Origin of the sequence: Sneathiella sp., assembly GCF_047631475.1 — a bacterium.
GTDB lineage: Bacteria > Pseudomonadota > Alphaproteobacteria > Sneathiellales > Sneathiellaceae > Sneathiella.
Map to the genome: position 1 here is coordinate 1 of NZ_JBLHZT010000012.1, position 97,294 is coordinate 97,294.

98 protein-coding genes, 2 tRNA genes, 1 pseudogene and 1 riboswitch are annotated in these 97,294 nt (G+C 47.7%); of the genes and pseudogenes, 38 read left to right on the forward strand and 63 right to left on the reverse strand.

Translation table 11 applies throughout. The features are described from left to right. Positions 1 to 30: 30 nt before the first annotated feature. From ACJAYR_RS06840 to ACJAYR_RS06900, 13 genes are all read right to left on the reverse strand, one after another. The gene (locus tag ACJAYR_RS06840; protein ID WP_415235901.1) at positions 31 to 567 is read right to left on the reverse strand and encodes a PadR family transcriptional regulator; all 537 of its coding nucleotides are present in this window, start codon (positions 565 to 567) and stop codon (positions 31 to 33) included. Positions 568 to 912: 345 nt separating this feature from the next. Further along, positions 913 to 1,092: a hypothetical protein gene (locus tag ACJAYR_RS06845; RefSeq protein ID WP_415235902.1), complete on the reverse strand. Its 180-nt coding sequence runs from the start codon at positions 1,090 to 1,092 to the stop codon at positions 913 to 915. Between the two features lie 110 nt (positions 1,093 to 1,202). Then, entirely contained in the window at positions 1,203 to 1,409 is a 207-nt protein-coding gene (locus ACJAYR_RS06850) for a DUF1289 domain-containing protein (protein WP_415235990.1), read from the reverse strand. Further along, the gene (locus ACJAYR_RS06855) at positions 1,409 to 1,843 is read right to left on the reverse strand and encodes an iron-sulfur cluster assembly scaffold protein (protein WP_415235903.1); all 435 of its coding nucleotides are present in this window, start codon (positions 1,841 to 1,843) and stop codon (positions 1,409 to 1,411) included. The genes ACJAYR_RS06850 and ACJAYR_RS06855 overlap by 1 nt, the downstream gene beginning before the upstream one ends. Before the next feature lie 7 nt (positions 1,844 to 1,850). Next, complete coding sequence (locus ACJAYR_RS06860; RefSeq protein WP_415235904.1) at positions 1,851 to 3,482, reverse strand: NTP transferase domain-containing protein; 1,632 nt, start codon at positions 3,480 to 3,482, stop codon at positions 1,851 to 1,853. Continuing rightward, a complete protein-coding gene (locus ACJAYR_RS06865) occupies positions 3,479 to 4,168 on the reverse strand; it encodes an XdhC family protein (RefSeq protein WP_415235905.1) in 690 nt (229 codons plus the stop codon). Before ACJAYR_RS06865 ends, ACJAYR_RS06860 begins: the two co-directional genes overlap by 4 nt. 11 nt (positions 4,169 to 4,179) lie before the next feature. Continuing rightward, entirely contained in the window at positions 4,180 to 4,518 is a 339-nt protein-coding gene (locus ACJAYR_RS06870) for an XdhC family protein (protein WP_415235906.1), read from the reverse strand. Next, on the reverse strand, positions 4,515 to 5,732 hold the full coding sequence (locus ACJAYR_RS06875) for a vWA domain-containing protein (protein WP_415235907.1): 1,218 nt from the start codon (positions 5,730 to 5,732) through the stop codon (positions 4,515 to 4,517). Before ACJAYR_RS06875 ends, ACJAYR_RS06870 begins: the two co-directional genes overlap by 4 nt. A gap of 258 nt (positions 5,733 to 5,990) precedes the next feature. Continuing rightward, on the reverse strand, positions 5,991 to 6,914 hold the full coding sequence (locus tag ACJAYR_RS06880) for an AAA family ATPase (protein WP_415235908.1): 924 nt from the start codon (positions 6,912 to 6,914) through the stop codon (positions 5,991 to 5,993). A gap of 127 nt (positions 6,915 to 7,041) precedes the next feature. Then, on the reverse strand, positions 7,042 to 7,830 hold the full coding sequence (locus ACJAYR_RS06885) for an FAD binding domain-containing protein (protein WP_415235909.1): 789 nt from the start codon (positions 7,828 to 7,830) through the stop codon (positions 7,042 to 7,044). Between the two features lie 15 nt (positions 7,831 to 7,845). Then, complete coding sequence (locus ACJAYR_RS06890) at positions 7,846 to 10,197, reverse strand: xanthine dehydrogenase family protein molybdopterin-binding subunit (protein ID WP_415235910.1); 2,352 nt, start codon at positions 10,195 to 10,197, stop codon at positions 7,846 to 7,848. Positions 10,198 to 10,200: 3 nt separating this feature from the next. After that, the gene (locus tag ACJAYR_RS06895; RefSeq protein ID WP_267177817.1) at positions 10,201 to 10,668 is read right to left on the reverse strand and encodes a (2Fe-2S)-binding protein; all 468 of its coding nucleotides are present in this window, start codon (positions 10,666 to 10,668) and stop codon (positions 10,201 to 10,203) included. A 170-nt stretch (positions 10,669 to 10,838) separates the two neighbouring features. Beyond that, positions 10,839 to 11,495: an SRPBCC family protein gene (locus ACJAYR_RS06900; RefSeq protein WP_415235911.1), complete on the reverse strand. Its 657-nt coding sequence runs from the start codon at positions 11,493 to 11,495 to the stop codon at positions 10,839 to 10,841. 223 nt (positions 11,496 to 11,718) lie between these two features. Here ACJAYR_RS06900 and ACJAYR_RS06905 point away from each other — a divergent pair, with 223 nt between their 5' ends. Beyond that, on the forward strand, positions 11,719 to 12,324 hold the full coding sequence (locus ACJAYR_RS06905; protein ID WP_169545325.1) for a hypothetical protein: 606 nt from the start codon (positions 11,719 to 11,721) through the stop codon (positions 12,322 to 12,324). On the opposite strand, the gene ACJAYR_RS06910 is transcribed toward ACJAYR_RS06905, so the two are convergent. From ACJAYR_RS06910 to ACJAYR_RS06955, 10 genes are read right to left on the reverse strand one after another with little or no spacing between them, the layout of a single operon-like run. Then, positions 12,321 to 13,187, reverse strand: a complete 867-nt coding sequence (locus ACJAYR_RS06910) for a ChaN family lipoprotein (protein ID WP_415235912.1) — start codon at positions 13,185 to 13,187, stop codon at positions 12,321 to 12,323. The genes ACJAYR_RS06905 and ACJAYR_RS06910 overlap by 4 nt on opposite strands. Before the next feature lie 9 nt (positions 13,188 to 13,196). Continuing rightward, on the reverse strand, positions 13,197 to 14,888 hold the full coding sequence (locus ACJAYR_RS06915) for a Na(+)/H(+) antiporter subunit D (protein WP_415235913.1): 1,692 nt from the start codon (positions 14,886 to 14,888) through the stop codon (positions 13,197 to 13,199). Then, positions 14,881 to 15,114, reverse strand: a complete 234-nt coding sequence (locus ACJAYR_RS06920; RefSeq protein WP_415235914.1) for a hypothetical protein — start codon at positions 15,112 to 15,114, stop codon at positions 14,881 to 14,883. The genes ACJAYR_RS06915 and ACJAYR_RS06920 overlap by 8 nt, the downstream gene beginning before the upstream one ends. Positions 15,115 to 15,124: 10 nt before the next feature. Beyond that, positions 15,125 to 16,633 (reverse strand): proton-conducting transporter membrane subunit, encoded by a 1,509-nt coding sequence (locus ACJAYR_RS06925; protein ID WP_415235915.1) that lies wholly within the window; start codon positions 16,631 to 16,633, stop codon positions 15,125 to 15,127. Continuing rightward, entirely contained in the window at positions 16,630 to 18,129 is a 1,500-nt protein-coding gene (locus ACJAYR_RS06930) for a monovalent cation/H+ antiporter subunit D family protein (protein WP_415235916.1), read from the reverse strand. The genes ACJAYR_RS06925 and ACJAYR_RS06930 overlap by 4 nt, the downstream gene beginning before the upstream one ends. Before the next feature lies 1 nt (position 18,130). Then, positions 18,131 to 18,487 (reverse strand): cation:proton antiporter subunit C, encoded by a 357-nt coding sequence (locus ACJAYR_RS06935; RefSeq protein WP_169545330.1) that lies wholly within the window; start codon positions 18,485 to 18,487, stop codon positions 18,131 to 18,133. A gap of 10 nt (positions 18,488 to 18,497) precedes the next feature. Beyond that, the gene (locus ACJAYR_RS06940; RefSeq protein ID WP_415235917.1) at positions 18,498 to 19,586 is read right to left on the reverse strand and encodes a Na(+)/H(+) antiporter subunit B; all 1,089 of its coding nucleotides are present in this window, start codon (positions 19,584 to 19,586) and stop codon (positions 18,498 to 18,500) included. Then, positions 19,583 to 19,924 carry a monovalent cation/H(+) antiporter subunit G gene (mnhG, locus tag ACJAYR_RS06945; protein WP_415235918.1) on the reverse strand — a complete coding sequence of 114 codons (342 nt, stop codon included), beginning with the start codon at positions 19,922 to 19,924 and terminating at the stop codon, positions 19,583 to 19,585. Before mnhG ends, ACJAYR_RS06940 begins: the two co-directional genes overlap by 4 nt. Continuing rightward, positions 19,924 to 20,217, reverse strand: a complete 294-nt coding sequence (locus tag ACJAYR_RS06950) for a monovalent cation/H+ antiporter complex subunit F (protein ID WP_415235919.1) — start codon at positions 20,215 to 20,217, stop codon at positions 19,924 to 19,926. The genes mnhG and ACJAYR_RS06950 overlap by 1 nt, the downstream gene beginning before the upstream one ends. Continuing rightward, positions 20,214 to 20,687 carry a Na+/H+ antiporter subunit E gene (locus ACJAYR_RS06955; protein ID WP_415235920.1) on the reverse strand — a complete coding sequence of 158 codons (474 nt, stop codon included), beginning with the start codon at positions 20,685 to 20,687 and terminating at the stop codon, positions 20,214 to 20,216. The genes ACJAYR_RS06950 and ACJAYR_RS06955 overlap by 4 nt, the downstream gene beginning before the upstream one ends. 430 nt (positions 20,688 to 21,117) lie before the next feature. Between ACJAYR_RS06955 and ACJAYR_RS06960 the strand changes: the two genes are divergently transcribed. Then, positions 21,118 to 21,690, forward strand: coding sequence for a cold-shock protein (locus tag ACJAYR_RS06960; protein ID WP_415235921.1), 573 nt, complete (start codon positions 21,118 to 21,120; stop codon positions 21,688 to 21,690). 111 nt (positions 21,691 to 21,801) lie between these two features. Here ACJAYR_RS06960 and ACJAYR_RS06965 read toward each other — a convergent pair whose 3' ends face one another. The 3 genes from ACJAYR_RS06965 to ACJAYR_RS06975 all read right to left on the reverse strand — a co-directional run bounded on the left by ACJAYR_RS06965 (position 21,802) and on the right by ACJAYR_RS06975 (position 24,363). After that, entirely contained in the window at positions 21,802 to 22,740 is a 939-nt protein-coding gene (locus ACJAYR_RS06965; RefSeq protein ID WP_415235922.1) for an ABC transporter substrate-binding protein, read from the reverse strand. 25 nt (positions 22,741 to 22,765) lie between these two features. Further along, positions 22,766 to 23,533 (reverse strand): ABC transporter permease, encoded by a 768-nt coding sequence (locus ACJAYR_RS06970; RefSeq protein WP_415235923.1) that lies wholly within the window; start codon positions 23,531 to 23,533, stop codon positions 22,766 to 22,768. Beyond that, positions 23,530 to 24,363, reverse strand: a complete 834-nt coding sequence (locus tag ACJAYR_RS06975; RefSeq protein WP_415235924.1) for an ABC transporter ATP-binding protein — start codon at positions 24,361 to 24,363, stop codon at positions 23,530 to 23,532. Before ACJAYR_RS06975 ends, ACJAYR_RS06970 begins: the two co-directional genes overlap by 4 nt. Beyond that, positions 24,354 to 24,456: riboswitch (TPP riboswitch) on the reverse strand. Its footprint overlaps the gene before it by 10 nt. Before the next feature lie 23 nt (positions 24,457 to 24,479). On the opposite strand from ACJAYR_RS06975, the gene ACJAYR_RS06980 reads away from it, so the two are divergent. From ACJAYR_RS06980 to ACJAYR_RS07010, 7 genes are all read left to right on the forward strand, one after another. Next, on the forward strand, positions 24,480 to 24,959 hold the full coding sequence (locus tag ACJAYR_RS06980) for a DUF192 domain-containing protein (RefSeq protein ID WP_415235925.1): 480 nt from the start codon (positions 24,480 to 24,482) through the stop codon (positions 24,957 to 24,959). 12 nt (positions 24,960 to 24,971) lie between these two features. After that, positions 24,972 to 25,421 carry a PaaI family thioesterase gene (locus tag ACJAYR_RS06985; RefSeq protein ID WP_415235926.1) on the forward strand — a complete coding sequence of 150 codons (450 nt, stop codon included), beginning with the start codon at positions 24,972 to 24,974 and terminating at the stop codon, positions 25,419 to 25,421. An 82-nt stretch (positions 25,422 to 25,503) separates the two neighbouring features. Then, positions 25,504 to 25,580: transfer RNA gene (locus ACJAYR_RS06990), tRNA-Pro, on the forward strand. Positions 25,581 to 25,645: 65 nt separating this feature from the next. Further along, the gene (locus ACJAYR_RS06995) at positions 25,646 to 25,981 is read left to right on the forward strand and encodes a hypothetical protein (protein WP_415235927.1); all 336 of its coding nucleotides are present in this window, start codon (positions 25,646 to 25,648) and stop codon (positions 25,979 to 25,981) included. Between the two features lie 145 nt (positions 25,982 to 26,126). Beyond that, positions 26,127 to 26,729, forward strand: coding sequence for a PA14 domain-containing protein (locus ACJAYR_RS07000; RefSeq protein WP_415235928.1), 603 nt, complete (start codon positions 26,127 to 26,129; stop codon positions 26,727 to 26,729). A gap of 12 nt (positions 26,730 to 26,741) precedes the next feature. After that, the gene (locus ACJAYR_RS07005) at positions 26,742 to 27,038 is read left to right on the forward strand and encodes an ETC complex I subunit (RefSeq protein ID WP_415235991.1); all 297 of its coding nucleotides are present in this window, start codon (positions 26,742 to 26,744) and stop codon (positions 27,036 to 27,038) included. Between the two features lie 21 nt (positions 27,039 to 27,059). Next, a tRNA-Arg gene (locus ACJAYR_RS07010) sits at positions 27,060 to 27,136 on the forward strand. An 872-nt stretch (positions 27,137 to 28,008) separates the two neighbouring features. Here ACJAYR_RS07010 and ACJAYR_RS07015 read toward each other — a convergent pair. After that, a complete protein-coding gene (locus ACJAYR_RS07015; RefSeq protein WP_415235929.1) occupies positions 28,009 to 28,761 on the reverse strand; it encodes an FkbM family methyltransferase in 753 nt (250 codons plus the stop codon). 152 nt (positions 28,762 to 28,913) lie between these two features. Here ACJAYR_RS07015 and ACJAYR_RS07020 point away from each other — a divergent pair, with 152 nt between their 5' ends. After that, positions 28,914 to 29,648 (forward strand): hypothetical protein, encoded by a 735-nt coding sequence (locus tag ACJAYR_RS07020; protein ID WP_415235930.1) that lies wholly within the window; start codon positions 28,914 to 28,916, stop codon positions 29,646 to 29,648. A 10-nt stretch (positions 29,649 to 29,658) separates the two neighbouring features. Here the strand turns inward: ACJAYR_RS07020 and ACJAYR_RS07025 are convergent, their stop codons facing one another. The 3 genes from ACJAYR_RS07025 to bfr (ACJAYR_RS07035) all read right to left on the reverse strand — a co-directional run bounded on the left by ACJAYR_RS07025 (position 29,659) and on the right by bfr (ACJAYR_RS07035) (position 31,401). Beyond that, positions 29,659 to 30,183: a hypothetical protein gene (locus tag ACJAYR_RS07025; RefSeq protein ID WP_415235931.1), complete on the reverse strand. Its 525-nt coding sequence runs from the start codon at positions 30,181 to 30,183 to the stop codon at positions 29,659 to 29,661. A 259-nt stretch (positions 30,184 to 30,442) separates the two neighbouring features. After that, positions 30,443 to 30,922 (reverse strand): bacterioferritin, encoded by a 480-nt coding sequence (gene bfr / locus ACJAYR_RS07030; protein ID WP_415235932.1) that lies wholly within the window; start codon positions 30,920 to 30,922, stop codon positions 30,443 to 30,445. A gap of 11 nt (positions 30,923 to 30,933) precedes the next feature. Next, positions 30,934 to 31,401: a bacterioferritin gene (bfr, locus tag ACJAYR_RS07035; RefSeq protein WP_415235933.1), complete on the reverse strand. Its 468-nt coding sequence runs from the start codon at positions 31,399 to 31,401 to the stop codon at positions 30,934 to 30,936. 813 nt (positions 31,402 to 32,214) lie between these two features. Here bfr (ACJAYR_RS07035) and ACJAYR_RS07040 point away from each other — a divergent pair. Then, complete coding sequence (locus ACJAYR_RS07040) at positions 32,215 to 32,892, forward strand: response regulator transcription factor (protein ID WP_415235934.1); 678 nt, start codon at positions 32,215 to 32,217, stop codon at positions 32,890 to 32,892. Positions 32,893 to 32,901: 9 nt separating this feature from the next. Here the strand turns inward: ACJAYR_RS07040 and ACJAYR_RS07045 are convergent, their stop codons facing one another. After that, positions 32,902 to 33,345 carry a hypothetical protein gene (locus ACJAYR_RS07045; RefSeq protein WP_415235935.1) on the reverse strand — a complete coding sequence of 148 codons (444 nt, stop codon included), beginning with the start codon at positions 33,343 to 33,345 and terminating at the stop codon, positions 32,902 to 32,904. Between the two features lie 186 nt (positions 33,346 to 33,531). Here ACJAYR_RS07045 and ACJAYR_RS07050 point away from each other — a divergent pair, with 186 nt between their 5' ends. The 16 genes from ACJAYR_RS07050 to ACJAYR_RS07125 all read left to right on the forward strand — a co-directional run bounded on the left by ACJAYR_RS07050 (position 33,532) and on the right by ACJAYR_RS07125 (position 51,139). Then, positions 33,532 to 35,505 (forward strand): BTAD domain-containing putative transcriptional regulator, encoded by a 1,974-nt coding sequence (locus ACJAYR_RS07050; RefSeq protein ID WP_415235936.1) that lies wholly within the window; start codon positions 33,532 to 33,534, stop codon positions 35,503 to 35,505. Between the two features lie 83 nt (positions 35,506 to 35,588). Beyond that, positions 35,589 to 36,374, forward strand: coding sequence for a helix-turn-helix transcriptional regulator (locus ACJAYR_RS07055; protein ID WP_415235937.1), 786 nt, complete (start codon positions 35,589 to 35,591; stop codon positions 36,372 to 36,374). A gap of 141 nt (positions 36,375 to 36,515) precedes the next feature. After that, on the forward strand, positions 36,516 to 38,135 hold the full coding sequence (locus ACJAYR_RS07060) for a GMC family oxidoreductase (RefSeq protein ID WP_415235938.1): 1,620 nt from the start codon (positions 36,516 to 36,518) through the stop codon (positions 38,133 to 38,135). 93 nt (positions 38,136 to 38,228) lie between these two features. Then, on the forward strand, positions 38,229 to 38,402 hold the full coding sequence (hemP, locus tag ACJAYR_RS07065; RefSeq protein WP_169545858.1) for a hemin uptake protein HemP: 174 nt from the start codon (positions 38,229 to 38,231) through the stop codon (positions 38,400 to 38,402). An 81-nt stretch (positions 38,403 to 38,483) separates the two neighbouring features. Next, positions 38,484 to 40,496: a TonB-dependent hemoglobin/transferrin/lactoferrin family receptor gene (locus tag ACJAYR_RS07070; RefSeq protein ID WP_415235939.1), complete on the forward strand. Its 2,013-nt coding sequence runs from the start codon at positions 38,484 to 38,486 to the stop codon at positions 40,494 to 40,496. Then, entirely contained in the window at positions 40,490 to 41,452 is a 963-nt protein-coding gene (locus ACJAYR_RS07075) for an energy transducer TonB (RefSeq protein ID WP_415235940.1), read from the forward strand. Before ACJAYR_RS07070 ends, ACJAYR_RS07075 begins: the two co-directional genes overlap by 7 nt. A 33-nt stretch (positions 41,453 to 41,485) precedes the next feature. Then, positions 41,486 to 42,550, forward strand: a complete 1,065-nt coding sequence (locus tag ACJAYR_RS07080) for a hemin-degrading factor (protein WP_415235941.1) — start codon at positions 41,486 to 41,488, stop codon at positions 42,548 to 42,550. Continuing rightward, positions 42,540 to 43,130 carry a MotA/TolQ/ExbB proton channel family protein gene (locus tag ACJAYR_RS07085; protein WP_415235942.1) on the forward strand — a complete coding sequence of 197 codons (591 nt, stop codon included), beginning with the start codon at positions 42,540 to 42,542 and terminating at the stop codon, positions 43,128 to 43,130. Before ACJAYR_RS07080 ends, ACJAYR_RS07085 begins: the two co-directional genes overlap by 11 nt. Next, positions 43,127 to 43,558 carry an ExbD/TolR family protein gene (locus ACJAYR_RS07090; protein ID WP_415235943.1) on the forward strand — a complete coding sequence of 144 codons (432 nt, stop codon included), beginning with the start codon at positions 43,127 to 43,129 and terminating at the stop codon, positions 43,556 to 43,558. The genes ACJAYR_RS07085 and ACJAYR_RS07090 overlap by 4 nt, the downstream gene beginning before the upstream one ends. After that, on the forward strand, positions 43,555 to 44,397 hold the full coding sequence (locus ACJAYR_RS07095; protein ID WP_415235944.1) for a heme/hemin ABC transporter substrate-binding protein: 843 nt from the start codon (positions 43,555 to 43,557) through the stop codon (positions 44,395 to 44,397). Before ACJAYR_RS07090 ends, ACJAYR_RS07095 begins: the two co-directional genes overlap by 4 nt. Positions 44,398 to 44,408: 11 nt before the next feature. Then, the gene (locus ACJAYR_RS07100) at positions 44,409 to 45,446 is read left to right on the forward strand and encodes a FecCD family ABC transporter permease (protein ID WP_415235945.1); all 1,038 of its coding nucleotides are present in this window, start codon (positions 44,409 to 44,411) and stop codon (positions 45,444 to 45,446) included. Beyond that, positions 45,443 to 46,243: a heme ABC transporter ATP-binding protein gene (locus ACJAYR_RS07105; RefSeq protein WP_415235946.1), complete on the forward strand. Its 801-nt coding sequence runs from the start codon at positions 45,443 to 45,445 to the stop codon at positions 46,241 to 46,243. The genes ACJAYR_RS07100 and ACJAYR_RS07105 overlap by 4 nt, the downstream gene beginning before the upstream one ends. 89 nt (positions 46,244 to 46,332) lie before the next feature. Next, positions 46,333 to 46,713, forward strand: coding sequence for an Hpt domain-containing protein (locus ACJAYR_RS07110; RefSeq protein WP_415235947.1), 381 nt, complete (start codon positions 46,333 to 46,335; stop codon positions 46,711 to 46,713). A 92-nt stretch (positions 46,714 to 46,805) separates the two neighbouring features. Beyond that, positions 46,806 to 49,508, forward strand: a complete 2,703-nt coding sequence (locus ACJAYR_RS07115; RefSeq protein ID WP_415235948.1) for a DUF2339 domain-containing protein — start codon at positions 46,806 to 46,808, stop codon at positions 49,506 to 49,508. Positions 49,509 to 49,566: 58 nt separating this feature from the next. After that, the gene (locus ACJAYR_RS07120) at positions 49,567 to 50,124 is read left to right on the forward strand and encodes a VOC family protein (protein WP_415235949.1); all 558 of its coding nucleotides are present in this window, start codon (positions 49,567 to 49,569) and stop codon (positions 50,122 to 50,124) included. 1 nt (position 50,125) lies between these two features. Then, the gene (locus ACJAYR_RS07125; RefSeq protein ID WP_415235950.1) at positions 50,126 to 51,139 is read left to right on the forward strand and encodes a fumarylacetoacetate hydrolase family protein; all 1,014 of its coding nucleotides are present in this window, start codon (positions 50,126 to 50,128) and stop codon (positions 51,137 to 51,139) included. Here the strand turns inward: ACJAYR_RS07125 and nagA are convergent. The 16 genes from nagA to ACJAYR_RS07205 all read right to left on the reverse strand — a co-directional run bounded on the left by nagA (position 51,115) and on the right by ACJAYR_RS07205 (position 70,496). Further along, on the reverse strand, positions 51,115 to 52,296 hold the full coding sequence (gene nagA / locus ACJAYR_RS07130) for an N-acetylglucosamine-6-phosphate deacetylase (RefSeq protein ID WP_415235951.1): 1,182 nt from the start codon (positions 52,294 to 52,296) through the stop codon (positions 51,115 to 51,117). The genes ACJAYR_RS07125 and nagA overlap by 25 nt on opposite strands. Continuing rightward, positions 52,259 to 53,833, reverse strand: coding sequence for an alkaline phosphatase family protein (locus ACJAYR_RS07135; protein ID WP_415235952.1), 1,575 nt, complete (start codon positions 53,831 to 53,833; stop codon positions 52,259 to 52,261). Before ACJAYR_RS07135 ends, nagA begins: the two co-directional genes overlap by 38 nt. Then, on the reverse strand, positions 53,826 to 54,674 hold the full coding sequence (locus ACJAYR_RS07140) for an alpha/beta fold hydrolase (protein ID WP_415235953.1): 849 nt from the start codon (positions 54,672 to 54,674) through the stop codon (positions 53,826 to 53,828). The genes ACJAYR_RS07135 and ACJAYR_RS07140 overlap by 8 nt, the downstream gene beginning before the upstream one ends. 77 nt (positions 54,675 to 54,751) lie before the next feature. Beyond that, on the reverse strand, positions 54,752 to 57,358 hold the full coding sequence (locus ACJAYR_RS07145) for a PAS-domain containing protein (protein ID WP_415235954.1): 2,607 nt from the start codon (positions 57,356 to 57,358) through the stop codon (positions 54,752 to 54,754). Then, positions 57,339 to 58,277, reverse strand: coding sequence for an ATP-binding protein (locus tag ACJAYR_RS07150; protein WP_415235955.1), 939 nt, complete (start codon positions 58,275 to 58,277; stop codon positions 57,339 to 57,341). The genes ACJAYR_RS07145 and ACJAYR_RS07150 overlap by 20 nt, the downstream gene beginning before the upstream one ends. Further along, positions 58,267 to 59,517, reverse strand: a complete 1,251-nt coding sequence (locus ACJAYR_RS07155; RefSeq protein ID WP_415235956.1) for a SpoIIE family protein phosphatase — start codon at positions 59,515 to 59,517, stop codon at positions 58,267 to 58,269. The genes ACJAYR_RS07150 and ACJAYR_RS07155 overlap by 11 nt, the downstream gene beginning before the upstream one ends. 13 nt (positions 59,518 to 59,530) lie before the next feature. After that, complete coding sequence (locus tag ACJAYR_RS07160) at positions 59,531 to 59,839, reverse strand: STAS domain-containing protein (RefSeq protein ID WP_415235957.1); 309 nt, start codon at positions 59,837 to 59,839, stop codon at positions 59,531 to 59,533. Between the two features lie 15 nt (positions 59,840 to 59,854). Further along, positions 59,855 to 61,093, reverse strand: coding sequence for a methyl-accepting chemotaxis protein (locus ACJAYR_RS07165; protein WP_415235958.1), 1,239 nt, complete (start codon positions 61,091 to 61,093; stop codon positions 59,855 to 59,857). A gap of 75 nt (positions 61,094 to 61,168) precedes the next feature. Next, positions 61,169 to 62,233: a protein-glutamate methylesterase/protein-glutamine glutaminase gene (locus ACJAYR_RS07170; protein ID WP_415235959.1), complete on the reverse strand. Its 1,065-nt coding sequence runs from the start codon at positions 62,231 to 62,233 to the stop codon at positions 61,169 to 61,171. 9 nt (positions 62,234 to 62,242) lie between these two features. Then, positions 62,243 to 62,890: a chemoreceptor glutamine deamidase CheD gene (locus ACJAYR_RS07175; protein WP_415235960.1), complete on the reverse strand. Its 648-nt coding sequence runs from the start codon at positions 62,888 to 62,890 to the stop codon at positions 62,243 to 62,245. 4 nt (positions 62,891 to 62,894) lie between these two features. After that, complete coding sequence (locus ACJAYR_RS07180) at positions 62,895 to 63,758, reverse strand: CheR family methyltransferase (RefSeq protein WP_415235961.1); 864 nt, start codon at positions 63,756 to 63,758, stop codon at positions 62,895 to 62,897. 57 nt (positions 63,759 to 63,815) lie between these two features. Then, positions 63,816 to 67,016, reverse strand: a complete 3,201-nt coding sequence (locus ACJAYR_RS07185; protein ID WP_415235962.1) for a methyl-accepting chemotaxis protein — start codon at positions 67,014 to 67,016, stop codon at positions 63,816 to 63,818. Positions 67,017 to 67,041: 25 nt separating this feature from the next. Continuing rightward, positions 67,042 to 67,599 (reverse strand): chemotaxis protein CheW, encoded by a 558-nt coding sequence (locus tag ACJAYR_RS07190; protein ID WP_415235963.1) that lies wholly within the window; start codon positions 67,597 to 67,599, stop codon positions 67,042 to 67,044. 4 nt (positions 67,600 to 67,603) lie between these two features. Further along, positions 67,604 to 69,799 (reverse strand): chemotaxis protein CheA, encoded by a 2,196-nt coding sequence (locus ACJAYR_RS07195; RefSeq protein WP_415235964.1) that lies wholly within the window; start codon positions 69,797 to 69,799, stop codon positions 67,604 to 67,606. A gap of 29 nt (positions 69,800 to 69,828) precedes the next feature. Beyond that, the gene (locus ACJAYR_RS07200) at positions 69,829 to 70,194 is read right to left on the reverse strand and encodes a response regulator (protein WP_169545377.1); all 366 of its coding nucleotides are present in this window, start codon (positions 70,192 to 70,194) and stop codon (positions 69,829 to 69,831) included. After that, positions 70,194 to 70,496 (reverse strand): STAS domain-containing protein, encoded by a 303-nt coding sequence (locus tag ACJAYR_RS07205; protein WP_415235965.1) that lies wholly within the window; start codon positions 70,494 to 70,496, stop codon positions 70,194 to 70,196. The genes ACJAYR_RS07200 and ACJAYR_RS07205 overlap by 1 nt, the downstream gene beginning before the upstream one ends. A 577-nt stretch (positions 70,497 to 71,073) precedes the next feature. Between ACJAYR_RS07205 and ACJAYR_RS07210 the strand changes: the two genes are divergently transcribed. Beyond that, entirely contained in the window at positions 71,074 to 71,901 is an 828-nt protein-coding gene (locus tag ACJAYR_RS07210) for a GGDEF domain-containing protein (RefSeq protein ID WP_415235966.1), read from the forward strand. A 1-nt stretch (position 71,902) separates the two neighbouring features. Here ACJAYR_RS07210 and ACJAYR_RS07215 read toward each other — a convergent pair whose 3' ends face one another. Both ACJAYR_RS07215 and ACJAYR_RS07220 read right to left on the reverse strand, forming a co-directional pair. After that, the gene (locus ACJAYR_RS07215) at positions 71,903 to 72,556 is read right to left on the reverse strand and encodes an RluA family pseudouridine synthase (RefSeq protein WP_415235967.1); all 654 of its coding nucleotides are present in this window, start codon (positions 72,554 to 72,556) and stop codon (positions 71,903 to 71,905) included. A 71-nt stretch (positions 72,557 to 72,627) separates the two neighbouring features. Beyond that, positions 72,628 to 73,776: an acyl-CoA dehydrogenase family protein gene (locus tag ACJAYR_RS07220; protein ID WP_415235968.1), complete on the reverse strand. Its 1,149-nt coding sequence runs from the start codon at positions 73,774 to 73,776 to the stop codon at positions 72,628 to 72,630. A 390-nt stretch (positions 73,777 to 74,166) separates the two neighbouring features. On the opposite strand from ACJAYR_RS07220, the gene ACJAYR_RS07225 reads away from it, so the two are divergent. Together ACJAYR_RS07225 and ACJAYR_RS07230 are read left to right on the forward strand one after the other, a co-directional pair. Continuing rightward, a complete protein-coding gene (locus tag ACJAYR_RS07225; protein ID WP_415235969.1) occupies positions 74,167 to 75,459 on the forward strand; it encodes a diguanylate cyclase in 1,293 nt (430 codons plus the stop codon). A gap of 83 nt (positions 75,460 to 75,542) precedes the next feature. Beyond that, on the forward strand, positions 75,543 to 76,322 hold the full coding sequence (locus ACJAYR_RS07230) for a hypothetical protein (RefSeq protein ID WP_415235970.1): 780 nt from the start codon (positions 75,543 to 75,545) through the stop codon (positions 76,320 to 76,322). A gap of 4 nt (positions 76,323 to 76,326) precedes the next feature. Here the strand turns inward: ACJAYR_RS07230 and ACJAYR_RS07235 are convergent, their stop codons facing one another. The 8 genes and pseudogenes from ACJAYR_RS07235 to ACJAYR_RS07270 form a co-directional block, all read right to left on the reverse strand. Further along, the gene (locus ACJAYR_RS07235; RefSeq protein ID WP_415235971.1) at positions 76,327 to 76,665 is read right to left on the reverse strand and encodes a HesB/IscA family protein; all 339 of its coding nucleotides are present in this window, start codon (positions 76,663 to 76,665) and stop codon (positions 76,327 to 76,329) included. A 15-nt stretch (positions 76,666 to 76,680) separates the two neighbouring features. Beyond that, the gene (locus ACJAYR_RS07240) at positions 76,681 to 77,049 is read right to left on the reverse strand and encodes an SUF system Fe-S cluster assembly protein (RefSeq protein WP_415235972.1); all 369 of its coding nucleotides are present in this window, start codon (positions 77,047 to 77,049) and stop codon (positions 76,681 to 76,683) included. 10 nt (positions 77,050 to 77,059) lie between these two features. Continuing rightward, the gene (gene sufU, locus ACJAYR_RS07245; RefSeq protein WP_415235973.1) at positions 77,060 to 77,515 is read right to left on the reverse strand and encodes a Fe-S cluster assembly sulfur transfer protein SufU; all 456 of its coding nucleotides are present in this window, start codon (positions 77,513 to 77,515) and stop codon (positions 77,060 to 77,062) included. Further along, positions 77,515 to 78,738: a cysteine desulfurase gene (locus tag ACJAYR_RS07250; RefSeq protein ID WP_415235992.1), complete on the reverse strand. Its 1,224-nt coding sequence runs from the start codon at positions 78,736 to 78,738 to the stop codon at positions 77,515 to 77,517. The genes sufU and ACJAYR_RS07250 overlap by 1 nt, the downstream gene beginning before the upstream one ends. 5 nt (positions 78,739 to 78,743) lie before the next feature. Beyond that, a complete protein-coding gene (gene sufD / locus ACJAYR_RS07255; protein ID WP_415235974.1) occupies positions 78,744 to 80,036 on the reverse strand; it encodes a Fe-S cluster assembly protein SufD in 1,293 nt (430 codons plus the stop codon). Positions 80,037 to 80,071: 35 nt separating this feature from the next. Then, positions 80,072 to 80,809 (reverse strand): annotated as a pseudogene (gene sufC, locus ACJAYR_RS07260) (Fe-S cluster assembly ATPase SufC); the annotation flags it as partial. A 66-nt stretch (positions 80,810 to 80,875) separates the two neighbouring features. Next, the gene (gene sufB / locus ACJAYR_RS07265; RefSeq protein WP_415235975.1) at positions 80,876 to 82,345 is read right to left on the reverse strand and encodes a Fe-S cluster assembly protein SufB; all 1,470 of its coding nucleotides are present in this window, start codon (positions 82,343 to 82,345) and stop codon (positions 80,876 to 80,878) included. A gap of 3 nt (positions 82,346 to 82,348) precedes the next feature. Further along, positions 82,349 to 82,822: an SUF system Fe-S cluster assembly regulator gene (locus ACJAYR_RS07270; RefSeq protein ID WP_415235976.1), complete on the reverse strand. Its 474-nt coding sequence runs from the start codon at positions 82,820 to 82,822 to the stop codon at positions 82,349 to 82,351. A 651-nt stretch (positions 82,823 to 83,473) separates the two neighbouring features. Between ACJAYR_RS07270 and ACJAYR_RS07275 the strand changes: the two genes are divergently transcribed. Then, positions 83,474 to 84,253 carry a DUF169 domain-containing protein gene (locus tag ACJAYR_RS07275; protein ID WP_169545390.1) on the forward strand — a complete coding sequence of 260 codons (780 nt, stop codon included), beginning with the start codon at positions 83,474 to 83,476 and terminating at the stop codon, positions 84,251 to 84,253. Here the strand turns inward: ACJAYR_RS07275 and ACJAYR_RS07280 are convergent. Further along, on the reverse strand, positions 84,237 to 84,752 hold the full coding sequence (locus ACJAYR_RS07280; RefSeq protein ID WP_415235977.1) for an HU family DNA-binding protein: 516 nt from the start codon (positions 84,750 to 84,752) through the stop codon (positions 84,237 to 84,239). The genes ACJAYR_RS07275 and ACJAYR_RS07280 overlap by 17 nt on opposite strands. Position 84,753: 1 nt before the next feature. Further along, entirely contained in the window at positions 84,754 to 85,401 is a 648-nt protein-coding gene (locus tag ACJAYR_RS07285) for a hypothetical protein (RefSeq protein WP_415235978.1), read from the reverse strand. A gap of 184 nt (positions 85,402 to 85,585) precedes the next feature. Between ACJAYR_RS07285 and ACJAYR_RS07290 the strand changes: the two genes are divergently transcribed. Both ACJAYR_RS07290 and ACJAYR_RS07295 read left to right on the forward strand, forming a co-directional pair. Next, positions 85,586 to 87,079: a flavin-containing monooxygenase gene (locus ACJAYR_RS07290; RefSeq protein ID WP_415235979.1), complete on the forward strand. Its 1,494-nt coding sequence runs from the start codon at positions 85,586 to 85,588 to the stop codon at positions 87,077 to 87,079. 106 nt (positions 87,080 to 87,185) lie between these two features. Further along, positions 87,186 to 88,073, forward strand: coding sequence for an SDR family oxidoreductase (locus tag ACJAYR_RS07295; RefSeq protein ID WP_415235980.1), 888 nt, complete (start codon positions 87,186 to 87,188; stop codon positions 88,071 to 88,073). Here ACJAYR_RS07295 and ACJAYR_RS07300 read toward each other — a convergent pair. Next, positions 88,070 to 88,636: a hypothetical protein gene (locus tag ACJAYR_RS07300; RefSeq protein WP_415235981.1), complete on the reverse strand. Its 567-nt coding sequence runs from the start codon at positions 88,634 to 88,636 to the stop codon at positions 88,070 to 88,072. The genes ACJAYR_RS07295 and ACJAYR_RS07300 overlap by 4 nt on opposite strands. 132 nt (positions 88,637 to 88,768) lie before the next feature. Here ACJAYR_RS07300 and ACJAYR_RS07305 point away from each other — a divergent pair, with 132 nt between their 5' ends. Next, positions 88,769 to 89,392, forward strand: a complete 624-nt coding sequence (locus tag ACJAYR_RS07305; protein WP_415235982.1) for a LysE family translocator — start codon at positions 88,769 to 88,771, stop codon at positions 89,390 to 89,392. Between the two features lie 5 nt (positions 89,393 to 89,397). Then, positions 89,398 to 89,832 (forward strand): gamma-glutamylcyclotransferase family protein, encoded by a 435-nt coding sequence (locus ACJAYR_RS07310; protein WP_415235983.1) that lies wholly within the window; start codon positions 89,398 to 89,400, stop codon positions 89,830 to 89,832. Positions 89,833 to 89,863: 31 nt separating this feature from the next. Here the strand turns inward: ACJAYR_RS07310 and ACJAYR_RS07315 are convergent, their stop codons facing one another. Next, positions 89,864 to 90,775 (reverse strand): rhodanese-related sulfurtransferase, encoded by a 912-nt coding sequence (locus ACJAYR_RS07315; RefSeq protein ID WP_415235984.1) that lies wholly within the window; start codon positions 90,773 to 90,775, stop codon positions 89,864 to 89,866. A 247-nt stretch (positions 90,776 to 91,022) separates the two neighbouring features. On the opposite strand from ACJAYR_RS07315, the gene ACJAYR_RS07320 reads away from it, so the two are divergent. Continuing rightward, entirely contained in the window at positions 91,023 to 92,849 is a 1,827-nt protein-coding gene (locus ACJAYR_RS07320; protein ID WP_415235985.1) for an ATP-binding cassette domain-containing protein, read from the forward strand. Between the two features lie 15 nt (positions 92,850 to 92,864). Here the strand turns inward: ACJAYR_RS07320 and ACJAYR_RS07325 are convergent, their stop codons facing one another. Continuing rightward, on the reverse strand, positions 92,865 to 94,775 hold the full coding sequence (locus ACJAYR_RS07325) for a PAS domain-containing protein (RefSeq protein WP_415235986.1): 1,911 nt from the start codon (positions 94,773 to 94,775) through the stop codon (positions 92,865 to 92,867). 84 nt (positions 94,776 to 94,859) lie between these two features. Further along, positions 94,860 to 95,537: a TetR/AcrR family transcriptional regulator gene (locus tag ACJAYR_RS07330; RefSeq protein WP_415235987.1), complete on the reverse strand. Its 678-nt coding sequence runs from the start codon at positions 95,535 to 95,537 to the stop codon at positions 94,860 to 94,862. A 282-nt stretch (positions 95,538 to 95,819) separates the two neighbouring features. On the opposite strand from ACJAYR_RS07330, the gene ACJAYR_RS07335 reads away from it, so the two are divergent. Both ACJAYR_RS07335 and ACJAYR_RS07340 read left to right on the forward strand, forming a co-directional pair. Next, positions 95,820 to 96,695, forward strand: a complete 876-nt coding sequence (locus tag ACJAYR_RS07335; RefSeq protein WP_415235988.1) for an isocitrate lyase/PEP mutase family protein — start codon at positions 95,820 to 95,822, stop codon at positions 96,693 to 96,695. Positions 96,696 to 96,821: 126 nt separating this feature from the next. Next, on the forward strand, positions 96,822 to 97,294 hold a 473-nt coding region (locus ACJAYR_RS07340), incomplete at its 3' end, for an aminotransferase class I/II-fold pyridoxal phosphate-dependent enzyme (protein WP_415235989.1).

The following is a 97,294-nucleotide window of genomic DNA, read 5'->3' on the forward strand; positions in this document are numbered from 1 at the left end:
CCCTTTACCTGTGTTGAACGGCACATCTTTTTACTCTGCAGCCTTTTGTTGTCTAACTGCGTCATCTTCCAAAAGATGCCTGTTGTCGTGTAAATACTGAATAGCGGCTTTTCGGATCGTTAATCCAAAACCGCATAAGAATTGTTCTGAATGCGGGCGTGTCTTATCACACCCTGCGGATATGTCTTCTATATACTTCTCATATGACAGCAAAATTGTATCGATAAGAGTAGAAACGCAGCTTGTCGGCAACAAATCAGCGAACATTAACTTTGTAAGCGCTTCTGACCTGAATTTATCGGGTGCCGGGTCGGTCTTTAGCTCGTCAAGAAAGGCTTTTCGTCCTTCGGGTGTGATGGAATAGACCTTTTTATTGGGCCGTTTGTCTTGTGTCTCTTCCCGGCAGGAGACAAGACCGTCTTTCGTCAGTTGCTGTAATGCCGGATAGATTGAACTAAAACCAGCATCAAATACTTGACTGAAACGACTCTCAAAAGATTTTTTGATTTCGTAGCCTGACGCATCCTCAAGTGTAAGAATGCCCAAGCACAGGGTTTTTACATTCATCGAATATCACTACACACAATAAATTTTCGACATGAAATTGGGCCTTGATCCATAAATGCGCCTAACGGATCCATATGTCGGACTGATATAATGGTCGCAGCATTACGATCTGATTAAAATCTGTCTGTGACACGCATCACGAAGCGGTGGTTGTTGTTGTTTTTTATATGTGAATATTTGCTTTTTTAGTGTTTGGCAGCAGATGGATGATAAAACTTGCCAGAAAAAAGCAATGAAGATCGGTATATTGACGCTGCTTGTTAATCACGGGGACACGTTGCGGCACACACGAATCATCCCCAACTATCCTAATTGGAGAGGCGCGCGGTTCTGTTATTCAGACCGTCAAATATGTTTTAGGGGTGACGCGAGCGGGCGTTCATTCTGTGTGCAAATAACCTTAATAAGAGAAGGCTCGTGATTTGCTACCTGAAAACTTGTCGCATTCGGTACTGTTTGCACCATGACAACGAACAGGACAGCAAGAAAACATAAAGTCAGGGTCGTCAATGTTTTCAGATACATGATCTTGTCCTCGTTGAACAATTGATCCGGTCATCGGATTGTTAAACGATAGGGACAAAACATGCCCAAAATGTGGCGAAATCGGGAAATTTATTGGAACAAAACAATTTTTAGTCTTGATGGGCTTTCCGCCGGGCGCGCAAGGTTTTTATAATGGCGAGTTTTTCTTCATTGGACAGATGGATCCAGCCCCCAATTTCCAACCGTGTTCGAAAGCAGCCAACACAATACTCGTTGGACATATCCATTGAACAGACACCCGTGCAGGGGGATGGGATGTCAGGCAGATTGCCGCGTTTTATGACTGTTCTATGCATCACGTACCTTTCTTTTCTGTGTCAGATAGGATTTTTTCCAACGCATTCAACGGTAACATGACACATATGTGGCGGCTTTTATGATCTTTGACCGGTTCAAAATACGCAAGTTTTTCCCACGTCAGATCATTTTCCGTTGTCTCACCTGACAACAATGCCGTGACTTCGGCCCGAATTTTTTGGACATCTGAAAGGCTTAAGCCAATAGCATTTTCCGAGAGTAACGATGCAGATGCCTGACACAGCATACAGGCCCGGTTTTCATGGGCAAGCTCGGTAATACGGCCATCTTCAAGCTTGACCTGAATGGTTATTCGGTCGCCACATGTTGGGTTGTCCACGGTACTTTCAGCGTCCGGATGCTCAAGCGTGCCGGCACCATGGGCATTCGCAGCCAGTCGCATCAGGTTTTTTTGGTAGAGTTCTTCAATCACAATTTACTCACTTCTTCAGGGCCGCAAGGTTTAGTAGAATTTCCGGTGTATCGATATCAGCGAAAATACTAGGACTATCAATTTCCACCGTATGGACCTGACTTTCATTGTCATTAATCAAGGCTTTAGCGCCCATATCCCCGGAAATTAAAGAAATTTCATCTGCATATTGGCTTGAAATCAGGACTGGGTTCCCCCGTTTTCCTGAAACTGTTGGAATAACGATGGCGCGTCCTTCTTCAGGATCAAACTGATCGATCAGCTGGTTCAGAATTTCAAACGAAACAAAGGGCATATCCCCAAGACAAACAAGAACACCGTCGTAGTTTTCGGATAAAATTTGAAAACCCAGTTTGAGGGATGTGGACAATCCGTCTGCAAAATCTGGATTATGAACGCTTGGGATATTAATATCCCAGACACTTTTCAGAACGCTATCCGCTTCATGGCCAGTGACCATCAGGACGTGGTCTGCCTTGCTGGCCAATGCCTGCTCTGCCACATGTCGGATCATGGGCTTACCGTCTATCAAGGCCAGCAATTTGTTGTTTTTCCCCATGCGTCTGGATTGTCCGGCCGCGAGAAGAAGGACTGCAATTTTCGTTTTTTTCATTTGAGTACTCGATCGCTTTCCCGCACGAGGTTGCGGGCGGCTGGCAATTTCTTTTAATAATCCGCCTTCACCCATTCCCATAATATCGTCGGCTGTAACAGAAAGGCCGGCAAGAAGGCGTTCCATAACCCAGTCGAACCCATTTAGCTTGGGCGATCGACTGCATCCGGGCAGTCCTATAATCTGGCAGCCCTCTGACTGTCCCAGCAGCAAAAGGTTTCCCGGGTCGACAGGCATACCGAAATGGTCAATCTGTCCGTTGGTTTTTGTAATGGCCGTAGGAATGATATCCCGGGTATCAGTGATCGCGGAGGCCCCGAAAATCATGATCAGATCACATCCTTTGTCTTTCAGGCTGACGATGGCTTCAGCAAGGACATCTTCATGATGGTCACATTCCAGACGTTCCGAAATTCGATTGTTACAGGCTAACAGACGGGCCTCTAAAACCTTTTCAGACTTTGCGATCAGTTTGTCGGTTGTCCCTTTCAAGCGGGTCGAGATAACCCCGATTTTCCGGGTTAGGAACGGGTGGACCGTAAGCAGGCGCGCGTCCTCCAGTTCGGCAAACTCGGTTGCCTGATTGATGGCTTCTGTCCGTGCCGAAAAGGGTATTATTTTTATGGTCGCCAGCATTTGGCCCGCATCCACTTTGTCATAATCCTTGACGGTGGCAACGGTGATGGAAGGATCAATCCGGTTGACCTTGTTTAGCAGGGTTCGATTGATGCGAACAATACCGGCTGTTTGTGCATACAGATTGCTTCTGCCAGTAAAAGGCGGTTTGGCACGCACATTTTGGCCTGTGAAATGACCGGCCAGAATTTCCGCGGCCTCGTCTTCAATAATGTCACCAGGTTCAAGCTTCGCTGCAAGCACCGTTTCATGGCCGGCTGATGCGATTTGTTTAAGCGTTTTCTGGTCTAGAAAGTGACCTTTTTTGAGCATGCCTTCTGGTCCCAAATCAACGGCATGGGCAAGGATCGCCCCATCGGCGCTTGAAAGGGGTAAGCGTGCAAAGATCATTTGGTTGGTTTTCCGCGAAGACAGGCTGTCATTTCAGCCATGATAGAAATCGCAATTTCAGCGGGAGACTGGGCCCCGATATCCAACCCAACGGGACCATGAATGCGTGCTAAATGATCGTCAGTAAATCCTTTTTTGGTCAATCTTTCCTGGCGTTTGGCATTTGTTCGAGTGCTACCTAAAGCGCCGATGTAAAAGACATCAGACGATAACGCGCTTTCCAAAGCCGGGTCATCAAGTTTTGCATCATGGGTGAGGGTTACGATGGCAGAGCGGCGGTCTGGACGTAGCTCAGCTAACGCTTCATCAGGCCAGCGGTCGTCCAGTTTTATCTCGGGAAATCGAAAATCAGATCCAAAACTGCGGCGCGGGTCAATGACGGTGACATCATATGCCGCGGCGGCGGCCATTGGGGCTAGTTTTTGAGCAATATGAACGGCACCAACAATGAAGAGCCTAAGCGGAGGATTAAAAATATTTAGGAAGACAGGGCCGTCCTCGGTCTCGACTTCCCGTGGTTTATCATTTCGGAGGGCCGTGCGGGCCTCGGTCAGTAAAACACTGTTTTCCGCCGTATCAAACGGATGCAGAAGCTGGCTTTTCCCCGTGGATAATGTGGTTGCCAGAACAACCTGCTGTTTTTTCTGTCTGGCTTGCTGAAGATCCTGAAGTAATGTGATGTCCATGTGTCTTGCTCTTAATTTAGGGTCTCAACAAAGATCCGGATTTTCCCGCCGCAGGCAAGTCCGACTTCCCAGGCTTCATCATTGGAAACACCAAATTCAAGCGTCTTTGATCCCCCGGATTCCATAAGAGCGAGGGCTTCCTGTATCACGGCCCCTTCAACACACCCACCGCTGACGGATCCAACCATATTACCAACCTGGTCGATTGCCAATTGACTGCCCATTGGGCGCGGTGCGGATCCCCAAGTTTGAATGACGGTCGCAAGGGCAACATTTTTCCCTTCTGTTTTCCAGTTTAACGCCGCTTGAATAACATCGTCTTTGTCGGCCAAGTCCAGTTGTGTGTTCATGTTCCATACCTTTCATTGGCGGATTGAGGGCTTTCAGGGGCGGATAATATCTCCGCAAGGTCTGCTAAACTTTGCAGATTATGAACCGTTCTGAAGATATCCACGTGGGGCAGGATCATTTTAATCCCTTTTGCTTTTGGTTCAAACCCGTCATATCGCAGCAAAGGGTTTAGCCAGATCAATTGCCGACAGGATTTATGAAGACGCTCCATTTGTATCCCCAAATCATCGCCGGTATCCCGGTCCAGTCCGTCAGAAATGAACAGGACTACTGCTCCCTGACCTAAGACGCGGCGGGACCAGAATTTGTTAAATTCGGCAATTGTCGCCCCAATCCGGGTTCCTCCGGACCAGTCTTCGACCCGTTCGCTGACGGCGTCCAAGGCTTCATCCACGTCCCGGTAGCGCATGTATCGAGTAATATTGGTAAGACGGGTCCCAAATACAAAGGTATGAACGCGATCGCGATCGTTGGTCAGCGCATGCATAAAATGCAGAAGCATCCGGCTATACTGGGTCATCGAGCCCGAAATATCGCAAAGAATAATAAGCGGAGGATGACGCCGGGCAGGCGATTTGAACCGCAAAGGAATAATGTCACCGCCAGAACGCTGAGACGCCCGGAGGGTCCGCCGCATATCGACCTTGCCATTTCTCTGGTTTGGTTTGAGCCGCCTTGTTTTTACTTCCCGAATAGGCAGTCGGAGTTTCTGAAGAGCCCTTTTTGCCTGCTCCAGTTCTTCCACGCTCATGCTTTCGAAGTCTTTTTCCTGCAACAGTTCATTATCTGAGGTGGTAAGTTCGGCATTGATCTCGATTTCCTCGCCCTGATCCTCTGTTGCGCTATCAGGGGCTTCTGATGGGGCAAGGGCCTGTGACAGGCGTTTGGAAATTTCGTCTTCATCGCCTTTCACTTTGTCCAGATAGGTGGTTGGCAGCATCATATCCATCATCTTTTTCAGGATGTCCGGATTGCGCCAAAAGATATGAAAAGCCTGATCAAATAGGGGCCACTGATCATGACGGTTTACGAATACGGAATGCAGCGTCCAGTAAAAATCATCGCGTCGTTCAAGTCCGGCGCATTCCACCGCTTTAATGGCTTCAATCACACGGCCGGGTCCAACAGGAATACCCGCTCGCCGCAAAGTACGGGCGAAATGTAGGATATTCTCGGCAAAGGTACCGTGTTCTGCGAAGCTGTTCTCTGTCATATGGTATTTATTCTGGCGGTTAATGAAGCATTCTGGAAATGACCGCAATCACTATGTGTTGTGTTTGGCTGATGAATGTCCGTACTGTTGCGCAAGAACTGAGCGCGTATTCTTTTGTTATTGTTTCTCCAAAACCCCGGCATTTTTGAGCCCAAAGAGGCTGGATCAACCGATTTCAAAAATTCATCGCGGACAGCGTAAAATGATGCGCATTGCTGCCGTTTTTTCGGCATGCCGGGGATCGTTAGAACGATCTGGTCAGGCACCTTTCTGTTCCATCTCGCTATTGATCTGATCGATGATGCTGGCCGCTTCACTGCCTTGCACACGGGCGATATCATCCTGGTATTTCAAGAGAACGCCCAGCGTGTCATTAATGACATCGGGATCCAGAGACATAACGTTCAGTTCGGTCAGGGCATTTGTCCAATCAAGACTTTCTGCAATTCCGGGAAGTTTAAATAAGCCCGGATCCTGGCGAAGTTTCTGGACAAAGGCGACAATCTGTTCTGAAAGCCGGGCATCGGCCCCCGGAAGTTTGCGAGCCAGAATTTCTTTTTCGCGTTCAGCATCAGGATAATCTACCCAGTGATACAAACAGCGGCGTTTTAAGGCATCATGAATTTCCCGGGTTCTATTCGACGTTACGATAACGATGGGGGCCTCATCGGCCTTGATGGTGCCCATTTCCGGGATTGTTACCTGAAAATCAGACAATACCTCCAAAAGATATGCTTCAAATGGTTCGTCAGTGCGGTCCAGTTCATCAATTAATAAAACTGGCGCACCGGACCCAGTATTTTCTAAAGCATTTAACAGCGGGCGTTTGATCAGAAATTTTTCTGAGAACAGATCATTGGCCAGCTTGTCTTTTTCTGCTGTATCTGTTGCTTCGGCCAGTCGAATTTCAATCATCTGGCGCGCGTAATTCCATTCATAAACAGCAGAGGAGACATCCAGTCCTTCATAACATTGCAGCCGGATTAGCGGTCTGTTCAGCTGTTCAGCCAGAACCTTGGCGATTTCTGTTTTGCCAACACCGGCTTCCCCTTCCAAGAAAAGGGGACGCCCCATTTTCAAAGACAGGAACAGAACCGTAGCAAGGCTGCGATCAGCAACATAATTCGCATTTTTAAGCAAATCGTGGACGGCATCGATAGAGTTTGGAAGCGGCGTGGGCATAATTCTTTACGGTATCCTTTGACTGAAAATTTCAGGATCGTCTTGTCGGCCGGTGGTGTCACCCCGTCAACACCAGGCACAGGAAAAGGGGAAGCGAACTTCCCCTTTCAAATTGAGATCCCGTGTCTTAGGACGCAGCGTCTACTGCGCGCGCTGCCATGACGGATATCAGGTTTGACCGATACTCCGCTGAGGCATGGATGTCAGAGTTCAAACCAGATGGGTCTGTTTTAATGCCAGACACGGCACTGCCACTGAAATTCCCATCAAGCGCGGCTTCCATATCACTTTGGCGGAAGACAGATGGGCCTGCACCAGTGACAGCAACACGGCTACCGGACGCTGTCTTGGCGACAAAAACACCAACAAGCGCAAACCGTGACGCCGGGTTTGGAAATTTGGCGTAGGCCGCTTTTTCCGGAGTTGGGAAAGTTACTTTGGTCACGATCTCGTTTTCTTCCAACGCGGTTTCAAACAGATCGACAAAGAAGGCCTCGGCATCAATGGACCGCTTGTTGGTATGAACCGTTGCGCCTAATGCGACCAACGCTGATGGATAATCAGCAGCTGGATCATTATTTGCAATGGATCCACCAATTGTACCGCGGTTGCGAACCTGCGCGTCGCCAATTCTGGACGCCAGATCAGCAAGGGCTGGAATTGCATTTTTAACATCGGCAGAGGTTGCAACTTCGGCATGGGTTACCATGGCACCAATTGATACTTCGCCGCCATTTGCTGAAATCCCTTTCAGCTCAGAAATTCCGCCAAGATCGACAAGTTTGTCTACCTGTGCCAGGCGTAGTTTAAGAGTGGGCAGCAAAGATTGCCCGCCTGCGAGGAATTTATCATCCTCACCTGTCATCCCAGCGGCATCGTTAATCCCCGAAGGGCGTTCATAATCGAATGAATACATAATCTATCTCCCTTCTCAGGCGTTTTGTGCGGCGCGCCAGACTTTTTCTGGTGTCGCCGGCATGTCTATTTCTTTACCAAGGGCGTTGGTAATCGCGTTCATCAAGGCTGCTGGCGCTGCAATAGCACCGGCTTCGCCGCACCCTTTAACGCCTAGTGGATTACTAGGGCAGGGGGTGTTGGTGGCTTCAACCTTGAAATTAGGCAAGTCGTCGGCCCGTGGCATGCAATAATCCATGTAGGATCCGGTCAACAGCTGACCGTTGTCCTCGTCATAAACAACGCCTTCCAGCAATGCCTGACCAATACCCTGAGCAACACCACCATGAACCTGACCTTCAACGATCATCGGGTTGATGATGTTTCCGAAGTCATCCGCAGCGGCCCAGTCGACGACGTCAACGACCCCTGTATTTGGATCAATTTCAACTTCGGCGATATGAGTGCCTGCGGGGAAAGTGAAGTTCAACGGATCGTAAAATGCATTTTCCGCCAAACCGGGCTCAAGATCTTCAGGATAGTTATGCGGAACGTAGGCTGCGAATGCAATTTCACCAATTGTCAATTGCTTGTCCGTTCCTGCGATTGAAAAGACACCATGCTCATGTTCGATGTCATCCGCAGACGCTTCCATCAGATGCGCTGCAATTTTCTTCGCTTTGTCGACAATCTTATCAGCCGCTTTCACAATCGCAGAACCGCCAACGGCGAGTGAGCGGGATCCATAGGTTCCCATACCAAACGGTACTTTTGTTGTGTCACCGTGAACAACTTCAACACTTTCAAAAGGCACACCAAGTTTTTCGGCGATCAGCTGTGCAAAGGTCGTTTCATGACCTTGCCCGTGGCTATGACTTCCTGTGAAGACTGTAACAGAACCTGTTGGGTTAAAACGGACTTCCGCGCTTTCCCAAAGGCCAACGCCTGCACCCAGTGAACCAACCGCAGCAGACGGTGCAATACCACATGCTTCGATATAAGCCGCTGAACCGATGCCCCGAAGCTTGCCGTTTGCCGCAGACTTCGCTTTACGGGCTTCAAAGCCAGAATAGTCAATCATGTCTTTGGCGGTGTTCATTGTCAGCGGATAATCACCTGAGTCATAGGTCATGATGACAGGCGTTTCATACGGATAGGCATCCGGCTGAATGAAGTTTTTCATCCGCAGTTCCGTCGGATCCATATTCAGATCACGGGCAGCGCGTTCCATCATCCGTTCAACCACATATGTGGCTTCAGGACGGCCCGCCCCACGGTAGGCATCAACAGGGGTGGTATTTGTAAAACCAGCCTGAACCTCTGCATAGATGCAAGGCATCTTATACTGACCGTTCAGCAGGGTGGCATACAGGTAGGTTGGAACCGCAGAGGCAAATGTGGATAGATAAGCGCCCATATTGGCTTTCGTTGCGACCCGGAACCCTAAAATATGGCCATCATTGTCAAACGCCATTTCAGCGTGTGTCGCATGATCACGGCCATGGGCGTCGGTCAAAAAGGCTTCTGAGCGATCAGAGGTCCATTTGATCGGGCGCCCTACTTTCTTTGAGGCCCAGATGGTTGTTGTTTCTTCCGCATAAACAAAAATCTTGCTGCCGAAACCGCCACCAACATCCGGGGCAATTACCCGAAGTTTATTTTCAGGCGCAATCGCGACAAATGCCGACAGGATCAGGCGGGCGACATGTGGATTTTGACTGGTGGTGTATAGGGTATATTCGCCCGTTCCCCTGTCAAATTCGCCAAGTGCGGCTCTGGGTTCCATTGGGTTGGGGGCCAATCGGTTATTGATCAGGTCCATTTTCGTGATGTGAGCGGCGTTGGCAAATGCGGCCTCTACAGCATCTTTATCTCCAATTTCCCAGTCATAACACTGATTGTTGGGTGCTTCTTCATGAATTTGCGGCGCACCCGCGGCGAGTGCTTTTTGAATGTCTGTAACAGGTTGCAATTCTTCGTAATCAACATCAATCAGTTCAGCAGCGTTCTTTGCCTGCTCAACTGTCTCTGCAACAACAAAGGCCACCTGATCGCCAACATGTTTAACTGTATCAACTGCCAGACATGGGTGAGGAGGGGCAGCATGCGGGCTGCCGTCTTTGTTATTGATGCCCCAGCCACAAATCAGGCCACCAACACCGTCGGCTGCCATATCGGCACCAACAAATATATCAACAACGCCCGGCGCAGATTTCGCTTCGGACAGATCGATATTTTTAATTCTTGCAAATGCATGGGGTGAGCGCAGGAAATATCCGTAGGCTTGCCCAGCTTTGTTAATATCGTCAAGGTAGTTGCCGTTACCGGTGATAAACCGTTGGTCTTCTTTTCTTTTAACGGATACGCCTATTCCATTTTCGACTGACATTGATCACCCTCCCATATTCTCCGAAGCTGCTTTTACAGATTTGACAATGTTGTGGTAACCGGTACAGCGACAAATGTTGCCTTCCAGTTCCTCACGGATTGTCTCTTCGCTTGGGTTCGGGTTCCGATTGACCAGGTCAACGGCGCTCATAATCATTCCCGGTGTGCAAAAACCACATTGCAATCCATGGTTTTCCTTAAAGGCTTCTTGCATAGGGTGAAGATTATCGCCATTGGCAAGCCCTTCGATTGTTGTGACGTCTGCGCCTTCGGCTTGTACGGCCAGCATGGTGCAGGACTTTACGCTGCTACCATCAACATGGACTGTACAGGCACCACATTGGCTGGTATCACACCCAACATGGGTTCCTGTCAGTCTTAGATTTTCCCGGATGAATTGTACAAGAAGTGTGTTCGGATCGACGTCCGCTGTTACATTCTTGCCGTTCACCGTCATTGTAACGGTTGTCATTTGAATCTCCTCCCTAGCTCAAATTTTCGGCCCAATTTTTTGGGTCATTTCCTGTCGTAGACCGATTTTTTATCCGGTGACCACGATCGATTTTTTAAGTTTCATATTCTTTGTCTGTTTGGTCAAGAAAAGAAGCATGAATAATCTGTGATTGTGAGCGCGCCCTGACGTTATGCTTTCGTCAAAAAGTAGATAACGGCAACGATAGCGATTGCCGCCGGGATCAGAAAAGATGGCTTCATCCATCCCGGTTTGTCAGATGTATCGGACGCTGACATCGGGGCGGATTGATCCTGAGATATCGCGCCATCAGATTGCGGAACAGAGGTCTGAGCAGCGGTGTCCGGCTCCTGTACCGGGGCATCTTCAAGCAGTGGGGCTTCCGCTTCGGCAGGCTGGCTCACCAATTCATTGAATTTTGCAAAAAACTCGCCAGCCAGTTTCTTTGCCGTGCTGTCAATAAGTCGTGATCCGATTTGCGCCATTTTACCGCCAACAGATGCACGAACGTCATAGGAAAGTAAGGTTCCGCCATCGGTTTCCGTCAATTTGATATCAGCACCGCCTTTGCCAAAGCCCGCAGCGCCCCCTTTTCCTTCGCCTGTAATGGTGTACCCATTGGGGGCATCCATGTTGCTGAGTGTGACCTGTCCTTTAAAGGTTGCCTTTACCGGTCCGACCTTCACTTTTACTTTCGCGGCGAAAGATGTATCGCCATCTTTTACAACTTCTTCACAGCCAGGAATGGCTTGACGCAAGATTTCCGGATCATTCAAAGCGTCCCATACAACTGTTCTGGGGGCGTTGATCAGTTCTTCGCCGCTCATTTCCATGCGGATACCTCAATTTTGATAATCTGGATTAATGACTGGATTTCGATTTCTTTAACCTTAACCATGACTGGCATACTCTGCAAGAGGTACAACTAACTGATCGTTCAAAAATGTTATTTTTATCATCCGGCATCGAACGGGCGGCTTATCCTGTTAAGGGGCAATTAACCATTAGAAACTATGGTAAGGTCGGGTTTTTTCTAAAAAGGAAACAGTGATGCGTCCAGCGATCCGATCAACATTTGATATTGTTGCCTGGCTTGGTGAAAGAGGAGGGCAGTCCGGTACTGCACTCAAGCCTCCCTTTTTGATGCAAATTCTTTATCTTTCTCAGGCGCTATATGCCAGTGAGCATAATCAGGCAAAATTGATGCCGGCGACCTTTCTTGCGACGGATGCAGGCCCCATCGAACCAGATCTTTTTCTCGCTCTGGAACAGGGAATTTCTGTTGATGCGGCCGTCGCACCAGCGGATCATGTGGAAGAGGTCCTTATTGCCGTTTGGGATGCCTATGGTCAAAGCGATCAGGAAGAGTTACGCACAGCACTTGCATCGGATAGCGCAATCAAACTTGCCACCAAACGCGGACGGAATTCCGAAATTCTGATCGACGAAATGGCAGCGGCGTATCCGGGTGGCCTTTCCAACTTTAAAGGTCAAAGCCGTGTCAGTCAGTTCCCAGATGGTTCACCCTATAGCGTAAAACATTCCAATCTGGATGCTGTTCCTTCTGATAAACAGGAAGTTCGCTTTACTGCCGATGGAAGGTCTGTCACCCGTTGGGTTCCGAAAAAACGGATTAAATCGTCAGATCTTTCCTAGCTTTTACCAAATCGCTTTTTCAGTGCAGCGCAATGATCCTTATAAGGCGTAGCATCTGTGATCCACACCAGATCGTATTCTGGAAACGGATCACTTAACGTTGCCTGATCCGTGTCTTCAATAAGGCCGAGAACCTGTATCGATTTGTCTTTTGCTTGCTGCGATAGATAGTAGGGAACGCCTCGATCTTTTCGGACATGTCCATTTCCGGCAATCAGGAAAGCGGTTGTGCCCTTGATATTATCGGCCAACTGGCGGGCCATCAGTTTATCCCGCGCAATCTGGATATTGCTCATGGGTTGCAGGGCTTCGTCGGGTAACAAATCACAATGGCTGCTTTTAATATCCGCATTTAATTGCGCCATTTTAGCAGGATCGAGACTGTTAAGAGCGTCTTTGCGGGCAACCATCTGTTGGCGGATTTCAGACTTGGGGTAATTGCCATAGACCATACGGGCGCCGGTTTTTTGAGCCTGTTCAAACAGAGGACCATAAAATGCCCAGTCGGGCCAGCCGGAAGTTTCCCAATTCAAGGCTTCTTTCAACGCAGAATAAGGCAGGTCGCCCGCGATAAATCGATCGATGACCGGTTGCTGTTCCTGATTGATCATTTCAAAAACGACCACGTCGCCTTTTTTGAGCAATTTCTGTAGTAAGGCTAACTGCACATTATGATGGTCGGGATTATCGTGCTTTTCCCCGATCAGAATAAAATCGGCATCCTGTAAGCGGGTTGCAATTTTTCCGTTCTCTAGGGCAACACGGGCATTCGCGACAGTATCACCAGAGGGGGCAATCATCCGATCACTTGGTGCACAGGCTGCAACAGAAAGCAGAAACAGGGGCAGAAGCAGTTCTTTCATGGTCATGCCTTACAGATAAGCGACAACGACGACAAAGCCGAAGATCGCCAGGATAACAGAGACTGCAACACCGGAAGATGTTGTCCGGGAAAGCATAGCGCCATTGCCATGGGTTCGTTGCGCAAAGGTAATCACAGACGCGACGATGTTTTTTCCCATTTCAAGGATCCAACTCCACGCAATGTCAACGTTTTTACCCAGCCATAGGAAAAACTGTTTCCCCAGTTTTCGATAGAACCAGTCGGTGTCCAGATTTCTGGTATTTGCGACAATCGGGTATATCCCCAATCGAAGCGCCAAGGCAAAACCCAGAACAGCAAAAATGATCATTTGCAACTGGGTCACAACATGGCTTGCCGTATATACTTCATATTCGATTGCATAAGGCAGCAGGCTGAAGAATTTTTCCGGAAACAGTCCGGCGCCAATAGCGATGCCCCCCAAAATGGCCATCGCTAGGATCATATGCATGGGGGCTTCAGACAGGGATGTTCCGTTGTCTTTACCAAAAAAGCCAAGAGCTGGAATTTTAATCCCGACATTGTCAATGACGGCAATTGCAGCAAATAACATGACCAGCCAAAGCAGAACCAGTTTGCCGTCCAAAGCCGCAGATAAAATCAGGGATTTGGATGCAAAGGCGCCCGTTAGGGGCATGGCCACTATGATCATGGCGCCTAATATGGCGAAGAAAGTCGTAATTGGCATGGATTTATAAACCGCACCCAATTCCGAGATTTTTGCCGTTCCGGCCCGGTAAAGAACCGCACCGGTCGCCATGAATAACAGGCAGGTGTAAAGGATACTGATGACAGCATGGGCGGCGACACCGTTCAGGGCAAGTTCGCTGCCGATCCCGATCCCGATAACCATGAAGCCCTGCTGACTGTTCATGGAATAGGCCAGGGTGCGTCGTAGATCATTTTCAAGCGTTGCATGAACGATCGGGAAAATGACCATAACCGCACCGATCCAAAGCAGCAGATCCACACCCGGGAAAGCCCGCGCAAGGGCATAGATGGCAAGCTTGGTGGTGAAAGCGGATAGAATGACTGTTCCGGTGACGGTGGCTTCAGGATAACTGTCCTGGACCCAATTGTGTAGCAGCGGGAAGGCTGCCTTGATGCCAAAAGCAATCAGGAAGAACCAACTGGCGACACTGCCAAAGGTCATGGCTGTGAACGCAACCGTTCCTGTTTCGCCAAAATATAGAACAACGCCGCACAGTAGAAGAACACCGGATGTAACCTGGATAATCAGATAACGGATACCGGCGTGATAAGAACGCTCTGTACGGCTCGCCCAGATTAAAAAGACACTGGAAATTGCTGTCAATTCCCAATAGGAGAAAAGGGTAATCAGATCGCCAGCAAAGACCGCCGCGATGGCCGAGCCTGCATATATCAGGGTCGCCATCTGCTGTTGAGTGTCTTTGACATGCAGGGAATAGAGCAAGCCTGCAAACGCGGCCACATGAAAGATCAGCCCGAAAATCCGGGAAAGTGGATCTATATGGGTCATGACCAGTTTCATACCCATAATTTCAACTTCGCCCCAGCTACCAAGGCCCAAACTTACCATTTGCGCAAGACCAAGCACAGGAAGGGCCAAAAGCAGGATATAACGGATGAAACTGGACGTGAAAGGCACGATAAACGCGCCCAGAATTAGGATCAGTCCCGGATTAAGGCCGTCAATCATAATAGTCCTCCTTCCGTGCGAGGAAGGTTTGAACCCCTTTGGCAACCGCAATTAGCAGGAAGAAGACCGTCATGGAGTATAAGCCATAAAAGACGGGGATTTCTTCCATTTCCGTATAGGGATGGGGGTGATAAAACAACTCAAACAATGCCAGAATGTCAGGCAAGGCAATCAAGGCAGCCAACCCAAAAAGAACATAAAGAAGTCTGTCTGAAATATGTGTCATGTCTTTGACCTCACGGTTTCAGAATAGGCAAGATTGCCTGATAAAGGGGATCGATCAATACGAACAGGGCGATGCAGGCCAGTGCAGTCAATGCAGGGGGAAGCATACACAATATTGGGGCCTCCTTGACATTTTCCCAAGACAGGAAAGATCGCTCTTCGCCGATCTTCACGACGGGATCTTTTTGACCCAACGGAGAATAGAAAAAGCCTCTCACGACAATGGGCATCAAATATCCGATATTCAGCAGCGAGCTGACAAGAAGCACAAATAATATGATCAATTGATCCGCTTCATAAGCGCCCAGCATGATGTAGAATTTGCTCCAACTCCCGCCCAGCGGAGGAATGCCAATGATACTGAGGGAGCCGATAAAAAAGGCAAGGAAAGTGATGGGCATTTGACGGCCCAATCCGCGCATATCCTTGATTTCGGTTTTCTTGGTTGCGGTGTAAATTGCGCCCGCACAGAAAAACAGAGTGATTTTACCAAAGGCATGCATCACGATTTGCAACGCACCACCCGCAACAGCCGCAGGGGTCGCCAGTGAAGCCGCCACGACAATATAGGCCAATTGGCTGATGGTAGAGTAGGCAAGCCGGGCTTTCAGGTTGTCTTTTGTCAAGGCAACGACAGAGGCGGCGATCAAGGTGTATGCGGCGATCCAAGTGAGCCATTCGGCAGTTCCGGTTTCGGTCAGGAAATCGATGCCAATGATATATACAATCACTTTTAGAACCGAAAAAACGCCAGCTTTAACAACGGCCACGGCGTGCAACAGCGCACTGACCGGCGTAGGCGCTACCATGGCGGACGGTAACCAGCGGTGGATCGGCATCAGGGCCGCCTTGCCAATACCATACATGAACAGGAACAGCAGAACGCCGGCAATTCCGGCGCTTACATGGCCTTCAAGAATACCGCCAAGGGTAAAGTCAGTGGTTCCCGTCAGCGTCCATGTCCAGATAATGGCCGGCAAAAAGAGGCCAATGGAAGTGCCCAGCAGGATACCCAGATAAATGCGTCCGCCTTTTAAAGCCGCTGCATTTCCTTTATGGGTGACCAACGGATAGGTTGACAGGCTGAGAACTTCATAAAAGACAAATAATGTGAGCAGGTTGCCAGAAAAGGCAATCCCCATGGTTGCGGCGATTGCAATGGTAAAGCAAACATAGAACCGGGTTTGTTTTACTTCATTATTACCGCGCATATATCCAATGGAATACAGTGAATTGATAATCCAAAGCGTGGATGCCACGGCGGCAAATGTCATGCCGAGCGGTTCAACCTTCAGCGTCAGTGCGAGACCCGGTAAGAACTGGATCAGTTCGAATTCCGGTCGAGCGCCGTCCAGAATATGCGGAAGGATGACCATAATATTCGCAAACAGAACACCGGCGGTTGCTAATGTGATCGTATCACGCAAGTTCGGAAGTTTATCAGATAAGGCAACGCCAACACCCCCAATCAGGGGAATAAGCAGGGCGACAAAGATATGGGTTTCCAGAGTGTAAATCATGGCTGGCCTCCCATCAGGAATTTGGCCGCCTGTTCGGCATACCCAACCGGCATACTGGTTTCAATTCCAAAATAAATCATACCCAATACAAACAACCAGACCGGAACAAGCATTGTCCAGGGAGCTTCGCCTGTGGCTGCACCTTCGGGGGAGGGTTTGAAATACATCTGTTCAACTACGCGCCAGATATATATGACAGCCAGCAGGGATGAAATGAGCATGCTGATTGCAAGGGCGTATCCCAACAGATCACCCCGCTCAAGGACTGCCTGCAATAGATACCACTTACTGATAAAGCCAGGAGTAAGAGGGACCCCGATCAGGGAAAGCCCTCCCAGAACAAAGGCCATGGAGGTTAGCGGCATCCGCTGCCCAATTCCGGCAAGGTCGCTGATCTGCGTACTTTGCATCCGGAAGAACATCGCGCCAACCGCAAGAAACAGTCCTGTTTTCACAATGGCATGGTTAAAAATATGAAGGATACTGGCCGTCAAACCAGACTCGCTGGCAAGCGCGATGGCAACCGTCATATATCCTAATTGGGCAACACTGGAATAGGCCAACAGGCGCTTCAGGTTGTCTTGAAAAACTGCCACAACTGACATGCTGAGGAAAGCTGCAATCCCAAGCGGCATCAACAACTCAGAGAGACTGACAATCTCGAAACTGAAATCCACTCCAAAAATCGTAAAAATAAAGCGGATCAGCAAATAGACGGACACCTTGGTTGCGGTTCCTGCAAAAAACGCAGTTACGATATTTGGCGCGTAGGCATAAGCATTGGGTAGCCAGATATGGAACGGGAACATCGCCAGCTTGATGGCGATACCGATGATCAAAAAGCCAACCGCCGCCCGCACAGGTCGGGTATCGGCAATCGTATCAAACTGGTCGGTGATCTCGGCAATATTCAATGTACCGGTCATTAAATACAGCATGCCAACACCGATCAGAACAAAGGTCGCGCCAATGGTACCAACAATCAAATACTGAAAGGCGGCCGTCAGGGCACGTCGATCATGCGTAACGCCCATTGCGATCAGAACATAAGAGGAGAGGGAGGTAATCTCGAGGAATACGAAAATGTTGAAGGCATCCCCTGTTACCGTAATACCCATCATTCCTGTTAAGGCAAGCAGGTAAGCTGCGAAAAACAGACCAAGATGTTTACTGGAGACTTCTGATGCGATGCTCTCTTTTGCATATAGAAGGACGCCAGTACTGATACCACTGATAATCAGCATGACAAACGCGCTAAGCGGATCCGCTACATATTCGATGCCCCAAGGAGGTGGCCATCCGCCAATATGATAGGAAACAGGTCCAAACTCTGACACATGAAGCAAAAGATCAAAGCTTACATAAAAGGAAAGCCCACTTAAAATCAGGGTCAGAAGCCACGGGAAGGTCGTGCCGCGCATCAATGCGCATACTGGCGCACCGAGCAGCGGGATAATAATCGCCAGAACGGGCGCATGGGACATCAAACCAGTCATATTAACGCTTTTCCTCCTGAAGGAGGATTTCGTCCTCGTCAATTGTACCGAAGGTCTCTTTGATCCTGACAACAAGCGACAAACCAAGTGCCGTGGTTGCAACTCCAACCACAATGGCCGTCAGGATCAGAACATGTGGCAAGGGGTTAGAATAGACGATGTCAGGGCGGTCAGCGATCAAGATCGGGGCTGTTCCCAGATCAATCTTGCCCATTGTGATGTAAAACAGGAAAACCGACACTTGAAAGAGCGAAAGGCCGATCATTTTTTTGATCAGGTTGGTGCGGCTCATTACCGTAAAGAGGCCAATAACAAACAGGATCACAAATATCCAGTAATTGAAGTTTTCAAATAACATTCCGCCGCCCCTAATTCACGTCTTCACCGCGACCTTCGGCACGACCGGCAAACCCATAAAAGATTGCCAGCATTGCCGCGGTCACTGTAATGCCGACGCCAAGCTCAACTAATAGAATGCCCAGATGCTGCCCCGCAACCGGATCAGAGGATAGGACGTTGTAGTCCAGGAAGTTTCCGCCGTTCAGCATACTGACAACCCCAACGCCTCCGTACAACAGGACACCCGCAACGATGAGATATTCGACCGCGCGTGTCGAGAGGATCTTCTTTGTCAGATGCAGGCCAAAAATAAGAGAGTACAGGATAAATCCGGCGGCCATCATGACTCCGGCCTGAAAACCACCGCCCGGCCCAAAGTCACCATGAAACTGGACATATAACGCGAAAATCAAAATAAATGGGATTAACAGCTTAGAGACAACATGGGGCACTAGATCGTGCGGGCTGCCCAACTGTTCTTTTGCTTCAACCTGAGCACCGTCACCCTCATTTTGTTCACTTTCAGAGACTGTCTTAGCATCGGTGTCAGCATCCGAGCCGTCTTCCAATTCGTCTTCCTTGCGGCGGCGTCTTTGACCCAGAATAATCAAAACGCCGATGCCTGCGGTGAAAACAACCGTTACCTCACCAAAGGTATCAAAGCCGCGATAACTTGCCAGAACGGATGTTACAATATTTGGAACGCCGATTTCCTGGCCGCTTTTGTTGATAAAGCGATCCGTAAGTTTGCTTGTTTGAACAGGCGTTTCAGCGGATCCAATAATCGGCATTCTGTCATCCAGCGTTGCATAGACAAGAACACCGCCAACCGCCAGCGACAGGAACAGGGGAAGCGCGCTTTTCTTGAGGGATACTTTTTCCTGTGATCCTACAAGAGCCAATGTCCCTAAATACAAAACTGTACTGATACCGGCACCAACCGCCGCCTCGGTAAAGGCCACATCAACGGCATCCAGCGTGACGAAAAGAAGGGCCATGATAAAACTTAAGGCGCCCAGAAGCATCGTCGCCACAAATAGGTTGCGCACGTACAGAACCGCCAGCGCACTCGCCACCAGTAGCAGCATCAGAAAGATATCTGTGAACTCCTGCATCATTCCGACGCCTCGTTTTTATCTGAAGGCAACACAGTTGTGTCCAGTTTGGGTTTTAATCCTGCTGTAAATGCTGCCTGAGCCAAGGCGTACGTGGCGGTCGGACTGGTGAAGAACAGGAAAACGACAATAAATCCCAATTTGACAGTGACCAGAGTAAGGCCGCTTTGCAGGGCCAGGCCTAAAAAGATGAGCAACGTTGCCAGAGTGTCTGCCATACCGCCCGCATGTATACGTGTATACAAATCAGGAAATCGAATTAGACCCAGACCGGTCATAAGAACAAGAACGCATCCGGAGAGCATTAGAGCCCAGGTTGCAATTTCCACAATCATTTCCATCAGCGATCTCCCTTGGGAGTGCCAGACAGGCCTCCGCGCAAAGTGCCAAATTTGAAATATTTAAGGACAGCTAACGTACCAATGAAATTCATGAGCGCATATACAAGAGCCAGATCCAGAAAGTCCGGCCGTCCATTCATAAACCCGACGACAGCGATCAAAAGGACCGTTTTGGTGCCGATGGCGTTGACCGCAAGGATCCGATCGTAAGAGGTGGGGCCCATGATGGCACGGGCGAGAGCCATGGCAACGCTCGCTAGCAGGGCAATTGCAGTTACGACAAAAATACTCATTCTTCACCCATCAATTGAGTTACCCGGCGATCCATGTCACCTGATTTAACACCATCCGCGGTCCCTTTGGTCAGGGCGTGAACCATAACGGTGTCATCATGGAGATCGACCGTCACCGTTCCCGGGGTCAACGTGATGGAGTTTGCGTAAATGACTTTTGCCAAATCGCTTTTCTGTGTGAGTTTGCTGCTGAAAAAGCTTGGGTCCAGATATTTTTTCGGAAACAGGACGCATTTTGCAACATCGATGTTGGCTTTAACGATTTCCAGCCAAAGCCATGCCCAATAGGAAAAAATCTGGGGTCCTAAATGAACAGGATGCCCTTCGCGATCCAGAACATCCATCCGTCTTGCAATAATCGTAACCAGAATACACGACGCGATTCCGAAGCCAATTGTCATCGGTGTGTAGATCCCTGACAACAATAGCCAGACAGCCATTAGAATTGAAATCAGGCTGATAATTTGCAAGACATGTTCCTTATCCCTGTCAGGCTTGGCGCCTGTTTGTTTCGAATTGTACGTTTGTGACCGTGTATGCCATGCGACGGTCAAGGCTGCAAGCGCAATGGCGCGAAACGATCCCTGTTTGTTGCAACAACACCATATCTGGTCGGTTGGTCCCCTTTTTGTTCTGATAATAAACTAAACGTAGTCCTGTACTATTCAAGAGGCGGCGTTCTAAAAAATACCAAAAACACGCCTGAACAATGTGGATATTTAGTTGCCGATTGAACAAAAGGATCCTGAAAGTCGGAATTTCGCCCTCTTTTAATGACTAAAAAGTCATTTTTTCGCTGATTTACCTTTGTTTAGGGTTAATCAAATGTTGAACTTTAGAGAGTTGTCATGTTAAGCTCGTCGTCTTGTTGGGTGTGTGTGAATAGGGCGGGAGTAATCTATGTCAGCAAAAGTTGAACCACTAAGAAACGAAGAAGACGTTTCTACTCCAATGGAACCCAAGGAAGAATCGTTTGAATTAAAAGGGCGTGTTAAATGGTTTAATACCGTAAAAGGATTTGGCTTTTTAACACCTGAGAATGAACCTGGGGACATTTTTCTACATCTTTCCTGCTTAAGGGAAGCAGGTCATGAGTATGTTGCTGAAGGTGTGACGGTAAGCTGTGAGGTTGTGCGGAGAAACAAAGGGTTGCAGGCCCTTAAGATACTGGATATCGATACGTCTACCGCAGTACCATTTCAGCCAAGGCCGGCAGAGCCGAGCAACGTGACGAACCATCCTGCTATTGAGCCAACCGGCGACTTTGTGGAAGCCGAAGTGAAATGGTTTGATCCGGTTAAGGGCTATGGCTTTTTGACTCAGGGTGAAGGTACTCAGGATATTTTTATTCACATGGAAACCCTTCGTCGCGAAGGGGCCTTGCCAATTCAGGCCGGTCAGCGCCTTAAAATTCGAACAGGCGATAGTGATAAAGGGCCGCAAGTTGCCCAGATCGAAGTAAATTCGCCCTAAGCTTCCTGCTCGTTTGCGATAGGGGTCGTCTCTCATAAAAAAATGGGCCGCCCACCGTTTTCAGGTGGACGACCGCAATATCGTGACGTTGTTTTCAGTATGCTAGGATCTTTATTTGATTTCTATAGCATACGCGTCCACGGACTCTGCTTTCTTGATCAGGTCAGATTTCACAAGGAATTTTGCAAACCGATCATACCGGTTGCTGTCCAATGCAGCGGGGCGCAGGGCGAAACGCGGCAATGTGTCTCTCCATGCCCGGCGGTTTAGCTCGTCATCCAGCTCTTTGTTGTTTTTGATAAACAGTTTCCACGCGTCATCTGAATGATTGATGATATATTGCGTGGCTTCTTCCAGACTTGCAATAAACGGCTTGAACCGCGGATCGTCCAGATTTCCAGAATTTGCAACAACGATTAACTCATCATACGCGGGAACACCTTCTTCTTCCGGATAAAAGGCTCTGCCCGGATGGCCTTCAATATCCATCTGGTTCAGTTCGAAATTCCGAAAGGCGCCAATCACAGCATCCACTTGCCCCGCCAGAAGTGATGGGGAGAGACTGAAATTGACGTTGATAAGTTCGATGTCAGAGAGGGAGAGGCCATGTTTGGAGAGCATTGCACTCAGGAGGGCATCTTCAAAACCACCAACAGAAAACCCGACTTTCTTTCCTTTAAGGTCAGCAAGGCTTTTAATCGGTCCTTTTTCAAGAACGACAAGACTGTTCAGTGGCGTTGCAACCAAGGTCGCAATCCTTTTAAGAGGAAGGCCTTCTGCGACTTGAACATGCAGTTGTGGCTGATAGGAAATGGCAAGAGGTGCTTTTCCGGCAGCTACCAGTTTCGGTGGGTCATTGGGGTCTGCCGGGGCAATGAGTTCCACATCCAGACCGTTTTTCGCGAAAATACCTTTTTCTTTGGCAATAATCAGCGGAGCGTGATCCGGATTGACAAACCAGTCCAGAAGGACCGTTAGTTTTTCATTGGCTGTTGCTGCTTTCAACGGCACCATAAGGGCCAGTAAAACCAGTAAAATTCTAAATTTCATAAGGGAAGCTCCAAGGTCTATGGGTCTAAGAATTGTCGGGTTGCCAGGACAAAGCGTGGCGTAAAAGGTAATCCATGAGGTAATACAGGCTGATGGCCATCAAGGTCAGGGTGAAAAGACTTGCAAAGAGAAGATCCGTCTGCATCCGGCCATTTGCATGAAGCATTAGATATCCCAGCCCGGATGACGAGCCAACCCATTCACCAACAACTGCGCCGATGGGCGCAACAGCCGTAGCAATGCGCATACCAGATGCCAAGGCCGGTAAGGCAAATGGGACGCGAATGAAGCGGTATTGCCGATAAATTTTCATAAAGTGAAAGGATTTTTGGGACTGCTGCATTAAGTCCGATAGATCCATCCAGGTTGGCGGCGTACGGTTTAATCCATCCAGGAAATTGACGGTGACCGGAAAGTAAATAATAAGGGTCGCCATAACGATTTTGGATGACATCCCGAAATCCAGCCAAAGCACCAACAACGGGGCAATGGCGAAAACCGGGACCGCCTGACTGGCGATTAACACCGGCATGATCCATTGGCGAGCCGGGCGGTGCATTGAAATCAGTAATGCAGAGATGATCCCCAGGCCAATTCCGATGATCAGACTAAGAATGATCTCGGTCGCTGTGGTGAGGGCATGTTCAAAGATAATGTCATACCGGTTTACGAAACTGAAAAAGACCTGAACGGGCGTGGGCAAGATAAATTTGGGGAGATCCGTTGCCCAGACGATCAGGCTCCATATGCCTAACAGTCCGCCTAAGGTTACAAGAATTCGGGTGATCCTCATATTTGATCCTCTTGGGTCAGGCCCAGCATGCTCAGGATCAAATTTAACCGTTCTCGCTGTTTTTCTGTCGTTGGCAAGCGCGGTGGCGCGCCGTCCATATGCAATACCGGAGACAGCAGAACAGGATTGCCAGCAAGCACAAAAATATGATGGGACACACGAATGGCTTCCATCGGGTCATGGGTGATCATCAAAACGGTTCGGCCTTTTAGAAGTTTGACCAGAAGCGCCTGTAAACGGTGACGGGTGATCGCATCCAAAGCAGAAAAAGGCTCGTCCACCAAAACAATAGGATGATCATTCATCAGGGTACGGGCCAGCGCAACGCGCTGACGCATTCCTCCTGATAGTTGATCGGGCAGGACATGGCCATGATCTTCCAAACCGACAGCTTTGAGAATTTCGCGGGCGCGCGATAAATCCGGACGTTGCCCATTCAGTCGATCTGAAATTATGACATTGTCCAAAATAGAGGCCCAGGGAAGAAGCAGGTCATCTTGCCCCATATAGGCAACCCGACCCCTTAGTGGCTTGTTGTCGCTGGCTGATATGTGACCGTCCCCCTGAATTGGAAGAAATCCGGCAATACTTTTAAGCAGGCTGGTTTTTCCAACACCGCTAGGGCCCAGTAAACAGGTCGTTTCCCCGCCTGCGAGGGTGAAATCAATGTTTTCAAGAATGGATTGGCCTTGAAAGGCGATGCGCGCAAGTCCAATATGAAGGGAGGGAGCGGAAGTCGTGTTGATATTTTTACCCCCTTCACGTGACTGAGGGGGCGTCAAATCGGCCGATTGGTTTTTCGGCGTGATAGATGTGTCGTCAACAACCATTATCTCGTTCCTACGCAGGTTCTAGCCTGATCAGGTAAAAGGGGTCGTTCCGACATGGAACCTCTCAGCACGATGGCTCCCCCCGAGTAGCCGTCATCATAAGGAAGAACATGCATATGGCAAATGAATATCGAAACAAACTGCATTTTCTATCTGTTTCTTTCGTTTTTCTGATCGTTGGCCTGATCGGTTTCATCGAGCCTGTTTTAGCAGACAACAAGCGCTTGTTCGTTCAAACATCTACCCGTGCAATAGAAGTTTCAGTTGATGTCGCCCAAACCGAAGAAGACCGAAATCGCGGTCTGATGTTTGTTCAAGAGATGTCTGACGATGATGGAATGCTGTTTGTTTTTCATCAAAGCCGCCCTGTATCAATGTGGATGAAAAACACATTTCTCCCTTTGGATATGCTTTTTGCGGATCAGAGCGGGAAAATTATTTATATCCACAGAAATGCGCAGCCTCATGATTTGACGGTGATCGCGCCCCCAATGCCCGTATTCGCAGTTTTGGAAGTCGTGGGCGGATTTGCAGATAAACACGGGGTGCAAATTGGTGATCAGTTGGTTTACAGTCTGTTTAAAAGGAACCTGTGAATTGGATGGAACGTGGAAAAAACAATAAAAAACAAAGCTAAAAAGAGTGATCAGGGTATTCCAGAAGGGTTTACAGAAGTTACCGGATTTGCTGCCTTTGCGACCAGAAATGGCCCTTATTTCGAAAAAATTGTCGACGACACAACTGTGATACGGGCGTTTCGATCAGATGAGAGGCACCTGAATGGCGTTCACTATGTCCACGGAGGGATGTTGATGTCGTTTATGGATTCAGCTCTCGCAAGGACTGTGTTTTACCGAACCGGGAAACGATGCGTCACGATTAAGATGAATTCTGAATTTTTGTCCCCTGTCCGCGAAGGGGATTGGATAGAGGCACACTGCGAACTGGTGCGGGATACCCGATCCATAGCGTTTGTGCGGGGTATATTGAAAGTCGGGCGCCGAAAAGTCTTTATGGCAGACGCCCTTTTTCACTATATCAAGCGCGAACACGACTAAGAAAATTTAAAAAAAATGAAAAAAAGGAAAACTTTTTCTTGCAGGGCCTGTCGCAAAGGTGTAGATCATCGCCACCGACACACGGGGCATAGCACAGCCTGGTAGTGCGCTCGCTTTGGGAGCGAGAGGTCGCAAGTTCGAATCTTGCTGCCCCGACCAACAAAAAGCCTTTCAAGATCAATGTCTTGAAGGGCTTTTTTGTGTTTAAATCGCAGGATTTATCTGTGAATTTTTTTGCAGGTGCGAAAGCCCGCTATTTACAACATGTTTCGAAATCCGCTAAAAAAATAAAGGGAATAAGCAACAAACCGACTTGGTTTGATTGTTTCACAATAAGATCAACAACAAAATTTATTTGGCAGGGTATTATGCATTCAAAAACATCGCTTTTAACGATCCTTTTTCTCGGTGTTCTTACCATTGGTTTCACTCCATCCCTCTCAGTCGGTGCAAAGTCTGTATCGCGAGTGGGAGATACGCAGATTCTTGAGCATGGGACAGGTTCTCCCGCCGATATTTGTCATAACGAGCGTAAATCAGGCAGTTTTGACTGCCGGTAATTCGTTAATCGGGCAATATTGATGTTTTTTTGATTGAAAACTCTTATTTGTTCGAAAAAACAGGCCATCTGGATAAACGCTTCTTTTAATTGCCGTTATTTCTAAATAAATTGTAGGGGCAACATTGAATTGGGTGGGAGACACAATGATCGCAATGTTTGGGAAGTTTATTAAAGGCGCGGCAATCGGAGTTGGCCTTAGTGTCGCGGCGACCGTTGCACAGGCCGATGCAATAACCGGATTGAAACCAGCAAGCCCGCAGCCTGCTGCATCCTCGCTGAGGCCGGGGCTGGCCGTTCAGTATTACGGTGCAAAACTTAACAGTATCCGGGAATTCATTGAATGGATGGAGTATGACAAGGGCAAAGCCGGTCCGCCAATCCCTCAATTGAACTATCAGGTTGGCCTAGGGCCTGTCCTCACGGCAACTGCCACTGATATGGTTGGCGCCGATATTACAGGCTTTATCAATTTTGAAAGATCTGGGCCTTATACCTTTATGGTACATTCCAATGACGGTGTTCGCCTGACCATCGGAGATAAAATGATTTACGAGGACCCGGAGGTCCATGCAGATCGTTTTTCTGATGAAATAACGCTTGAGATTTCTGAGCCAGGCTGGTATCCGGTGCGTGTTCTTTATTTTGAAAAGAAAAACACGTCCACATTGGAACTCTACTGGGATCCTCCGGGACCGGAAGAAGTTGATTATGTGCCAACAAAGGCATTTGCGCATATTGGGAAATGATGTGACATGAGTCTGAAAGCTAGAATCTATCGACCAGCAAAGAATGCAATGCAGTCTGGTCGCCGCAATATAAAAAAGTGGCGTCTTGATTACACGCCTGTTTCTGCGCGTCAAAGTGATCCCTTGATGGGGTGGACTGGGTCAGATGATATGGCCTCTCAAGTCAGCCTGAAATTTGATAGCAAAGAAAGCGCCATTGCGTATTGTGAAGAAAACGGGATTGAATACACGGTGTTCGAACCCAAAGAACGCAAGCTGAATATCAAAACCTATGCGGATAATTTTTCTTTTAGCCGTGTTCGTGGCTGAATTTAGCCTTTAGAAATTCCAGGCCCCATAGCTCAGCTGGATAGAGCAACAGACTTCTAATCTGTAGGTCGCACGTTCGAATCGTGCTGGGGTCGCCAATTAAAACAAGGGTTTAGTAAGATTTGAGATGATCTTGCGGCCCTTGTTTTCTTTTGACGCTTTCCGCGCCTGCTTTCTTGCTCCCATTATAAGAGAGTTGTGGCGGCTTTTTTCTTCTTATCGCCGTCCTAAATGGATGTCTTCGCTGCGCTGTCTTAAAGGTGACCCGATGTGCTCTGTTGCGCAAAAGCATAGGTTCGCCTCGTGGGTACAGGTTATCAAAATTCGTATGGAGCAGCCCTTCACTGATCTTGTTTTTGGTTAGTAATCTATCCAAAAGTTTGATCTGTTAGGCATAGGTCCATCGGGCCTAAGGGCGCGGCCACATTTACCAGTAACATCTTCAACATTCGTTTTCTTGGCTGCATCCGGAATAGGTTTAAGGTCCATAGGGACCTGCACCCAAACGGGATGACGGTTTTCCCTTTAACGAAATTGAATGCAGAAAAACAATTTTCCGGTTTCCTTTGATATTAAGTAGCGGACTTCGTGTTTTTTTATCTGTGGGAAGCTTATGCCCATTCTTTATCAGAGTGGCGGCCTGAGCGATAAAATAAGAGTGGGTTTGGCGGGTAGGCGATGGTCCTCTGGCCCAATATCGACCTGATGCCATCGATCCGTGATACTTAAGTTTCTCCGCAATTTATCCAAAAAAATGCTACTGTCATTTGGACGGATTATTTGTGTTCCGCATCAGGCGTCCGGCCGCTGGATTATTGAATGAAATTCCTGTCGTTAGCGTGTGAACTATGTCGCCGAAATCAAAAATTTTATAGACGCCTTTTTCGCTTACGGAAAATATTTTCCCTGAGGCCCTAGGGTCCGCAATATGCCTTTAAGTCGCTCATAAACAACAATATCTAGTTGTTCTTTATTTGGGTAGAAAGATGAAATTGAACAGGTAGTCGCCGTGGTTATCCACGTGGTTCCCTTTGTAGTGGGGGGTGAATTTGGTCAACACATCGCCGTCGAGAAAAAAGCCTTCATAACCATAGCTTTCCACCTCTTTCACCAAATCATTTAGTGTCCGCTTGGTATGCAATTCCTCCATTTCGATGATCAAGATGGGGTGGCAACGGGCGAGGGTTTCTTTTGCTCCCTCCAGAACGGACATTTCGAACCCTTCTACATCGATTTTAATAAAGCCGATATTTTCGAATTTATAGTCATCCAGTTTAAGGGTTTCGACATTGATTTCCTGATGGTCCTTTTCGGCAATGACGGTAGAGAGCGAAGCCCCCTGATTGGAGTAGCTGCCATTGGACCGTTTCGGGATGTACATTTTGCTGGTGCCCGTTTCATGGGACAACGCGACGGGATGGGTTTCCACGTTATCAGGGGCACAATGCGCCAGAACTGCGTACATTTTCGGGTTGGGTTCGAACGCATGAACTTTTGGGCAAAGTTTGGATAGTTGAAAGCTCCAAACCCCTTTATTGGCGCCGATATCCAAAGCAATACAATTTTGACGAACCAGAAAAGGGAGCATCGCAATTTCTTTTTCGCCGCGCCGCAATTCCTTCCATGTTTTATATCTGATATAAAGTGAGGCAGGTACAAGCCATTTCTTCAATTGTTCTTCGAAGGAAAGAGGCGGTGTCCAAATTTCTGTATTGTTGGTCATATAAATTTCACTTGTAGGAAAGTTGGTGGGGATCATACCCTACAATGACGCCAAGAAGTACCTGAAATTAATGATTTCTTCTGTTGTCTGTATTCAAGCGCTTGCAAGCCTTTCATAACAAGATTGTCCTTTGTTGAAAAAGGGGAAACCCAATGACAGACCAGCCTGGTACAATGTTCGATTACTTCAAAGTAATCGTTGAGAATTTTTCGATTTGGCCGATTTTGGCCATTGCAGCCCTTATCTGGATAGGGCGACATCCAGAGTTTCTGGAACGCCTTAGCAGATTTAAATTAGGCGGTTTGGAGGTGGAACTGGAAAAACTGCAAAATGAAGTCCGGGAAAGCCGGGAAGAAATCGCCGTTTTGGAAAATGAACTCTCCCAACAAGAAAAACGGGTTAGGGCGATCCTTAATAATTTTGACGAGCATGTTCCTGTTCCCGAACTTGAAGAGACACGGCAGGCCTTAAAAGCCGAGGCTCGAAATCTGGATGATATGGATGTTGTCAAGCACTGGCTGAGAGACGGGGCAACATCTGCCGAAATTTACGCCGCTGCGGTGGCACTGCGTGAAAGGCCAATGCCATCATTGTTTCCAGATACGATCAATTGCCTGAAACGTTTGGCGGAGGATGATAATCTACTGGGGGTTCGACTGCATTTTGTGTGGACGCTGACCAGTGCCGTGCATAAAATCCTGATTACAGATATGAAGCATTCCGCAGAACCTGAAATTTCTAAAAAGCACCTGAACGACGCGAAGGAAATCCTGCTGGTCCTTGAGAAAAACCCACGTGTTCAGGAAGATCGGCCAGACGCACCCAAGGCTGGGGTTCGTGGTCCGTTGGGACATGCGCTGACCTGGATCGAGAAGGGGCTCAAATAGACGTAACCGGTTAATGAAAGATCGGGTTTGCCGCATATGCGGCCCGGGTGTCTTCTGAACGGTTACTGGCTTTTGCAAAATTCTGGCGCGCGACTTCAAGTGCTTGTTTTCGGATTGGCAGCCAATGACCGGCAGCTGCCAGTGCCGCAGACCATTGACGTATAACGGGGAGGGCAAGACGGGTGCTTGTTGGCTCTAAGAAGGAAGAGAGGAGAGGGGCGATCTCGTATTTCTTGCCAACTTGTGCCAATCCCAATGATTGCAATATGCGCCATTCATCGGCGGAAATACCCTCGCAGCAAAGGCAGCGAATATCGACGGTTCGACAATTCCCGGTAATAAGAAGGGTCATGAAATTGTCCAGACTGATCATACCATCCTCGACTTTTGCAAGGCGATAGGCGTCCTTCAGAATGTTGGAAGCAGGGTGTTGCTCCCGATACCTGTCCGCCCAGTATCGGACACTCCAAAGGGTAAGCTGCTCGGCAAAACAGAGGGAGTTTAGGGAATTTGGAAGGTTGGTTTCGCGTTGCATGACAAGCCCGTTGTTAAAGTCAAAAGATTATAGCTTCAAGTATCAATAAAGTAATAATGATAATCATTCGCAAGTAAGTCAAGCCATTATCAGTCTTACGAATACAAACGGCCTTAACGAAGGTGTTGATGAGGGAATAACTGCGGACCAGTTCCCAGATGGATGGATGCTTAAGGGATCGGAATAAAAAGGCTTGAGAGCCGGCGGTGACCGCATACCCGCAAATGGGAAAGGGCTGCACCGGCTTTTGGAGAGATTATCAGGTGTTGGAAGACGCTTTGGACTGGATATAATTTTCCAATCCCATTTTTTTGATCAGGCCCAACTGCTTTTCAAGCCAATAGGTGTGATCTTCTTCCGTATCTTCCAGAAGGCTGACTAGAATTTCACGGGATTGATAGTCTTGTTCTTCTTCACAAATCCTGATGGCTTTTTTCAGAGCGGCGACAACTGACAATTCAGACTTCAAATCGTTTTGAAGCATGCTTGGAACATCTGTTCCGATCAATAATGGATCGCGGGCACCTACTTGCGGTACACCTTCCAGAAAAAGTATCCGTTCGATCAGTTTCTTGGCGTGTTCAAGTTCTTCTTCGAACTCATGGTGCAGACGTTCATACAGATCGCCCAAGCCCCAGTCGTTATACATTTCAGAATGGACAAAATATTGGTCCGCGGCGGTTAGTTCTCCTTTTAACAACTCATTAAGCTGATCGAGAACCTTTTTGCTTCCTTTCATTTGTCTACTCCTCAGGATGCTTGAGTTTGAATGTAATTTTGAAGGCCCATGGTTTTTATCAAGCCAAGTTGAATATCAAGCCAGTCCATATGCGCTTCCTGCTTGGTCTGGATTTCTTCCAGCATGTCCCGGGTTACATAATCCTGGCATGTTTCACACAGAGCGATTGCGGCTTTTTGCGCTTCATGCGCGCGGGTGTCCATTTTTAAGTCGCTGGAGAGGATTTCGCCAACGTCTTCACCGATCATAAGCTTTCCCAGATCCTGCAAATTGGGTAATCCTTCCAGGAACAGAATTCGTTTAATGACTTTGTCGGCCATCTTCATTTTTACGATCGACTCTTTGTATTCTGCTTCCTCCAGCTCCTCCAACCCCCAATCTCCCAGCATCCGAGAATGCAAGAAGTACTGATTGATCGCGGTCAATTCGTTTTTCAAAACAAGATTTAACTGCCGAATAACTTTCGTATCGCCCTTCATCGGTTTCTCCCAACTGTTTGTCTTTACTATAACATTTTTACGTTAAAAGTAAAGAAAATCGTTTAAAAACAATATGTTGATATTAGTTTTCAGAAGCGTTTCTATGACCAGTATGTTTCGGGGGTGCCAGAATATTCCAGCTATTTTAGTGGTTTGCCGCTTTATTCATTGGCACCGAAAGTCGGATTGCCTGCGGCGGGCGCATATAGCTCGGTTGCCTTTGACGTCGGTGCTCTGAAGGTCGTTTGTGGTTGACCCGACGGATAGATTTTTGTTGAAGCAGGGTACGGAAAGAAGGTCCAAAGAGAATTAAGACTGTGCATTCGAGGGATCGCGGACAATGTGGATGGTTCCGGTTCCAAGCCCGACTGGATTTTTAATACCCGGTCATCGGTCAAACGATATCCCACGCTTAATGAGATGGGTGGTGTGATTCCGCTTCTAGAAAAAATGGCGTTCATTGTGGTAAATCAATGAATAAATGAGGCGGCATATTACTTTCACGCGGAGGTCATTTTTACTAATGGAACGCTGTTTTCAGGATATTCAGCTTGACGTAGGGTTCTGCTTTGCGAAAGTCGATTCCATTTTTGGCGTTGCAAACAACAAAAGACCTGTTTTTGAATAGGTAACTCCAGACGGAAATATGACCAATAGGTTATGCCGAAGGATGTGGTTTTCTATCTAAACGTAATTTCTGGCAAACTATTGTAATGAAATGATAATTTTATCTTAGAATAACTTAACATTTTTGGAATTGACTGTTATTTTTTTGTTCTGTTGAGGTAAAATAATTATAAGAAAGTTCTCCTAATGCGTGCTTTGATAGTTGATAAATCTGAAATCTGTAGGCGGGGCTATAAGCTGGCTCTGGAAGAGAAGTTTGACGGATGCACAATTTGTGAAGCAAGTAACCTGCTTGAAGCGTATCAGTGTATCGATGACCATGGAACCGACATTGTTTTATTTGGGCTGCAGGAAGGTATGGCTTTTTCAGATGCGGACATGGTGCGCCTGAAGGAGTATGCTTGCAACACGCCCGTGCTGATTGTTGGAAATGCAGTGTGTCAGAAAAGGGTTCGAGAGGTTTTCGAGAATAATGTAAAAGGCTTTCTCGATCGTTCCGCGTCGACCGATGTAACAATGGCCACGATTGAGCTGGTATTGGCTGGTGGCCAGTATTTCCCACCCGAGGTTTTTAATGACTTTCGCGAGGTCCGTCAGGAGAACGAAGTCGAGCAGGCGACGCTTTCGCATCATATCGTTGAACTGTTGACACCCCGCCAGGTTCAAATTCTGCAAGCCATATCAGAGGGAAAATCCAACAAGGATATTGCAGAGTATCTGGGGATTTCAGCCGGGACCGTGAAAGTGCATGTTTCAAATCTGATGAAAAAATTGAATGCGAAAAATCGTACTCAGGCGGTCATGATGGCACGCAACCTTCATTTGGCCAACAATGCCCCTCATGCTGGAAATGAATTTCTCTAGAGACGGGTTTTATACCGAGTTTCCTGCCAAAAATTGTTGGTTATTGTCGCTCGAAAGGCTTTGATGCGCCACCAGCTTTATGAAACCAATGACAACCTTTTCTATTTTATGATGTCCACTAATGTGAATGGGCTCTGGGGTTAATAATTGGTGTCCCTGACTTAAATTGATTTCAATACTGTAGGTGACTTTCTTTCTCTCTGATGGGGCCGCAATTGTAAAATGCCAACCGATATGTTGCTGATCCAATGCAGATGAGTTGATGGGCAGGGTGATGATATCGGTTGGGCCGCTGATATTATTGCCGATCATGAGCGTACCCTGAAACGTGCCGGAACAGTCGTGGGATGTTATCTGGTAGGTGCTGGGATAATCTGTTTCAAGATTTAAAGACAGGCAGACGGGCTCACTGAGGGGATCGAAACAAACCTCTCGAATTTCTCTATTTGGCATGTTGCTTCACTTTAGTGTCACTGATCGTATTTTTCTGCGCCCATTTATGATTCAACACTAATTTAAATAAATGTCATGATCTAATTGGTTCAATGGCCGCCTTTAAGGTTGTTTTTTTTATGGTTGATACTAACATCTATTGCTTACGTTCATTTGTATGCCGTTTGCCGCAAGAGTTGAGAGTGAATGACGTCACGCCTTTATTTATTAGGACATTTCAGATGGGAGCCCGTTGAAGGTGAGCCATCACCGCAGTTGCGTCAGAAAACAATGGCTATTCTGGCGATGCTTGCGCTCTCTCCCAGTGGTGTACTCAGACGGCAAAAACTTGCGGATGTCCTTTGGGAGACGGGCAAAGACCCCAAGGCGAGTTTACGGCAGGCCGTCAAAGAAATTCGTGAAATTGAACAAAACCTGGGGAGTTCAATTTTTACAGCGGACAAGCACTATTTAAAACTGGACCTGAACACCTTATGGGTTGATGCGCGCCTTGCCAGTTATTGTGCTAAACAATTTGACCCCTCTCTGGCTGACCAGCTTCTTCAATGCGACTTTGGGGAATTGCTGATGGATTGCGCTGTTGAGGGTGACGCTTTTGAGGAGTGGCTGTTAATTGAACGATCCCGGACAGAACGTGATTTGTTTCGCTCGCTTGAGCTGTATCTGGACTATACCCGCGACCATACGGCTTCTTCCCATAAGAGCCGGCATATTGCATCAGCATTATTACGCATAAATCCGTCAGATGAGCAGGCCCATCACGCGCTAATTCAAAGTTATCTGTCTGATAATAATCGGTCGGCGGCTGTCCAGCAGTTTGAACGCTATAAAAACGATCTGATGACAAATTTTGGTGAGGAACCTTCTGCCGAGATTTGTGCCTTATTGGACAAGGTCGATATCGGGCAAAAACTTACGGTCGCCAGTACAGAAGTTTTACGGAGTGAAAATACAGGACCAGAGAGCAACCTGTTGCGTCCTGTGATCGAAATTTGCCCGTTCCAAACGAACTCCATTGAGACAGATGTTGAGTATTTTTCTCAAGTATTCAGGGCAGATCTTTGCCAGCAGATTTCCTGCAATCGGCGTTATTCCATCCGGGATGGCGCTTTTCTAACGGATGGTTTTTCCAGCGGCATTTCTCATAAGTCAGAACAACCGCCTGTTAGCTATATTGTGCGGGCGACGGTCGTGACAGACGCGCAAAATATTTCCATCCTGGTTCAGCTTCTTGAAGGCAGCAGCGCCGATATTTTGTGGATGAAACGGGTTGTTTGTAAAAAATGGGAAGCGTTACAACAGTTGCAGGGGGAAGCTATTCAGGCAGCGATTGAACTGATCCGGTTTGTCGAATTGCAAGAACTGGAACGGGCAAACCACACTGAGGAAGTCCGGCTTACGGCGCGTCAATGTGTCAGTAGAGCGCGACTGACAATGTTCAAATTTACGCCTGACGCTGTGCAGACTGCGGAAAAATATCTGTTGCGGGCGCTATTGATTGAACCCAAATATGCCGAAGCCATGGCGTGGCTGGCGTTTCTGCGATCTATCGAAATCGGGCAGGGATACCGGTCAGACAGTTTTTCGGTTGATGAAGAAATCCGCGCCCTGATGCAACGAGCGAACGAGCTAAGCCCCAATGACGACAATGTGTTGTCAATCTTTGGTCACCTGGAAGCTTTTGTTCATCACGACTTTAAAGGGGCGATTGAATATTTTGATCGGGCGATGAAATCAAACCCGAACTGTGCCTATGCATGGGGCTTTAAGGCGATTACATTATGTTATCTGGGGCAGTCCGATGATGCGTTGGCAAAGCTTGAAAGATGCCGTCAAGTAATGCCGTTTGATCCCCATCCATATTACTTCGATACAGCCCGGTGCATCGCGAGCATGTTGTCCGGGCATTTTGAAGAGGCGGTTCGGCTGGGTAAACAGGTATTACGGAACAGTCCGAACTTTCATGCTAATTATCGGCCGCTCATTTCAAGTCTGGGTCATTTGAACCGACATGAAGAAGCGGAACAACTCATTCGCAAATTTAAAGAATACCAACCGGATTTCTCTGTTGGATGGCATCTCAAAAATTATCCTCCCCTGACCGAAGACAAGAACGATCTTTATATTACCGGCCTGCGCAAGGCTGGGGTGCGCGAATAACGCCCTTATTTTCCATTCACGATTCAATTCGCAGTCTTTCCTATAGTAAGTGAGTTGATGTGTTTTAGTGGAGGAATCTACTCGTGAGCGATTTAGGTTTTGATTTATTTGTACGCGGTTCTAATCGTTCCAGTGAAAAGAATGATCTGGAAAGATCCTATGAATTGGATGTTAAATCTAAAGGGATTGGATCCCCTTTACGGAAGAATAGGCAAGCCGATAATCAGCGGAGGAAGGCTCCTCAAAAAAAATCTTCAAACGGATTTTACGATACCGCGCTTTGTATTTTATATACCCTGACCCCTGCAATTCTTATTCTGGATGGTCATCGACGGTTGGTTTTTGCCAATCGGGATGCCGAAAAATTGCTGGAGTGGGGAGATGTTATCGCACTGGATCCAAAGGGGAAGGTGTATTGTACCGACGAAGTCGCACAACAATTTCTTATGCAATATCTGATGAGTTATAAGAAAAGCGAAACAAGTTCCGGTGCAATTGATGACGGTTCGTTTGTGATTCCTAAAGCAGATGGCTGGCCAATGATTGCGATGGTCGGTCATGATCAACTTGAATCATTGGTATCAACCGAGTTTGATACGGATACCAGTGATTATATTACCTTACTTATCCGTGATCCTAATGGTAGCCACCCGGCCCAAACCCAAAAACTTATGGAATATTTTGGGTTAAGCCAGGCAGAGACTTGCGTCGTGGAACAGTTGGTAAATGGTGAGAGCACGGACAAAATTGCGAGAAACAGGGGTGTCAGTGTTGTTACAATCCGCAATCAATTGAAGTCTGCTCAGAGTAAATTGGGGGTAGCAAGGCAATCTGAACTTGTTTCAATGCTTCTGAGATATTTCTCCTGATGTGAATAAACATAGCTGGTATTATTTTCATCGATCGGGCCTGCAGTAATGCAGGCCCTTTTTTTGTTTGGCGAACGGGATAAAAAAAAGATCGACTTGTCATTGGGCAAGCCATTAAAGTTCTGTTCGCGGAGGAATAAAATGATTGATAAGCAGGACTTGGGTATTTTCGACTATATTGTAATTGGAGCCGGTTCTGCTGGCTGCGTGCTGGCTAATCGATTATCTGCCGATCCGAAAAACAAAGTATTGTTGCTTGAAGCGGGGGGCCGGGATACCTATCCATGGATCCATATTCCCATTGGATATCTGTTCTGTATGGGGAACCCGAAAACAGACTGGATGATGAACACAGAACCGGATAAAGGTCTGAACGGTCGTGCCCTCAGTTATCCAAGGGGCAAGGTTCTGGGCGGGTGCTCATCGATAAATGGTATGATTTATATGCGCGGTCAGGCCCGCGACTATGATCAGTGGCGACAACTGGGGAATTCAGGATGGGCCTGGGACGATATTCTTCCTTATTTTACACGTTCTGAAAATCATCATAAGGGCGAAAACGACCTGCATGGTGCAGACGGTGAATGGCGGGTGGAGCCTCAACGCCTATCTTGGGAAATTCTGGATTCATTTTGTGACGCGGCAGAGGAAATCGGGATCCCGAAAACGGACGATTTCAACAGGGGAAGCAATGAAGGGGCTGGATATTTTGAAGTAAACCAGAAAGCAGGTGTTCGTTGGAGCACCGCAAAAGCGTTTTTAAAACCAGCCGAAAAACGGACTAATCTAACGGTCCTGACCCATGCACTGACAGAAAAGCTTGTGATTGAAGAGGGCCGAATTTCAGGTGTGCAATTTACCCTGAGCGGCAAACCCAGTATTGCACGGGCGGGCCGTGAAGTTATTTTGTCGGCGGGCGCGGTCAATTCGCCTAAAATACTGGAACTATCCGGTATTGGTCAAACAAATCTGTTGGATCAATTCGGGATTGATACAAAACTTGATCTTCCCGGAGTGGGTGAGAACCTGCAAGATCATTTGCAGATCCGCACCGTTTTCAAGCTTAAGAATGCCAAGACGCTAAATGAACAGGCGAATAGTTTGTTTGGAAAAGCAAAAATGGGTTTGCAATATCTGGTAAACCAGTCCGGACCATTGTCTATGGCGCCAAGCCAGATGGGCATTTTTGCGAAGAGTGACCCATCTTTGGAAACACCTGATCTGGAATATCACATCCAACCTCTCAGCACTGACAAACTGGGGGAACCTCTTCATCCTTTCCCGGCCGTTACGGCTTCAGTTTGTAATTTACGGCCCCAAAGCCGGGGAAGCATTCATCTGAAATCTGTTGATCCAGAACAGCAACCAGCCATTGTTCCAAATTATTTATCCGACGAAGCAGATAAGCGGCTGGCGTCGAAAAGTATCCGTTTGACCCGTAAACTGATGAGCGCAAAGGCTATAGCAAAATATGAACCCGAAGAGTTTCTGCCCGGGGCGTCCATTGAAAGTGATGAAGAGCTTGCGGTTGAAGCTGGAAATATCGCGACGACCATTTTTCATCCTGTGGGAACCTGTAAAATGGGACAGGATCCGATGGCGGTAGTGGATGATCGGCTAAAGCTCCGCGGTCTTTCTGGTTTGCGCATTGTGGATGCCTCCATCATGCCAACGATCGTTTCTGGAAACACTAATTCCCCAGTGATCATGATTGCTGAAAAAGCATCCAAGATGATTTTAGAGGATAACAAGACCCCTTAGTAGGTGCTATTAAGAATAATTCGCAATTATAATTGACAGACGCTTTCGCAATTGATAATCATTCCTAAATTAACCCACTGTTAAGAATGAATGATGAAACACGAACAATCACAAGAAAGCACAGCCAGGATCGCCCAGGATCTCAGGTGCGGTAAAATCCGAACAGAGGATCTGTTCGGTAATTCCAGTGAATTGATCATTCTGCACGAACAGCAGGAGTATCGCATGAGGATCACTGGAAACGGGAAACTCATATTAACAAAATAGGCTTATTGCAGCCACCCAGCCAAGCAAACGAGTAGCCAGGCAGCCAGCGATAAGAGCCAATACGTACAAAGGAAACTTTTTATGCGTGGTTCTTTGCGTGTGGTCATTAAGGCTGCACTATTATCGACGACCATTCTAACCCCTGCCATGGCAGAGGAAGTGCAGCCAAATACCGAGTTGGACGCGGTGACAGTTTATGCAACCCGTAGTCCGCAATCCACGTTTAATGTCCCTTCCATGGTGGGGACGGTGGATTTGGAGGACCCTGGAAACGCGACTTCCGGAAACCTGAATGACATTTTGAAACATCAGGTTGGCGTTGAAGTTGGCGGTGGTCCGCGATCTTCCAGCCAGACGGTTCGTATCCGTGGATATTCTGATGATGCCGTTATTACGTTAATCGATGGACGGCGTCAGCAATTTCAGTCCGGCCACGATGGTCGGCAGTTTATCGATGGTTCTCTGTTGAAATCTGTTGAAATCGTAAGGGGGTCTTCTTCATCGATTTACGGTGGTGGTGGTATCGGGGGCGTTATTGCTTTTGAAACAAAAGAAGCTGCGGACCTCTTACGGCCCGGTGAGACTTTTGGGGTATCCAATTCCGTTCTTTTCAGGACGGCTAACAATAATTTCACTCCGAACGTTACGGCCTATGGACGCACCGAGATGCTTGATGTGGTTGGCAGTTTATCCTACCGCCGGTCTGGTGATGTGGAGCTTGGAACAGGCGAAGAGCTTGCAACGAAAGAACGCATTTTAAATGGTTTGCTTAAGGCAGGCCTGACGTTTGCGGATTATCATACTGTGAATTTAGAGGGCGTTTACTTCAATAATGACGGTGAAGAGCCAAATAACTCCAACTCCACCGGTGTGGCCGTAAAGAAGGATATCAGTGACTATCAGTTTAGTCTGAAATATGAGTTTGAAGATCCTGCCAATGACCTTGTGAACCCCAAGATTCATCTATATTTCAATCGGACACAAACCGAAGAAGAGGATATCACGGGGGCCAATGCAGGGCGCGTTCGCTCACGAGATTTCAGAACTTTAGCGTTCACGGCGGATAATCAAAGCAGGCTTTCGGTAAGTGAAAATCAGACACATACCTTTTCTTATGGAGCAGAATTTTACCGCGATACTCTAGATCCCTCCAGCACGACGGGGACCTTTGACGGGGTTCCCGATGCATCCTCCAGAACGTATGGCATTTACATTCAGGATGAGATTTCTTTCGATACGGACGCGGGTAAGTTTCTGATCATTCCAGCCCTGCGTTATGATCACTATAGTAGCGATGATGCAAACGGGAACAGCCAAAGTGAAGGGGCTTTTTCGCCCAAATTAGCGGTGAGTTATCGGCCGGTACCATCCTTTATGGTGTTCTCCAGCCTGGCCCGCGCGTTTAGAGCGCCTAATCTCACGGAAACCTATGCAACCGGCCTTCACTTTCCGGGCGGGGGTCCTATACCAAATAACTTCTTTGTTCCTAACCCGGATTTGAAGCCTGAAGTGGTCACCACATTTGAAATTGGGGCAGGAATTGACCTTCAGAACGTGCTGTCTGAAAAGGACAAACTGCAAATCAAAGGATCAGCTTATCAAAGCTGGGGGAAAGATTTTATTGCGCTGAATGTTGATGCTTTTGGCGGGACAACCGAAAATACCAATATTCCGGATGCCGTTCTGTTTGGCTGGGAAGTGGAAACGGCCTACCAGTCGGGACCATGGGGCACGAAAGTGGGACTGTCCTATATCGAGGCAGAAAATGACGATACGGGCGAATATCTGGGGAATTCCACACCCCTCACATTGATCACGGATTTGAACTATACCGCAACGTCTCTTGATAGCGTTTTTGGTTGGAGAGGTAGGTTTTCCGATGCCAATGACAAGGTGGGCAATAATGATACGTCGACAGACGGATATGCGGTGCACGATCTTTATTATCGCTGGGCGCCAACAGATGGGCAATTTCAGGATGTGATGGTGGATTTTAGTATCTCCAATCTTTTTGATGCTGAATATAAACGGATCGGCAGCTCAGTTGAAGAAGAGGGGCGAAGTTTCAACGCGAAGGTTACCTATAAATGGTAACGATTGTTGCAGAACAGACAGATACGAAGGGCAGGTGGCTTTGCTACCTGTTCCTCTCTGTCATGCTCAATCTTGGATTAATCAGTGTGGTGGATTTTTCAGCTAAATCACCGGTTCAGGAGATCGAGAAACCGTTTCAGATTACGTTCAGCAGCCGCGCCCGAACCATCGACACTGTGTCGTCATTATCTGTCCCATTGAGCGGCGCCGAAAAAACAAAGGTGGCGGCGCCAGTGGCGGTGGAGACGGAGATTATTATGCCACTCTCAGGTGCCAAAGCTGCTCAAACACAACCGGTCCCGGATGTTGTTATTAAAAAATCCGCACAGAAAACGATCGCCAAAAATAAAAAACCGGCAATGATCAAGGAAGCGTCTTTGCCAGCCAGACAAGAGACACATTCTCTTCCTGAACCGATGGATCCGGGTGTGAGGCCTTTAAAGGTGGCCTCCATTCACTCTGTTCCAATGCCCCGCCGGCGCCCAACACTGAATGAAACGCCCCAGAAAATTCAAACAGAACCGATTGAAAAGGCAGTTCCGGAACAGCCTGTAAATAAACAGAAATTTGCGCCTGTGAAAACCGCTGCGTTGGCAGATAAGTCAGCAGAACTTGCGCCATCAAAGACTGGACGCACCCGGCAACAGGCAAAAACAGGAGATCAAGGCGACGCGGATGTTAGTATCATCGGCACCGCTAATTATCGGCGTAAAACGCCTTTGCGATATCCAAAACGCGCCCTTGATCTTGGTCAGCAGGGCACGGTGAAACTTCATGTGCACATCACCCCGGACGGAACACCAACGGAGCTAAAGATCGCCCGATCATCTGGTTATCGGTTGTTGGATAAAGCAGCGTTGGCTGCCGTACAGAAATGGGAGTTTGTTCCTCGCAAACAGGGGGCAACAACGGTCGCCAGTTGGGTCAGTGTACCTGTGGATTTTGTTATTCGATAAGTGAGCTATCAAAGCATATTAAAGGAATTAAAGATGAATGCAGAGCAGATTAAAAACGCGTTGGTAACGGTGCGCGAGGAAAATCCCGGGATCAGGGCCCGCGATGCAGCACAGGAAATTGGTATTTCAGAAGCAGAGCTTCTCGCCGCGCAAGTTGGAAACCTGGTTGTTCGGCTGAATAATGAGCCAATTGACATTTTGAAAGCGTTGGAGGCTGTTGGTGAGGTGATGGCGCTTTCCCGAAATGAACATTGCGTTCATGAGCGCAAAGGGGTTTACAAAGACCTGAAAGTCTTTGGAAAAGGGGCTGCGCAGCATGTTTTAATGATCAACCCGGACATTGACCTTCGGATTTTTATTTCCAACTGGACTTTCGTTTTCGCTGTGTTGCAAGACGGGGATACCGGACCGCGGAGCAGTCTGCAGTTCTTTGACAAAGAAGGGGCGGCAATTCACAAAGTTTATCTGACAGAAGCGTCCAACACAAAGGCGTTCGCTTCTATTGTCAAGATATTCACAGCCGACGATCAGACAAATCCACTCGATATACAGGCCTATGAAAAACCGGCGCCGCAAAAGGAAGACGGCGATATTAATTGGCCGAAATTTCGCGAGCATTGGGAAAAAATGCAGGATGTACACGAGTTTTTTCCGTTGCTTCGTAAATTCAAAATCTCACGATTGCAGGGGCATCGCCATATCGGTGAAGATTTCGCGCGCAAGGTGCCGAACTCTTCGGCACAGACCGTTTTGGAACTCGCCGCGTCCAACGATTTTGAAATAATGGTTTTTGTTGGCAATCGGGGCATTGTTCAAATTCATACAGGCCAGATCAACACGTTAAAGGAATATGGGGCCTGGTATAATATTTTGGACCCCAAGTTTAATTTGCATCTCGATCAAAGCGGAATTGCTGAAACGTGGATCACTCGTAAGCCAACGAAAGATGGCCTGATCAGTTCAATGGAGGTTTTCGACAAAAATGGCGACCTGATCGTTACCTTTTTCGGCAAGCGTCAGGAAGGCAACCCAGAGCAGGCATTGTGGCGGGAAATCCTCGCAGAAATCACTGACAAAGAGGCGCAAAATGCCGCTTGATGGGTTTGAAAAGCTTGGGCCAATGGGAATTCCGTTGGCCCTATGCTCTGTTCTTGCTGCGATGGTCGTTCTGGAGCGCCTTGTTTACAGTCTTAAATTCGGGTGGCAGAAGAAAAACGTTCTCTCTCGCTTAAACAAACTTCTTTCTGACCATGCTGATTGCAGCAAACCCTTGCGGGATGAAATTGTCAGTGATGCTCTGGAAAAACTGAAGGTTCAGTCGCAGTCCGGAATTCGGTTTTTACGGATCATTGCGACCCTCAGTCCCCTTATCGGATTACTTGGAACGATTTTGGGCATAGTCACTGCGTTTAAGGTGATCGCCAGTCAAACAGGACCTGTTTCACCAAACCTGATTGCAGACGGATTGTGGGAGGCCATGTTGACAACGGGTTTTGGATTATGCATCGCGCTACCGTCGATTTTTCTGGCCTATCTTTTTCAGCATTTGTCCGAGCAAAGACTGGCAGCCTTGGCGAGTACGTTAAACGCAGCCTCGTTGGAACAGGAAGTCATGAAGGAGCGGGCGATAATGTCGGCTGGCAGTGTTGCGCCTACGCAGCGGGATCAGGCCGCATGATCCAGCTTCGCTCAGAACAGGAGCATGGTGCGGGTCTCGTCGATCTTGCACCGGATCTTACGCCCATGCTTGATATATTGTTTATCCTGCTGGTGTTTTTCATGCTGACCGCAGGAACGGTGCTTCAATCCTTTAATGTCACCCTGCCAGAAGATGTGACGGATGTAATACCAACGCTAAAAGCGTCGAACCCAATAATAATTGAAATTAAAAAAGACGTATATATCGTTGATAAAAATCAAATAAATGAATTTGAAAAACTGAAAATATCTGTTCAGGAACTCGTTAAGCGCAATCCGGATCAGGAACTGGTCATTGCAGGAGACAAGGATGTTTCCATCGATCGCCTCTTGGGTCTTCTAACCTATCTCCAATCCCAAAATATCAAAACAGCTAATATCTTAATGACACGAGGAACGGGTCAATGAAACTGTTAAATCTAACATGCCAATCCATTTTGGCCCTGTTTATGATGGGCAGCATGGCAACGGCAGAGACACCAAAAAGGCTGGTGACTGTTGGGGGCGCAATCACTGAAATTGTGTATGCTTTAGGTGCGGGGCATCAGGTGGTTGGGAATGATACGACCAGCTATTACCCGCCAGTGGCCGCAAGCCAGCCCAAAGTCGGATACCAAAGAGCCTTGTCGGCTGAGGGGGTTATCTCACTTGCCCCGGACCTTTTATTGCTCTCCAGTGATGCTGGGCCCGCCCCCGTATTAAAACAGCTTTCCGCCATTGGTTTGGAACAGATTATTATACCGGCCGCCCAAAATATGGATCAGACCTTTCTGAATATCGCCGATATTGGAAAAGTGTTGAAGCGGGAAAAGGAAAGTGCCCATCTATTGAAAGCGCTGCGGCTGTCACTTGAAGATTTGAAAGCGAAAAAACAAACCAATGCGGGCAGGCCAAAAATCTTGTTCATGATGAAGCATGGCGGGGGTCCGATGATGGTTGCGGGTCAGGAAACTGCGGCAGAGGGGATTATTTCTTTGGCAGGTGGTGAAAATGCTGTGTCAGAATATTCTGGATTTCGGCCCTTAACCGCCGAGGCCATTATTCAGCAGGCGCCTGATTTTATTTTGACCACGCATTCGGCCCTGCAAGGCGCCGGTGGTATCGATGGTATTTTAAAAGCACCGGGTGTGTCCCTCACACCGGCCGGACGTTCAAGGCGGGTAATTGGCATGGATGCGTTGTTACTATTGGGGTTTGGACCCAGAACCATTAGCGCGGCGCACACTCTATTTGACAAAATTCATTAGGCCGAAACGTTATGACCCCTTTAAATCCTTCTGTTGCTGTGGCCAATGATAAAACTCAGAAACGATTTGTTCTGATCCTGTCTGCCGGACTATGCCTTTCTCTTATCATAGCCGCGACCATTGGGGCCGTTTCGATCCCAGTTGCGGATCTTGTTGTTTGGTCCTTAAGCGATTTACAGGAAAATGTTCTGTCCAATATACGGGCACCCAGGCTGGTTTTGGCAGCATTGGTTGGGGCGGCCCTTTCGATTTCTGGCGCCGCCCTGCAAGGCCTGTTTCGGAATGCCCTCGCGGACCCGGGTTTGATCGGTGTTTCCAGTGGGGCCCATCTGTCGGTGGCGCTTGTTATTGTGTTTGCCGGATCAATCGGGGGAATTTTGGGGTTGTATGCGTTAAGCCTCGCCGCTTTTCTGGGGAGCCTGCTCGCATGTTTCGTGATTTTTCAGTTCGCCAGAATGAGCGGAACACTATCTGTGACGTTCATGCTGTTAACCGGCGTTGCGATAAATGCGTTGGCAATGGCGGGCGTAGGCTTTCTTAGTTTTATTAGCAATGATCAGCAGCTTCGCGCCATCAGCCTTTGGTCTATGGGCAGTGTTGGCGGGGCGCTTTGGCCGTCGGTTCTGGTTTGCGGCTCGGTGGTTGTTCCTGCGGTTATTTTTCTTCTGCGTAATGCTTCGGCAATGAACATTCTTCTATTGGGCGAAGAAGAAGCCCAATATCTGGGCGTGGATAGCAACCGGGTAAAACGGAATGTTATCATCTGTACGGCCTTATGCGTCGGGGCTTCGGTTGCTTTAACGGGCTTAATCGGCTTCGTTGGATTGGTGGTGCCGCATCTTGTCCGTCTTGTGATCGGGCCTGATCATCGCTGGCTTATTCCGGCTTCAGCATTGCTTGGCGGTATCTTGCTGACAATTGCTGATACCATCGCCAGAACGCTTGTCGCACCAACTGAAATGCCCGTCGGTATTCTGACCAGTTTAATAGGCGGCCCTTTTTTCCTTTGGTTGCTGATGCGCCAATTCACTGGACGGTTTGGACTATGATTGACATCTCTCATCTTTCCCTTACTCAGCAGGGAAACAGTATCCTGAGCGATATTTCCACGCAAATTCCAACCGGCAGGATTACCGCAATCCTTGGGCCAAATGGTGCAGGCAAATCCAGTTTGTTGAAATGCCTCACGGGGGCGACAAAAAATTACACAGGAAATATTCGGTATGACGGTCGGGATCTCAGATCCTATAAACTGGCTGATTTGGCGAAGAAACGCGCGGTTCTATCGCAACATCTCAATGTCGGTTTTCCATTCTCTGTGAGTGAAATCGTTCTCATGGGGCGTAACCCTTTTTCAAAAACCGGGTCCGACCGGGAAGATGCCCACATTGTAGATCAGGTGCTGGCATTGGTGGATGCTCGGCATCTTAAAAATCGGCTCTTTCCCTCTTTATCCGGGGGCGAACAGCAACGTGTGCAATTGGCGCGCATTCTGGCGCAATTGTGGCAACAAACGGGGGCGTGCCTTTTCCTTGATGAGCCAACTTCAGCACTTGACCTGAAACATCAATTCGCAGTGCTGTCGCTTATCCAGAAACTCAGTTTCGATCAGTCATTTACAATCATTTGCGTATTGCATGATCTTAATATGGCAAAGATTTTCTGTGACCATGCGATCTTGTTGAAAGGTGGGGGACTGCATGCGGTAGGGGAGGCAAAACAGATTATTAATCCGGAGACAATTAACGACGTCTATCAGGTTTCAATGGCTGAAGTGTCGGATGGATCTTCAGGACAGAAACATCTTATCTATCAGCTTCCTATCGCGCGGCGTTCAATATCCTAACGATAATATATTGTATACGGGCATCTCGTTTTGTGAAAGAATTACCCCTATAAATGTTTCTGTTTTCCATTTTAAAAGGCAGGTAAGCAATGTCCGAAAATAACCATATCCCACTGGGGGACATTGCTTTTCTCGATCATATCGCCACCAATGCCAGCCCCGCCGCTGCGCGCGCACTTCTGGAAAGCGTACCGGGGGCAATCTTCGAAGAACTTGAAAAAATCAGCAACGCGCTTGTTGCAAAAGATAGTGTCGCCTTGAAGTCTGCGTGTCACAGTCTGCGGGGCGCCTGTTATTCCATACAGGCAACGCGGTTGGCTGAAACGGCACGTCAAATGGAAGAGAAGGCGTCGGATTTAGGGCTCGCACAGGACTATCTTGACTATCTGCAGAATGTGGGGGCGGAAACTGTTGACTGGTGGACAGAATTTCTGGATGGGGGACGGTATCTTGAGGCTTCAGAGCCCTAGTGGATTGTTTTCAAATCGCCCTGTAAATAGTTGTTTTCGCTAGCCATAATCCTTCAGGTTGATATGCTGGGTCATCATTTTCCGGGGGGCCTATGGAAGATTTCTTTCTGCTTTTTATAATACTCGTACCCTTTGCGTTGGTCGGTATCTTAATCTGGCTGGTTTTAAAGGTCCGTTCGTTGGAGCGCAACATTGCGTATCTAGCAAAACAGCAATCTGAATGGTCCCGCACCGAAGAGGCTAAGAATAGGCCTGTAACGGCACAGACTGAGGCAGTTAAAGATCCGGCACAGGCCAAACAAGAAACAGAAAACCCTAAAAAAGATCAGCTGCTTTCCTCTCATACTCTGAATACAGAACAATCTGCGAGTGCAAAAATCAACGCGGACGCTCAGCCAGCAGAAACCGGTATTCAAGAAACTGTCCGGACTGAAAATGACAGAGAAAGAAATATTACCGGGGCGCCGAAGGTAAGCCTGCTGGACCGTCTGACGGATATCCGCTTACTGATTTGGATCGGTGGATCCGCACTCGCGTTAGGGGGTGTCTTTGTCGTTAAATATTCTTTTGAACACGAATTGTTAGGTCCCTGGGGTCGGGTGTTGGCCGGTGGGTTACTGGGGCTGGTAATGCTGGCGGCGTCTGAATGGTTGCGGCGTCAGGAAGATCTTGGATCGACCCGTCAACACTGGTCCTATTTACCGCTTATTGTCTCGGCGGCGGGTTTTGTAACCCTGTATGGCGCTGTCTTCGCTGGATATGCCCTATATGAACTGTTTCCGCCGCTCATTGCCCTTTTGTTGATGGCGATCGTGGCCGCTTCGGGATTGGTTTATTCCTTGTTACTTGGCCCTCCCATTGCTTTGCTGGCGGTGATTGGCGCGTATCTTGTCCCTCTATTGGTATCAACAGAAAACCCTTCTACCGAGATGCTGTATCTGTATCTTGGGGGTGTCATGGCGGGCAGTTTCCTATTCCTAAGATATCGGCAATGGCCGTTCATCGCCGGCGTCAATCTGCTGTTTGCTGTTCTGTGGTTCTTGATGTGGCTGGTCTTCTCGTCGGTTAAAACGGCAGAAATCATGGTTTTGACGATCTATGGCTGTGTGGTCTTGGGCTTGTACCTGTATCAATTTGCAGGACCTGTTAGCGGGCCACGGGAAAGTGGGTGGCGAACCCTTTACCGTCATCCTGAAATATGGGCGGTTGCAGCGGTCGCATTCGTCGGATTTATTGGTCTGGCGCTCGCCTTTTTTTCAAACTATCTGCCAGCCAGCCTTGCACTGCCGTTCTTGTTATTGCCGATAACAGCGTGGGCCTCTGCCCGAAACGGGTTTCTGGAGACATCCGTTTGGATCGGGCAGGTGTCTTTGCTGATCTATATTGGTTTGTGGCCGGAGGGATCCTATTCAAACGGCGTCTTGCTACCGAACCTTGCTGTCATCATCTGGTCTGCGCTTGGCGGCGCGTTTTATGTTTTGATGGCCGGCTGGCGTCTGACGTCAGGGATATCGACCTTTAACGGGATTTTATATGCCGTCTATATGCCACTTCTCATTTTCTGCCTGTTGTTCTGGAAATATAACGGGTTCGGAACCTCCCTTGAATGGAGTGTTATTGCGTTGGTTCTATCTGGTGGATATGTGGGGGCTGCAAGTACAATTCGTCAGAAAATGTCAGAAGAAGCGGGACGGTTACTGGTGGGTCTGCTGGCCGCGGGCGGCACTGGTGGCTTATCGCTGGCACTTGCGGCCGCTTTGGAAGCGGAATGGCTGACAATTGCCTTTGCCCTTCAGATCGTGGCCTTGGGGTGGATCCATCGCCATATCCCGATCAGGATATTCCGACCGATTGCAGCCTTGCTGGCCATCATTGTTATTGTCCGGCTTGAAATGGATAGTGAACTCTTTCGTTTTCTGTTTGATGCTTCTCTTTCTGTGGATTGGTACGTCTATGGGCTTGGTGTACCGCTTGTTGCTTTTCTTGTTTCCAGACATATTTTTGCAAAAGAAAAACAGGACTATCTAACGGGTTTGCTGGAAAGCGGCGCCGTGCTGTTTTGGGTAAGTTTGATTGCGTTGACAGTTCGTCATTGGATGTCTGGTAGTGACGTCGGATTTCTGGATTTGAGTTTCGCAGAAGCCAGCATTCATGTCGTTAGCTGGCTCTTGAATGCCCTTGGGCTGTATTGGTTGGCCAGTCGGCGGCCAAATCCGGTGCGGGAGTGGGCCTGGAAAATCCTGGGAGCCTTCGGACTTGTGGTACTCGTGTTCGGAACGATGCTTCTATTAAATCCGATGATAAGCCGGTCGGGGGATGTTGGAAGCTGGTATCTGATTAATTGGCTTTCGTTTGGGTATATTGGCTCTGCGGTCATCTTGCTCTTTGGTACACGGGTGTTGAGATCAGACCATCAGAAATATGGACCCTATATTGTAGGCCTCGCTGGATTGCTGGGGTTTTGGTATCTGAATACAGAAATACGGCACTTCTTTAATGGTCCTGACATGTTGCTGGGATCTGTCGGAGAGACCGAAATGTATGCCTATTCTGTGGGCTGGTTATGTTATGCGGGCGCCGGTATGGGGTTGGGCATTGCACAGGACAGGCATCGGATTCTTCAGGCGGCGTTATTATTACTACTACTGACCGCAGTGAAGGTTTTCTTTTTTGATATGGCCGCCTTGGAAGGCTTGTTGCGAGCGGCATCGTTTCTAGGGTTGGGCGTTGTCTTGATCGGGTTGGCGTTTCTGTATCAACGATTTGGAAAAAAGAATGTCCATAATAATCCTTGAAATAGTTACATATGAAACTATTATTGGCACCATGAGCTATTGCTGAAGGGAACAGAGAATGAAAATTCAGAAAATTCATCATGTGGCGTACCGGTGCAGGGATGCGAAGGAAACTGTTGATTGGTATGTAAAATATCTGAATATGGATTTTGTTCTGGCGATTGCCGAAAATGAAGTTCCTTCGACGAAAGCACCTGATCCATACATGCATGTTTTTCTAGATGCTGGTAATGGAAATATCCTGGCATTTTTTGAGCTGCCGAATTCCCCTGATATGGGGAAGGACCCGAATACGCCTGAATGGGTTCAGCATCTTGCGTTAAAAGTTGGAAGTATGGACGAGCTCCTCGCAGCGAAAGAACGGTTTGAAGCGGACGGCATTGATGTACTTGGTCCGGTCAACCACACTTTGTTTCAGTCCATCTATTTTTTCGATCCCAATGGTCATCGGATCGAACTTGCTGCAAATACTGATACGGCGGATATGAACGCCAAACTGGACCATGTGAAGTGGGAAATGCTGGAAGAATGGAGCCGTACAAAACGGGCCCCCCAACATGCGCGGTGGATGCATGACGGCAGTGTAGAGCCGGATTTTGCCAAAACGGAAAAGTAATATGAAATTTGCCTCTTTAAAAAATGAAACGCGGGACGGGCAGCTTGTTGTCGTGAGCCGCGACCTGACAGAATGTCTCGCCGTGACTGAAATTGCGCCAACGCTGCAATATGCCTTGGATCATTGGGAAGATGTAAAAGGTGCGTTGGAAGAGGCTTATATTCGTCTAAATAACGGAACTGCCGAGAAACGGACAGTCTTTGATCAGCAGCAGGCATTGTCGCCGCTTCCCAGAGCATATCAATGGGCGGATGGATCCGCCTATGTTAATCATGTCGAATTGGTGCGCAAAGCCCGCGGGGCCGAGATGCCCCCCAGCTTTTGGACCGATCCCCTGATGTATCAGGGCGGATCGGATACTTTCCTTGCACCGACCGAAGACATTCCGCTGGTGGAGGACGCCTGGGGGCTGGATTTTGAAGGGGAACTCGCCATCGTAACAGACGATGTTCCCATGGGCGTTCAAAAGAAAGAGGCGTCCGATAAAATTCGACTGGTCATGATGGTAAATGACATTTCCTTGCGCGGTTTAATCCCGCCTGAGTTAGGAAAAGGCTTTGGGTTTTTCCATTCCAAACCTTCCAGTGCGTTCGCGCCTGTGGCGGTGACCCCCGACGAGCTGGGTTCAGACTGGAAAGAGGGCAAGCTTCACCGTCCTTTAGAGGTTACCTACAACGGGACCCTTTTTGGCTGCCCGGATGCTGGAACTGATATGACCTTTGATTTTTTGGATCTTATTCAACACGCGGCAAAAAGCAGGAAACTTGGAGCCGGGGCGATTATTGGATCCGGCACGGTATCTAATAAAATGGACGGAGGGCCCGGAAAAACTGTGGCTGAAGGGGGAAAAGGATTTACCTGCCTTGCAGAAATTCGGATGATTGAAACCATCGAAAATGGTCAGCCGTCAACGCCGTTTATGAAAGCCGGGGATCGTGTTGTGATGGAGATACTGGATCCGTTGGGTCACTCAATCTTCGGACGGATCGATCAGAAAGTCGTCAAAACTTCCTGAACCTGGCCCGTCTGGTCCATAAAGACCAGATCGGCATGCCGGTCTGGTTTCAAGAGGCCAATTTTGTGATCCAGACCCATAAATCGAGCCGGTGTTTCACTGGCCATTTTAACGCTGTCCTCTAACGTTTGCCCTAATAGGCTGATGCTTCTCATTACTGCATCTTCCATCGAGATGGCCGACCCTGCAAGAACCCCATCCGAAGTTGTGCAGCGACCCTCTTTGACGATTATTTTCTGGCCCTGAAGGATAAAGTCTGGATTGTTACTGCCCACACAGGGCATAGCATCCGTGATCAGGATCGTGTGATCAGGTGTTTTCCTAGCGAGGGCATTTTTCAGTACCGCGGGATGCACATGATCTCCATCGACAATAATACTGCAATAGCTGGACGGTTCTTCTAATGCGGCGCCGATGACCCCCGGCGCCCGGGATAGCATCGGGGGCATGGCATTGTATAAATGGGTAAAACCAGTAAGCCCCGCATTCAGGGCATCCTTTGTCTGTTCATAGGTTGCGTTTGTATGACCGGCGGCAACAACAACGCCGGCCCCAATAAGAGCCTGAAGGAAATCTGAAGAGACTTTTTCAGGCGCCAGCGTGATTAACACATGATCCAGTTCAAACTCTTCCACTAGATCGAGAAATTTGTCTTCAAATTTGCGAATGAAACGTTCGTTGTGAACCCCTTTTTTTAGGGGGTTCAAATAAGGGCCCTCAAAATGCAGCCCTTTAATAGAAAGAGGCTGTGCCGATTGGATGTCACGATAGGCCCCCGCAAATCGGCGCATGATGTCAAATTCGTCTGTTATCAGAGTGGGGAGCATAGATGTTGTCCCAAATGGCAAATGGGCTTGAGCCACCTGTTCCAAGCCGCGCAGGGTTGGGGCATCATTCAGCAGGATGCCGCCGCCGCCATTCACCTGAATGTCGAAAAAGCCGGGCACAAGAAAACCCGATCCCAAATCCCGTATTTTGGCATCACCCGGGACTTTGTCTCTGGATAGCACCGATTTGATTTTGCCTGCGGAAACATGCAGCAGGTGATCGGTCGCCCATTGACCGTCAATCAACAGGAAACCGGCCGTGATGTAATCAAAATCAGAAAGGGTGGATATGTTACCAGACGCCAAAATAGATCCCCCGGTCTTTTGCATTATCCGTTTTTTCCTCAATGGTGTCGTGCGCAACGGTAAAGCGTGTCTTGCGGGCTCTTATCCATTGATTAATCTGATTTTCGAAGGACTGGCAGCGTTCAGTCTGAGACGGATCACGGGCGAGGTCGTTCAGTTCCTTAGGATCAATTACCAAATCAAAAAGCTGTGGATCAAAACCATCGAAAGAAACATATTTCCATTCTTTGGTGCGTATCATATAGCCGCGTGTTTGATCCGGGGCCAACCCTAATGAAAGCCGGGCGTTTCGCCATGCATAATCTACCTCACTAAAGATGGCATCCCGCCAGACGACAGAAGTGTCCTGTTTTATCAGGGGCGTTAAAGAACGGCCTTCCAAAAGGTGCGGCTTTGCGGGTCCCCCAAGGGCATCGATGAAGGTTGGGATAAGATCAATTGCTTCGACGAGATTTTCGTCCGTGTGACCACGGCTTACATCGGCTGTTGGATCAGGATCAACAACGATCAATGGTATTCTGACGCTTTCTTCATGAAATAACTCTTTTTCACCCAGCCAGTGATCCCCTAAATAGTCTCCGTGATCACTGGTGAAAACAATGAGAGTATCTTCAAGGCGGCCCTGTTCTTCAAGAAAACCCATAAGCCGGCCAATATTGTCATCTATTTCCGTAATGAGCCCCATATAGGCGGGGATGACGTGTTTTCGTTTGGCTTCATCCGAAAAATTTACGCTCTCCTCATGTTTCATGAACGCATCGACAACAGGGTGAGGATGTTCTTTTTCCTGCTCATTGCGATTTGCCGGAAGAACGTCTTCTGGGCCGTACATATTGTGGTAGGGGGACGGCGCGATATAGGGCCAATGTGGCTTGATAAAACTCAGATGCAGGCACCAGGGTTGATCCCCCAGCTCTGATATTTTTGCCATGGCTTTATCTGTCATATAGGCGGTTTCAGAATGTTCGGCCCGGACCTCTGCTTTTAAATGAGCGTTCCTTAGAAACCAGCCGCTTTGCAACGCGCCCGTGTCGTCCCGGCCGGAATTTGCGGCTGTATGCCAAGGATTGTCACCTTCATATCCCATGTCTCGCAGGTAGATATTGTAAGCAAGGTTGGGGTCGGTCAATTGATCGGGGTGCAATCCGTCGTCACGCTCCCACGGCTCAAAGCCACATTGGGCGGCAAGAACCCCGTTTTTGGAAAGTGGATCAATACCAAGACGATCCATATTCGCCCGATCAGCACTCATATGAGTTTTACCCAGAAGGCCGGTTTGCACCCCCAGTTCCCGCATATGATCTCCAAGGGTTGGCTGCGCGATATTCAAGGGAACACCGTTATATGTGGCACCATGGCTGAACATATAGCGACCTGTGTAAAAACACATGCGCGAAGACCCGCAAACAGGGGCTTGTACATAAGCCCTTGAGAAGTTGACCCCGCGGGCCGCCAATTGGTCAATGTTGGGTGTTTTGATTGTCGGGTGACCATTACAGGCGAGATAATCTGCCCGTAACTGATCGCACATAATAAACAGGATATTTCGGGTTTTAGACATGATTTTCTTTTGAATTGGGGGTTCCATTGAGAAAACTGAAGATTTCCTGCCAGGCAATCGGGGTTTCTTTCATAAATAAATGACCGCCCTCATACACCCGCAAGGTTGCCCCGGGAATAGCCTTTGCGATGGCTTCTGAATTATGGACAGGCGTAATGCCATCATCCTGTCCACAGGTGACCATGGTCGGGCAGGTGATCTGTGGTAACTGATCATAGATATCATGATCACTCCGGGCTTTCATCTGCGCTTTCATGGCGGCTTTTTTTACAGGATCATTAAGGGTGGCGGATGCACTTTGAAAATGATACGCAAAAATTTCTTCAGCCTCTTTGGGGTTGGCCCGTTGCCATTCATCATGATGTTTTAAATTCAATAATTTCATGAAGGCTTGCGCATACTCGTTGGCGGGTAACTCCTGAAGTTCCTGAAGCGGATAGGACGAACCGCCAGCACCGCCGCTGCTTGTGCAACACAGGACAAGACGGGTTACTTTTTCTGGATGAAGCACGGCAAAATGCTGGGCGATCATACCGCCAAAACTAATTCCAACGATATGGGCTTTTTCCCAGCCCAGGTGATCCATAAGACGGGCAACATCATCCGCGTAAGCATGCATGTCCGGGGCCTGCTGAGGAGAAGAGGATTGCCCCATGCCACGGTTATCAAAACTCAGGATGGTGAATTTTTCAGAGCCAGGCACATCAAAGATATTCGGTTTATGCCGGGTGTCTGAATTGGTTCCTGAAATCAAGATCGTTTTCGGACCCTCTCCTGATATTTTGTAAAAAAGAGAATGGTCGCCTAAATTAAAAAATCCGCGTTGGTAAGTATGGCTCATTTAGGGATCCGGCAAAGTAGAATAGCAGTTCGTCAGTGTCGCAGTGGTGAGCGGATTTTGCAAGCAGGGAACAGCCCTTAATCATGAGCTTTTAGAGAACCCGGTTTCGGAGTGAAATCGGCGTTTGCAAACTCATGAAGTTTATCGATGGCTTCATCACATTTTTGAAGCATTTCGGGGACGCGCTCGAAAGCCTGCTTAAAGTTGTTTTCTTTGCAAAGCGTATCTATTTGGACGGCGACACTTGATGCAGACATAAGTCCAAATTGACCAAAGATGCTTTTCAACATATGAACTTCCCGGCTCAGCCTTTCAGTGTCCCTCTTATGATGTGCGGTTGTTATCTCCCTGTGCCTGATTTCATACTGATCGAACATTTTTCGAACAAGGTTATGAACAATCTTCGTTCCTAGTATTTCAGTAAGTTCATTAATGAAGTGCGGATCGAGAATAACGCTCCGGCGTGGTATTTTCTTTGGGTTGGGTTGGATTTCCTGTATGCGGCGTCCGGTCGCGCCCTTCTGCACCGGGGTCGTGTCGGTTGTCCCGTATTGTTGCGTGGTGTGCTTAAACAGACAGAGGACCATACCGTTTTGTGAAAAATGGGTAATCTGGAGTGAGAAGATGTCAGGACCCAGTTGAACGTCAGGAACATTTTGGGCCCGGGGTTTTGCGTTTGGGCTCTCCGCATGGCTGGTGAGATGGAAGATTAAGTCGCGGTTTCGATCAAGGTCGATCTTCAGGAAACGGATTAAATCGGTGTAGTGCGACCCTTCTTTGAACGTTTTACGATTGAGATCGAGCATTTCGAATAAATCGGTGTTGCAAGAGACCAGAATGTGCCGATCGTCAAAAATGCAAATACCGGCGGGAATACCGTCGAGCACATCCCTTAGGATGGACTGATTGTTCGAAATCGATATTTCCATTGGCTGAAAACTGGCCGTATCAGTCCAGATACCGATACTACCGGATGACGGTAACGGGATTTCACAGATTTGCAGTATTCTTCCGTCAGACCATTTTTGCGGTATCCAGTCATGCCCTTGCTTGTGTTCTTTGAGGCGCCGTTGTATCCAGCTTTGCTCCGATCCCACGGCATCAATAACATTACCGCTATATGCTGTCGCCGTAAGCAATTCGACAAATTCCAGGCCGGGCTCAATTATTCCTTTGAATTGATTGTTAAACCTGACAAATCTGTCATTGAACAGGATCAATCGGTCGTGATGATCAAAGGTTGCAATTCCTGCGGGAAGTTTCTCCAGAAGTTCCAGAACGAGGGTTTCCTGATCGGTGATGCTTTGAGTGTGGGAAATCCGTACATAAAGGCCCGCCAGAAGCTCGGCGATTGATTTGGAAATATCTAGAAACAGCGTATCCAGCGGTGTCGGTTTTGTTCTGAAAAACTCAAGGATAGCAACGGTTTTGTTATCAACAATAACAGGCAGGCCAAATCCGGATTTTAATCCAGAAGCTCTAAAGGCATCCAGTCGTCTGAAGTCAGTATTGTCTGAGATGTCTGTCAAGCTTGATTGTTGGCAGGTTTCCCATATGGTCCCTGTGAACCCTTGCCCATATTCAATACCCTTATCAATCGTCGCTTTCTGAAACGCGGCAAACCGTTTGGGCGTATCGGAAAACCAATGATGTTTAAACGTATCTGTTTCCGGGTTAATGACGAGCGCATGGCCGAGATCCCATTGTCCAAATCGCGTGAGAATTTTGACATTTTTGAACAGGGCATCTGTAAAGCTTGTTGATGCAGTCGCAACGGAGGTTCCCTTGTTCAGAATATCAATTGCAACAGTCTGACGATTTGCGATTGCCGAGAGTGATTTTTCCTTCTGCAAGATACTGAGAGACCGGGCCAGCAGTCCACAAAACAAAAACAGATATCCAAACGTTCTGCAGAGTTCCTGCCCCATAGTATCGAAAAGAAGACCGTGTCCTTGTTTGACGAAAACCGACAGCGTTGGAAAAAGGAGCGACAGCACCATCAAGAAAAGCCAGAAGTCTGCACGATCCGGGGACAGGTGCTTTCTGGTAGCAAAAATGAATGCGGCCCCAGTTTGGATACTGAGAAGACTGAGTGTGATGAGTATAGAATGGTCTGCAAAAAATTCTGAAATGAGGATGACTTCGCCAAACAGACTTATTCCGGAAGCAATCAGGAAGACTATACTGAACAGCAGATAGACAGTTTTTGAGGATGAGGAAGTGTTGATAACACGGGTTCGGTGAAGCGCTACAACACCGGACATCACAGTTAGATATAGTACGATAAAGAACGAATAGTATGACAAGGCGGTCGTGGAATAATCAAAAGTCCGCATAGGATTAAAATGAGGGAGGGAGGCAAATCGTTCAACTTCAAAAAAGATGGCACCACCTAACAACAGGATAAGAAGAAGAGAAAAGCGGGTAGGGTTTCTATAATGAAATATAAAGATCGATAAAAAAAGAATGCTACTCAAGATCATGTTGGCGGATTGCAGCGATAGACTAAATTCCCCTGTTTGTTTGGCTCCCAGCCACAGCGTTGCCAGAAGCAGTGGTAAGACGATGATTAGGATTAATCCCACAGTAAGATATTCTGGGTTCCCTAATAATCGTCGCCCGTTATCCGGGATTACTTGGGAGCGCTTTAGATCCTGATGGGTATCACTGAAGAAGGCCATCATTAGCCTGATGCAATATGCTGACCTTGACCCGATTGCCGCGCCCCAGATATTCCAGATCATCGAAACAGATTTGTTTCGCTACCTGAATACCCCGGCCATGAAAGCTGGTAAAATTATCCAAAGACATTCTTTTGGGTTTTTGGGGCAAGGCATCCAGATATTCTGACACGTTAAAGCCCGGTCCTTCATCGGAGATCGTGAAGCTTATACCGCTTGCTGTTTGTTCAAATTCAATTGTTGCGGACCGTTTTCCGAGTTCTGGATCAAGAAGTCGTTTTGAAATTTCGGACTGCCATTTTCCAGCATTAAGTAACTGTCCTTTTTCTTCAAAAGAAATTTCAAGATTTCCGTGCTCAATACTGTTGATCATAAGTTCAAGCAATCCCACCGCAGCATCGCTGCTGTTCGGGCAGATCTGGGAAAGAAGCTGGGAGAGTGATTTTGCTTCAGAAAGTTTCCGGTAGGTAAAGGATCCTTTCGTCATTGCTTTCAACGAATGAACAACGGAATTCAGATCCTCACTTAACGCCTTTTTCTGCTGATAATGACGATGGCAATCAGTCACAGTGTTTCTAACCGTGTCAACGTTGGCAGGGAGCGGAAGGATGTCCGAAGCTTGTGCCAGTAGGCTGGGCACTATGGTTTCAACATCGTCCGGGTTGAGAAGTAGAACCAGTGAAACATCCGTGAACCTGGAATGTCCCAAGGCATCTGCCAGTCGGGTATGAAGCGCCGGGGGACACTGGGTGAGATCGACCACAATGACCCGTGGATCTCCTGCAATAATGTGAGGGGTTTCAACAAACGCATTGGCCGATAAAATGGAAAAGTTGGTTGCTGTTTCAGTCAAATGGGCAAATGCAGGAGGTTGTTCTTCTGTTGAATAGAGGAGCAAGGCTTGCTCAGCGTTAGACGTCATTGGCTTGCCCCTCGTTTTTAATATGGATAATGGTTAGATCATCGTTAGCATTGGACCCTGCTCGGCGATGGAAACGGTCGATCAGTTCTGAAAGGCACTTGGTGGGGGAATGTTCGTGATGCGTCTTCCAAATTTCATTCACTTCCTGTTCAAGCCCTTTTTCCCCGAGAAATCCCCCGTCTGTAAGATCGACTTCAACCAATGCATCGCTATATAAAATCAATTGCGCCCCGATTGGAAAGTCGACAATGTTCAACGCATAATCCCAGTCAGGCCTCAATCCCAGTGGCATTCCTTTCGACTCAAAAAGTGAAAAAAGATCGAAAGGGGCACTGCTTTGTTTTAATAACGGCGGCTGCGTTCCTGCCGCTGAATATTCGAGAACATTGTTCGTCAGATCGAGACACCCAAACAGCATGGTTGCATAAGATCCTCTAGGCAAACTCTGATACAAGAACTGATTAAGTGCCTTCAGAAGCAGATCCGGTGAGGAATATAAATTGGCCGATGAACTAAGCCAAGTCTGCATTCTAAATGTATTGAGTGCGGCCGCCACACCATGACCTGAGAAATCTGCGATGTAAAAAGCGATACGGTTTTCGTCGATGGGATAAATACCACCGATATCACCGCCCAATTCGGAGGAAGGCTCATAATGCCAGCCAATTCGTAATCCATAAAGAGAATGAAAAGATATAAGCTCTTCTTTTGATGGACAAATATCTAATTGCAACTGACGCGCCTGTTCAAGTTCGCTAGCCACCCGATCATGAAAGTCGGTCAGCTTTTCAACAAAAAACCGGTGTTCCAAATGCACTTTCGTGCGCGCCAGGATTTCAAATTTTTTGATGGGCTTTACGATCATATCAGTGGCCCCTAGATCAAAGGCCCGTGTGATGTCTGCTGCAGTGTCGCGACCGCTCTGAATCAGGATTGGAATGCTGGCCGTTGATTGACGGGACCGAAGTTCTTTGCACAGTTCAAACCCATCCATGATGGGCATTTCAAGGTCAAGAACGATAAGGTCCGGGACTTGCAGTTCGATCACTTCTAACGCATCCTGTCCATTTTCCGCATAACTGATGTTGAAATACCCATCGGTCATAAGGCATGCACCGATTAATTCTCTGATTAAGTCAGAATCCTCAACAACCAAAATACGCGCATTCTTGATTTTCACATCATGACGTGTTTTTAGTTGTTCGATTGTCGATTGGGTATCACTCGCAGCAGAAGACATTATCAGAACCTGTTTAGTCGTGCGTAATGGTCATTACTCGGTCAAATTGGGAAATCTCCAGTAATCGCTTAACCTGACCGGTAGGGGAACGGATTTCAAATCCCACCCCTTCTTTTTCGGCAGTTTCAAAGGCGATCATCAGCATCCCGAGGCCTGCGCTATCGATACTTTCAAGATGTTTCAGATTTATCTGACACTGACTTTGCTGATCTTTGTTCACCATCTTTAGAAGTTCACGAAATTTGTTGTGATCTTCAAATGTTAGTTTTTCAGAAATGATTATTTCTAATATGCCGTCAGATTTCTTAATCTGTTCTTTCATAAACGTATCCCAAAGTTAAAAGAGTTCGATGTTGTCATCATCATCGTCATCATCGCCATGACCGCCGTTGCTTGAGTTTTGGTCATTGCCGGATTGGTCAAACAGCCCATCAGTGTGGCCCTCTTCGGTGCTTTCAGGTGTTTGCGTTCCGTGAACCGCGACATGGAACCGATCCCTCATTTCAGCCAGTTTAACGGCTGCCACGATCTCGTTGATCCAGTCCTGTTCGCTCAAGTCTGTTTCAAGCGGACCTGTATGCTGTGCCGTTAGTTCTTCGTAGGATTTCAGTGCTTGCATTGAAATTTGAGCAATGGAGCACAGATTTTCCAGATGCTGGGTCGCACGATCCTGGAACTGGAGCTGCGTGATAACGCCTGCTATATCCTGTGATATATCCTTTGATATTTCTTCAGACGATTTCAGGGCATCGGTATAATTATTGTTTTGCAGGACAATGCAATCCATCAGGTCCTTGATGGTGTCCTTGACCAATATGTTTTCTGATAGATCAATATTGGTAACTTCTTTAATTTGGGTATGCCCATCTCGAACCCCCGTCGCGACTTTGGAAACTTCCTGGCGCATGGTCGCCGCGAGGGTGTTAACGGATTTCGCCAAATCCTGAACTTCATGGGCAACAACCGCAAACCCTTTTCCTGCGTCGCCTGCACGGGCAGCTTCAATACGGGCATTCAGGGCCAACAGATTTGTCTGTTTGTTAATGCCTTCAATGCCATCAATCAACTTTTCAACCCGGACGACATCCTCTGCGACATCATCCAGCGCGTAAACAACCTTTACCCCATGTTTCGATGTCTCGACGATTTTGTTGACCATTTCGGAAAGGTGTCTATCGATATTTGCCACCACTTCCGACAAGTCAATCTGCTTACCCTGATATTCAACATGTTTAGCCGCGCCCGCGAGATCACTTACCTTGCGGCCCTGTTCGCTGGTATGGAGCGCGAGGTCGCGAAAGGTTGAGGAAATTTTTGAAATATTTGTTTCGACAAGGTCCGAAATGCCAGTCATTTCGTCCATCATAAAATACAGGATCTTTCGCTGCCCTTGAGAAAGAGACGCCCATTTCTTCAAAAGCGCGGCAGGCTCATAGGATGGCTCTTGTGTGGGCTGACTATTTTCATCAGGATCGTTCATGAGCATCTGTGTTTCATCTGCTGCCGTCATTGCCTCAGTGAAATCGGCCGTGATTGCGATTTCCTCCGGTTCCGTATTCACGCTGTGAGCATTCATAAGTTTGTCCTGGCTATGCATGTACGCCGCCATTATTTTCTCCTTTTGTGCAAAGCACAGACAAGATGATGGTGATCATATTCGGATTGCCTTTGTGTCGAAGCCTTCAAGGCAGTTAAAAATTTCAGAGGCAATTTTGCTAAGGGGATACTGTTTTTCGACGGCACCGCATTCAAACGCGACTTTCGGCATGCCATACACAATACTCGAGGCTTCATCCTGCCCAATGGTGTGAGCACCTGACTTTCTTAAGTTCAAAAGGCCAGACGCACCATCTCGTCCCATTCCTGTTAGGATGACACCGACGGCGTTGGCGCCAGCCGTTTTGGCTCCGGAATTAAACAGAATATCCACAGAAGGTTTGTGCCCGCTAACCAATGGGCCATCATGCAATCGGCAAATATAGTTCGCCCCTGATCGTGCCAGCTCCATATGTTTGCCGCCGGGCGCAATATAAACATGACCAGGCAGAACACGTTGCCCGGCACTCGCTTCGCAAACAGTTACTTTTGAAATCTGATTGAGTCGCTGTGCAAATGAGGTCGTAAAGGTCGCTGGCATATGTTGGGTCACCATCATTGCAGGGCTGTTGGGCGGAAGGACTGTGATAATTTCCTTGAGGGCTTCAACACCTCCTGTGGAGGCACCCATCAGGATGATTTGTTCCGTTGATTTATAACGGCTATAGGAAAGCGGAGCTTTGGCGACAGGCGATTTTGTTTTAGGGAAGACCCGGGCCCGAGAGGCTGTTTTCACTTTTGAGATGATTTCCGCTGTCTTTTTCTCCAGCCCATGTTGAAGGTCACAGGTGGGCTTCGCAACATAATCAACTGCGCCTAATTCAAGCGCTTGCAAAGCCACGTCCGCGCCTTCCTGAGTGAGGGAGGAAATCATGACAACGGGCATTGGACGTAAGCTGATTATTTTTTCCAGAAAGGCCAGTCCATCCATTTTCGGCATTTCAATATCGAGGGTTAGAACGTCAGGGTTCAATCGCTTGATCATCTCGCGGGCTGTAATCGGATCAGGGGCTGTCCCTAAAACAGCGATATTCGGATCAGACTCGAGCATTTTCGTAAGCATCTGACGGATTAATGCCGAGTCATCAACGATCAGAACTGTAATTTTTTTGGTGCTCATTGGATATTCCTAAAACAGATCAACTTCACCACCAGCATCGATGGCACCAGGCAGACGTACACGATATTCATTTTCTTCTTTAAGATAGACGGCGTCATCTGAACGTTTGAGAAGCAGGCGGTCTACCTTTCCGGTTTCCGGGAAATAGTGGATGCGCCGGGCGTGAGGACCACCAAGGTCATGAGCCAATGGCGCCAAGCCTTCAAATTTCAAATAATTAAGGGCGAACTGGCCGTTATTGTCGCCCACCTTTACAATCCCCGGAGTGACGTTGCCACCGCCAAATAGTTTGATCTCCAGCCTCTCTTTCGGGCAACCGGTTTTGAGTATGGCGTTGATCAATGTTTCCATGGCGAAGTTGCCATAGCGCATTGTGGCGCTTACTGCTCCCCAGTTACCGGTACTGCTTTCTGGCAACATAAAATGGTTCATTCCGCCAATGCCGGTCTCCGGGTCCCGGATGCAGGCCGCAACGCACGACCCCAGAATGGTAACAATCATTTCATTCTGATCTCTACTGACATAGTGGTCTCCCGGCAAAACCCGAACAACGTTCTTGTCATGCTTTGGATCGTAGTAGCTTCGCCGACCGCATTGCATCGCGGTTAGGATTTTTTCGGGCTGTCTACGATCAGCCTGCGTTAAGGGGGAGGGCATGTTCTTACTCCTCCTTCTGGTAGGCGGTTCGACCGATAAGGGTCAACCCTTTGATCTTGGATTGCAGGGATTCAGAATGACCGAGAAACAACATACCGCCCGGCCGTAACAGATCGGTATATCGCTTGACCAACATGTGTTTTGTTTCTGCGTCAAAATAGATGAGAACGTTTCGACAAAATATGGCGTCATATTTTTGTTTCATCGGCCACGGGTGCAACAGGTTGAGTTGCTTGAAATGAACCAATGCTTTTGTGCGGTCCCGAATGTATATTTTGTCGCCTTTTTTCGTCGTGTTGTCGTTGAATACACGACGGTATTCTGACGGAATATCTTTGATTGCACTCGCGGGATATTGACCCGCTTTTCCGGTGTCCAGCATATTTGTATCAAGATCTGTCGCCAGGATCTTAACATCCCACTGAGCCAAGGATGGAAACCGGCTCATAACAGTTGAGGCAATAGAATAGGGCTCTTCGCCAGACGAACAACCAGCAGACCAGAAAAACACTTTTTTGTCTCCGGACCGCCTGGCGGTGTCTGATTGAATGCGACCGATATGGTCCGTTAGAAAATCAAAATGGTGGCTTTCACGATAAAATTTGGTCAGGTTTGTGGTGATGGCGTTGACCAGAAAACCTGTTTCCTGACTTGCATTTTGGCTATCCAGAAGGGCGCAATATTGCGCAAATGATTGCATGCCCAATTTTCTTAGACGGCGCGCTAATCGGCCATAAACCATTTCTTTCTTATGATCACCCAGTACAATACCCGTGAGTTCCCTTACAATACCGGTCAGTCGTTTGAACTCGGTATCAGAAAAAGCAAACTCACTCTCACTGGATGTTGTCTGGCCGTTTGGGCTCATTCTTTTCTTCCCTGAAGTCCCTCCTGCAAACGTTGCAGGAGGGGATTAAAGTTGAACTTAAAACTCGCTCCAGTCCTCGGCGGCTGATGAGCCGTTTGCACTAGCGGATTTCGCGATCGGCATAGAAGAAGACGTTGGTGCGGACTGATAAGCCGGGGCCGGGGCGTCGGCTCGTGCCTGGACTTTTTTCCGCGTTGGACGCCCGCCTTGCGCTTTTTCAAGCTGGAAGAAAGAAACCCTGTCGCGCATCCCTTCGGACTGCTCCTGCAAGGTGCGGGACGCTGCGGCATTTTGTTCAACCAATGCAGAGTTTTGCTGTGTCATCTCGTCCATTTGAGAAACAGAGCGATTAATCTCTTCAATGCTTGTTGACTGCTCATTGCTGGCTGCCGCAATTTCAGAGACAATGTCGCTTAGGCGGCGAATTGAATCGACGATTTCCGTCAGGGATTCACCTGCATTTCCGACAAGTTGGACACCATCTTTTACTTGTGATCCACTGTCATTGATTAAGCCTTTGATATCTTTCGCGGCTTGGGACGAGCGTTGGGCAAGGGTACCGACTTCAGCAGCAACCACAGCAAAGCCTTTACCAGCGTCTCCGGCACGGGCGGCTTCAACCGCAGCGTTTAACGCCAGCAAGTTTGTCTGGAAGGCGATTTCATCAATAACACCAATGATGTCAGAGATTTTTTGTGACGAGTCTTCAATGCGGGACATGGCATCGACCACTTCGCCGACAACTTCCCCACCTTTTGTCGCAACATCACGGGCCGAAATCGAAAGCTGGTTTGCCTGTTGGGCGTTTTCAGCATTCTGTTTAACAGTAGAGGCCATTTCTTCCATGGCTGCGGCTGTTTCTTCAAGGTTGGAGGCTTGCTGTTCCGTTCTTTGGGACAGGTCCATTGTGCCGGTGTTAATCTCCTGTGCAGCGCTTGCCACCTCAGAGGATGCGGCCGTAATATCGCTGACGATCTCTGAAAGTTGATCCGCCGTATTATTGGCATTGGTTTTCAGGGCATCAAACAATCCAGCATATTCTTTTTCAATGCGCCGGGTCAGATTGCCGTCAGAAAGCGCAGAGAGCGACTGTCCCACATCTTCCATAGCGTCAGATACTGTGTTTGACAGAGAATTGATGGCTTCGGATAATTTGAGCATAAAGCCTTCTTTACCCTCAAGCTCGAGTTTGGTTGAGAAATCGCCACTGACAGCGGCCGTGACAACATTGTCGATCTCAACTTCGATGCTCCGTTCAGCCGTAATATCGGCCCATTCAACAACGGTTCCGATGCGTTCACCATCGTCATTAACAACCGGACTGGCGATCAGATTATAATGCCGGCCTCCTATTTCAATCTGCGTTTTAAAGGCACTTGATAACCGATCGAGCATACCCCGTTGGTGGGCTGGGTTTTTGTGGAAAATATCAATATTTGCACCGACAATTTTTCGGGCATCGAATTGAGGCAGATCTTTTTTCATGTCTGCGTCGTTACGGGTAAGCATCTCGTCCATAGTTGTGTTGATATAAACGATATTATAATCCGCATCGGCGACCATCATATTGGTCGTGCAATTGTTCAGCGCAGATTTGATACGCGAATTTTCATTCGCAACGCGCCGTTCGTCGCGTTCTCTTGCAAGTTTTTCAGTAACATCCGCCCACTCAACAACAGTACCAATACGGTGACCGGCGTCGTCGATAATAGGGGATACGACCAGATCAAAATCTAGTCCACCAACCTGAAGAGAGGCTTCCATTGTCGTGCGAAGTCCGTCCAGCATCTGGCGTTGATGAGCCGGATTTTTATGGAAGGTATCGATATTCGTTCCGATAATACCTGCGGCATTAAATTTTGGTAGATCCCGACGAAGATCGCTTTCATTGCTGTGAAGCATATCAATCATGGTTTGGTTGACATAGACGATGTTGTAGTCGGTATCAGCCACCATTACATTGGTCCGGCAACTGTCGAGTGCGGTTTTTGTTCTAAGATTTTCTTCCGACTGCGCGACAATCATTTCAAGTGACCGACTGACATCTGCAATCTCGTCCTTCTTCTGAGGGTCGGGGAGGACAGCTCTTTTACCTTGAGCAATATTACCAACACCTTCTACAAGCTGTTTTAAAGGACCTACAATGGCACGAGACGTAAAGAATGCGATGGCGGTAGAGCAGACAATACCGATGGCTAGTAGCGACCAAAGAAGGGTTACCAAAGAGTCGGATTGATTGGTTACCGTGGTCATGTTGGTTTCCAGGATTGCCCGTTCACCGGACACTAAACCTGCTGTATGAGTTCCATCAGCCTGTTTATGCCCCCTTAGAATGGTCAGGAGAGACTCTGCTTTTGGGGTCGCATCTGTTTCGAGATAATAGGCGGCAAGGTCCCATTTAGTTGACTGACGGATTGCAATAATTTGAGATGAAAAACTGTTGAATTTATTCATGAAATCAATGTTCTGATCGAGAAGACGAGCCTGTCCCCGGTTGACCAGATCGCGATTTCCCTCCAGACGTTGAAGCTGAACAGCGAGGGTTTCAGCCGCTTTATTAAAAGCGCTCAAAGCAACAGGGCTTCCGCTCAACAGATAAGAGTTCAGCAGGCTACCACTTTTTAGAAGTGTGGCTTCGACATTGACAATATCAACGAGCATTGTGCGATTTTCCTGAAGCGTATTTTCAGGGTTCAGGTTTTTGGCCAACGTCGCCAGCATTGCTGCCATTTGGTCAATGAGCGGTCGCATCGTCGTGTTGAATTCCGTTACATCCGGACGCTGATCGGCACTGTGAGCAATATCCTCAACGCGTTTCTGGGCTGCCTTGAAATCTGCTAGAGTTGCCACAAAACGCTGCCATTCAGCCTGCTTCTCAGGGGGCCACTTCGATGACAGGGCTGTGAGCGCCGAAACGCTTTTGTCCATGGCTTGCATCGTAACCTGCCGGTCCTGTTTATAAGCCGGGTTGCCAGATGCCATCCATCCATGCAGGTCTGCCTGTGTCCGAACAATTTCTCTTTCGACATCAGCGGCCGTAAAAGCGATGGGGACAGTGACCTCTTTCGCAAGATGGATTGTGTCTTGCTGTTTTCCGGCATCCAGAACCGTAATACCCACTGCAATCGCTAAAATCGCGGTGACCACAGTAAAGCCTGCAATCAGTTTTGATTTGATGGTCAAGTTGGGAATAAAAGATTTTTTCTGTTTAGCTTCGTTGAGGTCTGACCCGCCAGAAGTTGTTATTGTATTCGTCATGTTTTCTATCCTTATGCAAAGTCCACTAGGCTGACAGGTCTTCAGCAGTTTCGACTGTTTGTTCAATGATCTCGGATTTAAACAGGCTCGCCGTGTCCAGCAGGGCGACCATGCGTTCTTCTGCGGTAACGAGTCCGATAATATGTTCCCCTTCTTCGCGGTCATCGATATCCGGAACGGGTCTGATTTCACTGCTGTCCACTGTCAGAATGTCAGAGACGCGATCAACCAGAATTCCGATAATTCGATCTCCCACTGCAATAATCACCACGACGTGAATGTTCGTGGCATTTGTTTTGCCCTGGTTGAACCGAGATCGAAGGTCAAAAATTGGTACGATAATGCCGCGCAGGTTTAACACACCGCGCATGTAGGAGGGTTGGTTCGGTAGAATAGTGACCTCCGTCCAGGCTTGAATTTCCCGCACCTGCATAATGTCGACTGCATATTCCTCGCTGCCGATGGCAAAGGTGACGAATTGCTGGGTTCCGACCCTTTCTTGGCTATTCTCACCAGTTATATCGCCGTCGACCGGGCGATTGATCATTTGGGCTTGCATTTGCTCGTTTTGTGCAGCTTCCATGTGCTTATCCTATAGGTGAAGTTTGAAGGGGGGCGGCGTCTGACGGAAGAATTGACGTTTCATCCATCTCAAGAGGCGAAAGAGTTTCACTTGATCTTTCGATAAGACCCTCCTGATCGTAGGAGCCATTTTTGATCATTTTTTGTGAGAGGCTGTAGAGGGCCTCTATATCAAGGATCGGAGCGACTTTTCCGTTGCCCAGGATGGTGGCCGCTGAAATTCCGGAAACAGGCTTGTAATTGGATTCAAGGCTTTTAATGACGACCTGCTGTTGACCAATAAGCTGATCTACCACAATGCCGATTGTGCCAAATTCTTCGCTTTCGACGAGAACAACCAGCGCTTTGGCTGGATCCTGCGTTGCATTCTCAATTTTAAAAATACTGCTCAGCGGGCATAACGGAATATATTCTCCGCGAATACGGACAAGATCTTGCCCCGTTGGGAGTTTTTTCAAAGCGTCCCTTGGGGGGCGAAAACTTTCGACGATGTTTGGAATTGGGATGACATATTTTGAAAGTCCGACCTCAACAATCATGCCATCCATGACCGCAAGTGTCAGCGGCAAAGTCATCGTAAATCGCGAGCCTTTACCGGGCGCTGAATGAATAGAAACACGGCCGCCAAGCGCCTGAATATTGCGGCGAACCACATCCATACCCACACCACGACCAGACACGTCGGTTACTGTTTCCGCTGTGGAAAAACCCGGTGCAAAAATCATGTTATCGATTTCATCATCCGGTGGTGTCGCATTTTCGGCGATTAGACCCCGATCCCGGGCGCGTTTCAATACCGCTTGACGATTGATGCCGCGGCCATCATCTGAAATCGTAATGACGATTCTTCCGCCTCTATGTTCGGCAGAAAGCGTCACAGATCCTTCTTCAGATTTTCCAGCTGCCAACCGTTCTTCAGCGGTTTCCAGACCATGATCGAGCGAGTTTCGGATCATATGGGTTATTGGGTCGCTGATTTCTTCGATAACAGTTTTATCGACCTCTGTATTTTCGCCGATCGTTACCAGTTTGACTTTCTTGTTTAATTTCAGGGAAAGTTCCCGAACCAGACGGGGCATTCTGGAAAATACAGATTTCACTGGCTGCATCCGGATCGCCATAACGCTTTCCTGTAATTCTCGGGTGTGGAGGGCCAGTTCCTCAAGACCACGTGACATATTTGGAAATTGGTCGCTGGGTAATTCATTGGTTTGCTGGGATAACATGGACTGAGTAATGACCAACTCACCAACCATATTCACCAAGCGGTCAATGCGGTCCAGGTCAACCCGTATTGAAGTAACTTTTGACGCTGCCGGAGGGCTGTTTGCCGGTTGTGGACTGTTGGGTTTTTCTGTGGTTTTTGTAGCGGTGGATTGAGTTTCGTCAGGCGCGTTTTCTGCTAGGTTGTCGGCAGGCGCAGGCTTGTTTGGATCATTCTCCAGAACGGAAATGTTGAGCGTGCAATCTTCGGTGACAAACTCAAAGACCTCTTCGACATCTTCCAAAGATGCATTTGTCTCAAGGAGAAACTCCCATGAGATATAGGCTTCTTCAGCATCCATTTTTGCGATGAAGGGTAGGTTATCCAGATTTGGAATGGCTTTAAGAGTACCCAAACCTTTCATTTCGCGAACTAAAAGAAGAGGCTCATTAGCATGCTTGAACAACTCTGACTTTGGGGCGAATGAAATTGAATAGGTTTTGGTGGTTGTATCCGAAGGACTCTCAGGATCTGCATTCGAGTCATCGGGTGAAGGGCTATCTTGTGCGTCAGAAGAGGCGGTTGAATTATTTTCGGTTTTCTCAGGGTCTTCGCCATGAACAGTGCTTGAAATTTCTTCGAGTATTTGTTTGCCAAAATCCGAAGAAAGCTCTTGTTCATGTTCGGCGGCTTCAATCATAGCGGACAATATGTCGGACGCGCGAAAAAGGAGATCGATCCCTTCGTTGGTAACGGCGATGCGTCCATCCCGCATTCGATCGAGAAGGGCTTCATATTCATGAGAAAATTCAGCCAGAGCCGTAAATTTAAATGCGCCTGCCCCAGCTTTAATTGAGTGGACCGCTCGGAAGATCGCATGCAATATTTCAGGATCGTCTGATCCAGAACTCAATGAGGAGAGTTGAATTTCAACATCTCCCAAGAGTTCTGCGCATTCAGCGAAATAGGTTATTTTGAATTGTGCAAAATCATCCATGGTCCATATGCCCGATCACGAGTTTTGGTTTAACTACAAACTTTTTGAACAACTTTCAGGAGCTTCTCTGGCTCGAACGGTTTGACGATCCAACCGGTTGCTCCGGCTGCGCGACCTTCATCCTTTTTAGAGCTGTCGCTTTCAGTCGTGAGAACGAGAATAGGGGTAGAACTATGGACCGGGTTTTGACGGAGGGCTTTGACGAGACCGATCCCATCCATGTTCGGCATATTGATGTCTGTGATAACCAAATCGACAGCGTTGTTTCCGATTGCATCCAGAGCGAGCAATCCGTCTTCCGCTTCAACCACGTCGTAACCGGCGCCCTTGAGGGTAAAGCTGACCATGTCGCGCATCGTTTTTGAGTCATCGACGGCAAGGATTTTTTTTGACATTATTTGTCACTCCATTTTTGATAGATTTCCATTAGACCCAAATCATCAAAGGCCTGAATGAAGGGCACGCTCGGATTGAGGATGGTGAAGGTATCGCCATTTTGTTCCATGGTTTTCCCGGCTGATATGATGACCTGTAAACAGGGTGTCGTCAGATTGGTGACGTCCGACGCATCACAAATCAGATCAGCCTGAGCTACTATTGAGTGTGTGAATTTCTCTTTTAACTCTTCGGCCGCAGTCAAATTCAGTACAGGTGGGAATTGCAGAACAGAGCCTTCCGGATATTTTTTTTCAACCATAACTTGGGAGCCCTTATTACTCACAGATATTATAAATTAGTTCTTTAGTTTTGGTGCTGAACTAATACTAACTGTGTATATAAGATATTAATTAGTGGTTAAAAAAAATTAACGATAGGACGCTTTCTGAGTATTTTATTTGTGCTCATATGTGTTTTGTAAATTTATCGGTTGTTGGGGATTGAGAATAGTTTTTGTAGAAGTAACCAAAGGGGAATGAAAAAAAATTCTTTTAAAATAGTTATTTAGGATATTGTATAGCCGCGTCAAAAAAAACAACAATCCGAAACTGAATGGTCTGGATAGATAAATGTCGTTTTTATAAATTTAGAAAATGAGCATTAATGTGATATGATAATTTAATAAAAATAGATGATTCTAATAATAAAACCAAAGTCGTAAATCATTGTTGTTTTTAGATAATGTTCAAATAAATGTATTGGAAACTATCATGGCAACTTCGATACCAAAGATCAGAAACAAATTATTTTCTATTTTAATTATTCAAGATGGAAAAGGTGAGCATAAAAAAATCAAATTAGCGGTAGATAATGTTCTATTTACGAGTGTTAGGTCAATGCCGATTGAAGCCATAGGCGATAGTCTTGAAAAAGACCCGAGTCCTGCCATTGTGATTCTGGATGCGTCTGCCCTTGATGATACTGTTTTAAAAAGGGTACCAGAGCTTCTCAGCCTGCACGAATTACCGGATATATCTCTTCTGTATATCGTTGACCGGAAAATGATGGAACAGGGTCAATTGCCAATGAAAGATGGGTGTATTGACTTCCTCATGAAACCCTATCGCAAAATGGATTTGAATATGCGTCTGGAGATATGTGCCGGAAATCTCGAAAACGCTATTCAGGCAAAACAGGCGGTAACGCGGGACGCGCTGACATCACTTGCGACACGGCAAAGTTTTCTCGAACATTCGCGTCCCTTATATGCCAGTGCAAAACGCGATCAGGTCTCTTTATCGTTGATGATCATTTCTCCGGATAATCTGGATCGGATAAATCGGGAATATGGCCAACTTGCCGGGGATATTGTTCTTATGGAAATGGCAGGTTTGCTGGATAAAAGAAAAAGGGACACCGATATGCTGTGCCGTTTCGCGGGCAGCAGGTTCTGTTTGTTGACCCTGAATATGGATGAAACCCATCTAGTAACTTATCTCGATGATATGCTGGCTTTAGTACAATCCCATGATTATATCGTTGGTAAGGACGTCATTAATATTACAGCAAGCTCTGGGGCCACAACGAATATCGGAAACGACATTCACGACATGATTTTTTTGGCAGAACAGGGGTTGATAAATTCAAGAGAAGCAGGTCAAAATCGGTTCACAGTTTATAATGAGCTTCAGAACACTTCAACCAAGGCCCACTCTGTAAGTTAGATCAAAAAGGGGCCCGATCCGAGACCATAATGGGTTGTTTCTTTACCGGATGCGGAAATCCGAGCTGGCAGGCATGCAGTAACAGTCTGGATGCTTTTTGCTGGCTGTCCTGACCGCCGTACAAGCTATCCCCAAGGATGGGATGACCGATGCTGAGCATATGGACCCTCAGTTGATGAGAACGCCCTGTGATCGGTGTGAGTTCGATGCGGCTGCTATTCCCCTTGATCTTTTCAACCAGTTTCCAATGAGTGACAGATGGTTTTCCAACGTCGAAATTTACTTTTTGGCGTGGTCGGTTAGGCCAGTCGGCGATAAGCGGTAAATCAATCGTGCCTTCTGAATGCTCGGGATGCCCATCGACAATAGCGCTATATTGTTTGTTGATGGTTCGGCTCTGAAAGGAAATACTTAAGGCCTTGTGGATCTCAGGCGAGAGGGCAAGCATAATCAGTCCGGATGTTTCCATGTCAAGGCGGTGGACGATCAGGGCGGTGGGGTGCGTCCTTTGAACCCGGCTGATCAGGCAGTCCTGCTTGTCTTCACCGCGACCGGGAACACTCAACAAACCTGACGGCTTGTTAGCAACGATTAGAAAGTCGTCCTCATAGAGAATAGGGATTGTATGATCAGGTGGCGGTGAATAAGTGTTCATTAGGGCCCAGACGTATAACGGATCGTGCTGTCATACGTCAAAGGCCCCTGAATTTGCAATCCTGTATTTTGTCAGGAATATTCTGAAATAAGCTCTTTTGAAATAATCTGCTTCATGATTTCAGAAGAACCGCCGGCAATGCGGGTCATTCGGTTGTCTGCCCAGGCCCGGGTGATGGGATACTCCCACATATAGCCGTATCCGCCATGAAGTTGAACGCATTCATCAAGAACCTGACACAGGATTTCAGTGGATTGCAATTTAGCCATTGCGGCTGTATTGGAATCAAGGTCTCCCTTCAAATGAGCAGCAAGACACGCATCAACGAAGCTGCGGATCATCACCGCCTGAGATTTTATTTCAGCGAGCTTAAAACGGGTATTCTGAAAATCGGAAACGCTTTTGCCAAACGCCTTTCTCTCCATCGTATATTTTACGGTCCAATCCAGCGCGGCCTCAATGCAGGTTGCAGATCGAATGGCGATGACCAGGCGTTCCTGCGCGAGTTGCTGCATCAGTTGATAGAAACCTTTTCCTTCTACTCCCAACAGATTTGTTTTTGGAACTCGAACATCGTTGAAGAATAGTTCCGATGTGTCCTGTGCTTTATAGCCGACTTTCTCCAGATTGCGACCCCGTTCAAATCCGGCGCGATCCCCTTCAACGAGGACAAGGCTAACCCCTTTTCCTGCGGCGCCCGGATCTGTTTTGCAGGCCAGAACAACAAGATCGGCCAGTTGGCCGTTACTGATAAAGACCTTTTGGCCGTTAATGACAAAATCCTCGCCCTCCGGTAGCGCGGTCGTCTTAATATTTTGCAGATCAGATCCGGCACCGGGTTCCGTCATTGCGACAGCCGAGATAACCTCCCCTGAAACCATTTTGGGGAGCCAGTATTTTTTCTGCTCTTCCGTGCCGTAATGAATAAGGTAAGGAGCAACAATTTCTGAATGAAGATGAAAAGCAGGACCACTTGCGCCGACACGGGCGACTTCCTCACAGAAAATCGCACTATATAGAAAATCGGCTCCCGGGCCGCCATATTCTTCTGGCACGGTACAGCATAAAAAGCCGGCTTCCCCGGCAGCCCGCCAAAGGCTTCGTGGCACCTGGCCCTGTTTTTCCCATTCAGCATGAAAGGGAACAATCTGGGTTTCCACAAACTTCCTTGCGGAAGCCCGAAAGATGTTGTGATCTTCATTAAACAGCGTGCGTTTCATCCTGTTTCTCTTTTTATAATTGTTGATGAATGATAGCTTAATATTAACGGTCCATGATGCAGATGCAACAGCGTGCCTGTTTTCAGTTTTTGTAGGGAAAATTAAAATGCGTCGGAAGACAGCTGACCTGTCAAACCCTGTTTATGAGAATATTTTTGATAAAAAACTATCTTCGGTTATATTGAAAAACATGAATGTAATAACGAAAAGTTGATCTGGTGCAAAATCCAGAAAAAACTATTGAGGGCGTTGTTCTTAAAGTATCTAGAGCACGTAATTAGCACTCATTTCAGAAGATTTATTTTTACTCAAACTGAAATAGAATTGAACAGTTTGTTAATACTCCTTATTTAGTTTAGTGTGTGTGTAATATACGGCTAGGAATTGGTGTTGAAAGTATCTCCAACGGTTGATGTAATAACTGAAATAAACAACGATCGTATTCTGGTTGTTGAGAATTCAGAAATTTACAGCAAGTTAATAAAAAACTCTTTGTCAAAAATTTTTGCTGGCGAGATAGACACAGCAAATTCCTTTGATCGCGTAAAGGAGTTGGTTGGGCTCTATGGCGACCGGTATTTTCTATCCTTGCTGAATATGAGTGTTGAGGGGGCTCCGAGTGGGGAGGCCGTGGAATTTGTTTGTTCCAGAAAGATACCCAGCCTTGTTTTTACCAGCAATACTGACGCAGATTTTATCAAGAAAATAAGGTCCTATGGCGTTATTGATTATATCTTCAAAGAAAATGTTTCGAACCTGAAGGTAATGACCGGTCTGGTAAAAAGACTGTCACGAAACCGGTATTCGACGGCGTTAATTGTCGATGACAATCAGATCAATCGTTTGCAGATTAACGCACTCTTGTCCAAATATCTTTTTAATACAATAAACGCTGAAAATGGTCAGGAAGCGTTGGAAATTCTGAAAGATAATCCGAATATCGACCTGCTAATAACCGACTATATGATGCCGGTGATGGATGGCTTTGAACTTATTAAAAAGGTTCGGGAACAACAGGATTCAAAAGATCTTGCAATCATTGGTATCTCTGCGAATTCAGAGGGTACGCTTGCCTCAAATTTTATGCGCTTTGGTGCGGATGATTTTGTGACAAAACCGTTTGGCCAGGAAGAATTTTGTACGCGAGTATCCATTTGTATGGACAAGCGTGACCTGCTGCAGGAGTTATCGAAAAGTGCAACGACGGACTTCCTGACCGGACTGTCAAACCGGCGGCATTTTCTTGATAAAGCAGTATCAACCCATGCCAGCTTTAAACGCCAGCAATTGGATCTAAGCTGTGTCATGCTGGATATCGACCACTTTAAAAATGTGAACGATACCTATGGGCATGACGCTGGTGATCAGGTTCTTGTCGAGGTTTCACGGGTCCTGAAAGAACGCATACGGGATACGGATTTGCTGGCGCGCTTTGGCGGTGAGGAATTTTGTCTGCTTGCCGTAAATGCTGAAAGAGGGGAAACACATCAACTTTTTGAGGAGATCAGAAAGTTAGTGTCTTCGATTTCTTTTCAAGTCAACGGTCAAACCTTCAGTGTTACGATCAGTATGGGGGTCTGTGATCAGTCTCTGGATACGCTTGATCAAATGATACAGGCCGCGGACGGCGCGTTGTATCTTGCGAAGAATGCGGGCCGTAATCGCATCGAGTATGCCCGCTAAGTTCCTGAAGACCTGTTAATCATTTATTCACCGTGTTTTTATAATATTGGTAATCAAATGGTTTACATCTTTATGGAAGTGCCGTGACGAATTCCTTTATCGACATTGCTGATATTTATACCGTTCAAACGCTCTATGACGGAAAGTGGCGCTTTGATGGTACCTATGAAACGGAGCAGGGGGCCCAGAAATATGCGGCACTTCTTGTTCCTGATTGGGGCAAGGCGCGTGTTCGGGTTCTTGTGGGCCGATATGACGCGGCGCTTTGTAAACGTCGCTATTTCAAGCTGGAAATGACCCCACCGCTCCATTGGTATCAGTCGGTTGGGCAGAAGATGTTTTCATTCACCAGTCGGTCGCCCTCGCAAAAGGCAGGCCCTTTACTGGGGGGCATGATCCTGATGATTATGCTGGTTGGAGGTATTGCATCATTTCCAAGCAATGCCGCAAATTCCTCACCAACGCAAAAGGTGTCATCGGTCGCACAAAATCAGGTTACAATTCCCAAAAATGTTAAACAGTTGTTTGGAGATCTGTCCCAGAAGGGGTTTAACAAAACCAATACATTGACGCATGCGCCTGTACGACTTCACGGACTATGGAGTTTCTCTTGTCCCAGTGGCGGGCGGGAGTTGGTTGTGTCTAAGAACACGATTACCCATGTTGACGGGGCTGTCGCACAGGATATTCCATTACAGGCCGTTTTCCAATCTGGACAAACTTATGGTTTTGTTCATGAAAATGGCGCGGTCAGCGTTGTGGAGATGGTTTCGTTCGATCAGATAAAGCCCGTTGGGTTGCTGGGTCCGGAAGGACAGTTTGAAGCAGCTCCCAACGGTGAATTATTAAAACGCTGTCTTTAGAAGATTAGACGTGGAAGGATGAGCCACAACCACAGCGGCCTTTTTCATTCGGATTTTCAAAAGTGAAACGGGACTGCAAGCCTTCTTCCAGCCAATCCATTTCAGTCCCATCGACAAATTCAATGGCGTCCTTGTTAATCAACAGTTTGAAATCGCCACTATCGACGATCGCATCATCCTGCCGCTCATCTGTTGCATAATCCATTGTATAACTTAGGCCATTGCAGCCTGTATTGGTTATACCAATGCGCAGTCCAAGGATTTCCTGATTGTTTTGAGCGATCAAAGCGCGAACACGTTCGGCAGCTTTGTCGGTTAATGTCATAATCTGTGCGTTACTCATGATCTCAGTATACTCCTAAAACATTCCAAGGTCGAGTTTTGCGGCCTCTGACATGTGGTCAGGCGTCCAAGGTGGATCCCACAAGATTTCCACCTCAACAGTTTTAACTCCGTCAACGGGTTGGACAGCATCTTTTACCCAAATCGGAATTTCACCGGCGACAGGGCATCCCGGCGCGGTCAGTGTCATCCCAATATAGATATTGCCTGACGGATCAATATCAATGACATAAATCAGGCCCAAATCATAAATGCTGACCGGTATTTCCGGATCAAAAACAGTGCGAAGGGCCTCGATCACGGGTGCTTCCAACGCAGAACCGGTCGTTCCTTCAACAAAGGGCCCTGTTGCAACTGGGCGTTCAATGGTTGTTGTGGCTGTCATTCTACTGCCTTTACTCCGTTGTCGTTTCTGCCGCGCCCTTAAACGCGGAATTCATGGCATGCCAGGACAGGGTTGCGCATTTTACACGCATTGGAAATTGTTTTACACCTGCCAATACCATAAGCCGTTCGGTATCCTCGCCCGCATCCAAGTCCGTCCCGTCCGCTGCGACAAGTTTATGAAACTGGTCAAACAGCGACAGGGCCTCTCTTTTGGTTTTGCCCTTTAGGATTTCCGTCATCAGAGAGGCAGAGGCCAGAGAAATGGCACATCCTTTCCCATCAAAAGAAACATCCTGAATTATATCTTGTTCGTCTAACGTCATGTAAACATTAACTGTATCGCCGCAAAGCGGATTATATCCATGGGCTTCATGGCTGAAATGTTCCGGTTTTCCAAAGTTTCTAGGATGCTTGGAGTGGTCCAGAATGACTTCCTGATACAGCTCTTTCAGACTGTCAGACATTATCCAAAAAACTCCTGCACCGTTTTAATGGACTGAACCAGATGATCCACGTCTTCGCGATTGTTATACAAGGCAAATGAGGCCCGCGCTGTGGAGGGGACATCAAAAAAGTCCATCAGCGGTTGCGCGCAATGATGGCCCACCCGAATGGCGACGCCGCTTTGATCCACAATTGTTCCGATATCGTGTGGATGCACCCCTTCCATTGTAAATGAGATAATCGCTGCTTTTTGCTTGGCTTGCCCGATGATCTTGACAGAGTTTAGCTGGGAAAGCTGATCTGTTGCATAGGCCAACAATTTCTGCTCATGCGCCGCAATTGTATCAAATCCGATTGCGTTGACGTAATTAATCGCGGCTCCAAGACCGATAGCCTGCACAATGGGGGGTGTTCCGGCTTCAAACTTGCTGTGACCCGTTGCATATGTTGTTTTCTCAAAGGTCACCCGGTTGATCATGTCGCCGCCGCCCTGATACGGAGGCATTTTCTCCAACCATTCATTTTTCGCATATAAAACGCCAATACCGGTAGGGGCAAAAACCTTGTGGCCAGTAAAGACATAAAAGTCCACGTCCAGCGCCTGGACATCAACTTTCATGTGCGGCATTGCCTGTGAACCATCCAGAAGGACCGGAATACCCATGTTATGGGCGGCTTCAATCACTTCTTTCACCGGGACAATTGTCCCGATCGCGTTGGAGATGTGCGTGATGGCGACAATCTTTGTTTTCGGCGAAAGGAGCTTGAGATATTCCTCCAGCAGAAATTCGCCATTCTGGTCAATCGGAACGGCCTTCACCGTTGCGCCCACCTTTTCAGCGGCCAGCTGCCAGGGAACGATGTTTGAATGGTGCTCCAGATAGGAAAGCAGGATTTCATCGCCTTCTTTCAGCGCAAGCTGACCATAGGACTGAGCGACCAGATTGATGGCTTCTGTGGTGTTCTTCGTAAAGACGATTTCATCAAGACTAGCCGCGTTCATATGGGCCCGAACAATTTCCCGCGCCCCTTCATATAACTCAGTCGATTGCTGACTTAAATGATGAACACCCCGATGAACATTGGCATAGGTCTTGGCATAGGCATCATGAACGGCATCCAGAACAGCCTGAGGTTTTTGAGCTGACGCGCCGCTGTCCAAAAAGGTCAGGCGTTTGCCATGCACTTTTTCGGAAAAAATCGGAAAATCCTGACGAATTCTTTCTACGTCAAATACGGTCATATCATTCATGGCTTTGCCTGTTCTGTTGTGAGCCAATGTGTTGAAAGGGTTGAAAAATATTCTTTTACCTGTTGGTTCTTAACAGTCTCCAGAACATCTCCCAAAAAGGCTTCAATCAACATTTTTCGGGCGCGTTCCTCAGAAATTCCGCGCGATTGAAGGTAAAAGAGGGCATCCTCATCCAATTCGCCCGATGTTGCGCCATGGCTACATTTCACATCATCTGCATAAATTTCAAGTTCCGGTTTACAATCCACCGACGCGTAATCAGATAGCAAAAGTGCCTTGCTTAACTGATCGCCTGTCACTTGCTGGGCATCTTCAGAAATATGAATTTTACCTTGAAAAACACCATGGGATTTGTCGTCCAGAACCCCTTTATATATCTGGCTACTGGTGTTTTTTGGAACAGTATGCTCAGTCAGGGTGGTGGTGTCTGTATGTTGGCTACCGCGCATCAGATAGGCGCCGTTCAGATGGCTTTCCGCGTCTTCCCCGATAATTGTGCTTTTCAGCTCGTTTCTGGAAATCCGGCCCCCTGTGGACAGGCAAAAGTTAGTGTAGTTGGCACCTTTGGCAATTTCACTGTCAATTAAAGCCAGATGAAAGGCATCAACGCTTTCATTCTGTAGCTTATAATGTTCCAGCGTTGCTCCTTCGGCCAAAGATATCCGGGTGACCGGATTGGCAAAATACGCGCCTTCGCCCTCATGTCGTTCCAAAATGGTGAGCGATGCATTCCTGCCCAGCGAAATCAGGTTCCGGCTATGATAGCCTGTATCGGATTTTGCCGAGTTGCGGAATGTCAGAACCAGCACGGTTTCGAGTTGTACGCCGTCATCCACATGCAGGGAAAATCCGTCCTGCATATAGGCTGTATTCAGCGCCATAAGGGCCCGGTTTTCATCCTGTTCCAGATTAAACACGGCCCCCGTTCCCAAACTGCTTGCCAGATTGGATAAGGTGACCCCCTCTGGCAGAGTTGATAAGGAACTGGCATCCGCAGAAAACCGGCCATCAATAAAAACCATCTCACAGTCTGCGGCAAATTCGCCGTGAAGCGGTGCGAATGTCTGTTTCGCGGCCTGACTGTCATTGGCAGACGGTTTGGTCAAGGCGGCAAGGTTTGTATAGCGCCATTCTTCAATGCGCTTATGCGGGAAGTCCAAACCGGAGAACCGGGTCAGTCCTTCTTTTCGAAGCGCTGTTACACTACGGTTATCCGATCCGGGCATCTGGGTAACAGCCTGATCAAACTGATCGATATACTGTTGGGCGAGGGGGGTCAGGTTTTTCATAATCCTATCCTTGAAATTGGGCAGTGAAAAGCAGCTTAGGCGGCGCTGATTTCCGTGTACCCTTTCTCCTCAAGTTCCAATGCCAGTGATTTATCGCCGGATTTGACGATTTTTCCGTCTGCAAGCACATGGACGAAATCCGGAATAATATAATCGAGAAGACGCTGATAGTGGGTGATCACCAGTGCGGACCGTTCCGGGCTGCGTAGACGATTGACACCATCGGCCGCGACTTTAAGTGCGTCGATATCCAATCCTGAGTCTGTTTCGTCCAGAAGCATCAGGTCAGGCTCCAGCAATGCCATTTGCAGGACTTCGTTTCTTTTCTTCTCGCCACCGGAAAAACCAACATTTACGGCCCGTTTCAGCATGTCATCCTTGATGCCCAGTTCGGTTGTTTTTTCGCGAACAAGTTTCAGGAACTGCATGGCGTCGAGTTCGTCTTCACCGCGGTATTTCCGTTGGGCGTTGAGCGCTGTTTTCAAGAACGTGGCGGAGGCAACACCCGGGATTTCCACAGGATATTGAAACGCCAGAAAAATGCCGCTGCAGGCACGTTCATCGGGATCCATGTCCAAAAGGTCTTTCCCTTTATAATGTACGGAACCCCCGGTCACTTCATACCCCTGACGCCCTGACAAAACATAGGACAGAGTACTTTTACCGGCGCCATTTGGTCCCATGACCGCATGGATTTCGCCTGGATTGATGGTCAGATTAATCCCTTTCAGGATTTCTTTTCCGCCGACTTCTGCCCGAAGATCTTTAATTTCTAACATGATCTAGCTCTTTATTTATGACTTTAAAAAATACACTTAATGTATTCTTTTTAAATACAATTACCCGACACTGCCTTCGAGGCTAATGCCAACCAGTTTCTGTGCTTCTACTGCAAATTCCATCGGCAGTTTCTGCAGGACTTCCTTACAAAAACCATTGACGATAAGCGCCATGCTTTCTTCTTCTGAAAGTCCGCGCTGTTGACAGTAGAAAAGTTGTTCTTCACTAACCTTTGAGGTTGTCGCCTCATGTTCAATCTTGGCTGTACGGCTTTGGTTTTCGATATAGGGGACCGTATGGGCACCGCATTTATCGCCAATCAAAAGGCTGTCACAAACGGTATGGTTACGGGCGTTTTCCGCCTTGCGCCCCATTCGTACCAGTCCACGATAGGTGCTTTGAGCGCGACCAGCGGAAATGCCTTTGGAAATGATCGTGCTGGACGTGTTTTTACCAAGATGGATCATTTTTGTCCCGGTATCTGCCTGTTGCAGATTATTTGTGATCGCAATCGAATAAAACTCACCGACAGAATTATCGCCCTGAAGAATACAGGATGGATATTTCCAGGTAATCGCCGACCCCGTTTCAACTTGTGTCCAAGACACTTTGGCATTCACACCACGGCAGGCAGCCCGCTTTGTCACGAAGTTGTAAATCCCGCCAACACCGTTTTCGTCGCCCGGATACCAGTTCTGGACCGTTGAGTATTTAATTTCCGCGTTGTCCATAATTACCAGTTCGACGACGGCCGCATGCAACTGATTTTCATCCCGCATTGGGGCCGTACAGCCTTCCAGATAGCTTACATAGCTTTCATCGTCAGCAATGATGAGGGTCCGTTCAAACTGACCGGTCTGCGCCGCGTTGATCCTGAAATAGGTGCTTAATTCCATCGGGCAGCGAACGCCCTTTGGTATGTAGCAGAATGATCCATCTGTAAAGACAGCAGAGTTCAGGGCAGTGAAATAGTTGTCTGTGTAAGGAACGACAGAGCCGATATATTTCTTCACCAGTTCCGGATGGTTTTTTACAGCCTCGGAAATAGGGCAGAAAATCACACCTTCTTTTTCAAGGCGTTCCCTGAAGGTCGTGGCCACTGAAACACTGTCAAAAACAGCATCAACCGCCACATTGGCAGCGCCTTCAACGCCGGCTAAAACTTCCTGTTCTTTCAGAGGAATACCCAGTTTTGCATAAACTTCCAGCAACTCTGGATCTACTTCATCCAGGCTTTTCGGTTTATCTTTGGTTTTGGGCGCAGAATAGTAATAGATATCCTGATAATCGATTTCAGGATAATCGACTTTTGCCCAAGTAGGCTCTTCCATTGTCAGCCAGTGCCGATAGGCCTTCAAGCGCCATTCAAGGAGCCATTCAGGCTCTTCTTTTTTGGCGGAAATGAAACGAACGATATCCTCGCTCAACCCTATGGGTGCCGTATCTGCCTCAATGTCACTCACAAATCCGTATTTGTACTTTTCAGAGACAGAGGCGACCTGTTCAACAGTTTCTTGGCTAATAGCCATGATTTACTCCGATACTAAATTGGTGGCAGTGGGCTCAGTTCCAGCGCCGACCATTGGGGTAAAAGGTTTTTGGCTGTCCTGACACATATCGGCCAGGGTTACTTCTTCCATTGCTGTGTTAATGGCGCGGTTAATTTTTTCCCAACCGCCACGCATGGGGCAGCAGGTTTCTACCGAGCAGTCGTCATGACTTTCGTCAACACAAGACGTTACGGCAACGGGTCCTTCCAGAACGCGAACAATTTCAGCAATGGAAATCTGGTCAGGACGTCTATCTAAACGATATCCACCATGGGCCCCTCTGATAGAGGTGAGGAGACTGCTTTTGGCAAGTGCCCGTAAAATCTTTGCAGCAGTCGGTACTTTAAGCCCTGTATACAAAGACAAATCAGGTGCGGTCAGAATGCGCCCTTCAATTCGGGCCATTTCTGACATAATCACAACGCCGTAATCTGTCATTTTGCTCAGTTTTATCATGGTATATTCTATATCGTACTAATTTAGTCTGATTTCAAGATTTTATAACAGACAAATTTGGTCTTGTATATAGGGGAAGGTGTATTTTTGAGCAAGAAAAGAAATACCCTAAAGTATGGTATTTACTGCGAATAATACGCATTATCAGGACCGGTTTATTAAACTACTGGCAACAGTCCCGTATGAGGTGTTTATAAGATTTAAACAAAGGCAGCATTCTACAATACTCTCAGATTAGACAAATCTTTAATGATTTTTTTTTGGGGCTTCATGTTGATGAAAGTAATCTCTCTAACCCCGCCCACCCGGATCCTTGAAAATGCTCGGTCTGTTCTAATCTTTTAACGCGGACGCCCATCTTGTGCAGCACAGGCGGGCCTGCTTATTTGTTGGCGCTTCAAACCGGGCTGTTGGATGGCCGAGCTTACTACATTTCTGCCATATTTCGCCACAGCGAAGGGCCAATAATCACCAGCAGCAGGGATCGCTTTCGAATGAGATCCTGCGTCCCGTCGCCTGAATTTGTGTCTGTGCCTTAAAAAGGGTTCTTTACATTCGGTTCTATTTAATATCGAGGAACGGTCGGGTTCCTGCTGACTTTTGGTGTAGAACATGCCAAGCTTTCTGAAAATAAAGAAAAGGGGAGCAAACATGAGCGACATTCTTCAAGGCCATTACGACTGGGACAAAATTCTGGACGGACTAACCCGGTATTTGCGTATTCGGGCAACACCGATCGGGATGAAACTGTTTGAGACAGTTGAGGAAATGGAGGCTGTCCCGCGTATTCGGCGTCCGAACTCTATCCATACAGCCGATCAGATCGTCGGGCAGGCGTGTCGTCTTGGATGGACTGTTGGCGCGACTGCCGAGGATTTTGTAGGTTCTCAATGCGGTGCGGTCTTGGGCCTGCATCCACAAGACGAAGAGTGGAAGAAAGGCGAGCGCTATGTCGGGGTCTGGTGGGAAAGCGAAGAAGACACCAGAAAACATCAGGAAGCGATGACGGTTGTTCCGTCCGGCCAATATAAGGCCATGGCAGTGTCGCCCTTGGCTTCTGGCCGGCTTGACCCACCTGATATCTGTATGATTTATGCAACGCCAGCCCAGATGATCTTGTTCATCAATGGCTTGCAGTGGGCAGGGTACAAAAAGCTCGACTTTTCCTGTGTGGGCGAAAGTTCCTGTGCGGATAGTTGGGGCCGGGCCTTATCGACGGGCGAGCCCAGCCTTTCCTTGCCATGTTTTGCTGAACGTCGGTATGGCGGCGTTATGGAAGACGAATTGCTGATGGCGCTGCCCCCCGCGTATCTTCCGGGTGTCATAGAAGGACTGGCCAAGCTGGATAAAAACGGGCTCCGTTATCCGATACCTCCTTATGGTATTCAGAATGATGCGCGGGCTGGCTTAGGTGTTAGTTACGGGAAGTAACAGCCTGTTTCAGGTTTTTTCCAGCTTTGAACTGGAGATCTGCGCCTTTCCCTCGGGCAGGGGGCAGGTCTGTTCCAACAACTGTCGTGATCTCACGGTTTTGGGCAACAGTAAAGGTGCCAAAGCCTGTTAGGCGGACAGCCTGTCCTTCCGTCAACGCATGGGTGATGGTTTCAAGAGCCGTATCGACAACACGCCGGGCATCTTTAATTGTCATACCGTTTTTTTTAGCGACACTTGTCGCAAGGTCTGCTTTGGTCAAGGGATGGGCGGTCGGCGCAGAGGGAGACGGAGCTTTTGCCGGCAATGCCTTTACCATCTCGTCAAGATTAGCGTTGCCGCTTTCTGCTGCCAGTAGAAATTCACCGATTTTGTCGACGCCTTCTTCTGTGAAGCTCGTTTCCATTGAATTAAAAAACTGCTCTACCGCGTTGTCATCAGCGGCATCATATCCATAATTGTGAAGTAGGCACTCTATTACTGTGTTATCGGTTGGCATCTTAACTCTCACGGTAAATGTCAAATGTCGTCAATGCGACTTCTGACTGGGTCTGATCGAAATACAGATAACGTCCGTCATTCCGATCAGCGCCGAAGCGCAAAATCTTTACCTCTGACGGAATTTGTTTCATACCCCAGCTTATGTAGGTATTGATCAGCTTTTTTCCACCCCGTCCGTCGGCATGTAACCAAACGCAGCCATTATGCCCTTTTTTGAGCGATTTTACCAGCGTTGTGTCCAAACTGCCCCGGCCAATAAGGCCAGGAAGCTGTTTTTCCTCGATAAAGGGGGTCAGTGCCTCTTTAGGGGCACCGCTTAAGTACCAGACAAATAAAGCCTTTTCCTGATCATCTACAGGAAAACGTTCATCACATAAACACAGACAGAGTGACAGGACAACAGTGCCATTTATTCCTTGAGTACAAAGTGCAAAATACTGTGGGTCTTTTTGCGGGTAGGCCCGCCGCATAAAATAAAGGCGCTTCCAGTTCCAGTCATGATCAGCGCGTTCAGTTTGTGTTGAAATAGAAGGCTGAATATTCTGGTGCCACCAATCAATGTAATTTGAACTGGTAAGTTGTTCGACCCAAACAGGTTTTTCCTGCGTCGATTTTAATGGCAATTTGCTGATATAATTTCTTGCCATGTCGATGCAACGCTTTCCGATCCATTTATTTAGTATATGATTGATTGTTCACGGATTATGTTATCGTTACACGGTTGCGGGTTCAATGGGATTTTGTTCACGAAGGGTTTGTTTTTCTGATTTTTTAGACTAAGCTTGGAAAAAATAAAACAAATGACTTAATTGGTGGGAGAAGACCGTGAAAATGGCGAACCAAAAAGCCAAGGGCATCGAAAAAACAAAACATTATGACGTATTGATCATCGGGGCCGGGATCTCTGGTATTGATGCGGCGTATCATCTCAAGAATGAATGCCCTGAAAAAACCTTTGCGATTGTCGAAAATCAGGAAAGTTTTGGCGGAACCTGGCGCACCCACACTTATCCCGGGATCCGGTCTGACAGTGATCTTTTTACATTTGGATATAAGTGGAAGCCCTGGTCTGGAACCCCAATTGCGACCGCACCAGAAATCCTTAAATATTTAGGAGAAGCGATAGAAGAGCAGGGGCTGGAAGAGCATATCCAGTATTCCCATCAGGTGAAGTCTGCGCATTGGTCCAGTAAGGATAACCTTTGGACATTGGTGCTGCTGGATAGGAACGCCGATGCGTTAACCGAAATTACCTGTGAATTTCTATGGATGTGTCAGGGTTACTATCGTCATTCAAAAGGCTATACACCGGATTTCCCAGGAATGGAGAATTTCAAGGGTGATATTATCCATCCACAAAACTGGCCGGAAAACTTTGATTATGCAGGTAAAAAGGTGGTTGTCATCGGCTCAGGCGCAACGGCAGCAACACTTATTCCTGCCATGGCAGATGCGTGCGAACACATCACAATGCTTCAGCGGTCACCCACCTATTTCTTCCCGGCGCCCAATCGAAATGATCTGGCGGATACACTGCGGGAGCTGGATGTAAAACCTGAATGGATACATGAGATTACGCGGTTAAAAGTACTTCAGGATCAGAAAGTTGTTGCCCGCCGTTCGTTTGAAGAACCGGAAAAACTCAAGCAAGAGCTGATTGCTGGTGCGCGGCATTATCTGGGGCCAGACTTTGATGTGGAAACTCATTTTACGCCAAGTTATCGCCCATGGCGGCAGCGACTGGCTTTTGTGCCTAATGGTGACCTGTTTTCTGCGATCAATGACGGGAAAGCCTCCGTCGTTACGGATCACATTGAGCAGATAACAGAAAACGGGATTTCCTTGAAGTCCGGGGCAAGCCTCGATGCGGATATTATTATTACGGCAACCGGGTTTAACCTGTCCGTGCTTGGGGATATCGAGTTTGTTATCGATGGACAGGAATTGGATTTTGCAGATACCTGGGCCCACCGCGGGATCATGTTTTCAGGGATCCCCAACATGGCATGGGTGTTCGGGTACTTGCGGACCAGCTGGACTATGCGGGCCAATCTTGTGTCTGAATTCGTCTGTAAATTGCTGAAGCATATGGATGAAAAAGGGGCGAAGCGTGTTACACCTCAGTTACGCGAAGAAGATAAGGATATGCCGAAACTCCCGTTTGTTGATGAGGAAAACTTCAACGCAGGCTACTTGATGCGTAACATGCATCTAATGCCCAAACAGGGGAACCGTCAGCCGTGGATTTTCAGTCAGGATTATTACCGGGAAAAAGATGAAATCCCCGAAGCAGACCTGGAAGATGGTACTCTGATTTATAAATGATTTTCTATTCAAGAAGAATGTTGTTCGCCGACTTGGACAGGCGAGGGAATGCGCTGTATCATAAATCAAAAAAAGGTGGGTAATGCCACCGGTGCGGAGAGTTCACATGGTTTATGACAGCGTCTTCAAAAACGATCTTTTTTCAGGACAAACCCATATTGTAACGGGTGGCGGCAGCGGGATCGGTCGCTGCATTGCGCATGAATTATGCAGTCTGGGCGCTAAGGTGGTCATAACCGGACGCTCGCAGGATAAACTGGATACGGTCGCCGCTGAAATCCGGGAGGATGGCGGGACAGTCGACACTGAGGCGTTTGATATTCGCTCTGAAGAGACGGTTGTCGAAAAAGTAGCCGCAATTTTGGACAGAAATGGCCCGGTTCATGGTTTGGTGAATAATGCAGGGGGACAGTTTCCGGCCTTGTTGGAAGATATCAGTCTTAAGGGGTGGGAAGCCGTAATCCGGACAAATCTGACCGGCGGTTTTCTAATGAGTCGCGAGCTGGTCCGCCAATCCATGTCGGATAACGGGGGAAATATTGTCAATATAGTCGCGGATTTTTGGAATAGCATGCCGCGCATGGGCCATTCCGGTGCGGCACGAGCCGGGATGAGCAATTTTACCAAAACAGCGGCTGTAGAATGGGCCCATTATGGCATTCGCGTGAATGCTGTGGCGCCGGGAACGATTGCGTCTTCAGGGCTTGATACCTATGACGAGGCGGCGCATCAACGTCTTCACAAACGTAAGATGATGATGCCTATGAAACGATATGGAACCGAAGCCGAAGTTTCAGGAATGGTAGTGTTTTTGCTAAGCCCTGCCGCGAATTTTATATCTGGTGAGACTATTCGGATTGATGGTGCTGTTCCCAATATGACAAATGCGTATCAAGTGCCGGACCATGAAAAGTCCCACCCATTCAACGGATTTCACAGGGCAGTAGATCCGGAGTTTATGTCCCGGAAACCAGACGAGGACGACGGCGATTAATATTCGCCTCTCACCCGTTTGTCTTCGATTTGAAGATATTCTTCCAATTGCTGTTCTACATAGATCGCTTGTCGGTCATTGGGCAAACCAGACAAAATTTTGATGTCTTTTCCCGAATGCATTTTCGCGCGCACCTCATATGAAACGGATGTGCTGTTCTTACTTCTGCTGACCTTCTTTTTAACGTAAATCTGTCCGATTTGGGACACTTCAATCTTTTTTGCCCCGAACCACGGAAATGGTTTATGCATGATTTCCATGTTTGAGTGATCAGCGTAGATATAAGAGGTGTTAAACCAGCTGGCCAAAGCAAAATACCCCATACCGACCCCGGCGAGAAAATGAGGAATAGGGATCAAGGAGCCCAAGCTAAATTGAGTTTCATTGGAAAAGAGTTCCGGTAAAATTTTCAGCAATATAAACCACCAAAACACGCAGAAACCCGTTAGGATAACGGCCGTTATACCTCGCCAGCGACGGGAAATTTCCAGGTAACTTCCATGGTTGACCAAATTCATTTGCGCCGGCAGCTCAACAGCGCCTTCATCCCATCTGTCAGCCACAAGAGTTCCTTATTATCGGTTATTCAAGGTCAATATTAGTAAATTTACCATTGGAAATGCTGGTAAAATTAAAGGTTGTTTTTTGCACTTTATCGGTTTTAAGTAAGCTGAAATATTGCATAGGAAAATGAAATGTCAATCGAACTCTGGGTATCGTTTGCGGTTGCCTGTTTTGTCCTGGTGTCAATCCCGGGTCCGACAGTTTTACTTGTTGTCAGCTATGCGTTAGGACGCGGTCGACAAACCGCAATAGCGACGGTTCCGGGCGTTGTTCTTGGTGACTTTACAGCAATGACCGTCTCTCTACTTGGGGCAGGTGCCATTATCGCGGCCTCTGCCACCCTCTTTACCGTTTTAAAGATTGTTGGGGCGCTTTACCTTGTCTGGCTTGGAATAGGTCTTTGGCGCGAAGGGGGGAAAATGACGGCTGTTGCAGCCGAGCCTTCCGAAAAGGCCCTTGGAAAGATGTTCTGGAATTCTTGGCTTGTGACCGCTCTTAACCCCAAAGGGATCGTGTTTTTCATTGCTTTTGTGCCGCAATTTGTTGATCAAAGTCAGCCTGTATTGCTGCAATTTGCCGTGTTGGAGGGAACTTTTTTGTTCTTTGCAGGGCTGAATGTGTTGTTGTGGGCGTTACTCGCAGGAAAATTACGACAACAGTTTCAAAAGCCCGGTTTAATAAAGGTCATTAAACGGCTTGGAGGCAGTTTTCTGGTTGGAGCCGGTCTTTTGACCGCAATGGTTCAACGGGCATAGGTCTAATGACGGACAATTATATTTTTGTCTATGGGACGCTGAGGAAAGACAGTCCGCAGGCGATGGCGCGGTTACTGGTTGCCAATAGTGCGTTTCTGGGGCCGGCGCAGATGAAAGGAATGCTGTATGATTTGGGGCGGTATCCGGGTATGGTTCGCCTTTCTGATGTTGGCAGAAATTCCTCTTCGTTTGTGAAAGGGGAATTATTCCACGTGTTGGACCCGGACACTGTTTTACCAGCACTGGATTATTATGAAGAATGTGGGGACAGCTTTTCTCAACCAACGCTGTATGTTCGCGAGAAGGAAACTGTCCTTTTAAACGGCAATCAATCCGTTCAGGCGTGGGTCTATCTGTATAACCGGGACATCACGGGTTTTCATTACATAGAAAGTGGTGACTATTTATCCTATCTGACCAACAAAGGCCGGACGGGTTAGAAAGTCACCATCATTGGGACTTTATATCGGGCTAGTCCGCTTTACTGCCGATATGGGCTTCTCCGCGTTTCGCGGCTAACTGGATCTGTTTTTGGCGTTCTGCAAAACGGGCCCGTTTTTCTTCTGTCAGGCTGTCGTGGCAGCGCGGACAGGAAACCCCTTTTTCATAATATTCTGACTGTTTGTCTTCTTCTGTGATCGGGTATCGACAGGCATAGCACTGGTCGTAGGAGCCTTTTTCAAGGTCATGGTTGACCGTCACGCGCTGATCAAACACAAAACATTCGCCTTCCCAGCTGCTTTCTTCTTTCGGTACATCTTCCAGATACTGGAGGATACCACCTTCCAGATGATATACATTTTCGAACCCTTCACGAAGCAGGTAAGACGTTGATTTTTCGCAGCGAATTCCCCCGGTGCAGAACATGGCTACTTTTTTGTGTTTATCCTTGTCCAGATTGTTGGACACATATTCCTTGAACTCGCGGAAGGTTCCGGTTTCCGGGTTAATAGCCCCTTGAAAGGTTCCGACTTCATATTCGTAATCATTGCGGGTATCGATCAGGATAACCTCCGGATCATTGATCAGGTCGTTCCAATCCTGAGGTTTTACATATGAGCCAACCATTTTAAGCGGATCGGTTCCCGGCGCGCCCAGTGTTACAATTTCTTTTTTCAGACGGACCTTCATTCGGTAAAATGGCTGCTCTTCATTGATCGCTTCCTTGTGTCGCAGATCGGCAAGGCGCTCGTCCTTTTTCAGATATGCAAGAAGCGTGTCAATCCCATCGCGAGACCCCGCGACAGTGCCGTTTATTCCTTCTTCGGCCAGCAGAAGTGTTCCAAAAATGTTGTTATCCATACAGACTTTCAGGATCTTCGGTTGAAGGTCCTTATAGTCGGGCAAAGACACAAATTTATAAAGGGCTGCAATTACAAACATGGTTTTCTCGAATGATCAGTCAGTGTTTAGTTCGCATTGGGAACAGTAGGTGCAGGTCTTATAATAAAATTACCATATTTCCGCAACCTGCGAGTAGGGGGCTTTCTGTGACAAATTGTCTTATCTATCGCTGGTCCCTAATGTACCGGATCAGATCGTTTTACACCGCGAGGGGTATAGAATTTGCTGTCGTCCGCGTTAAATGATAGAAGCCTTTCAGTTTCTTTATTATTGGATTTACTTTGTTATGGCAGCTCCGGTTCTTGCGTTACAGGATGCACGTATTACCTTCGGTGGTGGCGATCTTTTTAATGGGATCTCCCTTGGGATTGAACCTGGAATGCGCATTGCGCTTGTCGGTCGTAACGGATCAGGTAAATCGACACTTCTGAAAGCCATTGCCGGTGATATCGAGCTGGACGGCGGGGACCGCTTTCTGCAAGCCGGTACACGCGTTGGTTATTTGAAGCAGCAACCAGACATCGTCCCCGGGCGCACGGTTGCAGAACAGGTTCAACAAGGCCTGTCGCCTGATTTAACGGCGGATGGAATGGAGACCGGTTATTTAGTCGATCAGGTTCTTGAAGGCGTTGGTATCGATGGAAGCCGGCTACTTGAAACCTTGTCCGGCGGTGAAGCAAGACGTGTATCCCTTGCAGAAGCCCTTGTTTCCGATCCCGATGTTCTCTTGCTAGACGAGCCCACTAACCATCTGGATATCAAGACTATTTTGTGGCTTGAGGAAGAACTGAAAGGTTTCCGTGGCGCCTTAATGGTGATCAGCCATGACCGTCAGTTTCTTAAAAATCTGACTAATCGCCTGTTTTGGTTGGATCGCGGCAAACTCCGGACCCATGGGAAAGGCTTTTCGGCTTTTGATGAATGGTCTGAAGAGATATTACGCGGCGAAGAAGTCGAGCTTAAAAAACTGGATAAAAAAATTGCTGAAGAAACAGACTGGTCCCGCAAAGGGATTACGGCCAGACGGGCGCGTAATGAAGGTCGCATCAGGGCGCTGCATCGTTTGCGGGCCGAACGTCAGGAGCGGACCAGTCGCGTGGGAAATGCGAAGCTGGAAGTAGCCTCTGGATCTAAAAGTGGCAAAGTGGTGATCGAAGCCAAGGATATCTCTAAGACGTTCATAGACGAAGACGGAAACGAAAAGACGGTAATCAAGAATTTCTCCAGCCGTATCATGCGGGGGGACCGTGTTGGGATTATCGGGGCGAACGGCGCCGGAAAAACAACGCTCCTGAACATGTTTATGCAGAAGATGGCGCCGGATACCGGTTTTGTTAAACTGGGAACAAATTTGACAGAGGCCGTTTTTGACCAACAGCGGGAGAGCCTTGATCCAGAAGAAAGCCTTTGGGACACTTTGGCCGACCCGGGCAGCGGGCAGCTTTTGGTTAAGGGCGAAGTTCGTCATGTGGTTGCGTATCTCAGAGACTTTCTTTTCGATGAAAAACAAGCCAAAAGCCCGGTAAAATCGTTGTCGGGCGGCGAGAAAAACCGGTTATTGCTGGCTAAACTTTTAGCGCGCGAAAGTAATCTTCTGGTGCTGGATGAACCGACAAATGATCTGGATATGGAAACGCTGGATCTATTACAGGATATGCTGGCCAGCTATGACGGGACGTTGCTTGTTATCAGCCATGATCGTGATTTTCTGGATCAACTGGTGTCGTCGGTCATCGTAATCGAGCCGGGTGGGGACATAGAAGAATATGTCGGCGGTTATTCTGATTATGTAAGGCAGCGGTCTCAAATGGAAACCCCGAAGGCGAAAAAGGGCCTGCCGGAAAAAACGGTAGCGAGCAAACCAAAACAGGCCCGAAAGCGGCTTTCCTACAAGGACCAGCGGGATCTGGACCGTCTCCCGGATGTCATCGGTGAGCTGGAAGAACAAATCAAGTCGATGGAAAAGGCGTTGGGGGATCCGGATTTGTTTACAAAACAGCCCGATCAGTTCAACAAAATCTCGAAAGAACTGGTTGTTGCACAGGAGCAGCTTGCCCTGTCGGAAGAACGATGGCTTGAACTTGAAATCCTGCAAGAAGAGATGACCGGGTGAGCGGGCATCCTGCCGTTAGGCACTCGGCGCCATCGCCGTACTGATTGCCTGTGATAAATCTGCTTTCCTGAAAGGCTTTTCTAAAAGCGTGATCGGTATTTGGCCGGTCTGGTTATCTTCAAAAGCATCTTTTGTGTATCCGGACATGAAAACAATTTTAATGTTCGGGATAATTTCAGCGGCGGCTTTGGCGATATCCGGCCCCTTCATGCCGCCGGGTAAAACGACGTCTGTCAGCAATAAATCGATGGTCGGAGTTTCTCTCAATTTATCGAGGGCCTTTGGCCCATTTTCGGCGGCGCACACATCGTATCCGAGGCTGTTCAATTGCGCGACGATTAGGCTTAAAACATCCTGATCGTCTTCGACAACGAGGATAGAGCCACTTCCTTGTATATTTTTTTGATTGATCATTGTTCCTCGCGTTTTCGTTTCTTGTTGTGATCTTGGAAGATAAAGTTTGGCAACCGTGCCTTTTCCAATTTGCGAGTTAATTACAACATGGCCGCCCGATTGTTTGGCAAACCCATACACCATGCTAAGGCCAAGGCCTGTGCCTTTGCCGATTTCCTTTGTTGTAAAAAAGGGCTCGAAAATATGCTTCAGGTTTTCTTCTGGTATCCCGCGTCCTGTGTCCGACACCGTCAAAAGAATATAATCGCCCGCATCTATCTCAAGAGGCTGAGCTTCCTGTTGGTTGAGGGTAACATTTTTCGTCGTGATGACGATTTGCCCTCCATCGTCCATGGCATCTCTGGCATTTAGTGTCAGGTTTAGCAGCGCATTTTCAACCTGTCCGACGTCCGCAACGCATCGCCATAAAAATTCCTCATGTTTAACATGAAGCTGAATGGTTTCATCCAATGTGCGTTTTAGAAACTTGATAATGTCGACAAGTTCTTCATTCAGGCAGATGTTTGACGGCTGTAAATCCTGTTTACGGGAAAAAGCGAGAAGGTTGTTTGTCAGCTCTGCCCCTTTGTTCGCGGATTTAATAATCGCTTCAATCGAGTTTTGCGAAATAGGTTGACCAGTTTCCAGTTTTTCCTGAATCAGCTCTGAATTTCCAAGAATGATGGCGAGAATATTATTGAAGTCATGGGCCACACCACCAGTTAGCTGACCAACGGCCTGCATTTTTTGCGATTGACGCAGTTTTTCTTCTAATTCGATTTGTTTGGTCAGGTCTGTGCCTGTTCCGCGATACCCCAAAAAGGTACCACGTGCATCAAAGACCGGTTTACCATTGGTCGACCAATGGTGAGTCTTTCCACTGGGATCCTGATGGCAATAGACGAAATTCTTGTACGGACGCCGATTTTTTAGGTCGTCCATATGGACTTTCCAGTTTTCGTCAATGTCTGTGCCATACCGCATCTCACCGCGGCTTTTGCCGATAAAATCCTTTTTCTGCAGGCCGGTTATTTGCGTCATTCGATCAGAAATATAAGTGACCTTGAGCTGGTCATCCATTTCCCAATACCAGTCAGCAGCAAGCTCTACCAGATCTGCAAATCGGCTTTCACTGACTTCCTTGGATTTCAGGGCCTCGTTCAGATAGGAAATATCCTGCGTAATACCGAAATAAGCGACAGGTTTACCCTTTTCATCGAATTCAGTTTCAAACACGCCCCGAACATACCGAATAACACCATCCTGCCGCCGGACACGGTATTGAAATTCTTTTGGACCTTTTTCATTGGCACTTGATTCAAACATGTTGGTGAACAAATGGCTGTCTTCCGGAAGTTTGAAATTCATCGCGATTTCGCGGGTGATCTGTATATCAGACGGGTCCAGGCCATAAATACGATATAGCTCATCGGACCAGTAAAGGTCATCCGTCTCAATATCAATGCGCCAGTAGCCTACATGGGCAAGGGAAAGCGCAGAATCCATATCTTTTTTGGGGTCAGTCAGCTTCAATCTCCGAAAACTCAATAAATTCTAATAAAGAGTAGTCTTGGATGTCCCAAAAGTCATGCAGAATTGTTACAAAAGAAATAAAATTCAACAAATTCCATTATTTAGGCGCTCTGGCAATGGTATTAATCCGCAGTTGCGAAGCACAGTTGTAATAATGGAATTGGTGGCCTGTTCAAAATCTTCATCCAATAAAACACCTTCTTCCCGTCCAAGGACAGAGGCCCATTGTATCTCAAAATCCGCCCAAGTCTGCGTCATCGCCCATATATGAAATATGAGCCGTTTACTATCAACGGGCGCCATTTTGCCTTGCTCAATCCATGTATCCAAAACCGCTGATTTTTTTTCAACCCAGGCTTTCAGGTCCCCTGAGAGATAGGGTTTGATGCGCGGTGCTCCCCGAATGAGTTCGTTGGCGAACACACGCGACGCCTCTGGCCGGTTTTTGGAAAGCTCCATTTTCGCGCGGATATAATCAGCAAGGGTCGATGCCGGGTCATCCTCCGCCGTGATCTCCCGAAACGAAGACAACCACAATTCCACGATTTCATCGACCACGGTCCTGTATAATTCTTCCTTCGTGCCGAAATAGTAATGAATATTTGCTTTGGGCAATCCCGCCTGCTGCGCAATAGAGGCCGTTGTTGATCCTCTAAATCCGTTTTCGGCAAAAACTTTTTCCGCAGCGTCCATGATCCGTTTCCGGTTTTCTAAGCGAATGCGACCCTGATTATTTAATGCGACGGCTTCTTTTTCTGACATATGTAAGCGTGGCCTCTTTTATATGCGGTATCAGGATAATGTTGTTTAAACGCCTGAAGATACTGCCATCCTATTAAAACTTGACCAGATGGTCAATAAACGTACGTGAACACACCGTTATACCGGCTGAGTAGCATTTTAATGAGCGGATCAGCAAGGGGAGATCGGATTAGATTTTAGGCGATGATTTCTAATGAAAAAAGGTTGAATGCCGCTAGGGAAAGAGGTATAGAACAAAAAGGGAACAAATTGCATTAAAAAGGGTAAACAGGGGGCAGACAGATGAACGTAGAATTGCGGCGGGCGCGCTTTTCAGCGCTACACTTTCGGAAAAATACCTTTGTTCTGCCAAACCCCTGGGATATTGGCTCCGCGAAAATGATGACGGCTTTGGGAGCAGAAGCCCTGGGTACAACAAGTGCGGGATATGCGTTTTCACAAGGACGACCGAGTGATCTGGGGGAGATTGGCCGGGAACAGGCGTTGACGCACGCAAAGCAGATCCTGTCTGCGACCTATTTACCGGTGAGCGCTGATCTTGAAAATGGATATGGCCATACGCCAGAGGAGGTGGCAACAACGGTCGAGAGGGCGATTGAAATAGGATTGTCTGGTTGCACCATTGAAGATGCAACGGGCGATCCTGAGAAACCGCTTTATGACAGGAGTTGCGCCATCGAACGAATTGCAGCTGCCAGCGAACGGGCAAAAAAGCTGGATGTTAATTTCGTTCTTACTGCGCGTTCTGAAAATTTTCTCAACGGGCGTCCAGATCTGGACGATACCGTCACCCGGTTAATCGGCTATCAGTCTGTCGGTGCCGATGTTTTATATGCTCCGGGTTTACCAGATCTGGGTTCCATCACTGATGTCTGTCAGGCCGTCGACAAACCAGTAAATGTGGTCGCGGGCATCGGTCTTGAAGGGATATCATTTGGGCAACTGCAAAAAGCAGGTGTTAAGCGGATCAGTACGGGGTCGGCCTTGTCTCGGGTTGCGTATGGCGCGATGATAACGGCGACCAATCGTATCTTGCAATCGGGCTCGTTTGAGGATTTGGACCAGTCGGCCAGCTTTAGCAGTATCGACGGTCTGTTTCGTAAGGCTGACCTGTTCGCGGAACATGGAAGGGGGATTGGTTCTGGCTGGGCCTGCTAAATGTTTCTTGCTGCGTTTTGTTTCAACTTTTGGTAAATTGTTTTTCGTTAATTCCAATAAATTGACTTGACGCGCAACTAAATAAAGGTCAATAGTACTGACACTTAGTGTGTGAAAGGCTTCTTAATGAATTGGGAAAACAGACTATCCAAGGATGCGCAATCGATTAAAGCGTCTGAAATCAGGGAGTTGCTGAAAATTCTGGAGGATCCGGAAATTCTGTCCTTCGCTGGTGGGATTCCTGACCCGCAATTATTTCCCATGGATCGCGTTCGGGATATTCGAATAAATCTTGAGAAAAATCCGGCGGCGGATCGTCAGGCCATGCAATATTCCCAGACGGAAGGGTACGCACCTTTGCGGGATTGGATTGCTGATCGGTGTTCAACTGAAAATACGCTCTTAGAGCGAGAAAATGTTCTGATCACCAATGGTGCACAGCAGTCCCTTACGCTTCTTTCAACCATATTTCTGGAGGCGGGAACCAAACTGGCTGTTGCCAGTCCGACATATCTAGGTGCTTTGCAGGTCTTTGGGACCCGCAGGCCTGAATATATCACTGTTGATACCGACGAAAACGGGATCATTCCTGAAAGTCT

Excerpts from the sequence above, each read along its gene's own strand:
- ACJAYR_RS06840 (WP_415235901.1), bottom strand. The coding sequence starts at position 567 with ATGAATGTAAAAACCCTGTGCTTGGGCATTCTTACACTTGAGGATGCG.
- ACJAYR_RS06845 (WP_415235902.1), bottom strand. The coding sequence starts at position 1,092 with ATGTATCTGAAAACATTGACGACCCTGACTTTATGTTTTCTTGCTGTC.
- ACJAYR_RS06850 (WP_415235990.1), bottom strand. The coding sequence starts at position 1,409 with ATGCATAGAACAGTCATAAAACGCGGCAATCTGCCTGACATCCCATCC.
- ACJAYR_RS06860 (WP_415235904.1), bottom strand. The coding sequence starts at position 3,482 with ATGATCTTTGCACGCTTACCCCTTTCAAGCGCCGATGGGGCGATCCTT.
- ACJAYR_RS06865 (WP_415235905.1), bottom strand. The coding sequence starts at position 4,168 with ATGGACATCACATTACTTCAGGATCTTCAGCAAGCCAGACAGAAAAAA.
- ACJAYR_RS06870 (WP_415235906.1), bottom strand. The coding sequence starts at position 4,518 with ATGAACACACAACTGGACTTGGCCGACAAAGACGATGTTATTCAAGCG.
- ACJAYR_RS06875 (WP_415235907.1), bottom strand. The coding sequence starts at position 5,732 with ATGACAGAGAACAGCTTCGCAGAACACGGTACCTTTGCCGAGAATATC.
- ACJAYR_RS06880 (WP_415235908.1), bottom strand. The coding sequence starts at position 6,914 with ATGCCCACGCCGCTTCCAAACTCTATCGATGCCGTCCACGATTTGCTT.
- ACJAYR_RS06885 (WP_415235909.1), bottom strand. The coding sequence starts at position 7,830 with ATGTATTCATTCGATTATGAACGCCCTTCGGGGATTAACGATGCCGCT.
- ACJAYR_RS06890 (WP_415235910.1), bottom strand. The coding sequence starts at position 10,197 with ATGTCAGTCGAAAATGGAATAGGCGTATCCGTTAAAAGAAAAGAAGAC.
- ACJAYR_RS06895 (WP_267177817.1), bottom strand. The coding sequence starts at position 10,668 with ATGACAACCGTTACAATGACGGTGAACGGCAAGAATGTAACAGCGGAC.
- ACJAYR_RS06900 (WP_415235911.1), bottom strand. The coding sequence starts at position 11,495 with ATGAGCGGCGAAGAACTGATCAACGCCCCCAGAACAGTTGTATGGGAC.
- ACJAYR_RS06905 (WP_169545325.1), top strand. The coding sequence starts at position 11,719 with ATGCGTCCAGCGATCCGATCAACATTTGATATTGTTGCCTGGCTTGGT.
- ACJAYR_RS06910 (WP_415235912.1), bottom strand. The coding sequence starts at position 13,187 with ATGAAAGAACTGCTTCTGCCCCTGTTTCTGCTTTCTGTTGCAGCCTGT.
- ACJAYR_RS06915 (WP_415235913.1), bottom strand. The coding sequence starts at position 14,888 with ATGATTGACGGCCTTAATCCGGGACTGATCCTAATTCTGGGCGCGTTT.
- ACJAYR_RS06920 (WP_415235914.1), bottom strand. The coding sequence starts at position 15,114 with ATGACACATATTTCAGACAGACTTCTTTATGTTCTTTTTGGGTTGGCT.
- ACJAYR_RS06925 (WP_415235915.1), bottom strand. The coding sequence starts at position 16,633 with ATGATTTACACTCTGGAAACCCATATCTTTGTCGCCCTGCTTATTCCC.
- ACJAYR_RS06930 (WP_415235916.1), bottom strand. The coding sequence starts at position 18,129 with ATGACTGGTTTGATGTCCCATGCGCCCGTTCTGGCGATTATTATCCCG.
- ACJAYR_RS06935 (WP_169545330.1), bottom strand. The coding sequence starts at position 18,487 with ATGTTATTTGAAAACTTCAATTACTGGATATTTGTGATCCTGTTTGTT.
- ACJAYR_RS06940 (WP_415235917.1), bottom strand. The coding sequence starts at position 19,586 with ATGATGCAGGAGTTCACAGATATCTTTCTGATGCTGCTACTGGTGGCG.
- mnhG (WP_415235918.1), bottom strand. The coding sequence starts at position 19,924 with ATGGAAATGATTGTGGAAATTGCAACCTGGGCTCTAATGCTCTCCGGA.
- ACJAYR_RS06950 (WP_415235919.1), bottom strand. The coding sequence starts at position 20,217 with ATGAGTATTTTTGTCGTAACTGCAATTGCCCTGCTAGCGAGCGTTGCC.
- ACJAYR_RS06960 (WP_415235921.1), top strand. The coding sequence starts at position 21,118 with ATGTCAGCAAAAGTTGAACCACTAAGAAACGAAGAAGACGTTTCTACT.
- ACJAYR_RS06965 (WP_415235922.1), bottom strand. The coding sequence starts at position 22,740 with ATGAAATTTAGAATTTTACTGGTTTTACTGGCCCTTATGGTGCCGTTG.
- ACJAYR_RS06970 (WP_415235923.1), bottom strand. The coding sequence starts at position 23,533 with ATGAGGATCACCCGAATTCTTGTAACCTTAGGCGGACTGTTAGGCATA.
- ACJAYR_RS06975 (WP_415235924.1), bottom strand. The coding sequence starts at position 24,363 with ATGGTTGTTGACGACACATCTATCACGCCGAAAAACCAATCGGCCGAT.
- ACJAYR_RS06980 (WP_415235925.1), top strand. The coding sequence starts at position 24,480 with ATGGCAAATGAATATCGAAACAAACTGCATTTTCTATCTGTTTCTTTC.
- ACJAYR_RS07000 (WP_415235928.1), top strand. The coding sequence starts at position 26,127 with ATGATCGCAATGTTTGGGAAGTTTATTAAAGGCGCGGCAATCGGAGTT.
- ACJAYR_RS07015 (WP_415235929.1), bottom strand. The coding sequence starts at position 28,761 with ATGACCAACAATACAGAAATTTGGACACCGCCTCTTTCCTTCGAAGAA.
- ACJAYR_RS07020 (WP_415235930.1), top strand. The coding sequence starts at position 28,914 with ATGACAGACCAGCCTGGTACAATGTTCGATTACTTCAAAGTAATCGTT.
- ACJAYR_RS07025 (WP_415235931.1), bottom strand. The coding sequence starts at position 30,183 with ATGCAACGCGAAACCAACCTTCCAAATTCCCTAAACTCCCTCTGTTTT.
- bfr (WP_415235932.1), bottom strand. The coding sequence starts at position 30,922 with ATGAAAGGAAGCAAAAAGGTTCTCGATCAGCTTAATGAGTTGTTAAAA.
- bfr (WP_415235933.1), bottom strand. The coding sequence starts at position 31,401 with ATGAAGGGCGATACGAAAGTTATTCGGCAGTTAAATCTTGTTTTGAAA.
- ACJAYR_RS07040 (WP_415235934.1), top strand. The coding sequence starts at position 32,215 with ATGCGTGCTTTGATAGTTGATAAATCTGAAATCTGTAGGCGGGGCTAT.
- ACJAYR_RS07045 (WP_415235935.1), bottom strand. The coding sequence starts at position 33,345 with ATGCCAAATAGAGAAATTCGAGAGGTTTGTTTCGATCCCCTCAGTGAG.
- ACJAYR_RS07050 (WP_415235936.1), top strand. The coding sequence starts at position 33,532 with ATGACGTCACGCCTTTATTTATTAGGACATTTCAGATGGGAGCCCGTT.
- ACJAYR_RS07060 (WP_415235938.1), top strand. The coding sequence starts at position 36,516 with ATGATTGATAAGCAGGACTTGGGTATTTTCGACTATATTGTAATTGGA.
- hemP (WP_169545858.1), top strand. The coding sequence starts at position 38,229 with ATGAAACACGAACAATCACAAGAAAGCACAGCCAGGATCGCCCAGGAT.
- ACJAYR_RS07070 (WP_415235939.1), top strand. The coding sequence starts at position 38,484 with ATGCGTGGTTCTTTGCGTGTGGTCATTAAGGCTGCACTATTATCGACG.
- ACJAYR_RS07075 (WP_415235940.1), top strand. The coding sequence starts at position 40,490 with ATGGTAACGATTGTTGCAGAACAGACAGATACGAAGGGCAGGTGGCTT.
- ACJAYR_RS07080 (WP_415235941.1), top strand. The coding sequence starts at position 41,486 with ATGAATGCAGAGCAGATTAAAAACGCGTTGGTAACGGTGCGCGAGGAA.
- ACJAYR_RS07085 (WP_415235942.1), top strand. The coding sequence starts at position 42,540 with ATGCCGCTTGATGGGTTTGAAAAGCTTGGGCCAATGGGAATTCCGTTG.
- ACJAYR_RS07090 (WP_415235943.1), top strand. The coding sequence starts at position 43,127 with ATGATCCAGCTTCGCTCAGAACAGGAGCATGGTGCGGGTCTCGTCGAT.
- ACJAYR_RS07095 (WP_415235944.1), top strand. The coding sequence starts at position 43,555 with ATGAAACTGTTAAATCTAACATGCCAATCCATTTTGGCCCTGTTTATG.
- ACJAYR_RS07100 (WP_415235945.1), top strand. The coding sequence starts at position 44,409 with ATGACCCCTTTAAATCCTTCTGTTGCTGTGGCCAATGATAAAACTCAG.
- ACJAYR_RS07105 (WP_415235946.1), top strand. The coding sequence starts at position 45,443 with ATGATTGACATCTCTCATCTTTCCCTTACTCAGCAGGGAAACAGTATC.
- ACJAYR_RS07110 (WP_415235947.1), top strand. The coding sequence starts at position 46,333 with ATGTCCGAAAATAACCATATCCCACTGGGGGACATTGCTTTTCTCGAT.
- ACJAYR_RS07115 (WP_415235948.1), top strand. The coding sequence starts at position 46,806 with ATGGAAGATTTCTTTCTGCTTTTTATAATACTCGTACCCTTTGCGTTG.
- ACJAYR_RS07120 (WP_415235949.1), top strand. The coding sequence starts at position 49,567 with ATGAAAATTCAGAAAATTCATCATGTGGCGTACCGGTGCAGGGATGCG.
- ACJAYR_RS07125 (WP_415235950.1), top strand. The coding sequence starts at position 50,126 with ATGAAATTTGCCTCTTTAAAAAATGAAACGCGGGACGGGCAGCTTGTT.
- nagA (WP_415235951.1), bottom strand. The coding sequence starts at position 52,296 with ATGCAAAAGACCGGGGGATCTATTTTGGCGTCTGGTAACATATCCACC.
- ACJAYR_RS07135 (WP_415235952.1), bottom strand. The coding sequence starts at position 53,833 with ATGTCTAAAACCCGAAATATCCTGTTTATTATGTGCGATCAGTTACGG.
- ACJAYR_RS07140 (WP_415235953.1), bottom strand. The coding sequence starts at position 54,674 with ATGAGCCATACTTACCAACGCGGATTTTTTAATTTAGGCGACCATTCT.
- ACJAYR_RS07145 (WP_415235954.1), bottom strand. The coding sequence starts at position 57,358 with ATGATGGCCTTCTTCAGTGATACCCATCAGGATCTAAAGCGCTCCCAA.
- ACJAYR_RS07150 (WP_415235955.1), bottom strand. The coding sequence starts at position 58,277 with ATGACGTCTAACGCTGAGCAAGCCTTGCTCCTCTATTCAACAGAAGAA.
- ACJAYR_RS07155 (WP_415235956.1), bottom strand. The coding sequence starts at position 59,517 with ATGTCTTCTGCTGCGAGTGATACCCAATCGACAATCGAACAACTAAAA.
- ACJAYR_RS07160 (WP_415235957.1), bottom strand. The coding sequence starts at position 59,839 with ATGAAAGAACAGATTAAGAAATCTGACGGCATATTAGAAATAATCATT.
- ACJAYR_RS07165 (WP_415235958.1), bottom strand. The coding sequence starts at position 61,093 with ATGAATGCTCACAGCGTGAATACGGAACCGGAGGAAATCGCAATCACG.
- ACJAYR_RS07170 (WP_415235959.1), bottom strand. The coding sequence starts at position 62,233 with ATGAGCACCAAAAAAATTACAGTTCTGATCGTTGATGACTCGGCATTA.
- ACJAYR_RS07175 (WP_415235960.1), bottom strand. The coding sequence starts at position 62,890 with ATGCCCTCCCCCTTAACGCAGGCTGATCGTAGACAGCCCGAAAAAATC.
- ACJAYR_RS07180 (WP_415235961.1), bottom strand. The coding sequence starts at position 63,758 with ATGAGCCCAAACGGCCAGACAACATCCAGTGAGAGTGAGTTTGCTTTT.
- ACJAYR_RS07185 (WP_415235962.1), bottom strand. The coding sequence starts at position 67,016 with ATGACGAATACAATAACAACTTCTGGCGGGTCAGACCTCAACGAAGCT.
- ACJAYR_RS07190 (WP_415235963.1), bottom strand. The coding sequence starts at position 67,599 with ATGGAAGCTGCACAAAACGAGCAAATGCAAGCCCAAATGATCAATCGC.
- ACJAYR_RS07195 (WP_415235964.1), bottom strand. The coding sequence starts at position 69,799 with ATGGATGATTTTGCACAATTCAAAATAACCTATTTCGCTGAATGCGCA.
- ACJAYR_RS07200 (WP_169545377.1), bottom strand. The coding sequence starts at position 70,194 with ATGTCAAAAAAAATCCTTGCCGTCGATGACTCAAAAACGATGCGCGAC.
- ACJAYR_RS07205 (WP_415235965.1), bottom strand. The coding sequence starts at position 70,496 with ATGGTTGAAAAAAAATATCCGGAAGGCTCTGTTCTGCAATTCCCACCT.
- ACJAYR_RS07210 (WP_415235966.1), top strand. The coding sequence starts at position 71,074 with ATGCCGATTGAAGCCATAGGCGATAGTCTTGAAAAAGACCCGAGTCCT.
- ACJAYR_RS07215 (WP_415235967.1), bottom strand. The coding sequence starts at position 72,556 with ATGAACACTTATTCACCGCCACCTGATCATACAATCCCTATTCTCTAT.
- ACJAYR_RS07220 (WP_415235968.1), bottom strand. The coding sequence starts at position 73,776 with ATGAAACGCACGCTGTTTAATGAAGATCACAACATCTTTCGGGCTTCC.
- ACJAYR_RS07235 (WP_415235971.1), bottom strand. The coding sequence starts at position 76,665 with ATGAGTAACGCACAGATTATGACATTAACCGACAAAGCTGCCGAACGT.
- ACJAYR_RS07240 (WP_415235972.1), bottom strand. The coding sequence starts at position 77,049 with ATGACAGCCACAACAACCATTGAACGCCCAGTTGCAACAGGGCCCTTT.
- sufU (WP_415235973.1), bottom strand. The coding sequence starts at position 77,515 with ATGTCTGACAGTCTGAAAGAGCTGTATCAGGAAGTCATTCTGGACCAC.
- ACJAYR_RS07250 (WP_415235992.1), bottom strand. The coding sequence starts at position 78,738 with ATGACCGTATTTGACGTAGAAAGAATTCGTCAGGATTTTCCGATTTTT.
- sufD (WP_415235974.1), bottom strand. The coding sequence starts at position 80,036 with ATGAAAAACCTGACCCCCCTCGCCCAACAGTATATCGATCAGTTTGAT.
- sufB (WP_415235975.1), bottom strand. The coding sequence starts at position 82,345 with ATGGCTATTAGCCAAGAAACTGTTGAACAGGTCGCCTCTGTCTCTGAA.
- ACJAYR_RS07270 (WP_415235976.1), bottom strand. The coding sequence starts at position 82,822 with ATGATAAAACTGAGCAAAATGACAGATTACGGCGTTGTGATTATGTCA.
- ACJAYR_RS07275 (WP_169545390.1), top strand. The coding sequence starts at position 83,474 with ATGAGCGACATTCTTCAAGGCCATTACGACTGGGACAAAATTCTGGAC.
- ACJAYR_RS07280 (WP_415235977.1), bottom strand. The coding sequence starts at position 84,752 with ATGCCAACCGATAACACAGTAATAGAGTGCCTACTTCACAATTATGGA.
- ACJAYR_RS07285 (WP_415235978.1), bottom strand. The coding sequence starts at position 85,401 with ATGGCAAGAAATTATATCAGCAAATTGCCATTAAAATCGACGCAGGAA.
- ACJAYR_RS07290 (WP_415235979.1), top strand. The coding sequence starts at position 85,586 with ATGGCGAACCAAAAAGCCAAGGGCATCGAAAAAACAAAACATTATGAC.
- ACJAYR_RS07295 (WP_415235980.1), top strand. The coding sequence starts at position 87,186 with ATGGTTTATGACAGCGTCTTCAAAAACGATCTTTTTTCAGGACAAACC.
- ACJAYR_RS07305 (WP_415235982.1), top strand. The coding sequence starts at position 88,769 with ATGTCAATCGAACTCTGGGTATCGTTTGCGGTTGCCTGTTTTGTCCTG.
- ACJAYR_RS07310 (WP_415235983.1), top strand. The coding sequence starts at position 89,398 with ATGACGGACAATTATATTTTTGTCTATGGGACGCTGAGGAAAGACAGT.
- ACJAYR_RS07315 (WP_415235984.1), bottom strand. The coding sequence starts at position 90,775 with ATGTTTGTAATTGCAGCCCTTTATAAATTTGTGTCTTTGCCCGACTAT.
- ACJAYR_RS07320 (WP_415235985.1), top strand. The coding sequence starts at position 91,023 with ATGGCAGCTCCGGTTCTTGCGTTACAGGATGCACGTATTACCTTCGGT.
- ACJAYR_RS07330 (WP_415235987.1), bottom strand. The coding sequence starts at position 95,537 with ATGTCAGAAAAAGAAGCCGTCGCATTAAATAATCAGGGTCGCATTCGC.
- ACJAYR_RS07335 (WP_415235988.1), top strand. The coding sequence starts at position 95,820 with ATGAACGTAGAATTGCGGCGGGCGCGCTTTTCAGCGCTACACTTTCGG.